General features: G+C 67.7%; 76 protein-coding genes, 1 tRNA gene, 2 pseudogenes and 1 riboswitch. Of the genes and pseudogenes, 29 read left to right on the plus strand and 50 right to left on the minus strand.

All coding sequences use genetic code 11. The features are described 5' to 3' along the window. Positions 1 to 24: 24 nt before the first annotated feature. Positions 25 to 720 carry an SIMPL domain-containing protein gene (locus tag NV1_RS00065; protein WP_307627655.1) on the plus strand — a complete coding sequence of 232 codons (696 nt, stop codon included), beginning with the start codon at positions 25 to 27 and terminating at the stop codon, positions 718 to 720. 104 nt (positions 721 to 824) lie between these two features. Here NV1_RS00065 and NV1_RS00070 read toward each other — a convergent pair whose 3' ends face one another. Continuing rightward, on the minus strand, positions 825 to 1,853 hold the full coding sequence (locus NV1_RS00070; RefSeq protein ID WP_067884051.1) for a beta-ketoacyl-ACP synthase III: 1,029 nt from the start codon (positions 1,851 to 1,853) through the stop codon (positions 825 to 827). 269 nt (positions 1,854 to 2,122) lie between these two features. Here NV1_RS00070 and NV1_RS00075 point away from each other — a divergent pair, with 269 nt between their 5' ends. Both NV1_RS00075 and NV1_RS00080 read left to right on the plus strand, forming a co-directional pair. After that, positions 2,123 to 2,839 (plus strand): phosphatidylserine decarboxylase, encoded by a 717-nt coding sequence (locus NV1_RS00075; protein ID WP_067884053.1) that lies wholly within the window; start codon positions 2,123 to 2,125, stop codon positions 2,837 to 2,839. Beyond that, the gene (locus NV1_RS00080) at positions 2,836 to 3,735 is read left to right on the plus strand and encodes a CDP-alcohol phosphatidyltransferase family protein (protein ID WP_067884056.1); all 900 of its coding nucleotides are present in this window, start codon (positions 2,836 to 2,838) and stop codon (positions 3,733 to 3,735) included. The genes NV1_RS00075 and NV1_RS00080 overlap by 4 nt, the downstream gene beginning before the upstream one ends. A gap of 259 nt (positions 3,736 to 3,994) precedes the next feature. Here NV1_RS00080 and mnhG read toward each other — a convergent pair whose 3' ends face one another. From mnhG to napA, 13 genes are all read right to left on the minus strand, one after another. Then, a complete protein-coding gene (gene mnhG, locus NV1_RS00085; protein WP_067884064.1) occupies positions 3,995 to 4,342 on the minus strand; it encodes a monovalent cation/H(+) antiporter subunit G in 348 nt (115 codons plus the stop codon). Continuing rightward, a complete protein-coding gene (locus NV1_RS00090; protein WP_067884073.1) occupies positions 4,339 to 4,599 on the minus strand; it encodes a monovalent cation/H+ antiporter complex subunit F in 261 nt (86 codons plus the stop codon). The genes mnhG and NV1_RS00090 overlap by 4 nt, the downstream gene beginning before the upstream one ends. A gap of 59 nt (positions 4,600 to 4,658) precedes the next feature. Then, complete coding sequence (locus tag NV1_RS00095) at positions 4,659 to 5,210, minus strand: Na+/H+ antiporter subunit E (RefSeq protein ID WP_067884236.1); 552 nt, start codon at positions 5,208 to 5,210, stop codon at positions 4,659 to 4,661. 14 nt (positions 5,211 to 5,224) lie between these two features. Continuing rightward, on the minus strand, positions 5,225 to 6,841 hold the full coding sequence (locus NV1_RS00100) for a Na+/H+ antiporter subunit D (protein WP_067884074.1): 1,617 nt from the start codon (positions 6,839 to 6,841) through the stop codon (positions 5,225 to 5,227). Next, positions 6,838 to 7,221, minus strand: a complete 384-nt coding sequence (locus tag NV1_RS00105; RefSeq protein ID WP_067884075.1) for a Na(+)/H(+) antiporter subunit C — start codon at positions 7,219 to 7,221, stop codon at positions 6,838 to 6,840. The genes NV1_RS00100 and NV1_RS00105 overlap by 4 nt, the downstream gene beginning before the upstream one ends. After that, on the minus strand, positions 7,218 to 10,109 hold the full coding sequence (locus NV1_RS00110; RefSeq protein WP_067884076.1) for a Na+/H+ antiporter subunit A: 2,892 nt from the start codon (positions 10,107 to 10,109) through the stop codon (positions 7,218 to 7,220). The genes NV1_RS00105 and NV1_RS00110 overlap by 4 nt, the downstream gene beginning before the upstream one ends. A gap of 104 nt (positions 10,110 to 10,213) precedes the next feature. Beyond that, positions 10,214 to 11,539 (minus strand): hypothetical protein, encoded by a 1,326-nt coding sequence (locus NV1_RS00115; protein ID WP_067884077.1) that lies wholly within the window; start codon positions 11,537 to 11,539, stop codon positions 10,214 to 10,216. 755 nt (positions 11,540 to 12,294) lie between these two features. Continuing rightward, positions 12,295 to 14,508 (minus strand): AAA family ATPase, encoded by a 2,214-nt coding sequence (locus NV1_RS00125; protein ID WP_067884238.1) that lies wholly within the window; start codon positions 14,506 to 14,508, stop codon positions 12,295 to 12,297. Between the two features lie 154 nt (positions 14,509 to 14,662). Further along, positions 14,663 to 16,033 carry a phosphatase PAP2 family protein gene (locus tag NV1_RS00130; RefSeq protein ID WP_307627628.1) on the minus strand — a complete coding sequence of 457 codons (1,371 nt, stop codon included), beginning with the start codon at positions 16,031 to 16,033 and terminating at the stop codon, positions 14,663 to 14,665. An 84-nt stretch (positions 16,034 to 16,117) separates the two neighbouring features. Then, positions 16,118 to 17,263 (minus strand): glutamate--cysteine ligase, encoded by a 1,146-nt coding sequence (locus tag NV1_RS00135; protein ID WP_067884087.1) that lies wholly within the window; start codon positions 17,261 to 17,263, stop codon positions 16,118 to 16,120. A gap of 11 nt (positions 17,264 to 17,274) precedes the next feature. Further along, complete coding sequence (gene sodC / locus NV1_RS00140; RefSeq protein WP_067884089.1) at positions 17,275 to 17,958, minus strand: superoxide dismutase[Cu-Zn]; 684 nt, start codon at positions 17,956 to 17,958, stop codon at positions 17,275 to 17,277. A 144-nt stretch (positions 17,959 to 18,102) separates the two neighbouring features. Then, complete coding sequence (locus NV1_RS00145) at positions 18,103 to 18,660, minus strand: LytR C-terminal domain-containing protein (protein WP_245713481.1); 558 nt, start codon at positions 18,658 to 18,660, stop codon at positions 18,103 to 18,105. Between the two features lie 39 nt (positions 18,661 to 18,699). After that, positions 18,700 to 19,044, minus strand: a complete 345-nt coding sequence (napA, locus tag NV1_RS00150; protein WP_067884091.1) for a nucleoid-associated protein NapA — start codon at positions 19,042 to 19,044, stop codon at positions 18,700 to 18,702. Positions 19,045 to 19,170: 126 nt separating this feature from the next. On the opposite strand from napA, the gene NV1_RS00155 reads away from it, so the two are divergent. Genes NV1_RS00155 through NV1_RS00165 form a run of 3 tightly spaced genes read left to right on the plus strand, consistent with a single transcriptional unit; the run spans position 19,171 to position 21,578 of the window. After that, positions 19,171 to 19,761 (plus strand): peptide deformylase, encoded by a 591-nt coding sequence (locus NV1_RS00155; protein ID WP_067884093.1) that lies wholly within the window; start codon positions 19,171 to 19,173, stop codon positions 19,759 to 19,761. After that, the gene (locus NV1_RS00160; RefSeq protein WP_067884095.1) at positions 19,751 to 20,713 is read left to right on the plus strand and encodes an N-acetylglutamate synthase, CG3035 family; all 963 of its coding nucleotides are present in this window, start codon (positions 19,751 to 19,753) and stop codon (positions 20,711 to 20,713) included. Before NV1_RS00155 ends, NV1_RS00160 begins: the two co-directional genes overlap by 11 nt. A gap of 49 nt (positions 20,714 to 20,762) precedes the next feature. Next, a complete protein-coding gene (locus NV1_RS00165) occupies positions 20,763 to 21,578 on the plus strand; it encodes an exodeoxyribonuclease III (protein ID WP_067884097.1) in 816 nt (271 codons plus the stop codon). Positions 21,579 to 21,588: 10 nt separating this feature from the next. Here the strand turns inward: NV1_RS00165 and NV1_RS00170 are convergent, their stop codons facing one another. From NV1_RS00170 to NV1_RS00180, 3 genes are all read right to left on the minus strand, one after another. Next, positions 21,589 to 22,227: a hypothetical protein gene (locus NV1_RS00170; RefSeq protein ID WP_067884098.1), complete on the minus strand. Its 639-nt coding sequence runs from the start codon at positions 22,225 to 22,227 to the stop codon at positions 21,589 to 21,591. A 224-nt stretch (positions 22,228 to 22,451) separates the two neighbouring features. Continuing rightward, the gene (locus tag NV1_RS00175) at positions 22,452 to 24,278 is read right to left on the minus strand and encodes an acyl-CoA dehydrogenase (RefSeq protein WP_067884100.1); all 1,827 of its coding nucleotides are present in this window, start codon (positions 24,276 to 24,278) and stop codon (positions 22,452 to 22,454) included. A gap of 249 nt (positions 24,279 to 24,527) precedes the next feature. Continuing rightward, on the minus strand, positions 24,528 to 25,136 hold the full coding sequence (locus tag NV1_RS00180) for a TetR/AcrR family transcriptional regulator (protein WP_245713482.1): 609 nt from the start codon (positions 25,134 to 25,136) through the stop codon (positions 24,528 to 24,530). Positions 25,137 to 25,501: 365 nt separating this feature from the next. On the opposite strand from NV1_RS00180, the gene thiC reads away from it, so the two are divergent. Further along, positions 25,502 to 27,142, plus strand: coding sequence for a phosphomethylpyrimidine synthase ThiC (gene thiC / locus NV1_RS00185; RefSeq protein ID WP_067884105.1), 1,641 nt, complete (start codon positions 25,502 to 25,504; stop codon positions 27,140 to 27,142). A gap of 184 nt (positions 27,143 to 27,326) precedes the next feature. Here thiC and NV1_RS00190 read toward each other — a convergent pair whose 3' ends face one another. Continuing rightward, positions 27,327 to 27,782, minus strand: coding sequence for a cytotoxic translational repressor of toxin-antitoxin stability system (locus NV1_RS00190; protein ID WP_245713483.1), 456 nt, complete (start codon positions 27,780 to 27,782; stop codon positions 27,327 to 27,329). Continuing rightward, the gene (locus NV1_RS00195; protein WP_067884241.1) at positions 27,758 to 28,198 is read right to left on the minus strand and encodes a RelB antitoxin-like protein; all 441 of its coding nucleotides are present in this window, start codon (positions 28,196 to 28,198) and stop codon (positions 27,758 to 27,760) included. The genes NV1_RS00190 and NV1_RS00195 overlap by 25 nt, the downstream gene beginning before the upstream one ends. Before the next feature lie 745 nt (positions 28,199 to 28,943). Here NV1_RS00195 and NV1_RS00200 point away from each other — a divergent pair. After that, positions 28,944 to 29,651 (plus strand): DUF5995 family protein, encoded by a 708-nt coding sequence (locus tag NV1_RS00200; protein WP_373864565.1) that lies wholly within the window; start codon positions 28,944 to 28,946, stop codon positions 29,649 to 29,651. 116 nt (positions 29,652 to 29,767) lie between these two features. On the opposite strand, the gene NV1_RS46280 is transcribed toward NV1_RS00200, so the two are convergent. After that, positions 29,768 to 29,902, minus strand: coding sequence for a hypothetical protein (locus tag NV1_RS46280; RefSeq protein ID WP_281181758.1), 135 nt, complete (start codon positions 29,900 to 29,902; stop codon positions 29,768 to 29,770). An 83-nt stretch (positions 29,903 to 29,985) separates the two neighbouring features. Between NV1_RS46280 and NV1_RS46680 the strand changes: the two are divergent. Then, positions 29,986 to 30,108: pseudogene (locus NV1_RS46680) on the plus strand (bifunctional hydroxymethylpyrimidine kinase/phosphomethylpyrimidine kinase); the annotation flags it as partial. A gap of 61 nt (positions 30,109 to 30,169) precedes the next feature. Here the strand turns inward: NV1_RS46680 and NV1_RS00210 are convergent. After that, positions 30,170 to 30,817 carry a TetR/AcrR family transcriptional regulator gene (locus tag NV1_RS00210; RefSeq protein WP_067884115.1) on the minus strand — a complete coding sequence of 216 codons (648 nt, stop codon included), beginning with the start codon at positions 30,815 to 30,817 and terminating at the stop codon, positions 30,170 to 30,172. An 87-nt stretch (positions 30,818 to 30,904) separates the two neighbouring features. Here NV1_RS00210 and NV1_RS00215 point away from each other — a divergent pair, with 87 nt between their 5' ends. From NV1_RS00215 to NV1_RS00225, 3 genes are all read left to right on the plus strand, one after another. Further along, positions 30,905 to 32,041 (plus strand): epoxide hydrolase family protein, encoded by a 1,137-nt coding sequence (locus tag NV1_RS00215; RefSeq protein ID WP_067884118.1) that lies wholly within the window; start codon positions 30,905 to 30,907, stop codon positions 32,039 to 32,041. Positions 32,042 to 32,217: 176 nt separating this feature from the next. Beyond that, positions 32,218 to 33,066: a bifunctional hydroxymethylpyrimidine kinase/phosphomethylpyrimidine kinase gene (thiD, locus tag NV1_RS00220; protein WP_067884121.1), complete on the plus strand. Its 849-nt coding sequence runs from the start codon at positions 32,218 to 32,220 to the stop codon at positions 33,064 to 33,066. 116 nt (positions 33,067 to 33,182) lie between these two features. Next, a complete protein-coding gene (locus tag NV1_RS00225; RefSeq protein WP_067884124.1) occupies positions 33,183 to 34,430 on the plus strand; it encodes a bifunctional glycosyltransferase family 2/GtrA family protein in 1,248 nt (415 codons plus the stop codon). A 101-nt stretch (positions 34,431 to 34,531) separates the two neighbouring features. Here the strand turns inward: NV1_RS00225 and NV1_RS00230 are convergent. The 8 genes from NV1_RS00230 to NV1_RS00265 all read right to left on the minus strand — a co-directional run bounded on the left by NV1_RS00230 (position 34,532) and on the right by NV1_RS00265 (position 43,959). Further along, a tRNA-Glu gene (locus NV1_RS00230) sits at positions 34,532 to 34,604 on the minus strand. A 216-nt stretch (positions 34,605 to 34,820) separates the two neighbouring features. Continuing rightward, complete coding sequence (locus tag NV1_RS00235; RefSeq protein WP_067884127.1) at positions 34,821 to 35,450, minus strand: TetR/AcrR family transcriptional regulator; 630 nt, start codon at positions 35,448 to 35,450, stop codon at positions 34,821 to 34,823. Between the two features lie 6 nt (positions 35,451 to 35,456). Next, the gene (locus NV1_RS00240; protein ID WP_067884130.1) at positions 35,457 to 36,245 is read right to left on the minus strand and encodes an enoyl-CoA hydratase family protein; all 789 of its coding nucleotides are present in this window, start codon (positions 36,243 to 36,245) and stop codon (positions 35,457 to 35,459) included. A 9-nt stretch (positions 36,246 to 36,254) separates the two neighbouring features. Continuing rightward, positions 36,255 to 37,418, minus strand: a complete 1,164-nt coding sequence (locus NV1_RS00245; RefSeq protein WP_067884132.1) for an acyl-CoA dehydrogenase family protein — start codon at positions 37,416 to 37,418, stop codon at positions 36,255 to 36,257. A gap of 3 nt (positions 37,419 to 37,421) precedes the next feature. Next, positions 37,422 to 39,488 (minus strand): acetyl/propionyl/methylcrotonyl-CoA carboxylase subunit alpha, encoded by a 2,067-nt coding sequence (locus tag NV1_RS00250; RefSeq protein WP_067884135.1) that lies wholly within the window; start codon positions 39,486 to 39,488, stop codon positions 37,422 to 37,424. A 6-nt stretch (positions 39,489 to 39,494) separates the two neighbouring features. Continuing rightward, positions 39,495 to 41,093 (minus strand): acyl-CoA carboxylase subunit beta, encoded by a 1,599-nt coding sequence (locus NV1_RS00255; protein ID WP_067884137.1) that lies wholly within the window; start codon positions 41,091 to 41,093, stop codon positions 39,495 to 39,497. Further along, positions 41,090 to 42,238, minus strand: a complete 1,149-nt coding sequence (locus NV1_RS00260) for an acyl-CoA dehydrogenase family protein (protein WP_067884243.1) — start codon at positions 42,236 to 42,238, stop codon at positions 41,090 to 41,092. Before NV1_RS00260 ends, NV1_RS00255 begins: the two co-directional genes overlap by 4 nt. 5 nt (positions 42,239 to 42,243) lie before the next feature. Next, the gene (locus NV1_RS00265) at positions 42,244 to 43,959 is read right to left on the minus strand and encodes an acyclic terpene utilization AtuA family protein (RefSeq protein ID WP_084524935.1); all 1,716 of its coding nucleotides are present in this window, start codon (positions 43,957 to 43,959) and stop codon (positions 42,244 to 42,246) included. Positions 43,960 to 44,352: 393 nt separating this feature from the next. Between NV1_RS00265 and NV1_RS44390 the strand changes: the two genes are divergently transcribed. After that, a complete protein-coding gene (locus NV1_RS44390; protein WP_169813264.1) occupies positions 44,353 to 44,511 on the plus strand; it encodes a CG2302 family histidine operon protein in 159 nt (52 codons plus the stop codon). A gap of 6 nt (positions 44,512 to 44,517) precedes the next feature. Here the strand turns inward: NV1_RS44390 and NV1_RS00275 are convergent, their stop codons facing one another. From NV1_RS00275 to thiO, 6 genes are all read right to left on the minus strand, one after another. Then, positions 44,518 to 45,366, minus strand: coding sequence for an adenylate/guanylate cyclase domain-containing protein (locus NV1_RS00275; protein ID WP_444980804.1), 849 nt, complete (start codon positions 45,364 to 45,366; stop codon positions 44,518 to 44,520). A gap of 509 nt (positions 45,367 to 45,875) precedes the next feature. Continuing rightward, positions 45,876 to 46,694 (minus strand): ABC transporter permease, encoded by an 819-nt coding sequence (locus tag NV1_RS00280; RefSeq protein WP_067884141.1) that lies wholly within the window; start codon positions 46,692 to 46,694, stop codon positions 45,876 to 45,878. Further along, positions 46,694 to 47,665 (minus strand): ABC transporter ATP-binding protein, encoded by a 972-nt coding sequence (locus NV1_RS00285; protein ID WP_067884143.1) that lies wholly within the window; start codon positions 47,663 to 47,665, stop codon positions 46,694 to 46,696. Before NV1_RS00285 ends, NV1_RS00280 begins: the two co-directional genes overlap by 1 nt. A 259-nt stretch (positions 47,666 to 47,924) precedes the next feature. Further along, entirely contained in the window at positions 47,925 to 48,713 is a 789-nt protein-coding gene (locus tag NV1_RS00290; RefSeq protein ID WP_067884145.1) for a thiazole synthase, read from the minus strand. Beyond that, positions 48,706 to 48,918 (minus strand): sulfur carrier protein ThiS, encoded by a 213-nt coding sequence (thiS, locus tag NV1_RS00295; RefSeq protein WP_067884148.1) that lies wholly within the window; start codon positions 48,916 to 48,918, stop codon positions 48,706 to 48,708. The genes NV1_RS00290 and thiS overlap by 8 nt, the downstream gene beginning before the upstream one ends. Before the next feature lie 3 nt (positions 48,919 to 48,921). Continuing rightward, the gene (gene thiO / locus NV1_RS00300; protein WP_067884151.1) at positions 48,922 to 50,034 is read right to left on the minus strand and encodes a glycine oxidase ThiO; all 1,113 of its coding nucleotides are present in this window, start codon (positions 50,032 to 50,034) and stop codon (positions 48,922 to 48,924) included. A 145-nt stretch (positions 50,035 to 50,179) separates the two neighbouring features. On the opposite strand from thiO, the gene thiE reads away from it, so the two are divergent. Continuing rightward, positions 50,180 to 50,884 (plus strand): thiamine phosphate synthase, encoded by a 705-nt coding sequence (thiE, locus tag NV1_RS00305; protein WP_067884153.1) that lies wholly within the window; start codon positions 50,180 to 50,182, stop codon positions 50,882 to 50,884. 319 nt (positions 50,885 to 51,203) lie between these two features. On the opposite strand, the gene NV1_RS00310 is transcribed toward thiE, so the two are convergent. Then, positions 51,204 to 51,869 (minus strand): NUDIX hydrolase, encoded by a 666-nt coding sequence (locus NV1_RS00310; protein WP_067884155.1) that lies wholly within the window; start codon positions 51,867 to 51,869, stop codon positions 51,204 to 51,206. 158 nt (positions 51,870 to 52,027) lie between these two features. On the opposite strand from NV1_RS00310, the gene NV1_RS00315 reads away from it, so the two are divergent. The 3 genes from NV1_RS00315 (at position 52,028) to NV1_RS00325 (ending at position 57,295) form a co-directional block, all read left to right on the plus strand. Further along, positions 52,028 to 53,368: a GlnX family signal transduction membrane protein gene (locus NV1_RS00315; protein WP_157116348.1), complete on the plus strand. Its 1,341-nt coding sequence runs from the start codon at positions 52,028 to 52,030 to the stop codon at positions 53,366 to 53,368. A gap of 248 nt (positions 53,369 to 53,616) precedes the next feature. After that, complete coding sequence (locus NV1_RS00320) at positions 53,617 to 54,624, plus strand: glutamate ABC transporter substrate-binding protein (protein ID WP_067884259.1); 1,008 nt, start codon at positions 53,617 to 53,619, stop codon at positions 54,622 to 54,624. Positions 54,625 to 55,012: 388 nt separating this feature from the next. Beyond that, the gene (locus NV1_RS00325) at positions 55,013 to 57,295 is read left to right on the plus strand and encodes a serine/threonine-protein kinase (RefSeq protein WP_245713488.1); all 2,283 of its coding nucleotides are present in this window, start codon (positions 55,013 to 55,015) and stop codon (positions 57,293 to 57,295) included. Positions 57,296 to 57,310: 15 nt separating this feature from the next. On the opposite strand, the gene NV1_RS00330 is transcribed toward NV1_RS00325, so the two are convergent. After that, positions 57,311 to 58,507, minus strand: coding sequence for an acetate kinase (locus tag NV1_RS00330; RefSeq protein WP_067884262.1), 1,197 nt, complete (start codon positions 58,505 to 58,507; stop codon positions 57,311 to 57,313). A 29-nt stretch (positions 58,508 to 58,536) separates the two neighbouring features. Continuing rightward, a complete protein-coding gene (gene pta / locus NV1_RS00335; RefSeq protein ID WP_067884159.1) occupies positions 58,537 to 60,612 on the minus strand; it encodes a phosphate acetyltransferase in 2,076 nt (691 codons plus the stop codon). Positions 60,613 to 60,778: 166 nt separating this feature from the next. Here pta and NV1_RS00340 point away from each other — a divergent pair, with 166 nt between their 5' ends. Continuing rightward, a complete protein-coding gene (locus tag NV1_RS00340; protein ID WP_067884161.1) occupies positions 60,779 to 61,288 on the plus strand; it encodes a nitroreductase/quinone reductase family protein in 510 nt (169 codons plus the stop codon). Between the two features lie 154 nt (positions 61,289 to 61,442). Here the strand turns inward: NV1_RS00340 and fgd are convergent, their stop codons facing one another. Beyond that, the gene (fgd, locus tag NV1_RS00345; RefSeq protein ID WP_067884163.1) at positions 61,443 to 62,450 is read right to left on the minus strand and encodes a glucose-6-phosphate dehydrogenase (coenzyme-F420); all 1,008 of its coding nucleotides are present in this window, start codon (positions 62,448 to 62,450) and stop codon (positions 61,443 to 61,445) included. A 314-nt stretch (positions 62,451 to 62,764) separates the two neighbouring features. Between fgd and NV1_RS00350 the strand changes: the two genes are divergently transcribed. Beyond that, on the plus strand, positions 62,765 to 63,523 hold the full coding sequence (locus tag NV1_RS00350; RefSeq protein WP_067884264.1) for an HAD-IIA family hydrolase: 759 nt from the start codon (positions 62,765 to 62,767) through the stop codon (positions 63,521 to 63,523). Between the two features lie 84 nt (positions 63,524 to 63,607). Here NV1_RS00350 and NV1_RS00355 read toward each other — a convergent pair whose 3' ends face one another. The 4 genes from NV1_RS00355 to NV1_RS00370 form a co-directional block, all read right to left on the minus strand. After that, complete coding sequence (locus NV1_RS00355) at positions 63,608 to 64,198, minus strand: dihydrofolate reductase family protein (RefSeq protein WP_067884166.1); 591 nt, start codon at positions 64,196 to 64,198, stop codon at positions 63,608 to 63,610. Between the two features lie 104 nt (positions 64,199 to 64,302). After that, a complete protein-coding gene (locus tag NV1_RS00360; protein ID WP_067884170.1) occupies positions 64,303 to 65,517 on the minus strand; it encodes an O-succinylhomoserine sulfhydrylase in 1,215 nt (404 codons plus the stop codon). Continuing rightward, positions 65,514 to 65,936 carry a rhodanese-like domain-containing protein gene (locus tag NV1_RS00365; RefSeq protein WP_067884175.1) on the minus strand — a complete coding sequence of 141 codons (423 nt, stop codon included), beginning with the start codon at positions 65,934 to 65,936 and terminating at the stop codon, positions 65,514 to 65,516. The genes NV1_RS00360 and NV1_RS00365 overlap by 4 nt, the downstream gene beginning before the upstream one ends. Positions 65,937 to 65,955: 19 nt before the next feature. Continuing rightward, a riboswitch (SAM riboswitch) is annotated at positions 65,956 to 66,067 on the minus strand. 111 nt (positions 66,068 to 66,178) lie between these two features. Further along, positions 66,179 to 66,619 (minus strand): Rv0361 family membrane protein, encoded by a 441-nt coding sequence (locus NV1_RS00370; RefSeq protein WP_067884179.1) that lies wholly within the window; start codon positions 66,617 to 66,619, stop codon positions 66,179 to 66,181. 270 nt (positions 66,620 to 66,889) lie between these two features. Between NV1_RS00370 and NV1_RS00375 the strand changes: the two genes are divergently transcribed. Together NV1_RS00375 and NV1_RS00380 are read left to right on the plus strand one after the other, a co-directional pair. Continuing rightward, positions 66,890 to 68,314: an FAD-dependent oxidoreductase gene (locus NV1_RS00375; RefSeq protein ID WP_067884181.1), complete on the plus strand. Its 1,425-nt coding sequence runs from the start codon at positions 66,890 to 66,892 to the stop codon at positions 68,312 to 68,314. Positions 68,315 to 68,331: 17 nt separating this feature from the next. Then, entirely contained in the window at positions 68,332 to 69,153 is an 822-nt protein-coding gene (locus NV1_RS00380; protein WP_067884268.1) for an amidohydrolase family protein, read from the plus strand. 239 nt (positions 69,154 to 69,392) lie between these two features. Here NV1_RS00380 and NV1_RS00385 read toward each other — a convergent pair whose 3' ends face one another. After that, positions 69,393 to 70,349 (minus strand): purine-nucleoside phosphorylase, encoded by a 957-nt coding sequence (locus tag NV1_RS00385; protein WP_067884185.1) that lies wholly within the window; start codon positions 70,347 to 70,349, stop codon positions 69,393 to 69,395. A 206-nt stretch (positions 70,350 to 70,555) separates the two neighbouring features. Between NV1_RS00385 and NV1_RS00390 the strand changes: the two genes are divergently transcribed. From NV1_RS00390 to NV1_RS00405, 4 genes are all read left to right on the plus strand, one after another. Continuing rightward, positions 70,556 to 71,653 carry a CaiB/BaiF CoA transferase family protein gene (locus NV1_RS00390; RefSeq protein ID WP_067884188.1) on the plus strand — a complete coding sequence of 366 codons (1,098 nt, stop codon included), beginning with the start codon at positions 70,556 to 70,558 and terminating at the stop codon, positions 71,651 to 71,653. 160 nt (positions 71,654 to 71,813) lie between these two features. Beyond that, positions 71,814 to 74,429 (plus strand): helix-turn-helix transcriptional regulator, encoded by a 2,616-nt coding sequence (locus NV1_RS00395; RefSeq protein ID WP_067884190.1) that lies wholly within the window; start codon positions 71,814 to 71,816, stop codon positions 74,427 to 74,429. Positions 74,430 to 74,637: 208 nt separating this feature from the next. Further along, the gene (locus NV1_RS00400; RefSeq protein ID WP_245713485.1) at positions 74,638 to 75,612 is read left to right on the plus strand and encodes a hypothetical protein; all 975 of its coding nucleotides are present in this window, start codon (positions 74,638 to 74,640) and stop codon (positions 75,610 to 75,612) included. A 199-nt stretch (positions 75,613 to 75,811) separates the two neighbouring features. Then, complete coding sequence (locus NV1_RS00405) at positions 75,812 to 76,225, plus strand: hypothetical protein (protein ID WP_157116350.1); 414 nt, start codon at positions 75,812 to 75,814, stop codon at positions 76,223 to 76,225. A 31-nt stretch (positions 76,226 to 76,256) separates the two neighbouring features. Here NV1_RS00405 and NV1_RS00410 read toward each other — a convergent pair whose 3' ends face one another. Both NV1_RS00410 and NV1_RS00415 read right to left on the minus strand, forming a co-directional pair. Beyond that, the gene (locus tag NV1_RS00410) at positions 76,257 to 76,802 is read right to left on the minus strand and encodes a methylated-DNA--[protein]-cysteine S-methyltransferase (RefSeq protein ID WP_067884204.1); all 546 of its coding nucleotides are present in this window, start codon (positions 76,800 to 76,802) and stop codon (positions 76,257 to 76,259) included. A gap of 52 nt (positions 76,803 to 76,854) precedes the next feature. Then, positions 76,855 to 77,136: a hypothetical protein gene (locus tag NV1_RS00415; protein ID WP_067884208.1), complete on the minus strand. Its 282-nt coding sequence runs from the start codon at positions 77,134 to 77,136 to the stop codon at positions 76,855 to 76,857. A 62-nt stretch (positions 77,137 to 77,198) separates the two neighbouring features. Between NV1_RS00415 and yczR the strand changes: the two genes are divergently transcribed. Then, positions 77,199 to 78,686, plus strand: coding sequence for a MocR-like transcription factor YczR (gene yczR / locus NV1_RS00420; RefSeq protein WP_067884213.1), 1,488 nt, complete (start codon positions 77,199 to 77,201; stop codon positions 78,684 to 78,686). Between the two features lie 88 nt (positions 78,687 to 78,774). Here the strand turns inward: yczR and NV1_RS44395 are convergent, their stop codons facing one another. Both NV1_RS44395 and NV1_RS00430 read right to left on the minus strand, forming a co-directional pair. Next, positions 78,775 to 78,927, minus strand: coding sequence for a hypothetical protein (locus tag NV1_RS44395; protein WP_169813265.1), 153 nt, complete (start codon positions 78,925 to 78,927; stop codon positions 78,775 to 78,777). 89 nt (positions 78,928 to 79,016) lie between these two features. Further along, the gene (locus NV1_RS00430) at positions 79,017 to 80,306 is read right to left on the minus strand and encodes an adenylosuccinate synthase (RefSeq protein WP_067884219.1); all 1,290 of its coding nucleotides are present in this window, start codon (positions 80,304 to 80,306) and stop codon (positions 79,017 to 79,019) included. 378 nt (positions 80,307 to 80,684) lie between these two features. Here NV1_RS00430 and NV1_RS00435 point away from each other — a divergent pair, with 378 nt between their 5' ends. Both NV1_RS00435 and NV1_RS00440 read left to right on the plus strand, forming a co-directional pair. Continuing rightward, positions 80,685 to 81,281, plus strand: a complete 597-nt coding sequence (locus NV1_RS00435; RefSeq protein WP_169813266.1) for a hypothetical protein — start codon at positions 80,685 to 80,687, stop codon at positions 81,279 to 81,281. Then, complete coding sequence (locus NV1_RS00440; protein ID WP_067884225.1) at positions 81,278 to 82,066, plus strand: site-2 protease family protein; 789 nt, start codon at positions 81,278 to 81,280, stop codon at positions 82,064 to 82,066. Before NV1_RS00435 ends, NV1_RS00440 begins: the two co-directional genes overlap by 4 nt. A gap of 419 nt (positions 82,067 to 82,485) precedes the next feature. Here the strand turns inward: NV1_RS00440 and NV1_RS00445 are convergent, their stop codons facing one another. Both NV1_RS00445 and NV1_RS00450 read right to left on the minus strand, forming a co-directional pair. Further along, positions 82,486 to 83,637, minus strand: coding sequence for an FUSC family protein (locus tag NV1_RS00445; RefSeq protein WP_373864566.1), 1,152 nt, complete (start codon positions 83,635 to 83,637; stop codon positions 82,486 to 82,488). A gap of 183 nt (positions 83,638 to 83,820) precedes the next feature. Continuing rightward, positions 83,821 to 84,264 (minus strand): DUF3151 domain-containing protein, encoded by a 444-nt coding sequence (locus NV1_RS00450; protein WP_067884230.1) that lies wholly within the window; start codon positions 84,262 to 84,264, stop codon positions 83,821 to 83,823. Positions 84,265 to 84,362: 98 nt separating this feature from the next. On the opposite strand from NV1_RS00450, the pseudogene NV1_RS45010 reads away from it, so the two are divergent. Continuing rightward, positions 84,363 to 84,818, plus strand: a pseudogene (locus NV1_RS45010) (hypothetical protein); the annotation flags it as partial.

Consider the following 84,818-nt stretch of genomic DNA (forward strand, 5'->3'; position numbering starts at 1 on the left):
AGCGAAGCGGAGGCCAAAATTACAGTGCGAATCATCGGGTCAGTTGCCGTGCTGGCCGGGGTCGTTGCCCTGGTATCGGGGTGCGGGAGTTCGGATTCCACGCCCGCACCCGGCCGGGACGTCACCGTGATCGGCTCGGGGGAGGTGCAGGGAACGCCGGACACGCTGAACTCCGATCTCGGGGTCGAGGTGACCGCGCCGGATGTGTCCACGGCGATCTCGACGGCGAGCGCCAAGGCCGGCGCGGTCGCCGACGCCATGGTCGCCGCGGGAGCCAAGCGGGAAGATATCCGCACCACCGACGTCTCGGTGCAGCCGCAGTACGGCACCGACCAGACGATCACCGGTTACCGATCCAGCAATACCGTGCACGTCGCGGTCCGCGATCTGACCAAAGCCTCGGCCATCCTCGGCGCGGCGACGCAGGCCGGCGGCAACGACACCCGCGTCGACTCGGTCTCCTTCGCCCTGGACGACAATTCCAAACTGCTCGCCGACGCCCGCGCCCGCGCCTTCGCCGATGCGAAATCGCGGGCCGAGCAGTACGCGGTGCTGTCCGGGCTGAAGCTGGGGACGGTGCGGACCATCCACGAAACCAGCAGCGGCGACACCGGTCCCACACCCTCACTGCACAAACAGGCCGCGGCGCCGAACATTCCGCTGGAACCAGGGACACAGACGGTGACGTTCACTGTCACCGTCACCTGGAACCTGAACTGATGGCCACCGAGCTCCGCCCACCTGGATAACGCCGACTCCAAGGCCGCGGCCCCGGGGTCGATTCTGGACCGACCGGAGCGCCAGGAGCGAAGCGGTGGCCGAAATTACTGCCAGTTGGGCAGTTTCACGACCTGCGCGGCATAGGACAATCCGGCGCCGAAGGCGACCAGCAGCGCATCGGCGCCGGGTTTGGTCTCCGCCGACCGCAGCAGGGCCTCCATCGCCAGCGGAATCGAGGCGGCCGAGGTGTTCCCGGTGTGCTCGATATCGTTGGCCAGCGCGGTGTCCTGGGGCAGTTTGAGCTCACGGGCCATGATCTCGATGATGCGACCGTTGGCCTGATGCGGAATCATCGCGTCGATATCGGCGGGTGTGAGTCCGGCGCGATCGATGGCGTCCAGGCAGACGGTCTTCAAAGAGTGCGCGGCCCAACGGAATACCGCGGTCCCCTCCATCGCCAGATAGGGCCGCACCGCATCGGGGCCCTTCTCGCCGATCTCGTGGAAGTACTCCATCCAGTCCTTGTCCTGCCGGATCGCGTGGTGCTGGGTGCCGTCCGAGCCCCAGACCGTCGGCCCGATACCGGGCTCGTCGGACGGGCCGATCACCACAGCGCCCGCACCGTCGGCGAACAGGAAGGCGGTGCCGCGGTCGGCCGGGTTGATCGCATCTGTCAGCCGCTCCACGCCGACCACCAGCGCGTACCGGGCGGTACCCCCCTTGACCAGGTCCGAGGCTACCGCGACGGCATGACAGAACCCGGCGCATCCGGCGGAGATGTCGAAGGCGGCGGGATGGTTCATCCCCAGTTCGGTGGCGATCTGCGGGGCCGCGGCGGGGGTGAGCAGCAACCATGTGGACGTCGCCACGATGACGCAGTCGACCTGTTCCGGCGAGACCCCGGCGGCGGCCAGCGCATCGCGGCCGGCCGCGGCGCTCATACCGATGATGGTCTCCGCGTCCGAGGCGAATCGCCTGGTCCGGATGCCGGAACGACTGTGGATCCATTCGTCGCTGGAGTCGATCGGACCGGCGACCTCGTCATTGGTGACGACGCGGGCTGGGCGGTACACGCCGAGCCCGAGCATCGCGGTGTGCTCAGCCCCTTCGACCTGGGCGAGTCGAGCAGCCATCGTGCTTCTCCTCCGTGTACCTGCGTGGCTTCCTTCATCGAGCCTCGAACAACCGGTCGCAAGGCGGTAGACATGAGGCCCCCTCATATTATCCCGAACTGTAGCGGTCAGGCTGAGAAAAGTCACAATCAATTCCGGTAAGTCCCGTTCGCTGCCGATTTGCGGCCTGCCACGGGGCGGACCTGTTCCCGTAAGGTGTGAGCGCGGTCCGAGACCGAATGCGTCCCGGATACCCGCGATACCCCTGTCCATGCACGAAAGAGGAGCCCGTGGCCCGCCGCCCCACCCCGCCCGGCACGCCCGAACAATCCGGACTCGGCCATATCGCCGACCTGGTTCGCGCTGCGATTCCGCCGCTGCACCCCGCCGGTCTGCCGTTCGTGGCGACGCCGCTCGCGGTGGCGCTGGTGGCGCGGCGGCGCAAGTGGGTACGTCGCGCGGGGATCACCGTCGCCGCCGCTTCGGCCGCGTTCTTCCGGCATCCGCACCGGGTCCCGCCGAACCGGCCCGGCGTCGTGGTCGCACCGGCCGACGGTGAAGTCGCCCTGGTCGATACGGCCGTCCCCCCCGCCGAACTGCATCTGGGCGAGGGTGAGGTGCCGCGCGTCAGCATCTTCCTGTCCGTGCTGGACGTGCACGTGCAGCGCATGCCGGTTTCCGGAATCGTGCGCGAGATCGCTTATCGGCGTGGGCGATTCCGCTCCGCGGATCTGCCCGAGGCGAGTTCGGAGAACGAGCGCAACACGATGGTCGTCGAGACCGCGACCGGGCAGCTGATCACGGTCGTGCAGATCGCCGGACTGCTGGCTCGGCGGATCGTGTGCGACGCCCAGGCCGGTGACAAGCTCACCATCGGCGAGACCTACGGGCTGATCCGCTTCGGCTCCCGCGTCGACACCTATTTCCCGGCCGGAACGCGGCTGCTCGTCGAACCCGGGCAGCGCACGATCGGCGGGGAGACGGTGCTGGCAGAACTGCTGTCATGATCGAGAAGGACGTGATCGTCCAGGGACGGCGCAGAACGGTCCGGCTGCTGCCGAGCATCGTCACGATCCTGGCGCTGTGCGCGGGACTGTCCGCGATGAAATTCGCCCTGGAGGGCTCCCGCGAGGTCGCGCTGGCGATGATCGGCGCCGCCGCGGTACTGGACACGCTCGACGGGCGGCTCGCACGCCTGCTCGATGCCACCACGAAGATTGGTGCGGAACTCGATTCCCTGGCCGATGCGATCTCCTTCGGCGTCGCGCCCGCGTTGGTGCTCTACGTGTCGTTCCTGCAGAAGAACAGCGTCGGGTGGATCATCGCGTTGATCTACACCGTCAGCCTCGTGTTGCGGCTGGCCCGGTTCAACACACTGCTGGACGACGACACCCGCCCGGATTGGCAGCGCGAATACTTCACCGGCGTCCCCGCGCCCGCTGCCGCGCTGATCGCGCTGCTTCCCGTGGCGGTGCACGAGCAGTTCGGCAACGGCTGGTGGAATACGCTGCCGGCGGTCGCGGTCTGGATGGTCTTCACCGCGCTGCTGGCCGTGAGCACCATCCCCACGCTGGCGATGAAGTCGGTCTCGGTCGCGCCCCAGGCCGCGGCCATGCTGCTGGTCCTGGTCGCGCTGATCGCCGCCGCGCTGGTCACCTATCCACTCATCCTGCTGATGGTGCTGGTCGCGGTCTATCTGGTGCACATCCCGTTCGCCTGGCGTTCGGCTCGCTGGGTCGCCGCCCGTCCGGAAACTTGGCACCACAAACCGGCCGAACGCCGCGCCCAGCGTCGCGCCACCCGCCGCCGCCCGGCCCTGCCACCGCTGCGTGGCTCCAACGCCCGCCTCCGTCTGCGCCGCCCCGGCGGTCGCGACTTTCCGGAGGACGTCCCGCCCCGCTGAGTGATCGTTCGCCATGCCCATCCGGTCGATGCCGTCCAGCACGCGCCAGAACCCTCTCGGAGACAGCGTGATCACGGGTGGGACCTCTCGGGCGCGCCGGGCCCGCCCTGGCACGCTTCACCAGGCGTGCGGAAGCGCTCGCTCGGCATGGCCACGGCCCGGCACAGTCCTGCGGCTCATCCGCGTCGAGCGGATCACCGCGGCGCGTGATTGCGGCGGCATCACCGGGCGGCATCGAGGTGGCGGTCGGGCCGCGCGATCAGTCCGTGTCGTCGTCGCCGAGTTCGTTGATCAGCAGCAGTCCGTCGCGCCCGCGTTGTTCGCGGTAGGCGGTGCGGCCGATCAGGTGGGCCACGGCGGGGGCGGTGAGCAGAGTGAACAGGCCGACCAAGACGAGCATCCAGACGTTGCCGTTGCCGCGCAGCTGGATGGATGCGCCGATCAGGATCAGGATCAGGCCAACGACCTGCGGTTTCGTCGCGGCGTGCATGCGGGACAGGGTGTCGGGGAAGCGTACGATCGCGATCGCCGCGGTCAGGGCGAGGGCCGAACCCAGCAGGATCAGCACGCAGGAGCACCAGCGCAGGACGGTGTCGAACCAGATCATCGGTCGTCCCGGACGCGGAAGCGGGAGACGGCGGCGGAGCCGAGGAAGCCGACCAGGGCCAGCGCCACGATGCCCGGCAGCACGGTCGCGTCGTTGCTGTAGGCCGCCCAGACCGCCAGGCCCGAGGCGGTGATGGCGACGAGGGAGTCGACCCCGACCACGCGGTCCAGCGTGCTGGGTCCTGCCACGACCCGATATCCGGTGAGCACGGCCGCACCCGCCAGCAATATCCCCGCCACGATCGCGACGATCGTCATGATTCCTCCTGTGTCGTGCGTGTCCCCGAATCGTGCGCCGCGGCGTTTCGCGCGGCCATTCAGTGCTCCTCGGGAGGCAGAGGTTCGGGACGCATGGTCTCGTGCCATTCCCCGGGACGTTCGAAGGAACGGATCAGCAACCGCTCCAGCCGCCGGGTGGTGAAGTAGAACCGTTCCACGGCCTCGTCGCTGCCCACGTCGAGGACATGTACCCAGATGGCGTGCGTGCCCCGGTCGATCTCCAGGACCATGGTGCCGGGAATCAGATTCAGCACGTCGGCGCACAACACCATCACCAGCGGTGATCGGATCGTCATCCGCACCCGCAGCACACCCGAGACCGGCGCGCCGGACGGCCGCACCGCGAACCAGGCGATCTGCAGACTGGATTCGAGCGCGTAGTACACGCCCACGATCACCAATTCGAGCAGTGAGAGCGGATGCAGGCGTCCCGAAACCGGCACCCGCGGCAACGGCAGCAACAGCATGATCAACGTGCCGATCACCAGCCCGGCCACGATATTGCCGATGTTGAAATCACCCCACAACGCGGTGTAGACGATCGCCAGCCAGACCAATCCGCCCAAGCGGACCAGCCGCTCGCGGCTCAGCAGCGTCGACAGGCTCATCGCGCACCAGCCGCCCGCGCCGGTTCGGGCGAATGCAGAACCGTTGTGAGATAAGTGTTTCGATCCAACAGGTCACCGGCGGTACGGGTAGCGATGTTCAGGATCGGCCCGGCGAATACGGTCAGGGCGAGACCGACGGCGATCAGTGCGATCGTGGGCATCAGCATCAGCCGCGGCATACGTCCCGGATCGGGACGTTCGTCGAACGGCATGTCGACCGATTCGTCGATCAGGGCGGAGGGCGCGGCATCGGCGAGTTCCCCCTGGGGCGCCTGGGCGCGCGGCCGCCAGAACGCCTTGCTCCACACCCGCGCCATCGCGTACAACGTCAACAGGCTGGTCAGCACCGATCCGGCGACCAGAATCCAGGACAGCGCACTACCGTCGGCGGCACCGGCCTCGAGTAGCGTCATCTTGCCCAGGAAACCCGAAAGCGGTGGAATACCACCGAGATTCAACGCCGGAATGCCGAACAGCACCGCCAGCGCGGGACTCGCCGCGAGCAGCCCGCCCAGGCGCTCCAGCGACGCGGACCCGGCCTGCCGCTCGATCAAGCCGACCACCAGGAACAAGGTGGTCTGCACCAGAATGTGGTGCGCCACATAGTAAACCGTCCCACCCAGACTCAGCGCGGTGTTGAGACCGATGCCGAACATCAGATAGCCGATATGGCTGACCAGCGTGAACGACAACAATCGTTTGATATCGCTCTGCGCGATCGCGCCCAGGATGCCCAGCACCATGGTCAGCAGACCGCAGATCAGCAGAATCCGGTCGAAATGCGCGGCCGGGAACAACAGCGTGTGCAGCCGGATGATCGCGTACACACCGACTTTCGTCAGCAAACCGGCGAAGACCGCGGTCACCGGCGCGGGCGCGGTCGGATAGGAATCGGGCAGCCAGTTCGACAGCGGGAACACCGCGGCCTTGATCCCGAACGCCACCAGCAGCACCGCGTAGATCGCACCGCGTGTTCCGGCGGGCACCGAACCCATCCGCTCGGCCATCTGCGCCAGATTCAACGTTCCGGTCGCGGCGTAGGCCAGGGCGATACCGGTCAGGAAGATCAGCGAGGAGACCATCGAGACCATCACGTAGGACACCCCGGCGCGCACGCGTTCCACACTCGCGCCGAGGGTCAGCAGGACGAACGAGGCCGCCAGCAGCACCTCGAATCCGACGAACAGATTGAACAGGTCCCCCGCCAGGAAGGCGATCGAAACCCCCGCGCTCAGAATGAGATACGTCGGCTGGAAGATCGAGGTCGGCTGGCGTTCGGTGCCGTCGCTGATACCCTGGCCGACCGCGAAGACGAGCACCGCGAGCAGCACGATCGAGGACACCAGCAGCATCGTCGCGGACAATCGGTCCACCACCAGGGTGATCCCGACCGGAGTGTGCCAGTTGCCGACCTGCAACGCGGCCATCCCGTTCCGATCGGCCAGGTACAGCAACATCCCGGCGACACCCACCACCGCGCTCAGGCCGATCACCGAGATGATCTGCTGCACCCGGGGGCGTCGTCCGGCGATCAGCGTGACGGCCGCGGTGAGCAGCGGAATCAGCACGGGAAGCGGAGCCAGGCGCAGGATCAGGTCGTGGGGCAGCGTCACTGTTCGGGATCCTCCCCTTCGCGACGCTTGGCGACCTTCACGTCCTCCGGATCGTCCTCGACCTGTTCGGTGGTGGTCAGGGCGTAGGAGCGGTAGGCCAGCGCGAGCACGAAGGCGGCCAAACCCATGGTGATCACGATCGAGGTCAGCACCATGGCCTGCGCCAGCGGATCGGAAGTGCCGCGATGCACCCGCTCGGTTTCACCGAGGATCGGCGGCCGCCCGTCCGGGCCGCCGGCGGTCAGGATCAGCAGATTCACCGCGTTGCCGAACAGGATCATCCCCAGCAGCATCTTCGACACGGCCCGCTCGAGCAGCATGTAGACCGCGCAGGCGACGGTGACGCCGATCAGGACGAGCAGGGTGATGTTCGCGGTCATCGGGCCTCCGGCGCCGAGTCGGAAGAGAGCACCGCGGCGCTGTCGTCCACATGCGAGGACGCGGACGCGATGGCGGGTTCCTCGGTGTCCAGTCGCGCGCCGAGACTGCGCAGCACGTCCAGCACCAGCCCGACGAGGATCAGGTAGACGCCCAGGTCGAACAGCATCGCGGTGACCAATTTGACGTGCCCGAACAATGGCACGGTCACCTGGATGATCGCCGAGGACAGCGGCGGCGCGCCCAGCAGCAGCGATCCGGTCGCGGTACCGGCGGCCAGGGCCAGGCCCGCGCCCAGCAGATGTCCGGCGTCCGCCGGCAGCGCCTCGGCCAATTCGTACCGCCCGCCCGCGAGATAACGCAGTACCAGGGCCAACCCGGCGGTGAGCCCGCCGGCGAATCCGCCGCCGGGCGCGTTGTGGCCGGAGAAGAAGAAGTACGCGGACAGGACCATGATCGTCGGGAACAGCAGGCGGGTGGTCATCGCCAGCACCATCGAGCGATGCCGCCGCGCGACCAGCGGTGAGGCGGTGAGCCAGTAACTGCGGTTGGGGTCGGGGGTGTAGCCGGGGGCGTCGGCCACCCGGGGCAGCGTGCCGAATCGGCGGCTGCGGAACATCAGCGAGGCGACGCCCGTCGCGGCGACCAGAAGTACCGATATCTCGCCGAGGGTGTCCCAGGCGCGAGTGTCCACCAGCAGGACGTTGACCGCGTTCTTTCCACCACCGAATTCGTATGCGTACGAAGGGATCAGGTGCCAGATCGGGTCGGTGTCGCGGGCGGCGACCGCGAAGGCGGCCAGGACCGAGACCGTCGCGCCGACCAGCGCCGCCAGAATCGCGCGCCGCACCTTGAACTTCGCGGTGCCGGCCGGCGCGACCTCCGCGGGGAATTTGCGCAGCACCAGCACGAAGATCACCAATGTCAGTGTCTCCACCAGGAATTGGGTCAACGCGAGGTCGGGCGCGCCGTGCAGGGCGAAGATGCAGCCACAGCCGTAACCGGTCACCCCGACCAGCAGCACCGCCGCCAGACGGTTGCGCATCACCGTCGCACCGAGCGCCATCATCATGATGATCACGGCGATCACCAGTTGCCACGGCGAATCCCACAGGCGCAGTGAAACTTTCGATCGCGCACTGGCGAACAGCATCGCGACGGGCAGGATGATCAGGGTGATCAGGATCAGCGCCTGGTTCAGCGGGAGCGAACCGCGTTGGGTCGCACCGGTCATGCGCAGGGAGAGCTGATCCATCGCACGCAGCGTCGCGTCGTAGACGCGATCGGCGTTACCCAGACGTGGCGTGGCGGATTCACCGATATAGTCGCGGATCTCGAACAGCAGCAGACCGCAGGCGATGGCGATCATGGACAGTGTGAGCGGTTCCCCCCAGCCGTGCCAGAGCGCCAGATGGACGGGCTCGGGCCCCGGCAGCGTCCGCGCGTAGGGCCGCAGCAGCCGATCCAGCCAGGGTGCGCCGAGCGCGGCGGCCAGACTGCCCGCCGCCAGGATGCTCGCGGGCGTGACGAACGCGAAACTCGGTCGACGCCAGGTGTTTTCTGGTTCGGGAACGTCCTCGGCATCGCCCGATCCGGACTTGGTGCCGAACGCGCCCCACAGGAATCGGATGCTGTAGCCGACGGTGAACATCGACCCGACGACCACGCCGAGGGTTTCCGCGACCTTCACCGGTCCGGACAGATCACCGGCCCCCATGATCGCGGCGAGCGCGCTCTCCTTACCGACGAATCCGAACAGCGGCGGAATGCCCGCCATACTCAGCGCGGCCAGGATCGCCGTCCCGCACAGCACCGGGGCGCGCCGCCCGAGCCCGGACAGTCTGCGCATATCGCGGGTTCCGGCGCTGTGATCGATGACACCGACGACCATGAACAGGCATGCCTTGAACATCGCGTGCGCCACGATCATCGTCACGCCGGCCAGGGCGGCGTCCGGCGTGCCGATGCCGACCAGCACCATCATGAAACCCAACTGGCTGACCGTGCCGAAGGCCAGCACCAGTTTCAGGTCGTACACCTGTAGTGATCGCAGACCCGCCAGGATCATCGACAGCAGGCCCAGAGTGAGCAGGATCGGATGCCAGGGCGCGGCGACCGCGAATACCGGTGCCAGCCGCGCGACCAGATACACACCGGCCTTCACCATGGCCGCGGCGTGCAGATAGGCGCTGACCGGCGTCGGCGCGGCCATCGCGCCGGGCAGCCAGAAGTGCAGCGGCACGATCGCCGATTTGCTCAACGCTCCGATCAGGATGAGCACCACCGCGACGCCGGTCGACCAGGAGTGCGGATCGGCCAGGTGCACCACCTCCGACAGGCGGTAGCTGCCACAACTCTCGCCGATCATGATCAGGCCGACCAGCATCGTCAGCCCGCCCGCGGCGGTCACCAGGAGCGCCTGCAGGGCCGCCCGACGACCCGCGGTCTGTTCGGCGTGATGGCCGACCAGCAGGAAGGACAGGACCGTCGTCAGCTCCCAGAAGGTGAACATCAGAATCATGTTGTCGCTGGTGACCAGGCCGAACATCGCTCCGGAGAAGCCGACCATATACCCGGCGAAGATGCCGAGGCGCTGCCGGTCGTCATCGTCGAAATAGCTTGCGCAATAAGCCAGGATCAACGTCCCGATGCCGAGTACCAGCACCGAGAGAATGCAGGCCAGCGAGTCGAGGCGCAGGTCCAGGTCCAGGTGGATGCTCGGGGCCCACTCGATGCGCACGACCCGTCCGTCGTTCCAGTGCGCGAGCACCCAGACCAGGCTGCCCAGCGGCGCCAGGGCCAGTGCGTAGAAGCCGCGTCTGCCGAGAATCCGGACACACGGCGGCGCGACGAGAGCGGCGGCGGCGTGCGCGAGCAGAACGGCGAGCAAACATCACTCCGTCGGTCGGGGGCGGGGTGGAGTGCGGTCGAGTTTACTTGGCGTCACAGGCACCCCCATGCCACGACCGGCGATAATCCGGTCTGATATGCGTTTTAGCTATCCTCAGGCAATTCTTCGGAGCCGGCCGACTGGTGCGATGGTCTCGTCTGTTCGCGCCAATGCCGCAGGGCCAGCAACGCCGCCGCGCAGCAGGCCGTGATAGCCAGTGCCATCCAGTACGCGACGGCCGACTGCGCCATCGGCGCGGGAGCCGAACGCCAGTGGGTTCCGCCGATGATCGCGGTGCCGAATTCCCCGCGCCCGCGCAGCGCCAGCACCAACGAGGACCCCAGGATGATCGCGACGCCCAGAACCCGGGTCGGGTTGTACCTCGGCGCCGCGCAACCGAAGCTGAATCCGGCGATGAGCGCCAGGGCCGCGCCGATCGCCGCGACGTGCAGGCGGCCGTGATCACTGGAGCTCAACGCACCCACCAGCGCGAGCGCCGCCAGCGCGGCCATCGCCAGCATCGGCGCGGGACGCCGGAAACCCAGCAGGATCCCCACCGCGAGCAGAGCCACCAGAATCCACGCCGACCAGCCCGGGATCTGCGTCGGGACGATCGCGCTGCCGACCGAGGAGAGGGCGACCGCGAGCAGAACCAGGGTGCCGTCTCGACGTGGCAGCAACATGGCCGCGATCATCGCGGTGGCGGCCGTTATCGCGACGGCCAGCACGATATCGACCCCGGTCGCGTTGCGACCGGCCAGCCACTGCGCACCGAACAGGGCCACGCCGATATAGAGCATGCCCGCCACGATCGGCGCCATCGGCAACTCGACCGCGCGTCGCTCGATACCGGTGCGCCGCCGGTTGACCAGGGTGCCGATGGCGACCAGCACGAGCGTCACCTCGATCAGCCACAGCGGCGGGTAATCCACCGACGACCAGTGCGCGGGAACGGGTTCGAACGGATTCGCGGCATGCGCCACGGGCAGTGCCGCGGAGACCACCATGCTGCTCAACGCGCCCAGCGTCCAGCCGAACACCTGCATTCGCCCGCGCAGCACCGCGGCCGCGATCCCGCCCAGCAGCAAGCCGCCCGCGATCGAATCCACGAAGTTCAAGGTGGACAGCGGCGCGACCGGACTGGCGGCATGGCCCGCGAGATGGTTGATCAGCATGATCACCACACCGGCCAGGGCCGACCCCCAGGCCGCGAGCGCATGGTTGATCGTCGTCGCGAACACCGCGACCACCACCGCGATGATGGCCCCGACCGCGATCGCCCGCGGCACGCTGAACGCGAGCATATCCAGTTGCAGCGGCGTCGATTCCGATGACCACGCGAAGTCGATCGGCAGCAACAGCGACATCCCGGCAACCAGCGTGGACACGAAGGCCGTGACCATCTCCACCGCGGCATGAGGAGTGCGCACCAGGCAAAACTACCTGTGATACGAATCATGTCCGCGAGTGGTGTGCCGGTTACGCGCGGTTCGTGCCGTCCGGGCGGGATGTCGGCCGCGTCCGCACTCGGGCCTCTGGCCGGTGGTGGAGCGTGCGCCACCGGGACACCTCTCGTGCACGTTCGATCGAACGCCGAATGCCGCCTCGGGTGTGGCGCGCATCGATCCGGTGAGTTCTCGGACGGAGACCGGCGCGGCGGCGGCGCACTCGAATACCGACGCGGAGGTGATGCACGCCGATTCCGATTCTCGCGCCAACCCGGACCTCGGCCCGAGCACCGCACCACAACTCGGTGGACCCTCGCGTCGACGTCTCACACCAGCACGACCAGCACGTATGGCAGTCGCAGAGCACCGACACCGAATTCCAAGCGTCGGCCCGAAACCTCGGCATGAGCACCGCACGGCGACCCGACGGACCTCGAATCGACGTCTCACACCAGCGCGACCAGCACGTATGGCAGACGCAGAGCACCGACACCGAATTCCAAGCGTCGGCCCGAAACCTCGGCATGAGCACCGCACGGCGACCCGACGGACCTCGATTCGTCGTCTCACACCAGCACGAACAGCACGTATGGCAGACGGAGGGCACCGACACCGAATTCCAGGCGTCGGCCCGAAACCTCGGCATGAGCACCGCACGGCGACCCGACGGCCGCTGCGAGTTGCCGACTCACACCAGCGTGAACAGTATGTATGGCAGGTAGGCGGCGGCGCGGTAGTCAGATGTCGGTTGCGCGGCGTTCGGCGTAGGCGCGCAGGGAAACGACCTGGGCCGCGTCGAGGGAGGGGCGGACCGCCGCACGGGCCGTGGCTACGTCGGCGGCGGTGACGTCGGCGGCGTCGACGTCACGGCGCATGGCCGCCAGGGCCGCTTCGCGCAGGAGGGCGGAGCAGTCCGCGGCGGAGTAGCCGTCCAGGGTTGCGGCCAGGTCGGCGAGGTTCACGTCGGCGGCGAGCGGTACCGAGCGGGCGGCGGTGCGCAGGATGTCGGCGCGGCCGCCGGCGTCCGGGGGCGGGACGAAGACCAGGCGTTCGAGGCGGCCGGGGCGCATGAGGGCGGGATCGATCAGTTCGGGGCGGTTTGTCGCGCCGACCACGACGACCTCCCGCAGCGGTTCCACGCCGTCCAGTTCGGTGAGCAGTGCCGCGACGACCCGGTCACCGACGCCGGAATCGCCACTCTGCCCGCGGCGCGGCGCGAGGGCGTCCACCTCGTCCAGGAAGATCAGCGAGGGCGCGGAATCGCTTGCGCGCTGGAACAATTCGCGGACCGCGCGTTCGGACGAGCCGACCCACTTGTCCATCAGCTCGGCGCCCTTGACCGCGTGCACGCTGAGCTGCCCGCTCCCGGCCAGGGCGCGCACCAGGAAGGTCTTACCGCAGCCGGGGGGACCGTAGAGCAGCACACCGCGCGGCGGGTCGATGCCGAGGCGGGCGAAGGAGTCCGGGTGCCGCAGTGGCCACAGCACGGATTCGGTCAGCGCCTGTTTGGTCTCGGTCATATCGCCGACGTCGTCCAGGCTGAGGCTGCCGATCGCCAATTCCTCGGCGCCCGAGCGGGACAGCGGACGAATCACCTCCAGCGCGCCGACCAGATCCGGCTGGGTCAGCATCGGATCGGACTTCTCCCGGCTGGCCCGCGAGGCCGCCCGCAGCGCCGCCTCCCGACACAGCGCCGCCAGATCGGATGCCACGAAACCCGGCGTGCGCGAAGCGATCTCGTCCAAAGCCAGACCGTCGGTCGGCACCTTGCGCAGTAATTGCGCCAGCAGATCCTTGCGCACGACCGCGGTCGGCAGGGTGAGCGCCACCTCGCGATCGCACAATTCCGGTGCGCGCAAACGGGAGTCGATACCCGCAGGATGAGCGGTGGTGGCCAGGAAGGCGACTCCGGGCGTGGCGACCGCGGCGCGCAACTGATCCAGGATCAACGTCGCCACCGGTTCGCGATCGGCCGGAAGCAGCGCATCGATATCGGTGATCAACAGCACACCGCCGGCGCCGGAACCGATCTCGGATGCCGCGAGGGCGACCTCGCGCAGCCGGGTGCCGCTCTCGGTCGCGCCCACCGCGGGACCGTCGAGTTCCACGATGCGACGCGGCGTGGACACCGCGCGGGCCAGTGTCGCCTTCCCGGCTCCGGCCGGTCCCGTGACCAGGACACCGAGATGTGGTGGCGCGCCGAGGGTTTTCAGCAGTTCGGGTTCGTCCAGGGCGAGGCTGAGCCATTCGGTCAGCTTCGCGGCCTGCGTCCGCACGCCCGCGAGTTCGGCCACCGGAACCGCGGAAGGCCGCTCCCGCACCGTGATTCGCGTCCCCGGCTCGGCGGACGGTGCGCGCGAAGCACCCGGATCGTGCGACGCCTCCACCGCCGGAACGCCGGCGCCCCAGACGACGGCGCTGTTGGGCTGCACACTCACCGGCCGCTCGCCCGGATCGGTCGCGGTGACCGTGAGCAACTCCGAGGTCCACGCGATGCCGAACGTTCGGGACAGCGCCTGTGAGGCCGCCGCGGTGCTGGTGCCCGGCCCGAGATCGCGCGGCAGCAGCGACACCGTATCCCCCACGGTGACCACCTTGCCCAGCAGCGCCTGCCGTAACGTCGCCTCGGCAACCGAGCGCATCGCCTGCGCCGATCCGGTCACCGAGATCCGGCGCGCACCGAAAACCGTTGCGGGAGAAACCACCACGGTCGCATCCTCGCGCACTCCCGCATTGGACAACGTCACGTCGTCCAGCAGCAGCACCCCCGCCGGAGTTCCCGCCGGAGCGACCCCCGCCACCGCCGCGGTCCGCCGCGACCCGATCACCGTGATCCCGTCCCACTCGCGCAACCCCAGCGCCGCCAACGCCTCCGGATGCACCCGAACCACCCCCCGCCGCGCATCCGCGGCCGAATGGTTGAGTCGGGCGGCCAGCGCGAGCTCCGGGATATCGGACACTGTGCCATTTTGCCTCCGCTTCGCCTCGGCGGGGCTGCGGCCCCCCAAGGGCTGCTCCTTCCCCGCTTCGCTCCTGAGCTCCGGTCGGTCCACAATCGACCCGGGCCGCACCCTTGGAGTTGGCGTTGTCCGAGGTGGGCGGAACCTAGCGTGCGAGGACGTTCTCCGTGTCGCTGGAGCTGCCGGTCGCGGTGCGGGCGAACCAGGCGTTGTAGAAGGCGCCGGAATAGGCGGCTACGAGCAGCAGCAGGATCAGGCCCGCGGGGACGGGATGTTGCGCCATCCACAGGGCCAGGTAGCGGAAACTCGACAGCAGGGCGGCGAACAAGGCCGCGCCCGCGGCGACGAGTCGGATGCGGGTACGGTCCCAGCCCCGTTCGGGGGCGCGCAGGGCCGATTCGACGGTCAGGCACAGGACCGCGCCGGCGATCAGGTCCGAGCCGTAGTGGTAGCCGAATCCCAGGGTGGCCGTCAGCGTCGCCAGCACCCAGAACGCGCCTCCCCAACGCAGCCAGCGCGGTGCGGGCGAACCGTCGGCATCGCGGCGCGAGTGCAGGAAAATGGATGTCGACCAGGCCGCGTGCATGGAGGGCATGCAGTTGCGCGGGGTGAACGCGTCGAACCGCAGCGCGGCGGGCGCGTGATCGAACGGCGGCACATGATGCGGCCAGAAATCGCCGATCTGCAGCCCGTGCCCGTCGGGGGCGAAGGCGAACATCGGCCCCACGACCGGGAACAGCAGGTAGCCGATCGGCCCGACCAGACCGAGCACCAGGAAGGTCCGCACCAGGTAGTGACTCGGCCACACCCCCGCGCGATTGGACGCCGCGGCCACGTGCCGCAGTTGCCACACCGCGATCACCATCGCCGCGACGGGCAGTTCGATGTAGACCCAGTGCAGCACGGCGGGCGGCACCGGACCGAACGACCCGAGCGCCCGCGCCACCGTCCACGCCGGCTCACCCAGCGCGCGATCGGCCAGCCCCACATAGCGATCCAGCACATTCGGCCCGGCCATCACCGTGATGTGCAGCCAGACGTCACCGACCTTCGTGGCCAGGATCAACAGCGCCCCCAGGGCGGCCGCGTGCAGTGCGTTGCGCTTGTCACGCCCCTCCCAGCCCAACCAGGCCACCAGGGCGACCCCGGTCAGCGCGATCACCGCGCCATTACCGAAGGTGAACGGCCCGCCGAGGGCCACGCGTGCTCCGGCGATCACCGCGTCCAGCACGAACGCGGCCGCGAGCGTCACGAACCGCCGCCGCCAGGACAATCCGACCAGCGCCAGCCCGAGCCCGGCCCACGGCATCGACATCGACTTGGGCGTTCCGAAGTAGTCGTGCCACACACTCTGCAGCGGACCCTCGAACCCATTGCGCGAGGCCACGATCTGCAAGGCGAGCAGCAGCAGCGGTACCGCCGCCACCGCGACGACCATCCGGGTACGCCTCGACGGCCATCGCGGCCTGCTGCGGCGCGAATCGCCGTAGCCGGCGCGATGATCATCGAGAAGCACGGACCTATAGTAAACACGCGATGAACGCCACCCCCCTGGCCAGCTGAATCACCGGCGTCTGGTAGGCGATAGCCGCAGCGGGCCTCAGGTGTCGAGTTCGCGAACCAACGCATCCACCACGGCCACCAGGTCACCCTGCGCGGCGGCCGCCACCCGCCGTTGACGCTGATAGGACGCGCCGCGCTCGGGAATATCGGCGACGGTTGCGAGTTCGCGTTCGCAGCCGAGCTGTTCAGCCGTCGGCTCGAGCCGTTCGAGCATGTCGGACAGGTCGTCGGTCACCAGGCGTTCATTGCTGTCGGCATCGGTGATGACGATCGCGTCGAGCCCGTAACGTGCTGCGCGCCACTTGTTCTCCTGCACATGCCAGGGCGGCAGCACGGGCAGCGTTTCACCTGCCTCGACCCGGCGATCGATATCCACGATCAGGCAGTGGATGAGCGCCACGATCGCGGAAAGCTCCGCGCGATTGGTGATTCCGTCACATACCCGGACCTCGATCGTGCCCCACTTCGGGGCGGGCCGGATATCCCAGTGCATCCCGCCGAGCTGTTCGAAGACTCCGGTCTTGGTCTCGTCGCGCACGAAAGCCTCGAACTGCGACCAGTTCTCGAACTGGAACGGCAGTCCCGCGGTGGGCAGCTGCTGGAACATCATCGCCCGATTGCTGGCATAGCCGGTGTCCACGCCCGTCCACATCGGCGAGGAGGCCGACAGCGCCAGCAGATGCGGATAGGACAGCAGCAGCGTGTTCAGGATCGGAAAGACCTTCTCCGGGTGCGAAACTCCCACGTGCACATGTACGCCCCAGATCAGCATCTGCCGCCCCCACCACTGGGTGCGATCGATCAGCTCGTCGTAATGTTCTGTGCGAGTGAGCAATTGGGCCGACCACTGGGCGAACGGATGGGTTCCGGCGCAGAACAGGTCCACACCCAGCCGGGCCGCGGCACGGCGCACCGTGTCCATGGTGCCGTGCAGATCGTCGACGACCTCACCGACGGTGTCGTGCACCCCGCTGATGATCTCGACGGTGTTGCGCAGGAGTTCCTTGGTGACCTGCGGCCTGCCGTCGTGCGCACGCAGATCACCGACCTCGTCGAAGACGGCCGCGGCGGTATTGGACAGATTACGGGTCTGCTTGTCGACGAGTGCGATCTCCCACTCGACGCCGAGCGTCGGGCGAGGCGAGCCGTTCCACGGAACCCTACTGATGCCGGCCCCGCCCATGGCGTACCTGCCTACCCGATGACACCGCAGGCGACACGCCCGCCCGCGTCGCCGGTCGCCTGCGTCTCGGCGTCCGGGCCGGGAGTGCCGTTGGCCTGGGTGTATCGAGTCGGGATGTTGCCGAAGTTGTCCTCACCAGCGTGGATGATCAGGGCCTTGCCCTTGATCTGGTCCAGCGTGACCGCGTCGGTGGTGGTGACCAGGTGGGCCGTGCCGTCACGGCGCGCCTGCAGCGAGGTCAGGTCACCGCTGGCCGGCATCGCGTGCGCGTCGCCGACCTGCAGATGCCCGCCCGCGGACAGGAAGTTACCGGGAGCGCCGCCCGCGGGAGCGACCGAGTTCGCCTCACACTTGCCGACCTGGTGGATGTGCAGGCCGTGGAATCCGGGCTGCAGACCGTGCGCGTCGACGGTCAGCTCCAGGTGATCACCGGCTTTGACGAATTTGGCCGACCCGACGCTCGCACGGAAGGGATCCCGGAGTTCCACCGTCACCGAATCGCCCGGGGAAGCGGGATTCTCGCTGGCGTTCGCGGCGCCGGTCGGGCCTGCCGTACCCGTCCACACCGGCGGCGTCGTCCCCTTCACGTCGCTCGACTCCTGACTGTTGGTGCAGGCTGCCAGGCCCAAGGCCGCGACCGCCAGCACCGGGATCGCGATCCGCCGGGACGGGCGACGTGTCGTGAACGGGGCCATCGGGGAACTCCTTTACGAGTACCGAGTTTACGAGTAAAGCTGGGTGGACAAATTCGTTACCGCTCAAGATGATGCCAGAGCCGTTCCGCGGTGCAGGCGCGGGGCTACTACACAACGTAGGCGCGGGACATCGTGCCACCGGAGTCAGCCGCCGGTGACGATGACGATGATGCCCGGAGCCGATCCGGCGAGCGCGGCGGTTCGAGGCTCCGCGATCCCGCCGAGCTGACTGGCGATCGCTTCGGCGGTCGCCTGCTGGTGTGGCGAATTCTCGTAGAAGACAGTGGTTTTCGACAATACGCTGGTCGCGTAGTTACCCGTCGAGGCGACTTTCCAGCCGCCGGCGGTGAGCTTGGCCCCGGTCTTGGCGGCCAGGCCCGCGACGGTGCTGTTGTTGAGCACCCGCACCGGAATCGATTTGTCGACCCCCGCGGCTGTGGTCGTGGTCGGCGCGGTCGTGGTGGTCGTCGTCTCGGCCGCCGCGGACGAGGTGCCGTGCGCGGTCGAGGCGGCGGGCTGCGCCGAGGTGGCCGCGGCCTGCGCGGTCGTCGAGGTGGCCGAATCCGAGGACGCCGAACTGTCGGCCTGCGACTCCGACATGGACATCGCGCCCAGGCCCGCGAAGACGATGGCCACCGCGATCAACACCATGGCGAGCGCACGCAGCGGCAGTCCACCCGGGGCCGGATTCTGGTTGCTCACAGGTGCAACCCTAACCGTCCGTGCATCCGAACGCGCGGATCACACCTGAAAGCCCAGTCGTCGTGCCGCCCTGGCCTTCTGACGGCTCGCCCGCAACCGGCGCAGGCGTTTGACCAGCATCGGGTCGGCGACCAGGGCTTCGGGCTTGTCGACGACGGCGTTGAGCACCTGGTAGTAGCGGGTGGCGGACATGCCGAACAGTTCACGGATGGCCTCTTCCTTGGCTCCCGCGTACTTCCACCATTTACGTTCGAAATCGAGGATCTCGAGCTCGCGACGGTCGAGTCCGTCGACGAACTGCTCCGCACCCGGCGTGCCGAGGACCTCGCTCGCGGAAGAGCTGTCCTCGCTTGCGGAAAGATTCCGGGCCGCTGCGCTGTCCATAATGCTCCCTCGCCGAGTAACCACCAGACGATACGTCGTCGCTCATTGAACCACGGATGCCGGAGATACAAGATGCGTCACACGGCGTGTCGGGACCCGCCACGGCGCCGCGTAAAGTATGCGACCATGGCGATTCTCCCCATTCGCATCGTCGGCGATCCGGTGCTGCACAACCCGACCGAACCGGTCACCCAGTCACCGGACGAACTCGCCGAGCTGATCGCGGACATGTACGAGACGCTCGACGCGGCCAACGGTGTTGGCCTGGCGGCGAATCAGGTCGGCGTGGCACTGCGCCTGTTCGTCTACGACTGCCCCGACGTCGACGCGGACGGCACGGTGAATCGTCGTCGCGGCGCGGTGATCAATCCGGTGCTGGAGACCTCCGAGATCCCCGAGACCATGCCCGATCCCGATGACGACGAGGAGGGCTGCCTGTCGGTTCCCGGTGAGCAGTTCCCCACCGGCCGCGCCGAGTGGGCGCGGGTGACCGGCACCGACGAGAAGGGCGATCCGGTCGCCATCGAGGGCAAGGGCTTCTTCGCCCGCATGCTGCAACACGAGGTGGGCCACCTGGACGGCTTCCTCTACGTCGACGTGCTGATTGGGCGCAACGCCCGCGCGGCGAAGAAGGCGATCAAGCGAAACGGTTGGGGCACACCGGGTTCGAGCTGGCTGCCCGGATCGGTTGCGGACCCGTTCGGACATGACGACTGAGCCCGACGAGCTGGTTCCGGGGCGGCGGGTCGTGGTCCGCTACCGCCTGCCCGCCGACGATTCACACCAGTTCACCGATATCATCGGCGAACTCGTGACGCTCGACCCGCTGGCCGTGCGGATCCCGGACGGGAGCACCATCACCATTCCGGCCGAACGCGTCGTCGCGGCGAGAACGTTGTCGCCCAGGCCGATTCGCACTCGCGAGATCCGGGCGCTGGAGTCCGCGGCGGCCGATGGCTGGCCGGGCGTGGAGCGCGCCTGGATCGACGGGTGGCTGGTGCGCGCGGGGAACGGCTATACCCGGCGCGCGAATTCGGCTCTGCCGCTGGGGACCGTGGACGGTCCGGTGCAGCTGACCCCGGGCGCGCTGACCCGGATCGCCGAGTGGTACGCCGAGCGTGATCTGCCGGTGCAGCTGGCGCTGCCGGACCGGCTGGTTCCGGAACTGCCCGGCTACCGCACCTGGTGCGAGGTGGCGGTTCTCGGCATCGATATCGGCAATATCGTTCTGCCACAGGGTCCCTCGATGGTGCGCATCGACACCGAACCGAATGCGGCATGGCTGGAGCTGCATAGATTCAAGGGCGAGGACACCACGCCGGTCGCGCCGGTGGAACCGGATCGCGACGTGCTGGCCGCAGTCCACCAGGGCGAAGTGGGTTTCGCCGCGCTGGGTATGCCCAGCGTCCTGGCGATCGGGCGCGGCGCGGTCACCGTGGCGCCGGACGGGCGGCGCTGGGTCGGATTGAGCAGTATCGCCGTCGCCGCGCCGCACCGCCGCCACGGACTCGGCACGCTGCTCTGCGCGGAGCTGATCCGCTGGGGCCAGCGGCGCGGCGCCACCCACGCCTACCTCCAAGTGGAGGTGGAGAATGCGGCGGCGTTGGCGCTGTATCGGGAGATGGGTTTCATCGAACACCACCGGTACCGGTACGCCGTGCCCGACTGAACATCCGCGCGGCCGCGCCGGGCCGGAGAGCGAAAGAGGTGAGCCGGCAGTGCGTCTGGCGACATGGAACGTGAATTCGATTCGGTCCCGGGTGGACCGGGTGGTCGGCTGGCTCGACCGCGCCGACATCGACGTGCTGGCGATCCAGGAGACCAAGTGCCGGGACGACCAATTCCCTTCCGAGCGTTTCGAAGACGCTGGTTACGAGGTCGCGCACGTCGGGTTCAACCAGTGGAACGGGGTGGCGATCGCCTCGCGCATCGGCCTGGACGAGGTGGAGATCGGCTTCCCCGGGCAACCGGGTTTCGACAAGGACGCCGAGGCTTCCCTGCTGGCCGCGCCGGTTGTCGAGGCCCGCGCGCTCGGCGCGACCTGTGGCGGGGTTCGGGTGTGGAGCCTGTACGTGCCCAACGGCCGCGCCCTGAACGATCCGCACTACACCTACAAACTGCAATGGCTTGCCGCTCTGCGTGATTCGGGCGCACGCTGGTTGGCCGAACACCCCGAGGCGCAGATCGCCCTGGTCGGCGATTGGAATATCGCCCCCACCGACGACGACGTCTGGTCGATGGACTTCTTCGACGGCAAAACCCACGTCTCCCAACCGGAACGCGCGGCCTTCACGGCCATCGCCGAAGCCGGTTTCACCGACGTCATGCGCCCCTTCGCCCCGGGTCCCGGCGTCTACACCTACTGGGACTACACCCAACTGCGCTTCCCCCGCAAGGAGGGCATGCGCATCGACTTCATCCTCGCCTCCCCCGCGCTGGCCGCCCGCGTCACCGACGCGGGCGTCGACCGCGAGGAACGCAAGGGCAAGGGCGCCTCCGACCACGCCCCGGTGGTGGCCGAAATCGCCGAGTGACACCGCTCGGCTAGGCGGGGCGGGTCTTGATGGCGTCCTGGGAGATGAAGACGTCGTAGGCGCCGGGGGTGGCGATCACGGCGTTACCGTAGGCGGAGCGGACGAAGGGGTGGGTGTACCAGGTGTGGTTCTGCATGTCCGCGAAGAAGTCTCGGTCGCTGCCGTTGAGGAAGATCTGGTTCTGTTTCACCGCGGTGCCGTCCTGGCGTTCGCCGAACAGGCGGGTGAGTTTGTAGCCGGAGTGGAACCCCAGGGCGTTGACCCACGGCTCGAGTTCGACGATATCGGCCTGCAGGGCCCACATATCGCCCTCGACCAGATAGGTGGCGTGGGTGTCGGCGTGGTCGCGATCGCCGTAGACGGTCACCTCGACATCGAGGGTATGCGGACTGTTGGCAACGGATTTCGCGACGACGTGCGCCGCCTTCACCTCACCGGTCAGCCCGAGGTAGGCACGCAGCAACGTGGTCACCCACAGGACCAGCACCGCGATCAGGACCAGAACCAGTGCGCTGCTACCCCTTCGGGCCAGCACGTGCCAGCCGACCCGGCGCGCTTTGAACAGCGCGGTGACGAGCAGTACGAGCGCGACCGCGAACAGCAGCCCCAGCAGCACTTGAATCCAGCCGAACTCCACGGGGAAGACCATGTGGCTAGTTGTACTGGTTCCGCCGCCGAACCGATACCGGAACAAGACAACTGCCACGAGACCGGAACTCCGCCGCCTCTGCGCGCCTTCAGCGTGCGGTCAGGTGCGAGGGGTCCCCGAGTCGGGGAGGAGGTGAGGTGACGGCCACCTCCTGGGCGTTCCCCGGGAGTCACCCATGTGCGCACCAAATCGGTCGTCTCGTTTCCGGACAGTTGTCGGCGAGCTCAGAAAGCGGCTTCCTCCAGCCGCATGATGTCGTTGTCCAGGTTTTCGATCACCGTGCGCACGCTGCTGAGCAGCGGCAATTGATTCTTCGCGAACCACGAAGCGACAACGGCCTTTCCGGTGTAGAACAGCCGATCCTTCTCGCTCGGGCCGCCGTCGAGCGCGATCTGCGCGATCTTCGCGCCCCCCAGTAGCCGCCATCCGATGACCAGGTCGCCGACCGCGTGCAGGAAACGCACCGAACCCAGGCCGACCTTGTAGATCTCCTCCGGATTCTGCTGGGAGGCCATCAGATAGCCGGTCAGCGCGGCGGCCATGGCCTGCACGTCGGCCAGCGCCGCGCCGAGCAGTTCGCGCTCGGCCTTCAACACCGAGCCCTCGGCTTCGACGAACTTCCCGATCAGCCCGGCCACATGTCCCAGCGCGACGCCCTTGTCCCGAATGATCTTGCGGAAGAAGAAGTCCTGCGCCTGGATCGCGGTGGTGCCCTCGTACAGCGAGTCGATCTTCACATCACGGATGTACTGCTCGACCGGATAGTCCTGCAGATACCCCGAACCGCCGAAGGTCTGCAGTGACTCGGTCAACGTCTCGTACGCGCGCTCGGAACCGACGCCCTTGACGATCGGCAGCAGCAGATCGTTCACCCGCGCGGCCACATCGGCGTCCGCGCCGAAATTGGCCTGCGCCACATCGGCATCCTGATACGCCGAGCAGTACAGGTACAGCGCGCGCAACCCCTCCGAATACGCCTTCTGCAAGGCCAGACTGCGGCGCACGTCCGGGTGGTGGGTGATGGTGACGCGCGGCGCGGCCTTGTTGCTGTTCTGCGTCAGGTCCGCGCCCTGGACGCGAGTCTTGGCGTACTCCAGCGCATTCAGGTATCCGGTCGAGAGCGTGCCCGCCGACAGCACGCCCACCATCATCCGGGCGTGCTCGATCACCTTGAACATCTGCGCGATGCCGTTGTGCACGTCGCCGACCAGATAGCCGATCGCGGGATGATCTGCGCCGAAGGTCAATTCGCAGGTGGGCGAGGATTTGATCCCCATCTTGTGCTCGAGGTTGGTGACGTACACCCCGTTGCGCTCGCCCAATGCCAGTGTCTGCGAATCGAACAGGAATTTCGGGACGACGAACAGCGACAGTCCCTTGGTCCCCGGGCCCGCGCCCTCGGGGCGGGCCAGGGTGAGGTGGAAGATGTTGTCCGCGGTATCGCCGACGTCACCGCCGGAGATGAATCGCTTGACCCCCTCGATATGCCAGGTGCCGTCGGGCTGCTGGATCGCCTTGGTGCGGCCCACGCCCACATCCGAACCGGCGTCGGGCTCGGTGAGCACCATTGTTCCGCCCCAACGGTTCTCCCACGCATGGGTCGCCCAGCGCTGCTGCTCCTGGGTGCCCTCGCGGAACAGCACCTCGTGCATGAGCGGGCCCATATTGAAGAAACTCGCCGAATTATGCGCTGCCACAAGCATTTCCTGCGTCGCCCAGATCAGCGGAGAGGGCGCGGGGACACCGCCCATCGCCTCGGGCATACCCAGGCCGGACCAGCCCGCCTCGTTCACCGCGGCCACGGTCTTGCGCATCGAATCCGGGACGACGGCGGAGTGGGTGGCGGGGTCGAAGGTGACGGGGTTGCGGTCGGCGTCGACGAACGATTCGGCGACCGGCCCCTCCGCCAGGCGCAGCACCTCGCCCAGCATGCCCCGCGCGGTGTCGGCGTCCAGATCGCCGTAGGCGCCGCCGTCCAGCAGCGCCCCGATTCCCAGCACCTCGAACAAGTTGAACTCGATATCACGAACGTTCGCCTTGTAGTGCGACACGGACCGGCCTCCTCGGCGGAATTGCAGCGTACGAGGGCGAAACATTGATCCGCGAATCCGGCCGCGCACGCTGGTCGACAGTTACATCTGGAGGTTGCCGTACAACTGTCAGGCTACGCAACCGTAGGCTCACGGCCGCCTGGATCGTTAACTCGCCCACCTACCGAACAGGCTGTTACTTCCCGGACATGGGTGTATCGGACTTCACATTCGGTAATTGCCAGAAGTTATCCACAAGCGGCAGAAGATTCATTTCCCGGATGCCGCGCATATCTCACGGCACTGCGGCTCGCACAGCGCTCCGGCGCGACCGGCGCCGACCGCGGTGATGTAGCGGTTGAGATTCTCGACCAGCGATTCCATCGTGTCCGGGCACCCGCCGTCGTCGTGATGAAACAACCAGTCGATGACGAGCTCGAACAATCCGCCGATCGCGCCGAGGGCCAGCGCCAGCCTGCGGCGCTGCCGCTCCTGGTCCGGATCCGGATCGCCGGACCACTGGGCATCCAGGAAGGCCGCGGCCGAGCGGCGATACCGACGACGCTGCCGCTCCACGACCGGTGAGATGCCCCCGGCCTGGCCGAAGGCGACCGCCGCGACCCGCGGATCGTCCGCGATGGCGTGCACGAATGCGGCGATCACCACCGGCGAGCGCTGTGACCAGGGCAGTTCGGCGACCGCGGCGGCTTGTTCGGCAACTTGTTGCTGAGTATGTGCCGTTACCTGATCGAGCAGTGCGCTGTAGCAAGCCTCCTTACTCTCGAAATGTTCGTAGAAGGCTTTTGTGCCGACATAGGCGGATTGGCAGATCTGTTCGATCGATGTTCCCCAAAATCCCTGAACAGCAAATAAATCCATTGAAGCTTCCAAAACCTTGCGGCGACGCCGAACACTGCGCTGCTCCGCGTCCAGACCACGGGTCCGGTGATTGACCGCCACGGATTCTGTCCGTGCGGAGGATTTGCTGCGGGTCATCGACCGACAATAATCGGTGCCGCGCCGACCGGGGTATCGATTGTCCTCGCGGCCCGCCGGGCGCCGCGAAATTTCCGCCGGGTCCGCTGACGGACCCCGCTTCGGGCATGTACTCTCGGCCGGGTACCACAACCGAACATGCGGGGGCTCGCACCAGCGGGCTGAGAGGACGGCTAGCCCATTCGGGCGGACCAGGGCCGTCGACCGTTCGAACCTGACCGGGTAATGCCGGCGTAGGGAGGCTTCACATGTCATCGAATCACGTCCGGGGCACGGTCGAGTCCGTGACCACAGGTCCCGTTCAGGGCAGTGTCAAGCACTATCAGCAGGTCGATGACCTGCGAATTCCGGTGCGCCGGATCAATCTGAGCAATGGTGAGCACTTCGACGTGTACGACACCTCGGGCCCGTACACCGACGATGCCGCGGTGATCGATCTCGAGGGCGGCCTGCCCAAGCTGCGCGACGGCTGGGCCAAACCCGACCTGGCCGGCCCGCCCACCCAGCTGGCCTGGGCCCGGCAGGGGATCGTCACCAGCGAGATGCGGTATATCGCTGCGCGCGAAGGGGTTTCACCCGAGCTGGTGCGCGAGGAGGTCGCCGCGGGCCGCGCGGTGATTCCGGCCAACCACAACCATCCCGAATCCGAGCCGATGATCATCGGCAAGCGGTTCGCGGTGAAAATCAATGCGAATATCGGCAATTCGGCCGTGAGCTCCTCGATCGCCGAGGAGGTCGAGAAGATGGTGTGGGCCACCCGCTGGGGTGCGGACACCATCATGGATCTGTCCACCGGCAAGAACATTCACGAGACCCGCGAGTGGATTCTGCGCAATTCGCCCGTACCGGTCGGCACGGTGCCGATCTATCAGGCGCTGGAGAAGGTGAACGGCGATCCGACGCAGTTGACCTGGGAACTCTACCGCGACACCGTGATCGAGCAGGCCGAGCAGGGCGTGGACTACATGACCGTGCACGCCGGGGTGCTGCTGCGTTACGTGCCACTGACCGCCAAGCGGGTGACCGGAATCGTCTCGCGCGGCGGTTCGATCATGGCCGCGTGGTGCCTGGCGCATCATCAGGAATCGTTCCTGTACACGCATTTCGCCGAGCTGTGCGAGATCCTGGCGAAGTACGACATCACCTTCTCCCTCGGCGACGGCCTGCGCCCCGGTTCGATCGCGGACGCCAACGACGAGGCCCAGTTCGCCGAGTTGCGCACCCTGGGCGAGCTGACGAAGATCGCGAAATCCCATGGCGTGCAGGTGATGATCGAAGGCCCCGGGCACGTGCCGATGCACAAGATCGTGGAGAACGTGCGGCTCGAGGAGGAGCTGTGCGAGGAGGCGCCGTTCTACACGCTCGGCCCGCTGGCCACCGATATCGCGCCCGCGTACGACCACATCACCTCCGGAATCGGTGCGGCGATCATCGCCCAGGCCGGTACCGCGATGCTGTGCTACGTCACGCCCAAGGAACATCTGGGCCTGCCCAACCGCGACGATGTGAAGACCGGCGTGATCACCTACAAGATCGCCGCGCATGCGGCGGATCTGGCCAAGGGCCTGCCGCACGCTCAGGACCGTGACGACGCATTGTCCAAGGCGCGCTTCGAATTCCGCTGGCACGACCAGTTCGCCCTGTCCCTCGATCCGGACACCGCCCGCGAATTCCACGACGAAACCCTCCCCGCCGAGCCCGCCAAAACCGCGCACTTCTGCTCCATGTGCGGCCCGAAGTTCTGCTCCATGCGGATCTCCGCCGATGTCCGGGAATACGCCGAGAGCCATGGCCTCACCGACGTCGACGCGATCGAGGCGGGCATGGCGGAGAAGTCGGCAGAATTCACCGAATCCGGCAACCGGGTGTACCTCCCGGTCGTCTCGTAACCGATTCCCCCACAACCGATCCCGGTTCCGGCCTCCCCGCGGAGGCCGGGGTCCCGCCTGACCCCGGCCTCCGCCGGGACGACGGGATCGGGCTCCATCATGTCCGGTGCTACGTCGCTGGACCGAGCCGACCGGGAGGTCGCACGCGGTGGCACTGTCGATCGATGGCGAGTGCGGGACTTCGTTACTGCTCGGCCCAGAACTGATTCAACCGAGCAACAGCCTGAGCCTTGGTCATGCTCTCGACTTCCTGCGGAGTTAGGTGCGCAAGCCGCATCAGTTTCTCGACAACTCCCAATGGGATAGGTTCCTTGTCCGGGACCGCGACGGTCTCCGCTATCCGCACAGGTCGCATTCGATCGTTGACGCATGCCCAAAACCGGGCCTCGTCGACTTCGAGTTGCCCCCTGAGAATCTCGCACCACATCTTGGCCCCGTAGTCAGTGTTGTCCACAGGGCGGGAGATTCGGGTACGGAGAATACGACCGTCCGACAACGGCAGTTCCCACGTCTGATGGTGGCCGACGACGCCGCCCGTAGCGTTGCGAACGAGCTGCCACTCATCATTGCGGCAGAACGCCTCATGGGCCTTCTTGTTGCCAGGAGGGTGCTGAGTCACTGTTCGGCCGCCGTCAACCACTCTCGTAATTGTTCGTCGGTGGATAGCTCCACGAACTGCACAAAATCGGTGTTGCCACGATGGTTGAGCGCCGAATGCAGGTGGTCCTGCCAGTCGGCCGCGTATTCGCGCATTGCCTCGATCAGTGCCGTGATCGCGGTATCGAGGTCGGGTTCTTCCACTGCCAGCGGCAGACCCGGCAGATATGCGACCCAGTTCCCGTTCTCTCGGACTACCTGCGGGTCGTGTGGACGGATGATGTGAGCCAGCAGCAACCGCAGGCGTCCGATCTCCACCAGGGCGGAAACCTTCCCTTGGCGCGAGACGACTGCCACGTTGCCTTCCTCGGCAGTTGTCAGCATCTGGCTGAAGTGGTCACGGGCATTCTTCATCGAGTCGTAACGGGTGACCGAAGTGATTCGCTCTTTGGTGGTCATCGGCCTCTCCATCCTCCGGGCCATGTACATGCTGTACATCATGTACATGACTTAACCGGCACGCCAAGTGTGCCACGCCGCAGTCGGTTCGGTCTCACCAGTGCCGGGCAGGTGCCAGGAGCTCGTCGGCGATCTGGTTGGACCGACGCCGATCGTCTCTGTCGATACGAAGATGTTCGGCTCGCCTGCTGATTCCACGACGAGGGCTCCGGCTCACGCAGATCCACAACGGAGATGCTTTCAGCGTGAGTGATTGCGGACTCAGTCGTTTCGCGGCCGGTTCGACAGCATCTGTCTCAAAGCCGCCACTTCCTCGTCGCTCTTGCTCACAGCCATCTTGCGAAAAAGTGCGGCATTCTGCTGCTGTCGCAGCGCCGCTTGATCATGTATGTCCCCTGCGGCGAACCGTGAGCCCCGCTGCTCCGGATTCCAGCGCGCGGTGCGGTAGCACGGCCAGTTCGCGCGCTGTGTCGCTCGGGTGCGTGAGGCACCTCACGATGATCTAATTGCCGCAGTTGCGATGGGGCCTGTGACCGTACATCAGCGCACGGAGAGGACCGGGATGGTTCGGGTTGCATGGTGGGTTCTGGTTGGAATTGCTTGTGCCGCTTTGGCTTTCAGTGTCGCTCCGGCGGCTGCCGAGGCACCTTCGGCCGGAGCCGCGGGGTGTGGGAGTTCGTTGTCCGGTCGTGAGGTCGGTGCGATTGCCGCGCTATCGGATACAAGCAGCTTGTCGGGGACGCCGATGCGGCGGTTGAGCGATGCTATCGAGCGGCATCACCGGATTGCCGACATTCTGGTGCGGCATCGGGATCGGCGGGGACTGTTTCTGGTCGGGCTCGACCTGGCGGAGCAGCGGGCCGTGATGCCGTTGCAGCGCGATCCGGCGGCGTTCGCGCACCCCGATTACGCGCATGCGGTCAGCTTGGAGCTCGCGCGACGGCTGCTGGTCGGCTTTCACCGCGAATTCACGGGTGAGGCCGTGGAATCGCACTGGGCACAGTATTTTTCGCTGGCGGCCGACTGCGGCATCTCCGGCGCGCGGATGGCGATGGCGGGATACAACGCCCATCTCACAGTCGATCTGGCGTATTCGGTTGCGGCGGTGGGCGCACGGCCGGAGGATGCGGGCGACCACTTCCGTATTGTCGACGCGATCGCCCAGCAGGGGCTTCCGATCATCGATCGCACCAAGGCGGCCTACGGCGTCGACATCGGGCCGCTGTGGCGCTTCTACTTTCTCGGCGAAGGGCTGGATCGGCTCGTCGGGCAAGGCGTTGCGACCGGTCCCATGCTCCGGGCCTCGGACGACGGCTACAACGTGATCGTATTCGGCAACGGTCTGGCACTACAGAACCCGACCACCCACGACGCGACCGTGGCAGAGATTCGGACGTTGCACCAGTCCACCGAAACCGCGTTCGACGTCCTCACGCGGCTCGGCGGACTTTGAGCGCCAGCGGTACGGGTGCGCCGATTCGGCTCCCCCACCCGGCCGGCACGACCGCGCCGGCGCTCGACCACTGACCAGGACTTACCGACCCACTGCGAGCTGCACGAACGCGCCCCTCATGCGTGTTCGTGCAGCTCGCCCCAGGCGGGAAGGGTTCGAATACTGTCGCCAGGCAACGGCTCCGGCGGGCCCATGCCGAGGAATCCGGACAGGACGATCACGGGCAGCGGGACGTTCGGCGACGCGATCACAGATATAATGATAACCGTTTTCATTAATTCGCACACCGCGGGTCCCGGATGGCTGGGTCGTGGTGCCATATCCCGCGAGACCCCTGCCGCTGACACCCGACGGCCGCACGCCGATCCGGGTGCTGACCATTGCCGGAACCGATTCCGGCGGCGGCGCGGGCGTTCAGGCCGATTCGCGAACGACGGCAATGCTCGGCGTGCGCGCGTCCAGCCGGATCCGAATCGGCCGGGCAGCGGATGGCGAACGGTGGTGCCGGGCGGCGTGACTCACCCGCGCGGCGCCCAGCGATAGGCGAATTCACCCGGTTCCGGGGGCGGCCCCGGGAGATCGGAGTCGACGGTCAGACCGTCGATGATCACCCGCAGAACGCGGTGTCGCAGCTGGGTGGCGCGGCGCGGGTCGGGGTGGGTGATGGCGGCACAGGATTCCAGAATGAGGCCCAGGTCGGTAGTGCCGATCTGGCGACGCAGGCGGCCGGAGCGGCGGGCGCGGTCGATGATCTGCTCGCTCAGCTCGCCCGAGCGGTTGACCTCGGGCAGGATCTCGTCGCCGGGGGTGAAGGTACCCGCGAGGCGGACGGTCAGGGAATGGACGTCGGCGTCGACCACGCGGTGCAGGAAGTCGACCAGGACCTCCCAGTCATCCGAATTCTCCAGTGCCGCTTCGGCTTCGGCATTGAAACGGCACAGTCCGTTATAGCAGAGAGTGTGCAGTAGCGCCGCTTTGGATGGATAACGGCGATACAGGGCGCTGATCCCGACCCCTGCACGCTCGGCGACGGCGGCGATGGGAGCGCTCGCATCATCCAGGAACACCTCGCGGGCGGCTTCCAGGATGATTCCGTCATTGCGGGCAGCCTGCGCCTTGCGACCCGGCAGACCCGTGGAAGCCGGACTTCCGGCGGTCTTCGACATGAACTCAGGCTAGCACTTGAAACGGAATAATCCGTTCTGATAGCCTCAAACAGAACGAATCATTCTGTTCCGAATCTAGGAGATCCGATGAGCGCGATCCGCCCCTTCCGCATCGACATCCCGCAGGCCCGTCTCGACGATCTGGCCGATCGTCTGCACCGAGCCCTGTGGCCGAACGAGCTGCCGGGCACCGGCGACGCCTACGGCGTTCCGGGCGATCGGGTGCGTACGCTCGCGCACTACTGGGTCAACGAATTCGACTGGCGTGCGCTTGAATCCGCACTGAACGCCTACCCGCAGTTCACCACCGAGATCGATGGCGAAGACATCCATTTCCTGCACGTGCGCTCCACCCGCGAGGATGCGACGCCCGTGATCCTCACCCACGGCTGGCCGGGCTCGGTCCTGGAATATCTCGATGTCATCGGGCCACTGACCGAGCCCGAATCAGCCGAGGAACCCGCCTTTCACGTTGTCATCCCGTCCCTGCCGGGCTTCGGCTTCTCCGGGCCGACCCGCAGCACCGGATGGGGTACCCACCGCACCGCTCAGGCCTGGCTGGAGCTGATGGATCGGCTCGGTTATCACCGTTTCGCCGCAATCGGCAACGACGGAGGTTCGATGGTCTCGCCCGAGATGGGCAGGCTTGCACCCGACCGTCTGATCGGAGTCCATGTGACACAGCTGTTTTCGTTCCCCTCCGGCGACCCGGCCGAGATGGACGGGCTGTCGGCCGAGGATGGTGCCGCACTGGCGCACCTGCAGTGGTTCCATCAGAACAAGATGGCGTTCAACATTCTGCACAGTCAGCAGCCGCAGACCCTGGCCTACGCACTGACCGATTCACCGCTCGGCCTGCTCGGCTGGAATGCCCAACTGTTCGGTGAGTCGCTGGATGCGGAATTCGTCATCGGCAACGTGGCGATCTATTGGCTGACTGGCACTGCGGCGTCCTCGACCCGCTTCTACTACGAGGATGCGCACGCCTCGCGCACCGCCACCGAACCCACCACCGTGCCGATCGCGCTGGCAATGTTCAAGGGTGATTTCCAGTCGATCCGCCGGTTCGCCGAGCGCGATCACAAGAACATCGTCAGCTGGCACAGCTACGACGTCGGCTCCGCGACCGGGAGCGCCAACGACGCTGCCGGGCATTATGCCGCGCACGAGGCACCGGATGAACTGATCGGCGACATCCGGCAGTTCTTCGCCGGGCTGAACTGAGCCGGACACCCCGCGCGGCAGGCCGGCCCGGCAGATCTGGGCGGGCGGAAAAGCGGGGCCGTGTTCCTCGATGGTGCGCTCGCCGAAGTGAGCGACTCGAAGCACCCGACGGGTCCGGAGCCGGTGAACGATCCCGCACTGCGCGTCCTGCCTCGGCGGGTCGTAATGTCGGATCTGTGAAACTCCTGCCGCTGACATCCGATGGCCGGACCCCCGTTCGCGCGCTCACCATCGCCGGAACCGATTCCGGTGGAGGCGCGGGGATCCAAGCCGACTCGCGCACGATGGCCATGCTGGGCGTGCACGCCTGCGTGGCGGTGGCGGCGGTGACAGTGCAGAACTCGGTGGGAGTCAGCGGATTTCACGAGATACCGCCGGAAGTGGTCGCGGACCAGGTGCGGGTCGTTGTCGGCGATATCGGCATCGGCGCGGCCAAGACCGGCATGCTCGCCTCCACTGCCATCATCGAGGCGGTGGCGGAGGTGTGCCGGGAACTCGGCATCGGGCGTGACGGAACGATCCCGCTGGTGGTCGATCCGGTGGCCGCGTCCATGCACGGCGATCCGCTGCTGCACGCCGAGGCGCTGGATGCGGTGCGGCACAGGCTGATCCCGTGCGCCACCCTGGTCACGCCGAATCTGGACGAGGTGCGGTTGCTGGCCGGAATCGACGTCGTCGACGAGCGCACGGCATACAAGGCGGCCGAGGCGCTGCACGCGCTGGGACCGCGCTGGGTGATCGTCAAGGGCGGACATCTGCGTTCGTCGGCGTCCAGCACCGATCTGCTCTACGACGGTGACACGTTCGTCGAGCTGTCCGCCCCGCGCATAGCCACCGGTAACGACCACGGCGGCGGCGACACCCTGGCCGCGGCCACCGCGTGTGCGCTCGCGCACGGTTACACCGTTCCCGAGGCGGTGGAATTCGGCAAGGAGTGGACCACCCGCTGCCTGGCCGCGTCGTACGATCTGGGCGCCGGGCACGGGCCGGTCTCACCGCTGTGGCGGCTGCGTTCCCATGATTGAGGGGGCAAATATTCTTTGTTCGAAACCTCGATCGCGCAACCCCTGCGGCCACTCTCCCAGGAATCTCCCAGCTCTGCCGCAGCCAGAACCAAGGCTGGTCCTCAACGGTGGAGCCCATGACCGACACCGCAACGGCGGCTCACGAGTGCGATCCGGACGATGCCGTACTGACGCCCGTGCTGGATGTGGTGATCCCGGTCTACAACGAGGAGCGCGACCTGGGTGTTTGCGTCCGTCGCCTGCACGAATTCCTCGGTGAGGGCTTCCCGTTCAGCGCGCGGATCACGATAGCGGACAACGCGTCCACCGATACCACTCTGGCCGTGGCACAGAGGCTGGCCGACGAGTTGGACGACGTGCGCGTGGTGCACCTGGATCGCAAGGGGCGCGGCTGGGCGCTGCGGGCGGCCTGGGAGGCTTCCGACGCGCAGGTCGTCGCGTACATGGACGTCGATCTGTCCACCGACCTCAACGCGTTGTTGCCGCTGGTCGCGCCGCTGGTGTCCGGACATTCGGATCTGGCGATCGGGACCAGGCTGGCCAAATCATCGCGCGTGGTGCGCGGACCCAAACGGGAATTCATCTCCCGGTCCTACAACCTGATTCTGAAGGCATCGCTGCGGGCGCGGTTCTCCGATGCGCAATGCGGGTTCAAGGCCATCCGCACCGATGTCGCCCAGCTGGTATTGCCGCTGGTACAGGACGGTGAGTGGTTCTTCGACACCGAACTTCTGGTGATCGCCGAACGCGCCGGGTTGCGGATTCACGAGGTGCCGGTGGACTGGATCGATGATCCGGATTCGCGGGTGGAGATCATCGATACCGCCCGCAAGGATCTGCGGGGGATCCGGCGGCTGGGCCGGGCCCTGGCCACCGGGCAGTTGCCCATCAACGAGTTGCGCGCCGCGATCGGGCGGGAGCCGCTGGTGGAGGGCGTACCGCTGGGCATGGTCGGGCAGGCGGTGCGATTCGGCATCGTCGGGGTGATCTCGACGCTCGCCTTCATGGTCCTGTACCTGGTGTTGCAGCCGCTCACGGGTGCGCAGGCGGCGAATTTCCTGGCGCTGCTGATCACGGCCATCGGTAATACGACGGCGAACCGGGCGTTCACCTTCGGTGTGCGCGGTTCGAGCCAGGCCGTCTCGCATCAGGTGCAGGGCCTGTTGATCTTCGTCTTCACCTGGTGCCTGACCAGTGGTTCGCTGTTCGCCCTGCATCACTGGGCTCCCGGAGCGGCCGTGCATCTGCAACTGCTGGTGCTGGTGGTCGCGAACCTGGTTGCCACGCTGATCCGGTTCATCGGGTTGCGCTGGGTGTTCCGCAATGCGGTCGGCGGTTCCCGGGTCGCCGAGAACCTCGCGTGATCCAACGGGCCACGGGCTCATGCGCCAGCGAATCCGGCTGCGCTACAGCCGCTTTCATACAGACAGCGAAAAAGCCGCATGATCCATGCGGCTTTTCGACGTAGCCCCGACGGGATTTGAACCCGCGCTACCGCCTTGAGAGGGCGGCGTCCTAGGCCGCTAGACGACGGGGCCAGAACAACCCGTTCAGCGTAACCGCCGCGCGGCCATCGGCCAAATCAAGTCGGCTGGATCACAGCCGCCCGAACCCACGGCCCCGTGCGTCGAATCGAGCGGATCGGAATATCCCTGGTCATTCGAGTTTCGTCGGGTCCGGGACGACTCGGCTCCCGATCGAGATCCACGCCCGCGCCGGACGGAGGCCAGCGGGGGGCCACTGCCCGGTCGGGTTCACGCGGTCCGGGTACCGGGGCGGGCATCCAGGACTGTGTGCAGGGTGCTTGCCCACTGGGCAACGATTTCCTTCCGGCGGGCGGAGTCGTCGGTGAGGACGTCGGCCAGGCCGAGACCGCGGGCCAGGTCCATGGTGGCCTGGACGAGGTGGTGAGCGACGGGATCGGAGTCGTCGACGCCCAGCGCGGCCACGGCCATGCGATGCGAGACCCGCCCGAACCGGGCCTCCAGCGGGACGATGCGCTCGCGCAGGGCGGGATCGGCGGCGGCGTGCGTCCACACCTGCAGGGCCGCTTTGAACAGCGGGCTCGTATAGGACTCGACCAGCGAACCCACCACCGCCTCGGTGCGGCCGACGCCCTCGGCGATCCGGTGCAGGCTCAGCGCCTCCCCCTCGGCTTGGGCGATGCGGATGTCGAACATGTACTCGAGTGCGGCGGTGATCAGATCCTCTCGGGTGGGGAAATGATGTTGTGCCGCACCGCGTGACACCCCCGCCCGTTCGGCCACCACGGCCACGGTGGCCGCCGCCCAACCGGTTTCGGCCAGCGTGTCGATGGTCGATTCGAGCAGCCGCTGCCGGGTGGCCCGGCTGCGGTCCTGCTTGGGTTCGTGCGGGGTAGCCATGATGGGCTATTCTGCCCAGCTCGGCGGCCGCCGCTGAAAGAAGGCCGTCATACCCTCGACGACCTCGGGCGTTCCGAAATACGAGGCGGACCGCTTCGCCAACTCCTCGGCCGAGCGGTCGAACTCGGCGAGCAGGGACGCGTTCACCAGTCGCTTGCTCTCGGCCAGCCCCTGAGGCGAGCCCTTGCGCAATTCACCGCGCAACCGGTTCACCTCCGCCACCGCATCCTGCGCCGCTATGGTGATCAGGCCGACGCGTTCGGCCTCGGCGGCATCGAAGGTCTCGCCGGTCTGGTAGTAGCGGGCGGCCGCGCGTGCGGTCAGGCGCGGCAGCAGTGTCAGCGAGATCATGAAGGGGGCCAGGCCGATTCGCGCCTCGGTGAGCGCGAAGGTGCTCGACTGGCCCGCGACGGCGATATCGCAGGCGGCGAGGATTCCCATGCCACCGGCTCGGACATTGCCATTCACCTGTGCCACAACGGGTTTGGGAAGTCCCAGGATGTCGCGCAGCACCCGGATCATCCATCGGGTCCGGATATCCGCGGCGGCGGCCGGGTCGGCGTCCAGAGCTTCCTTCAGATCCGCACCGGCACAGAAGGTGTTGCCGGTGTGGGCCAGGACGACACCGCGCGCGGATTCGTCGGCGGCGGCGCGTTCGAGCCCGGCCAGCAGTTCCCGCACCAGCCGCGAGGACAGCGCGTTGCGGTTGTGCGGGGAGTCCAGGGTGAGCACGGCGAAGCCGTCACTCACCTCGTACCGCACGAAAGGCGCTTGGGCACCGGGAGTTTCGCTCATATCAGCCCCTCAGTAGGACCGCGGCAGGCCCAGCGAATGCTGGGAGACGAAGTTCAGGATCATCTCGCGACTGACCGGCGCGACCCGCGCGATCCGGGCGGCGGCGAGCATCCCGGCCAGGCCCACATCGGCGGTCAGGCCCGAGCCGCCGTGCGTCTGGATGGCCTGGTCCAGCGCCTTGATACTCGCCTCGGCCGCAGCGTATTTAGCCATATTCGCCGCCTCGGCCGCACCGAAGTCGTCGCCCGCGTCGTAGAGCACCGCGGCCTTCTGCATCATCAACTTGGCCAGCTCCAGCTCGATCTTCACCTGGGCGAGCGGATGCGAAAGACCCTGGTGCGCACCGATCGGCACGCCCTTCCAGACCGCGCGTTCCTTGGCGTACTCGACCGCGCGATCGATGGCGTAGCGACCCATGCCGACCGCCATCGCCGCACCCATGATGCGCTCCGGATTCAGCCCCGCGAACAGCTGCGCGATGGCCGCGTCCTCCTGGCCGACCAGAGCGGTGGCGGGCAGGCGCACATCGTCGAGGAACAGGGTGAACTGATTGTCCGGCTCGATGATGTCCATCTTCTGGGCCGTCTTGACCAGGCCGGGGGCATCGGTCGGCACGATGAACAGCGCGGGCTGGAGGTTACCGGTCTTGGCGTTCTCGGTGCGGGCCACGATGAGCACCGCTTCGGCCTGGTCCACGCCGGAGATGAAGATCTTGCGGCCGTTGAGAATCCAGTCCCCGCCGTCGCGGCGGGCGGTGGTGGTGATCTTGTGCGAATTGGATCCGGCGTCGGGTTCGGTGATGCCGAAGACCATCTTCGACGAACCGTCGGCCAGGCGGGTGAGCCAGTACTTCTTCTGGTCCGCGGTGCCGTATTTGGTGATGATCGTGCCGCAGATGGCCGGGGACACCACCATCAGCAGCAGGCCGCAGCCGCGTGCGGAGAGTTCCTCCTGCACCAGGGCGAGTTCGTAGATGCCCGCGCCGCCACCGCCGTACTCCTCGGGCAGATTCACGCCCAGGAAGCCGAGTTTGCCTGCCTCTGCCCACAATTCGTCGTACGGTTCGTTGCGACGCGCCTTGGGTCCGGCGTAGTCCCGGAAGTTGTACTTCTCGGCCAGTGCGGCCACCGCGGCCCGCAGCGCCTTCTGCTCGTCGGATTCGATGAAACTCATTGATTACTCCTGCTCTTCGCTGTGTACCACGGCGAGCACGGTGCCGACCTCGACCTGCTGACCGGCGGTGACATTCAATTCGGCGAGTACGCCCGCGGCCGGGGCGGCGATGGTGTGCTCCATTTTCATCGCCTCCAGCCACAGGATCGGCTGTCCCTTCTCGACCCGGTCGCCCGTCTGTGCGCCGAGGCGGATGACCGCCCCCGGCATGGGTGCGAGCAGTGAGCCCTCGGCCACATGGTCGGCGGGATCCTCGAAGCGCGGCAGGCGTTTCACCGCGACCGAGCCCAGCGGGGAGTCGACCGCAACCAGATCGCCGTACCGCGCGATCTCGAAGCGACGGCGGACCCCGCCCCGTTCTCCGGGCACCGTCAGGATCACCGAATCCGGTGTGGCCTCGATTAATTCGAGTCCGTCGAACTCGTCCGCCACGAAGCCCGCGCGGGTGTGGCGGTACCGGACATCGTGCCGGCCGCTGACGCGGGATTCATAGGATTTGGACTGCGGCTGCGAGGGCAGGTTCCGCCACCCGCTGGGCAGACCGGCGCCGGTGCGGGCAGCGGCGCGGTTGGCCGCGGCGTCGGACAGCGCGGCGGCCACCATGGACAGCTTCTCGTCTTCCTCGGAAACCAGCGGGGTTGCGAGTTCTCCGAGTCCGTGCGTGGCGAAGAACGCGGTGTCGGTATCACCCGCGAGGAAGGCCGGATGCCGCAGCACCCGCACCAGCAGATCGCGATTGGTCACCAGACCGTGGATCTTCGCCCGCTGTAGCGCCGAGGCCAGCAGATGCGCTGCCTCGTCGCGGGTTTCGGCATAGGAGATCACCTTGGCGAGCATCGGGTCGTAGTGCACCCCGACCACCGAGCCGTCCACCACACCGCTGTCCAGGCGAACGCCCGGTTCGGTCAATACGGTGAATTCCCCTGTGGTACCGGGAATGTCGAGCCGGAACACCGGACCGCTCTGCGGCTGCCAATCCTGTGCCGGATCCTCCGCGTACAGGCGCACCTCGATGGAATGTCCCCGCAGATCCGGCTGCCGTGCGGGCAACGGCCGGCCGGCGGCCACCTGCAACTGCAACCGGACCAGATCCAGGCCGGTGACCTGCTCGGTGACCGGATGTTCCACCTGCAGACGGGTATTCATCTCCAGGAAGTAGAAATCACCCTTCTCGTCGGCCAGGAATTCGACGGTGCCCGCGCCCTCGTAACCGATGGCCTCCGCGGCCAGCCTGGCCGCGGTGAACAATCGCTCACGCATGCTCTGCCCACCGGCCCCGCGAGCGGCGGGCTCTCCATGGTTACACTCCGCTGCCTCCTGCGAGCCCGACGCTCGCAGGGCGTCGATTTTTTCCACGAGCGGCGAGGGGGCTTCCTCGACGACCTTCTGATGCCGTCGCTGAATGGAGCACTCACGCTCGCCCACTGGCCACACCGTGCCGTGGTTATCGGCCATGACCTGCACTTCGATATGCCGACCGGTCTCGAGATACCGCTCGCAGAACACGGTCGGATCGCCGAAGGCCGATTCGGCCTCGCGCTGCGCGGCCTCGAGTTGCGCGGCCAGCTCGGCGACCTCGCGCACCACCCGCATACCGCGACCGCCACCACCGGCGGAAGCCTTGATCAGCACCGGCAGGACGTCGGGAGTGACCTCGGCCGGGTCCAGCTGTTTCAGGACCGGAACGCCGGCCGCATCCATCATCTTCTTGGCCTGGACCTTGGAGCCCATCTGCTCGATGGCCGCGACGGGCGGGCCGACCCAGATCAGTCCGGACTCTTGTACGGCCTTCGCGAATCCGGCGTTCTCCGAGAGGAATCCGTATCCGGGATGGATCGCATCGGCGCCCGCGGCCAGTGCTGCCTCGATGATCAGCTCACCACGCAGATAGGTCTCGCCCGGAGTGTTACCGGGCAGCCGGACGGCCGAATCCGCCTCCGCCACATGGGGTGAGTTCGCATCCGCGTCCGAATAGACGGCGGTCGTGGCGATCCCCATGCGGCGGCAGGTCGCGAAGACGCGCCGGGCGATCTCCCCGCGATTGGCGACCAGAACATTCGTGATTTCCATATCGCCTCACATCCGGAAGACGCCGAAGCCCTCGGCGCCCTCGATCGGGGCATTGTGGATGGCGGACAACGCCATTCCCAGTACCGTGCGGGTGTCGCGGGGGTCGATGACGCCGTCGTCGTACAGCCGGCCCGACATGAACATGGGCAGCGATTCCGCCTCGATCTGCGCCTCGATCATCGCGCGCATCCCCTTGTCGGCCTCCTCGTCGAAGGGCATACCCTTGGCCTCGGCGGCCGCGCGGCCCACGATCGAGATGACGCCCGCCAGCTGAGCACCACCCATGACCGCGGATTTCGCACTGGGCCAGGCGAAGACGAAGCGCGGATCGTAGGCCCGCCCGCACATGCCGTAGTGGCCCGCACCGTAGGAAGCGCCCATCAGCACCGAGATGTGCGGCACCTTCGAATTGGAGACCGCGTTGATCATCATCGCGCCGTGCTTGATGATGCCCTTCTGCTCGTATTCCCTGCCGACCATGTACCCGGTCGTGTTGTGCAGGAACAACAGTGGCGTATCGGACTGATTGGCCAGCTGGATGAACTGCGCCGCCTTCTGCGCCTCCTCGGAGAACAGCACGCCGCGGGCGTTGGCGAGAATGCCGACCGGATAGCCGTGCAGCTCCGCCCATCCCGTCACCAGACTCGATCCGTAGAGCGGTTTGAACTCGTCGAAATCCGAACCGTCCACCACGCGGGCGATGACCTCGCGCGGATCGAACGGAATCTTCAGATCCGTCGGCACGATGCCGAGCAGTTCCTCCTGGTCGTACAGCGGTTCGATCACTTCGCCGCGCGGCGCCCGGCCGCGCTTGGTCCAGTTGAGGCGCTTGACGATCGAGCGGCCGAGCCGGATCGCGTCCTGTTCGTCCGCGGCCAGATAATCGGCCAGACCCGAGACCCGCGCGTGCATTTCCGCGCCACCGAGGGATTCGTCGTCGGACTCCTCACCGGTGGCCATCTTCACCAGCGGCGGGCCACCCAGGAACACCTTGGACCGTTCCTTGATCATCACCGTGTAGTCGGACATGCCCGGGATGTACGCGCCACCGGCGGTGGAATTCCCGAAAACCAGTGCGATCGTCGGTATTCCGGCCGCGGACAGTCGGGTCAGATCCCGGAACATCCGGCCGCCGGGGACGAAGACCTCCTTCTGCGTCGGGAGATCCGCGCCGCCGGATTCGACCAGTCCGATGACCGGGAGCCGGTTCTCCAGCGCGATATCGTTCATCCGCAGGTTCTTGCGCAACGTCCACGGATTCGAGGTGCCGCCTCGCACAGTGGGGTCCGGGGCAACGATCATGCATTCGACGCCCTCCACGATTCCGATACCCGCGATCACGCTCGCGCCCACGTGGAATTCACTGCCCCAGGCCGCGAGTGGGGCCAGTTCGAGGAACGGCGAATCCTCGTCGATCAGCAGTTCGATGCGCTCGCGCGCGGTCAGCTTGCCGCGCTTGCGATGTCGCGCCAACTTGTCCGGCCCGCCCCCGGCGATGTTCTTGGCGTATTCGGCCTCCACCTCGGCCAATTTCGTCGTCATGGCCTCGGCGGCTGCCGCGTATTCCGCCGACGCCGCATCCAGGGTGCTACGCAGAATAGTCAAGACTGGAACCCCAATCGCTTGGCCGCGAGGCTGGTCAGGATCTCGTTGGTGCCGCCGCCGATACCGAGGATGCGCACATCCCGATAATGCCGCTCGACCTCGGACTCGCGCATGTAGCCGAGTCCGCCGAACAGCTGAACCGCCTGGTGCGCAACCCATTCCGCGGTTTCGACCGCGGTGTTCTTGGCGAAGCACACCTCGGCGATCAGATCGGTATCACCCGCCGCCGCCCGCTCGACCACGTGCCGGGTGTAGACCCGCGCCACATCGATCCGGCGCGCCATCTCCGACAACGTGTTCTGCACCGCTTGACGACTGATCAGCGGCCGGCCGAACGTCTCCCGATCCCGGCACCACCGGAGAGTCAGGTCCAGACAGCGCTGCGCGTGCCCGTATGCCTGCGCCGCCAGCCCCGCCCGCTCGCTCACGAATGCCTGTGCGATCTGGGCGAATCCGCTGTTCTCGACGCCGACCAGATTCGAAACCGATACGCGCACATCGACATACGACAGCTCAGCGGTATCCGAGGCCAGCCAGCCCATCTTCTCCAGTTTGCGGCTGACGGTGAAGCCAGGTGTTCCCTTCTCCACCACCAGGAGCGACACACCGGACGCGCCGGAACCTCCGGTGCGCACGGCCGTCACCACGTAGTCCGCGCGCACGCCCGAGGTGATGAACGTCTTCGAGCCGTTCACCACGTATTCGTCGCCATCGCGGACCGCGCTGGTGCGCAGATGCCCGACATCCGAGCCGCCGCCGGGTTCGGTGATGGCCAGTGAGCCGATCTTCTCCCCCGCCAGCGTCGGCTTCACCCAGCGCTCGATCTGTTCGCGATTCCCGGACGCGATGATGTGCGGCACGGCGATACCGCAGGTGAACAGCGAGGCGAACAGACCGCCCGAACAACCCGCGTAATGCATCTCCTCGCAGACGATCGCGGCATCGAGGCCGTCGCCACCGGAACCGCCTGCGGATTCCGGGAATTGGATGCCGAGCAGGCCCAGCGCACCCGCCTTCTTGTGCAGCTCGCGCGGGATCTCACCGTCGCGTTCCCACTCGTCCAGGTTGGGCAGCACCTCGCGTTCGGCGAAACCGCGTACGGTGGCGCGCAATTCACGTCGCTCGGGGGTGTCCCAAGGGTTCACATAGCTCATACCAGAAGCTCCACGGGAATATCGATGTGCCGGGCCCGGAGCCATTCCCCGAGACCCTTTGCCTGCGGATCGAATCGGGCCTGATAGGCCACGCCCTCGCCGAGCAGGCCCTCGACGATGAAGTTCACCGCCCGCAGATTCGGCAGGACGTGCCGGACGACGGGCAGTTTCGCCGTCTCCGGCAGCAGGTCGCGCAAGGCGTCGACGGTCAATGTCTGTGCCAGCCAGGCGAACTGCTCATCGGTACGGACCCAGACGCCGATATTGGCATTGCCGCCCTTGTCGCCGGACCGGGCCATGGCGATCGTGCCCAGTGGTCTGCGCTCGGTTTCGCCCGAGGTAACGAACCGCGGCACAGCGGGTTCGGGGACATCGGCGAGTTCCGACGTCTCGGTGGCGGGCGCGATGGCGACCTCGGTACCGTCCGGCAGCACCGCGATGTGTGGCACTTGCGCGGCGTCCACATATCCCGCGGTGAACACCCCGTAGGGGTTGCCGTTTCCCGGCGGGGCGGTCAGCGAGAATCCGGGATAGCTCGCCAGCGCCAATTCCACTGCCACACTGGAGAATGCGCGCCCGACCTTGTTCGGGTCCGGGTCGCGGACCACACAGCGCAGCAGTGCGCTGGCCTGTTCCTCGGTCTCCGCGTCGGGCCGGTCCAGGCGGCTGAGGGTCCAGTCGAGTTCGGCCGGGCGCACGGTCAGCCAGGATTCCAGCTGCCGGCGCGTCAGCGCGGCCTTCTCCTCGATGTCCAGACCCGTCAGGATGAAGGTCATCTCATTGCGGAATCCGCCGATGGTATTGAGCGAGACCTTGGTTCGCGGCGGCGGCGCCTCACCTGTCACGCCGTCGAGCAACACCCGGTCCGGCCCCTGCTGGGTGAGCCGAATGCTGTCCAGCCGGGTGGTCACGTCCGGTCCGGCGTATCGCGCCCCCTGGATCTCGTACATCAGCTGTGCGGCAACGGTATCCACGGTAACCGCGCCGTCGGTCCCGGCATGTTTGGTGATGACGCTGCTGCCGTCCCGCCGCACCTCGGCGATCGGGAAACCCGGACGTCCCAGATCGCCGAGTTCGGTGAAGAACGCGAAATTGCCGCCGGTGGCCTGCGTTCCGCACTCGATCACATGGCCGGCCGCCACCGCACCCGCCAGGGCGTCGTAATCGCTACGCCCCCAACCGAAGTGGGCCGCAGCCGGACCGACGACCAGCGACGCGTCGGTCACCCGCCCGGTCACCACGATATCCGCGCCCGCGTGCAACGCCTCGGCGATACCCCACGCCCCCAGATAGGCATTCGCGGTCAGCGGCGACCCGAGCCCGAGTTCGCCCGCCCGCGGCAGCAGATCATCGCCGGCCACGTAGGCGATTCTCGGTGCGAGCCCGAGCTTTTCGGCCAGCTCACCGACCCGCAGCGCCAATCCGGCCGGATTCAGCCCGCCCGCGTTGGCGACGATCCGCACGCCGCGTTCCAGCGCCGCGCCCAGGCAGTCCTCCAACTGCCGCAGAAAGGTTTTGGCATACCCGAGCGAAGGATCCTTCAGCCGATCCCGCCCCAGGATCAGCATGGTCAATTCGGCGAGATAATCGCCGGTCAGCACGTCGAGCCGACCGCCGTCGAGCATCTCCCGCATCGCGTCGGCCCGATCGCCGTAGAACCCGGAACAGTTCCCGATCCGGATCATCTCCGCATCGCTCGCCACACCGCTCATCCGCGTGCCGCCTCCCAATATGAGCCGCGCCGATACGGCATCCTCGCCGCACCGGTTACAGGGTCACATCAGCACCAGAAAAAATCAAGCCTGCGTGCTTGTTAATGCTGTGTTCAATGGCCTCCGCTTCGATGCGGCGGGGCCGCGGCCCCCCAAGGCTCGATTCTTCCCTCCCTCCGCTCCCCCGCTTCGCTCCTCCGCTCCGGTCAGTCCAGAATCGACCCGGGCCGCGGCCTCGGAGTCGCGTTATCCAGGGTGCCTGGGTGAACGGGCCTGGGTGAACTCAGGGGGTAGCGCCGTCCGGAGCCGTAGCCTTCGTTGTCGGTCGAGCTGGGTGTGTCGGTCTGCGTGGGGCGGCGGCACGCCGGAGCGAAGCGGAGGCAAAATAACACCGTGTCGCACTCCGTGATCGTGGTCGTCCTCTTGGCCCTCGCCGGTTTCCTGATCGGCGGGGCCTTCACCACCTGGAAGAACGGCAGCAGGCTGCTGTCCGGCCTCCTGGCCGTCTGTGCCGTGCTGGCGGTGGTCGGCGCTGTGCTGTGGTGGCGGTAGGCGCGGTCAGCGCCCGTCCAGGCGGTAGATCCGCAAGTCCTCCGGGACGCCGCTGAGCGGTGCGGCGAACAGGCCGCGGCGATAGGGCCTCGCGGTGTAGCCGAGGTCGGCGAGGGTCTCCGGGCGCAGCGCATCCAGGGTGGTCTGCGAGATCATCGTGTTGCCGTTGCCGCCGGCCTCCATCACGCGGGCCGCGATGGTGACGTCGACGCCCAGCCAGTCGCCGCCGAACTCGCGCGGCGAACCGGTGTGCAGGCCGATCCGCATCTGCGGCCGGTAACCCGGCACGTCCAGCGCGGTCAACTGCCGTTTCGCGGCGAGAGCGGCGCGCACGGCGGCATCCGGACTCAGGAAGACCGCCATCACTCCGTCACCCATGCGTTTGATCACCCGGCCGCCGCGGTCCACGATCGGCGGTTCGATCGCCGTCGCGACCCGGCGCAGGAATTCCAGCGTCGCCTCGTCCCCGGCGGTCAGCGACCAGCGGGAGAACGACACCAGATCGGTGAACATCACAGTTACCGGCTCGCTACCTTTTCCGCGGCCGACCCGCTCCAACATCGCCTGCCAGACCTGCAGCGCGCCGAGACCGATCTCCTTGGCCGCACTGGGCGTATCGCCCACCAGTTTGTCCGCCGCACGCGCCACCGCCTGCGGCCCGCCGGGTCCGGAGACCGACAGCGGATCACCGAAAGCCGGGTCACCGGGCAGGTTTTCGCGCGCCTTGCGGATCACGCCGATCAGATCCGTCCGCTGATTCGCCGCGGACATGAGCGCGGACAGCTGTCCGGCTCGTAACCGGGCACTCGACCGGCGACCGTTCGGCTCGGCATCGACCGGCGTGAGCGGAATCACCACCTCCGGACCGGTTTCCGCATGTCCGTCCCGCGACGGCGATTCGCCGTCCACGACTTCGTCACTCTCGCCGCCCCGCTGCGATCGCCCCCGCTCGCGACGGCCGGAGGGATTTCCGGCATCGCCGGCGCGACGCGCGTTTTCGCCGTCGGCGGAGGGGGATTCACTCACGCTCCGAGGGTATCTCAGACGCCCCCCGGCAGGTAGATCGTCGATAATCGCCACCGTTCACCTCCCGATCGGACGGAGCGAACACAGCATTGGGTCCGCCGATGGATAGCGTGTGGTTGCTGAACCGATGCTACGCACCGGTATTTCAGTGTGGAAGAGCTGTCCGCAACAGTTAACCGAGGATTTCCATATGCCATCGACCCGATGCGCCGAAACGCATCGGGCCGATGGTGGTCACGCCGAACGGGCAGTGTCCGACGTGACCGGGTGCGGCGGCCGCCCGACGCGGCCGCTTCCCGTCCCGGGCAGCGAGGGAGCTCCCGGGGAGCCGTGCGGGCTCAGGCGTCGCGTTTGTTCATCACGAACAGAGCCGCGCCGAAGATGATCGCCACGATGGCCGCGAAATACACCAGCCCGCCCCACGGACCCCAGTGCCAGGGCAGATCGCCGCCCCCCGCGGTGCCCAGGAATCGTCCGGCGTTCTGGAACGGCAGGAAGACCTCGATATTCCGCCCGACCTTGCCGAACGCGCCGACGATCGGCTCGATCAGCACCGGCCACACGATCAGCAGCGACAGCGCACCGGCCGACTGCCGGATCAGCGCACCCACGCCGACCGAGAGGAATACCACCAGCGCGACGAAGATCGGCACCGCGTAGAACACGTGCGCGTCACCGTGCGCCAGGCTCATGTTCCGGCCGGCGTCCCGGGAGAGCATCAGTTTGAAGATGAAGAAGCTCAGGAAGGTCAGCGCCACCGAGAGCACCGCGGCCGCCACCGCGATCAGCCCGGCCTTGGCGAGCAGGACGCCGGTGCGGTTCGGCGCGGCCAGGAACGTCGCGCGGATCGTCCCGAAGCGGTACTCACTGGTGATCGCCAGCGCGGCCAAGATCATGATCATGATGTAGCCGAATCCGGGCATGCCCTGCGAGGCTCCGGTGATCCCCAGTCCCGCAATGGAATTCCCCGGCGCGGGATCTTCGGCGATCATCGGATGCCCGCCGGCGAGCTGCCGGTGGTACTCGTTGACGCTGACGTTGACCAGCAGGCTGAACAGCGCCGCCATGCCGAGGGCGAACACGATGGTCAGCGCCGTACACCACATCGGCGACCGGGTCGAGGTGAGTTTGATCCGTTCCGCCGTCAATACGCCCATCAGAGCGCACCTCCCATCACCTGATCGAAGCCTTCGCCGTGGTACTGCACCGCACCTCCGGTCAGCCGCATGAACGCCTCCTCGAGCGAAGCACGTTGCGGCGCGAGCTCGTACAGGATGATGCCGTTCGCACCGGCCAATTCGCCTATGGCATCGCTGGTTTCGCCGATGACCGTGAGCGCCGGAACCGGATCCACGGGCCGGCCGTCGGGACCGACGCGCTCGTTCCCGTCCTCGCGCACCGTCATCCCCTTGGAGGTCAGCAGGCTACGCAGCTGATCCAATTGCGGACTACGCACGCGCACAGTCGATTCCGAGGCGCGCTCGATGAAATCGGCGGTACTGGTGTCGGCGATGAGTTTGCCGCGGCCGATCACGATCAGATGATCGGCGGTCTGCGCCATCTCCGAGAGCAGATGGCTCGACACCAGCACGGTGCGGCCCTCCGCGGCCAGCCGTTGCATGAACCGCCGGATCCACAGGATGCCCTCCGGGTCCAGGCCGTTCACCGGCTCGTCGAACAGCAGGATCTGCGGATCACCCAGCAGTGCGGCGGCCAGCCCGAGCCGCTGGGACATGCCGAGGGAGAACCCGCCGGCCTTCTTGTCCGCCGCCTCGGCGAGGCCGACCAGTCGCAGCACCTCCTCCACCCGGGTGCCGGGCAGATCGTTGGAGGCGGCGAGCCAGCGCAGATGTGCCCGCGCCGACCGGTTCGGATGCACCCATTTGGCGTCCAGCAGCGCGCCCACGATGTGCAGCGGATGATCCAGTTGCTGATACGGCTTCCCGTCGACCAGCGCGACACCGGCCGTCGGCCGGTCCAACCCCAGGATCATCCGCATCGTGGTCGATTTGCCCGCACCGTTCGGACCGAGGAATCCGGTCACCTGGCCGGGCTCGACCTTGAAGGACAGATCGTCGACCGCGACGGTCGCACCGAACCGCTTGGTCAAGCCCTTGACTTCGATCATGCGACCAGTCTGCCGACAATCCCCCGCCCGACCATCGCTCCCAGGTCGCGAGTCGGTCATCCTCGAGGATGAGTCTCCAGTCTTCGGCCTCCGCTCCGCTCCGGCAGGGCCACGGCCCCCAAAGGCTCGATTCTTCCCTCCCCCCACTCCTCCGCTTCGCTCCCCCACTCCGGTCAGTCCAGAATCGACCCGGGCCGCGGCCTCGATATCGACAGCCGCGGCGCGGGAGAGGTGCGTGCCGGAACGGCCGTGTGTCCGGTCAGGGCACCGCCGGAGAGGAGGCCTGGGCCCAGAATCTCTTCGGGATGCGGCCCGCTTCCCTGGCGAGATAGCCCGCTCTGACCGCGTCGGCCATGGCCGCGGCCATGAGGGCGGGGCGGCGGGCTCGGGTGACGGCGGTGGCCAGCAGGACGGCCGAGCAGCCCAGTTCCATGGCCAGGGCCGCGTCGCTGGCGGTGCCGATACCGGCGTCGAGGATCACCGGGACGCCCGCGTCGGCGACGATCATCTCGATATTGTGCGGATTGCTGATCCCCAGCCCGGTGCCGATCGGTGCGCCCAGCGGCATCACCGCCGCGCAACCGGCCTCCTCGAGGCGGCGGGCCAGGATCGGGTCGTCGGTGGTGTAGGGCAGGACGGTGAAACCGTCGTCGACCAATTGCTCTGCGGCACTGACCAATTCGATGGCATCGGGCAGCAGGGTGCGTTCGTCGGCGACGACTTCGAGTTTCACCCAGTCGGTGCCGAGCGCCTCGCGGGCCAGTCGTGCGGTCAGCACCGCCTCGGCGGCGGTGCGGCATCCGGCGGTATTGGGCAGCGGGGCGATGTCGAGGCTGCGCAGCAGGTCCAGGACTCCGGTTCCGCCCGCGGCGTCCACGCGGCGCATCGCCACGGTCGTCAGCTCGGTGCCCGAGGCCACCAGCGCCTCGGACAGCACGGCCAGATTCTCCGCCCCACCGGTGCCCATGATCAGGCGTGAGCCGAATTTCCGATCGGCGATCCGCAGCGGTTCGGTGGCCGGGTGTCCGGCGGGGATCGCCTCAGCCACCCTGCACCGCCGTCAGCACCTCGATGGTCCAGCCTCGGCCGACCGGGGTGTCCCACTCCGATTTCGGGAACACCGCGCCGTCGACCGCGATCGCGACGCCCTGGCAGGGCAGATCCAGCCGGGCCAGCAATTCGCGCACGGTGAGTTCGTCGGCGAATTCGTGATCCTCGCCGTTGACGGTCACGCCGATCGGGATCGTGGTCATCGATTACCTCCTGCCGAGGGCGCCGGTGAGCTCGGCGGCGCCGGGGTGAGTGGGGGATGCCTGTGGTGGAAAGCGTTGCGGATCAGCTACTTTCGCCTCGGGGAGCAGATCGTCGGCGAGCAGAGCCAGCACCGCGTCGACGGTGAGCGGCACTCCCAGGATGCCGTTGCGGCCGTGTCCGGCGGCCACCACGACGCGCTCGCTCAATCGGCCGATCAGCGGCAGGTTGTCCGGGGTCGCGGGCCGCGATCCGGCGCTCGCCTCGGCCAGTTCGTATTCGCCGAGCGCGGGCAGTACGGCCTCGGCGTCGGCGATCAGATCGCGCACGCCGGCGACGGTCACCGCGGTGTCGAAACCGGCCTCGTACTGGGTCGCGCCGACGACGATGCCGTCCGCTCGCGGGACCAGATAGATCGGACGGCCGTGCACGCGGGCGCGGATGACGCGTCGCGGGGGCGGTGGCGCGCCCGGACGATGACGTAGGCGCAGGATTTCGCCCTTCAACGGGCGTACCGGGAGTCCGGGCCACAGCCGGGCGGCAGCCGCACCCGCCGCGAGGACGATTCGGTCGAATTCGAGGTCGGCCAGGTTGTCCACAGTCTCCAGTCTCATGTGGACACCGGACTGTTCACAAGCTTGCCGCAGGGCATCGACAACGATCCGGTTGTCCACAGCCGGTTCGGTGGGTGCGAGCAGTCCCGCGCGGGCGGTGCGCGCCAGACCCGGCTCGGCCGCCCGCACTCCGGCCCGGTCCAACAGCTCGAGCCGATGGCCGTGGCCACCGACGAAATCCGCGATGGTGCGCAGGTCGGCCGCGTCGGCGGCGTCCAACGCGACGGTTACGGTCTCGTCCGCGACGAAGACCGGAACGCCCGTCACCGCCGCGAGTCGCGCACCGAATTCGGGCCAGCGCGCCAGCGAGGCCGCACCGAATTGCAGCGGCGCCTCTTCACCGGGCCAGCCCTCGGACAACGGAGCCAGCATGCCCCCGGCTACCCAGGACGCACCGGATCCGGGCGCCGGATCGAAGATGGTGACCTCCCACCCGGCCTCGGCAGCGCGCCACGCCACTGCCGAACCGATCACACCCCCACCCACGACGGCCAACGTTCGCATACCTTCACCTCGCTCGGTTCCGCCTCGCGGAATCCGTACGCTGCGGGAACACCCGCATCGGATCGGCATCACCGCGCGGCCGCCTTCGCAGCGGAGATGCCGGACGTATTTCGTCTCCCACGGTAGCGCGGCTACGGTCGAGGGCGTGCAACCGTCCCACCAGTTCCGGCCCGTAGCCCCTCGCGAACGTCTCGCCACCGCTCGGCTGTACCTGTGCACAGACGCCCGCCGCGAAAAGGGCGATCTGGCCGCATTCGCCGAAGCCGCGCTGGCAGGCGGGGTGGACATCATCCAGCTACGCGACAAGGGTTCGGCGGGCGAAAAACAGTTCGGCCCACTGGAAGCACGCGCGGAACTCGGCGCGCTGGCCGCGCTCGAGGCCGCCGCCCGCCGCCACGGCGCCCTGGTCGCGGTGAACGATCGCGCCGATGTCGCCTTCGCCGCGGGGGCGGACGTGCTGCACCTGGGCCAGGACGACCTACCGCCCTGGTACGCCCGCCGCATTCTGGGCCCCGACGTCGTGATCGGCCGGTCCACCCACGATCCGTCGCAGGCGAGCAAGGCCACCACCGAAGAACACATCGACTACTTCTGCACCGGCCCGGTCTGGACGACCCCGACCAAACCAGGCCGCAGCGCCGCCGGACTCGACCTGGTTCGCAGCGCCGCCGAGGCCGAGCCGGCCCGCCCATGGTTCGCCATCGGCGGCATCGACGCCGCCCGCCTGCCCGAGGTACTCGACGCGGGCGCCACCCGCATCGTCGTCGTACGCGCCATCACCGAAGCCGAAGACCCCGAAGCTGCCGCCCGAACCCTCAAATCCCGCCTGGAGGAGAACGCCCCGGCCTGATCCGCGTCCCGGTCGCGGCGAGCCGCTACGGCTGCACACGTCCGGTGCGCATCGTGCACCGATTCCACTGCACCGCAAGGGAAATACGACCGTGCGGCGCGGACCCGGCAGGCGTTCCGGACCGGGCATCCCGTGGATCACGCCGGCGTTCGACCGGTCCCCGCGCCGAACACCACGGATCGCCCCGACCGGCATCCGGGTCCGGCGCACACGCCCGGAATTCCGGAACGATTCCGCTCGCACCCGAACTACGTATCCGCACATCGCAGTATCCGCACATCGCACCCCGGGGTACGAGTGCGCGGGCCCGCCCGGCAGGTCAGGCCAGGAGCTGGCTCAGCGTGAGATACAACACATCTGTGGGCGAACCACCGTTCGGCCCCGCGGATTCGGTGACGCAGACCCGGCGACCTTCGCGCTCCTCGGTGTGCAACCACAGGAAGCCATGATCGGCGAGGTCCAGCGTGCGGGGCAGGATGGCGGCGAGTTCGGCGGCTTCGGGCAGGCCGGCCAGGCCGACGCGGGCGGGTTGGGCCCGCAGCAGAGGCCAGGCGGCGGCGAATCCGGGGTGCAGGGGGCGGGCGTCGACCTCGGCCTCGGGGACCCAGGCCAGTTCGGCACTTTCCATATTCGCGATGGTCGCCACCGGCTCGGCGATATCGGCGACGACGGTGGTGTAGATCCAGCCGCTGGGCGCGGTCGCGGTGATGCGGCTACCGCGCACACGCACCGCGTCCGGAACGATTCCGGCCTCCTCGTATGCCTCACGCACCGCGGCGCTCTCGCTGGTCTCGTGTGAATCGCGGGCTCCGCCGGGCAGCGCCCAGGTACCGCCCTGATGGCTCCAGGGCGCGCGATGCTGCATCAACACCACCGCACCGCCGCCGGGCGCGGGCGCGCGGAGCAAAAGTCCGGCGGCCCCGAACAACCCCCACTGCCGCGTCCCGTCGGGGCTGCTCAGAAAGCCGTCTCCGTCACCGCGCATACTCGCCTCGTCCCATCCTCGCCCGCGTCGATCGCGCGTTCCCCGGCCGCTCCGACGAAAAATGTCGGGCCGACTGGGCGATACACCCGCGCGACATCGCCACGACCACAATAAGCTCTACCGGCACGGCCCTCGTCGGCGATGGAACGGAGGTGACCATGACCCGGACCGCGCAACCGCGTTTGGACGAGCTGACGCCGCGCGCCGCGGCGGCCGCCGTACGCCGTCAGATCGACGCCACCGATATGCGCTCCTTCGCCCGGTCCTCACCCGCGAAACTCATTGCCGTCGGCTTGATTCTGCTCGGCCTGTGCCTGATCGCGGGCGTGGTGACCGCCTCGGAGGTGAGCAACCGCCAGCACGCGCTGCAATATCTGCTCGACGATGCCGAGCCGGACGCGAATTCCGCTCAGCGCCTGTACACCTCGCTGTCGGTCGCCGACGCCGAGGCAGGCACCGCGTTCATCTTCGGCGGCCTGGAACCCGCGGACGTCCTGAACGCCTACAACCAGGCGATCGGCGACGCGGCGGCCGAACTGGTCGCGCAGTCCAGTCACGATTCTGCGGGCGCGAACGACCCCGACGCCGCGCTGCGCACCGGAATCGCCACCGAGATGCCGGTCTACACCGAGCTGGTCCAGACTGCCCGGACCAACAATCGCCTCGGACATCCCGTCGGCGCGGCCTATCTGAGTGAAGCGTCGAATCTGATGCAGACCAAGATGCTGCGGATGGCCCAGGAACTGCAGGAGCATCGCTCGACGGCGATCTCGGACACCCAGCGGCGGCATGTGCGTCCGCCGTGGCTGGCCATCATCCTGCCGGTGCTCGCGCTGGCCGCACTGGTGGCGGCGCAGCTGTATCTGGCGCGGCGCTGGCACCGGGTGCTCAATCCGGGTCTGCTGCTGGCCTCGGGCACACTGGTCGTGTTGCTGGCGTGGACGGTGACGGCCGGGTCGATCTCGGCGTTGTCCACCACCGACGGCCGCGACGACGGCGCGGTGCCGACCTCCGAGCTGACCGACAGCCGCATTCTGACCCAGCAGGCACGGGCCGCGGAAACCCTGAAACTGGTGCGTCGCGACGACAGCGGCGACTACGACCGCATCTACGACAACGCCACCAAGAAGCTCACCGACCTGCTGACCCGCTATCCGCACGGCGCGCCCGCCTCGGATGACGTCGCCACCGCCCGCACCGCCCTGGACCGTTGGCGGCAGGCGCATCAGCGGATGACCGACGCCCTCGGTCGCGGCGACTTCCCCGGTGCGGCCACCGTCGCGATCGGGCCAGGCCCCACCGAGGCGACGGCCAGCATGCAGGCCCTCGATCACGCCCTTGCCGATGGAATCGGCAAGGCCCGCAACACTTTACGCACCGACATCTCCGACGCCGCCCGCTCCCTGGACGTCCTGTCCCCGGGGGCGCTGACGCTCGCGGTCCTGTCCGCCCTGTTCGTGGTGGCCGGGTTGTGGCCACGATTGCGGGAGTACCGTTGAGTGACAATCGAATTCGCATCAGCACGTCGATCGGCCGCGAGCCGGACCGGAACGACGACAGCACAACCATCAGGCGGGAAGACCGTTCGGTGTGCCTCGATTCCGGCCACGAAAATAACTGCCGCGCAGGTGGAAACGCCGATTCTCGTGGCGGTCGGCGAATTCCGCACAGATCGCACCGCCGGTTCGTAGCCATCGCAACATCGATGCGCGGAACGCAGCGGCATGGTTCGTGGGCCGACCGAGCGATGACGTGGCGGGCCCGGGACCGGACCGACGGGGTAGCCGGGCGGAGGGCATTGGCGGCGCTGCTGGCGGCGACCGCGCTGGTGATGACCGGGTGCGCGCAGGACACCACCTCGCCCCGCAGCAGTAGCGCGAGTTATACCGAGCCTCCGCTGCCCGCGAATGCCGCTGTCGCGCGGACGAATACGTCGATCCCACCGGCCGCCGGGGAAGGGTGTGGAGATCTCACCGCGAGTCCGAGCCCGAACGGGACGACGCACGGGCCGGACCTGGATGCCATTCGCGCAAGGGGCCGGCTGATCGTCGGGCTCGATCCGGGGAGCAATCTGTTCAGCTTCCGGGATCCGGTCAGCGGCACGCTGGAGGGATTCGACGTCGACATCGCCGGGGAGATCGCGCGGGATCTGTTCGGTGATCCGCAGCGCGTGGAGTATCGGATCCTCGGGTCGGCCGACCGCGAGCGCGCGCTCGAGGACCACACCGTCGACGTGGTGGTCAAGACGATGACGATCACCTGCGCGCGCAAACAGCAGGTGGCCTTCTCCACACCGTATTTCATGGCGCACCAGCGGATTCTGGCGATCAAGAATTCCGGCATCCGCAGTCTGGCCGATCTGGCCGGTAGGCGGGTGTGCATCGTCACCGGCACCACCTCGCTGGACCAGATCCGGCGTGGACAACCCGCGGCCTCGATCCTCACCGTGCCGACCTGGGCCGACTGTCTGGTGGTGCTGCAGCAGCGTCAAGTGGACGCGGTCAGCACCGACAACACGATCCTGGCGGGCCTGTCGGTGCAGGACCCCTACTACGCCGAGATGGTCGGCCCCGATATCAGCGACGAGCCGTACGGCGTCGGAATCCCCAAGGGCCAGGACGATATGGTGCGATTCGTCAACGGCACCCTCGACCGCATCCGCACCGACGGCACCTGGAACCGCCTCTACCAACGCTGGCTGCAAGCCGCTCTGGGCCCGTCCAGCGGCCCACCCCAACCGGACTACCAGGGTTGATCCCATGCATCTGCCCGACGAAACCGATTCCAGCACAGCAGAACCCACAGCCACCCGAGCGATTGCCGCCAACTTCGCCGAGTCCGAAGCCGGGCCCGAACCGGCGCACCCGAGAGCGACCACCCCGCCCGATTCACACGGAGTCACCGGATCGAGCACCGAGCAGCCGACCCGGGCAGTCGACGCTTCGGCCGCCCCGGCCGCTTCCTCGGATGCCGGTGACACCACCGCGCCGGGCACCGGACAACCGGCGACCCATGCAGTAGCCGCCGATCCTCCGACCGAAACTCCGGACACTCCAAGCGCATCCGGCAACCACGACGACGACCGACAACCCCCGGCCACACAGGCCGTCGCCGCTACTGCGGCCGCATCGGCCGACGCGGTCGTGGGTACTTCCGCGGCGGGTGAGGAGGTCACCGGGCCACGGAGTCCGGCTACCCGGGCGGTGGATGCCCAGGGGCGCAGGGGTTCCGCGGGATCTGGTGCGGCGGAAGCGACTTCGGCACAGACGGCGGGGTCGGGGCCGACGGGGCGTAGCAGTGGACGGACTGTTCGTAGTCGGCCCACCGTGCGGCGGTTGGGGGCCGGGCTGGTGGAGATCCCGGTGGTGCCGCCGATCGATCCGCGGTCTGTGGTGCTCGCCGATCCGATGGTGAGCGAAGGGAAGCGGTTCTGCTGGCGGTGCGGTAAGCCGGTCGGGCGGGCCCGGGCGGGGCATCCGGCGCAGACGGCGGGGACGTGCGAAACCTGCGGTGCGCCTTATGATTTCCGTCCATTTCTGCGTTCCGGCGATATGGTCGTCGGGCAGTACGAGATTCAGGGATGTATCGCGCACGGCGGCTTGGGGTGGATCTACCTGGCCATCGATCGCAATGTGAACGATCGTTGGGTCGTGCTCAAGGGCCTGTTGCACGGCGGGGACGCCGAGGCGCAGGCGGTCGCGGTCACCGAACGGCGATACCTGGCCGAACTGGCGCATCCGAGCGTGGTCAAGATCCACAACTTCGTCGAGCATCCGGGACCGGGCGGCACCCCGATCGGGTACATCGTCATGGAGTACGTGGGCGGCCGGTCGCTGCGCGACATGCTGGACACCTATACCCGGCCCGAGCGCATGCCGGTCGCCGAGGCCATCGCCTACCTGCTGGAAATCCTTCCGGCGCTGGAATATCTGCATTCCCAGGAACTGGCCTACAACGATCTCAAACCCGACAACATCATGGTCACCGAGGATCAGGTGAAAATGATCGACCTGGGCGCCGTCGCGGTCTTCGAATCGTACGGAAACCTTTATGGCACCAGGGGGTTTCAGGCTCCCGAGATCGCCCGGACCGGACCCAGCGCGGCCTCGGACATCTATACGGTCGGGCGCACGCTGGCCGTCCTCACCCTGAACATGCCGGCCGACAAAGGCCGCTACCTCGACGGAATCCCCACCCCGGCAGCCGAACCCACGCTGGTTCGGTACGAATTCTTCCATCGGCTGCTGCTGCGGGCCACCGACCCGGACCCGGATCGCCGTTTCGTCTCCGCCCGGATCATGGCCACTCAGCTCGCGGGCGTACTGCGCGAAATACTCTCCGCCGACACCGGAACCGAACATCCACAACTGTCCACACTCTTCAGCGCGCCCCGGACCAGCTTCGGCACCGAGGAACTGCTCGCGCAGACCGATGCCTATACCGACGGCATCGAGCGCAGCAAGAACCTGCTTGCGCGCGATGTGGCCGCGGCACTACCGGTTCCGCTGATCGATCCGGCGGATCCGTCCGCGGCGCTCCTGGCCGGGACGGTGCATCCCGAACCGTTGCACGCCCTCGAGTCGGTCCGCATCGCCCGCGCCCGCGCGGCGGCCGGCTCGGCCGAGATGCCGGAAACCTTCGAGGTCGAATGCACACTCGCCGAGGTCCGCATCCAACTGGTTCTGGGACAGCCCGAATCGGCTCGTGCCCTGCTGAGCCGCCTGGACCGATCCGATTGGCGCGTCGAGTGGTATCGCGGCCTGGCCGGATTGCTCGAGCTCGAATACGAGCGGGCGTTCGACCGGTTCGACGCGGTTCTGCAGGCGCTGCCTGGTGAGATCGCACCCAAACTGGCTCTGGCCGCGACAGCGGAACTCGTTCTGCAACAGTGGGATTCACCCGATCCGGAACAATGGCGCAGCTATGCCGAGAAGTTCTACGCGACCGTCTGGCGGACCGACCGCGGCGTGGTCAGCGCGGCATTCGGCCTGGCCCGCCAGCTCGCCGCCGATGCGCGGGTGCAGGAGGCCGTGGATGCCCTGGACCAGGTTCCGCCGGCCTCACGCCACTACGACGAGGCTCGCCTGACCGCGGTATTGCTGCTGCTCACCGCCGCTCCCGTCGCTGAATTGGACGAGGACGCACTACATGTCGCCGCTTACCGCGTCGATCGCGTCCCGGCGGGCGAGCACCGCGCGAGCCAGATGCGGGTCCTGGTTCTCGGCACCGCACTGGCCTGGCTGCAGGCCGGAAACAAGCCCAGAAATCCGGATGCCACCCTCTTCGGCGCACCGTTCACCGAACGCGCCCTGCGCGACGGAGCCGAGGCCGGCTTGCGCGGCCTGGCCCGGACGGCCCCCGGCCGCACCCATCGCTATGCCCTGGTCGACCTGGCCAACGCCCTCCGCGCCAAAACCTGGTTCTGAGCGGTATCTGCCGCGCTAGATGACCAGTGCGGCAGCGGCGCGGGCGATGGCCAGTTCCTCGTTGGTCGGGACGACGAGTACCGGAATCTCGGCACCGGGGGGTGAGATATACCGGGCCGCACGGTCTTTCGCGGTGTTGCGGGCCGGGTCCACGGCGATGCCGAAGCGGGTCAATCCGGCCAGGGCGTCGGCGCGGACCTGGGGGCTGTTCTCGCCGACTCCGGCGGTGAAGGTGATCGCGTCGACTTCGCCCAACTCCACCAGATACGCGCCGATATAGCGGCGCAGGCGGTGGATGTAGACCTCGTAGGCCAGGCTCGCGGCGCGATCTCCGGTGTCGATCAGGCGTCGCAGCTCGCGGAAGTCGTTCACCCCGGACAGGCCCTTGATGCCCGAATTCCGGTTCAGCATTTCGTCCACGGCGTCGATGTCGAATCCGGCGGTACGCATCAGATGCGCGATGATGCCGGGATCGATATCACCCGAACGGGTACCCATCACCAGGCCCTCGAGCGGGGTCAGTCCCATACTGGTGTCCACCGCGCGACCGCCGCGGATCGCCGAGGCCGACGCGCCGTTACCCAGATGCAGCACGATCTGGTTCACCGCCGACGTATCCCGCCCGAGCAGTTCGGCCACCCGGCCGGAGACGTACTCGTGCGAGGTTCCATGGAATCCGTAACGTCGAATCCCCTGCGCAGCCGCGACTTTCGCATCGATGGCGTAGGTCTTCGCGGCATCGGGCAACTCGTGGAAGAACGCGGTGTCGAACACCGCGACCTGCGGAACGTCGGGCAGCAGCCGGCGCGCGGATTCGATGCCGACGACATTGGCCGGATTGTGCAGCGGCGCAAGGGCGGACAGCTCGTCGATCGAGCGCACCACCGCATCGGTGATGAGCGTCGGCCGGTAGAACACCTCGCCGCCGTGCACCACTCGATGCCCGACCGCGTACAGCCCCTCACCGGTCAGATCGTGCCCATTCTGCGCGAACAGGTCGAACACCACTCGCAGTCCCGCCGCGTGGTCCGCGATCGCCCCGTCGTGCTCGAGGGTGCGCCCGTCGCTGTCGTGCTCGACCGTCGTCGCGCCCGGCTCGACCGGCTCACCGATCCGCGAGACCATGCCCGAGGCCGCGATGTCACCCGAAACCGGATCCAGCAGTTGATATTTGATCGATGACGACCCGGAATTGATCACCAGGACCCGCATCATGCCTCCCTGTCCGTCGCGCACGCCGCTCACTGGAGTCCGGTCTGCGCCTGGATGGCGGTGATCGCCACGGTATTGACGATATCGGCGACCAGCGCACCCCGGGAGAGGTCGTTCACCGGCTTGCGCAGCCCTTGCAGCACCGGGCCGATCGCCACCGCGCCCGCGCTGCGCTGCACCGCCTTGTAGGTGTTGTTGCCGGTGTTGAGGTCAGGGAAGACGAAAACCGTTGCACGCCCGGCTACTTCGGAATGCGGCAGCTTCGCGCTCGCCACCGTGGGCTCGATCGCCGCGTCGTATTGGATCGGGCCCTCGACCAGCAGTTGGGGTGCGCGCTCGTGTACGAGCGCGGTCGCGGTGCGCACCTTGTCCACGTCCACGCCGCTGCCGGACTCCCCTGTCGAATAGGACAGCATCGCCACCCGCGGCGCGATGCCGAACTGCTGGGCGGTGCGTGCCGAGGAGATCGCGATGTCGGCGAGCTGTTCGGCGGTCGGATCGGGCACCACGGCGCAGTCGCCGTAGGCCAGTACCCGATCGGCCAGACACATCAGGAACACACTGGATACCGTCGAGACGCCGGGCTCGGTCTTGATGATCTCGAAGGCGGGCCGGATGGTGTGCGCGGTGGTGTGCGCCGCGCCGGACACCATACCGTCGGCGATACCCCGGTAGACCATCATCGTGCCGAAATACGAGATATCGGTGAGGTATTCGCGGGCGCGGTCCTCGGTCATCCCCCTGTGCGCGCGCAGGGCCGCGTACTCTTTCGCGAATTCGTCACGCAGACTGGATGTTTCGGGATTCAGCACCTCCGCGTCGGCGATGTCGACGCCGAGTTCGGCGGCCCGTCCCCGCACTGCCGCCTCGTCACCGAGGATGGTCAGATCGGCGATCTTGCGCTGCAACACCCGGCCCGCGGCACGCAGAATCCGGTCGTCGCCCCCCTCGGGCAGCACGATCCGCCGCCGATCCGAGCGAGCCCGCTCGATCAGCTGATATTCGAACATCTGCGGCGTCACCACCGACGGAATCTGAACCTCGATGCGCTGCAACAGTTCTTGCGCGTCCACCCGCTGCTCCATGAGCGCCAGCGCGGTGTCGACCTTGCGGATACTCGACAGCGACACCCGGCCGCGGGTGCGCGCGGCGACCGCGGTGTCGAAGGTGCCCAGCTGGGTGGTGAGGATCGGCAGTTTCGGTTTCAGGCCCGCGATCAGCCGCGCGATCGACGGGTGCGGCAGCATACCGCCGTTCATGATGATGCCGGCCAGCGACGGAAAGCCTTCGGCCTCATGGGCGTTCACCAGGCTCAGCAGCGCGTCGGAGCGATCGCCCGGGACGATCACCGCGTCCCCGTCGGACAGTCGCTCGAGGATATGTTCCGCGGTCATCCCGCCGACCATGACGTGCAACGCCTCGCGCTGCATCAATTCCGGGTCGCCAGAATATATTTCGCCGTCGATGGCCTCGCACAGCTCGGCGATTGTCGGCGCGGTCAGCAGCGGAACCTCCGGCAGCGTCCAGGACGGCACGTCCACGACACGCAGCGCCGCGGCGACCTCGTCGAGCGCCTCGGGATCGCAGCGGTTGGCGATGATCGCGACCAGCTGGGCGTGTTCGTGACCGAGTTCGCCCGCACACACCTCGGCCAGCTCGGCGACCTGATCCGGAGTGCGCTCGGACCCGCGCAGCACCAGCACCACGGGTGCGCCGAGATTGGCCGCGATGCGCGCGTTGTAGCGCAGTTCGCTCGGACTGGCCACATCGGTGTAATCGCTGCCGACGATCACCACCGCATCGCACACCTTGGCGATGTCGTGAAAGCGCATCACGATATCGCTGATGGCCGCATCCGGATCGGAGTGCACCTGTTCGTAGCCGACGCCGATCGCCTGCTCGTAGTCGATATCGGCGGTGCTGTGCTCGAGCAGCAGCTCGAGAATGTAGTCGCGCTGTGTGGTCGAGCGGCTGATCGGCCGGAACACCCCGACCCGCGCGGTGGTCGCGCACAGCATCTGCAGCACCCCGAGCGCCACCGTCGACTTCCCGGTATCCCCCTCCGGGGAGGCGATGTACACGGTGGACGGTGCGATGTCGGCCATAATCGCGAGCTTAACGAGCGCGCCTGCCGGATTCGCCCCTCGCACGGCAAACTGCTGGAAAATCACACTCCCGCGCAGTGGAGAACTGCCTGTTCACATAATTTCGGCTGTTTCGAACCTGTGCGGTCCGGCCCGTCGGACGGTTCGGCAGCTCTAGAATCCGTCCATGGCAGCACCGTTTCCGGATCGTCCGTGGGGTTCGCGGACCGGCCTGCTCGGACGCACGGTAAGTATGTTCGCGGCGACCGGCGCCGGATCCGCACTGGTCCGCGCGCTCGGCCCGCTGGACCGCCGAGTCCTCGAACGCACCGCGGGCCGGTACACGGCGCTGGGACCGGTCGGCGCGCCCGCCCTCCTGCTCACCACGACCGGGCGCAGATCCGGGCAGCCGCGCAGCAGTGCGCTGCTCTACGTACACGCCGGCGATGTGCTGTATCTGGTCGGCAGCAATTTCGGCGGCGAACGTCATCCGGCCTGGACCGCGAATCTGCTCGCCCACCCCGAAGCCGTGATAACCATTGCGGGAGAACGCATCCCGGTCCGCGCCGAGATGCTGCGGGACGCCGAGCGCAAAGCCGAGGTCTACGCGCGGTTCGAACAGATCTCCCAGGCGTACACCGCATACCGCAAGCGCACCACACGCGATCTACGCATCTTCGCCCTCCACCGAAGCTGATCGATCCGGCGGATCGCACCACGCAGTCCGCCTGCGGTGCGCCACCGATGCCCGCCGCGGGACACCGTCTTGCCGAGGGAACCGGCACGGGAACCGCACGGCCCGAGGGGACCTGTCGGCCGTCGCCCGGCTGAGGCGACGGCCGAGGAAGGTTCTACAGCGCCCGCAAGCGCGGAGCGAGGTCGCGTTCGAACAAGTCGAGGAATCGGCGCTGGTCGTGGCCGGGGGCATGGAAGACCAGGTGGTTCAGGCCCGCATCGAGGTACGGCTTGATCAGCTCGACCGTCTCGTCGGGATCGCTCGCCACGATCCAGCGCTTGGCGATCTGCTCGATCGGCAGTGCGTCGGCGGCGGCCTCCATCTCGATCGGATCGGTGATGTCGTGCTTCTGTTCCGCGGTCAGCGACAGCGGAGCCCAGAAACGCGTATTCTGCAGCGCCAGTTCGGGATCGGTGTCGTAGGAGATCTTGATCTCGATCATCCGATCGATGTCCTGAGCGGTGCGCCCGGCCTTTTCGGCGCCTTCCCGGACCGCGGGCATCAGCTTCTCGGTGTACAGGTCCATACCCTTGCCCGAGGTGCAGATGAAACCGTCGCCCGCCCGACCGGCGTAGCGGGCCACCAGCGGGCCGCCCGCGGCGATGTACACCGGGATGCCGCCCTTGGGCACGTCGTAGATCGAGGCGCCCACGGTGTGGTAGTACTCGCCCTCGAAGGTGACCCGGTCACCGGTCCACAGCGCGCGCATCAGGTCGACCGACTCGCGCAGCCGCGCGAAACGCTCCTTGAACTCCGGCCATTCGCCCTTGTACCCGGTCGCGATCTCGTTCAGCGCCTCACCAGAACCCACCCCCAGCATGATGCGGTCCGGGTACAGGCAGCCCATCGTCGCGAACGCCTGGGCGACCACCGCGGGGTTGTAGCGGAAGGTCGGGGTGAGCACCGAGGTGCCCAGCTGGATCCGGTTGGTGCGTTCACCCACCGCGGTCATCCACGCCAGCGAGAACGGCGCATGACCCCCCTCGTGCCGCCACGGCTGGAAGTGATCGCTCACCGTCGCGCTGTCGAGCCCGTGCTCCTCGGCCGCGACCGCGAGCTCGACCAGCTCCCGGGGGCCGAACTGTTCCGCCGACGCCTTGTATCCGAGCTTGAGATCACTCACGACTGCACCTCGCCGGCGCTCGGCTCCGTCGTGCGCGATGCACGCTGTGTCATTGGTTCGCTCGCAAGCTCACTCACTGCGTCCACTCCTGTTCACCGTTGCCGACAAATCCCGTCGACCATGTTCAGCGCCGAACGGGTGTGCCACATTCCACAGCACCCCGTCATATGGGGCCTTCTTCGACCATAGCCAGCGCCGAAACGGTCTGTGTGAACGGTCGCACCTTCACACAACGCCCTCCACACGGAAACTCCATAGCCCACAATGTGCTGGTGACTGCCGACGACGAACCGATCCTGTCCTACCTGACCGATATGGACGGGGTCCTGGTGCACGAGGACCACCCGATCCCCGGCGCCGACAAGTTCCTGCAGGAACTGCAGGCCAATGAAGTTCCCTTTCTCGTACTCACCAACAATTCGATCCGAACCCCGCGTGATCTGGCGGCCCGGTTGCGGCACAGCGGCCTGGACATTCCGGAGGAGGCGATCTGGACCTCCGCGCTGGCCACCGCGACATTCCTGAGCGAACAGCGGCCCGGCGGCACCGCATATGTCGTCGGCGAATCCGGCCTGACCACCGCACTGCACGAGATCGGCTACGTGCTGACCGACAGCGATCCGGACTACGTCGTCCTCGGCGAGACCCGCACCTACTCGTTCGAGGCGATCACCACCGCGATCCGGCTGGTCGAGCGCGGTGCGCGATTCATCGCGACCAATCCCGACGCCACCGGCCCCTCGCGCGAGGGCCTGCTGCCCGCGACCGGTTCGGTGGCCGCGCTGATCACCCGCGCCACCGGACGCGATCCCTACTACGTCGGAAAACCGAATCCGCTGATGATGCGTTCGGCGCTGCGCCGGATCGGCGCGCATTCGCAATCCACGGTGATGATCGGCGACCGGATGGACACCGATGTCATCGCCGGACTGGAGGCGGGGATGCGCACGATCCTGGTCACCTCCGGAATCTCCACCCGCCAATCGGTGGAGCAATACCCCTATCGCCCGACCGTCGTATTCGATTCGGTCTCGGATCTGGTCGGCCGAACCGCAAATCCGTTCGACGCCTGAACCCGATCGAGCAGGCCATCGAAACTCGTTCCAGTACAACGGGTTTCGCACCCATTTTCGTACACTACCGCCGGGGCGGACGGGCTACTGCCGAGCGGATCGCTGCGAGGCCGGAACCCAGTCCCGCTGGGCGGCCTCGTCCACACCGCCACCGGACTTCACCCGATAGACGATCTCCACCGCTCCGGCGGCCAGAGTGCGGGAGGTCTTCAGTTCCAGCCCGATCTCGACGCTCAGCGCATCGGTCAGGCGCAGGCCCCCGCCCAGCAGGAAGGGCAGCACGACCAATTGGAGTTCGTCCAGCGCACCGAGTTCGCGGAAGGTCTCGATCGTGCGCGGACCGCCGACCAGATGCACGTCACCGCCGCGATTGGCCGCCCGCATCGCCTCCAGCAGCCGGACCGGATCGCCCTCGACCGTCACGTGATCGGGCGTACCGGCCGGGCGTTCCGACGCCAGCACGAACACCTGCAGATCCGGCCACGGCCAGAAGTCGTTGGTCAGCGCGGGTTCGAATGTGGTGTGGCCCATCAACGCGGCCTCACAGGGCTTCAGGAATTCCGCGATGCCGTGGCTGCCGTGCCCGTGCGCCGGATCCACCACCTGCGGCGGCCAGCCGTTGGACGTGCTGACATAGCCGTCGGCGCTCATGCACAAGCGGGCCTTGATCTGCATCTGACGTACCTTCCCTGCGTTGTCGGTCGCAGATGAGGACGATGCGCAATCGCGAGAATCATCGCCCGGCCGGGAATCCGCGAGAAGTCCCCGGCCCGCGATGCTCAGCCCAGGGCCTGATCCAGATCGCCGAGCAGATCCTCGACATCCTCGAGGCCGATGGAGATACGCAGCACGCCGTCGGTGATCCCCACGGCCGCACGGCCTTCCGGCCCCATCGCGCGGTGCGTGGTGGTCGCCGGATGGGTGATCAGCGTCTTGGCGTCGCCCAGATTGTTGGAGATGTCGACGATGCGCAGCCGGTTCAGCACCTCGAACGCGCGCTTCTTCGCATCGGCCGGGTTGGCGGCGAGTTCGAAGGTGACGACCGTACCGCCGCCGCTCATCTGCTGCCGTGCCAGCTCGTGCTGCGGATGTGATTGCAGGAAGGGGTATTTCACCCATGCCACGGACGGCTGCTGTTCCAGGAATTCGGCGATCTCGAGAGCCGACCGCACCGAATGACGCACCCGCAGCGGCATGGTCTCGAGCCCCTTGAGCAACGTCCACGCGTTGAACGGGCTCAACGCCGGACCGGTGTGCCGCATGAGATTCTTCACCGGGCCGCCGATGTACTCGGCCTCGCCGAGGATCGCGCCGCCCAGCACCCGACCCTGACCGTCGATGTGCTTGGTGCCCGAGTACACGACCACATCCGCGCCCAAGTCCAGACTCCGCTGCAACAGCGGTGTGGCGAAGACGTTGTCCAGCACCACTTTCGCGCCCGCGGCATGGGCGAGCTCGGCGACCCGGCGCACGTCGACCAGGGTCTGCATCGGATTCGAGGGCGTCTCGAAGAAGACCGCCGTGGTCGGCACGGACAGCGCCTGCTCCCACTGGCTCAGATCCTCACCGTCGACGAAGACCGTCTCCACGCCCCAGCGCGGCAGGATCTCGTTGCACACCACGAAGCAGGAGCCGAACAGGCTGCGCGCGGCGACCAGCCGGTCGCCATTGCCCAGCAGCGCGGCCAGCGCGGTGAACACCGCGGACATGCCGCTCGCGGTCGCGAAACAGGCCTCCGCGCCTTCGAGCAGCCGCATCCGCTCCTCGAACATGGCCACGGTCGGATTTCCGTAGCGCGAATACACGAAATGCTCGATGTCGCCGGTGAACGACGCCTCGGCCGCCTCCGCGCTGGCGTAGACGAAACCCGAGGACAGGTACAGCGCCTCGGACGTCTCCTCGAATCCCGAGCGACGCAGGCCGCCTCGCACGCCCAGCGTCGCCGGACCGACTCCCTCGGGCAGTGGTTTGTCGAATGCTCCGCCGGTGATCACGACTGCCTCCAGGGCAGGCCCTCGGCGCGCCAGCCCGCGCCGCCGCGATGTCCGTCGGCGTCCAGCGGGCCCTCGAAACCGGCCAGGACGTTGTAGGAGGGCGCGAATCCGGCCACGGTCGATGCCGTCGCCGCACCGATGGATCGCTGCCCGGACCGGCACAGGAAGATCACCGGCGCCTCGCTGTCGGCCGCGCGACCGGCCAGCGCCTGCTTCAGTTGATCGACGAACCGGCCGTTGCGCTCCCCGGTGCTGTCGACCCACTCGATCAGGGTCGTCGGCCGGTCGATCGCACTGGTATCGGGCACCCCGACGAACCGCCATTCGGCCTCGGTGCGCACATCCACCAGAACCGCATCGGGATTGTCGCGCAACAGATCCCACGCCTGCTGGACAGTGATGTCACCCGCGTAACTCACTTGCTGAACCTCCTCGAAGAATCCGCACTTGCCACGCCTGTTCGGCGCGGCCAGGTCGTCACCCGGAGCACCCCACCGCGGAGGAGGGTTGCCGACCAGCGAGCCGGGGCCCAGCGCTGGTACTCATGACCTGGAAAAGAGATTGCCCGGCAGCACGCCCAGCTGTCAAACCCCATCCGGCAGGACGGCTATTCCAGCACACGGGCTCGTCGGCTGCGCCCGCCGGAGCGAAGCGGAGGCAATCAGACAGAGCAGACGAACCAGTCGTTGCCCGATTGGGTGAGGTTCCAGGTGGCGGTGCTCTGGTGGCCGTTCACCGAGCTGGTCACGGTGACCTTGGCGCGTCTGCCGTTCGCGGTGGGGTCGGTCATGCGGACGATATCGATCTTCTTCCCGGCCGCGTCCGGGCCCAGCGGGGAGTGTGCGGGATCGAATCCGCCGCATTCGGTGGCCGCGCGGCGCGCGGCGTCGGTACCGCTCTGAGCGGCGGCGAAATCTCGGATCGCGGCGGCCAAACGGTCGGAAGTTGTGACATTCTTCTCAGCCGGCCGCAGCATTCCGGCTATCACGACACCGCCGATCACCAGAAGCGCGATCACCGCGGCGGCGATGAACGGGACCGGCGACCGGACCGCGTCGTTCTGGTCGATCCGGTTCGCGGCGGCGGTTTCCGAGTCACTCATATCTCGATCATCCCTGGTAAGGGGCGAAGTTCTCGCGTGGCCCCCGGATCGGCGCCGGACACCGGGAACATCGGCCATAGCAGTCACCGATAGAATCGCCTCCAGCCCCGGCTGCGGTCGGCGCGAAGGATCCCCCGAGCGGCAATGACGCAGCATCGATCGGTATGAAGGATCGGCCGGACAATCCGAACCTACGTCAACTTAGCCTAAGCTAAGAACGACGGCTGCGAATATGACGACACAGATTTCGACCAAAGGGTGCGCAGAAGAATGACCGAAACCAGTGCAGAGTCGAAGGGTGAGGTGAGCCCCGCCGCCGAGTCCGGCGCGCGCCCGCTTCGCATCGCGATCGTCGGCGCCGGACCGGCCGGAATCTATGCCGCCGACGCCCTGATGAAGTCCGACGCCGAGGTGAGCATCGACCTGTACGAGCGCATGCCCGCGCCGTTCGGCCTGATCCGCTACGGTGTCGCGCCGGATCACCCGCGCATCAAAGGCATCATCACCGCACTGCACAAGGTCCTGGACAAACCACAGGTGCGGCTGCTCGGCAATATCGACTACGGCACCGACATCACCCTGGCCGATCTGCGCCGATTCTACGATGCGGTGATCTTCTCCACCGGCGCGAATGCCGACCGCGCCCTGGGCGTACCCGGTATCGAGCTGGACGGCAGCTACGGCGCCGCGGACTTCGTGTCCTGGTACGACGGGCACCCGGACGTGCCGCGCAGCTGGCCGCTGGACGCCGAGAAGGTCGCCGTTCTTGGCGTGGGCAACGTCGCGCTGGACGTCGCGCGGGTGCTCGCCAAGACCGGTGACGAACTGCTGCCGACGGAGATCCCGCCGAACGTCTACAAGGGTCTGAAGGCCAACAAGGCCCTGGAGGTGCACGTCTTCGGCCGCCGCGGACCGGCCCAGGCCAAGTTCACCCCGCTCGAGCTGCGCGAACTGGATCATTCGCCGAATATCGAGGTCATCGTGGATCCCGAGGACATCGACTACGACGAGGGTTCCGAGGCCGCTCGGCGGCACTCCAAGCAGGTCGACATGGTCTGCAACACCATCGAACAGTGGGCGATCCGCGACGTCGGCGAACGCCCGCACAAACTGTTCCTGCACTTCTTCGAATCGCCCGCCGAACTCGTGGGCGAGGACGGCAGGGTCACGGGCCTGCGCACCGAGCGCACCCAGCTCGACGGAACCGGAAACGTCAAGGGCACCGGCGTCTTTCGCGATTGGGATGTACAAGCGGTGTACCGCGCGGTCGGCTACCTGTCACAGAACATCCCGCAGCTGCCGTTCGACGATCAGGCCGGAACCGTGCCGAACGAGGCCGGCCGCGTACTGGCCGACGAAAGCGCCGACGACGGCGCGCGCTACCTGCCCGCCACCTACGTCACCGGCTGGATCAAGCGCGGCCCGGTCGGCCTGATCGGCCACACCAAGGGCGACGCCAACGAAACCATCGCCTGCCTGCTCGACGACGCCGCCGGTTTCACCCCCGCCGCCGAACCCGACTTGAACGCGGTCACCGACTTCCTGGAGAGCAAGGGCATCCCCTTCACCACCTGGGCCGGTTGGTACCGCCTCGACGCCCACGAACGCGCCCTCGGCGAGCCGCAGGGCCGCGAGCGCGTCAAGGTCGTCGAGCGCGAGGACATGCTCCGCGCCAGCGAGCCACACAAGGGTTGATGGGGCATGCTGAATCTGTGTTCGACGCCCACGTCCATCTGATCGATCCGCGGTTTCCGCTGATCGAGAACGAAGGCTATCTCCCGCCGCCCTTCACCGTCGCCGACTATCGAAAGCGTATGTCGCGCTTCGATATCGACGGTGGCGCCGTGGTGAGCGGGTCGTTCCAGGGGACCGATCAGGGGTTCCTGCGCGCGGCGCTGGCCGAGCTCGGGGACAGCTGGGTCGGGGTCACCAATCTGGCCCCGGACGTCTCCGATGCGCAGATCGTGGAGTTGAGCAAGGCCGGGGTGCGGGCGCTGCGGTTCAATCTCAAGCGGGCCGCGGGGGATATCGTCGAGCTGACCATGCTGGCGTTGCGGGTGTACGAAGTCGCGCGCTGGCATGTCGAGCTGTACATCGACGGGTCCATGCTGGGGTCGCTCGAGCCGGTGATCAGCAAGTTGCCCGCGTTGTCGATCGACCACATGGGCATGTCCGACGAATGCCTGCCGTATCTGCTCGATCTCGTCGATCGCGGAGCGAAGGTGAAGGCGTCCGGATTCGGCCGGGTGTCGATGGACGTGCGCACGGCACTGCGCCGCATCCACACCGTCAACCCGACCGCCCTGATGTTCGGCTCGGATCTGCCCGGCACTCGCGCCGGACGCCCGTTCCGCGATACCGATGTCGAGCTGATCGGCGAGGTCATCGGTTCCGATGTGCACCTGGTCCTGGAGGACAACGCGCGCGCGTTCTACGGACTCCCGGTCAAGTCGCGTCCGATGGAGGCCGCCCCGCCGACCAAACCCCTACCGGCGATCCAGTCGCCGACCCTGCGCCTGAATCGCCCGCTGTAATTTCGGCCTCCGCTCCGCTCCGGGGGGCGGCATCTTCGGCCTCCGCTCCGGGGGGCCGGGGCCCGATCAACCCCGGTCCTTCCCTCCTGCGCTCAGTCGCTGTGCTCCTTCGCTCCGTCGGTCCAGGACCGGGGCGGGCCCGGCCTCGGAGTCGGTGTTGCTCGGGGTGGGCGGAACTGGGCGATGCGAGTTTCATCCGGCTGCGAGCGAACGGAATCGCATGCGGCACACCGGGACGCTCAGTTCGGCGGGTGCTGGATGAGGTGGTTCGCGGCGGCGAGGCCGACGCGGTAGGCGTTCTCGACCGAGATCGCGAAACCGGTGTAGGTGGCGTTCAACAGGGCGGTGACCGAACCTCCCGCCGGGGGCTGGTCGAAGTCGCTGGCGGTGCGCAGATCGACGTAGCGGTTCAGTTTCCCGGCTCGGGCGAACGCCGCGGCGGTGGCGTTGTCCTCCATCTGCGTGGTGCAGTACTGGGCCTTACCACCGGTTTGCAGGCCGACGATGTACGCGGTCTGGTTCGAGGACGCCGCACCGGAGAAGAAGTTGTCGCCGGTGGCGCTGTCGCATTCGGCGACGAAGGGTTTGTCGTGTCCGGCCTGCGCCGGATAGGCGGCCCGCACCGAGGCCAGTCCGGGATCGTCGGCCAGCGCGACATCCTTGGTGCTGCGGTACACATCGTCCACGAGTGCGCCGTTCAGCTGATACGCCTGGGTCACCGGCTTATCCGAATCACCCAGCGACAGATAGCCGTTGGGCGTGCTGGGATCGTCCTGCGACAGAATGTGATGACCCAGGTCGACGTCGACGACCCAGTGCGCCCACGCGGCGAATCCGAGCGTCCCGGCCGTGGGCGGCGTCCCGCCGATGCCCGCGGTGATGAAATATGCCTTGTCCAGGTTCAGTTTCGGGCTCGCGAGCATGGCCGACACCGACAGCGCGGCATTGACCTTCCCCTCACCGGTCACCATCATGCAGAGCCCGGAATCGTTGCAGCGCACCGGTGTTCGCACGCCGGGCAGGTTTATCTCGTGGGTCCACCGCTGCCGGTCCACCCACGGTTTGGCCTCCGGGCCGAACATGGTGACGACCATGGCCCGCACCGGAACCGGCTGATCGGCGTGGGATGCGCAGCCCGCGGCGGCGAACGTGAGCGCGAATATCGATATCAGCGTGCCGAACCTTCTGGTGATCACCCGGAGTCCCCTCGTCGAACAGTGCGTCCTGACAAGAGATAGCGCATGCGAGCAGAGTGCGCGCGTTATCGATGCAACACGTGTTGATAATTGCCGGACGGACCGTGTCCGCCACCCCCGTGACGCGCCCCACGGGCAGGTCTTATTGTCGGTATGTCAACATCGGCGGCCGACGCCGGTGCGAGGAACGACGAGTGAGGTAATTCGTGTCCACTTCATCCACCCCCGCACAGGGCCCGCTCGCGGGCATCCGGGTTGTCGAACTGGCCGGCATCGGCCCCGGCCCGCATGCGGCACTGCTCCTGGCCGATCTGGGCGCGGACGTCGTGCGAGTACAGCGCCCCGGCATGCTGCCCGGACTGATGGAGCGCCCGCAGTGGCGCGGCCGAACCATCGTCGAGGCCAACCTCAAGGACCCGGCCGACATCGAGAAGGTGCTCGGCCTCGTCGAGAAGGCCGATGTGCTGCTCGAGGGGTTCCGCCCCGGCGTCACCGAACGGATGGGCCTGGGCCCGGACGTCGCGCTCGAGCGCAACCCGCGCCTGATCTACGGCCGCATGACCGGCTGGGGCCAGTACGGCCCGATGGCCGATCGCGCCGGACACGACATCAACTACATCTCGCTGACCGGCGTCCTGCACGCCATCGGCCACAAGGGTGAGCGGCCGGTGCCGCCGCTGAACATGGTCGGCGATTTCGGCGGCGGTTCGATGTTCCTGGTCTTCGGCGTGCTCGCCGCGCTGGTGGAACGCCAGAACTCCGGCAAGGGCCAGGTCATCGATGCCGCGATGGTCGACGGCGCACTCGCCCTGTCGCACATGATCTGGGGTATGAAGGGCGTGGGCCTGTGGTCCGACGAACGCGGCTCCAACCTGCTCGACACCGGTATGGCGTTCTACGACACCTACGAGACCTCCGACGGCAGGTACATGGCGGTCGGCTGCATCGAGCCGCAGTTCTACGCCGAGTTCCTGAAAGGTCTCGAGATCGACCCCGCGGGCCTGCCCAATCAGCTCGACCCGACCGGACAGGACCAGCTGCGCAAGCTGTTCGCCGAGAAATTCAAGACCCGCACGCGCGATGAGTGGACCGAGGTCTTCACCGGCACCGACGCCTGCTGCACACCGGTGCTGACCATGACCGAGGCCGAGCGGAACGAGCACATCGTCGCGCGCACGGGTCTGGTCGAGATCGACGGCGTCGTCCAGCACGCACCCGCACCCCGTTTCTCCCGCACCCCGGGCGCGGTGCCGACTCCGCCGCCGACCGAGGGCACCCCGATCGAACAGGTGTGGGCGAACTGAGCCACTGCCCGGCGAGGATGTCCGCACCGGACACCCTCGCCGGGAATCCGCCGCGAAATCGCGCTCGAGTTCGTAGTATTCGATCGAGGTATCCGATCCGCTTGCCGCCGTGCGGGGTTCACCCTCCACGCGCGAATCATGAGGCACTAAAGTAAGTTCCATGGCTCGGAACTGGCCGATGATCGAGCGCGGCAGCGAATTGGAGTTGTTACGCGCCGCCCTCACCGGCACCGAATTCGTCGGGGCGGTGCTCACCGGCGACGCGGGAGTCGGCAAGACCACCCTGGCCAGGCAGGCCGCCACCACGATCGGCGGCAATATCCGGTGGGTCGCCGGAACCGAGTCCGCGCGCAGCATTCCACTCGGGGTCTTCGCGCACATGGTCGGCGTGTACACCGCGCACGATCCGGTGACGTTCATGGCCGCGGCGCGCGAGGCGCTGCTGGCCGACGGGCACACCATCATCGGCGTCGACGACGCGCATCTGCTCGATCAGCTTTCCGCGACACTGCTTCTGCAACTTGCCATCGACAAGGCCGCGCACATCGTCTGCACCGTGCGCAGCGGCGTCACCGTGCCCGACGCGGTGACCTCGCTGTGGAAGGACGGGCATCTGCTGCGAATCGACCTGTCCCCCTTCACCGAACGACAGAGCGTCGAACTGGTCGAGTCCATGCTCGGCGGCCAGCTCGAGGGTTTCACCGCGAATCTGATGTGGGAGTCCTCGGGCGGTAACGCGCTGTTCCTGCGACATCTGGTGGAGGGCGCGCTGGAGGCGGGCACGCTGCGTCAGGTCAACGGCGTGTGGCAGTTGCGCGGGCGCGCGGCGGTCACCTCGGAATTGGCCGCGCTGCTGGAGGATCGCGTCGAGCAGCTGCCCGACGAGGTTCTTCGCGTACTGGAACTGCTGACCTTCTGCGAGCCGATCGATCTGGACGTGATGGCCGAACTGACGGGCGAGGAGGCGGTGGAGAACGCCGAATCGCGCGGAGTCATCCGGATCGTCGAGAACGGCCATCAACTGCTGGTGCGGTACAACCACCCGCTGTTCGGCGAGGTCATCCGGCGGCGGCTGGGTATCGCCTCGGCGCGTCGATTACGCGGGCGGCTGTACTCCTCGCTGAAGGAACGTCCGGTCAAATCGGCCTCCGATCGCATCCGTCTCGCCGAATTGGCCTTGGACAGCGACCGTTCCGCGGATCTCGAACTGTTCGAGGCAGCCGCCGAAGACGCCATCGGCCTGGCCAATATCCCGCTCGGCGAGCGATTCGCGCGCGCCGCGGTGGAACGTCGCGGCGGTGTCGAGGCCGCCGATCTGCTGGCCCGCGCACTGCTGTGGCAGGGGCATCGGATCGAGGCCGAGCGCACCCTGGCCAGTTTCGACGCCGATCAGCTCGACGAGGTGCAGCTGGCCCGCTGGGGTAGTACCCGCGTCGCGAATCTGTTGTGGGCCATGGGCGATGCCGATCGCGCCGACGAGGTGCTGGCCCTGGTTCGCGGCAAGGTCCGGCATCCCAAGATCCAATTGACCCTGCAGGGCTTGGCTTCCGCCTGCGCGGTGAACGAAAACCGTTTGCAGGACGCCTTCGTCGATGCCGAGAACGTGATGTCGACGCCGGGCTCGCCGTCGTGGGCGATATGGTGGTCGGCGTTCGGCGGCGGGTTGTCACTGGCGCTGATGGGCCGCGGCGAGGCCGCGCGCGCCTATGCCGCGCGCGGGCACGAGGTGGAGTCGGATATCGACGGGCTGAACCGGTTCATGTCCACCCACGCCGAGGTGCTCGCACTCACGCTGACCGGCGATCTGCCGGGAGCACGGCGTTGCGCCACAGCGTATTTCGGCTATTCCGCGCCCGGTCAGTATCTCGCCTGGGGGTTGTCGAAGATCCTGCAGGGCACCGTGGACGTCGCGCAGGGCCGGTTCCTGGACGGGGTGGAGAATCTCGAACAGGCGCTGGCCGCGTTGACCGCGGAGGGCGCGGCGGCGTGGATGTTTCCGGCGAGAATTCGCCTGGCCGAAGCGTATTCGGCGCTGGGCCGGGCCGCCGAGGCCGCCGACAGCATCGCCGAGGCGATCGCCCGGGGCGGGCGGCACAGCGCGGTGTACGAACCGCAGCTCGAGATCGCGCGGGCCTGGCAGGCCGCCGCCGAGGGCACCGTGACCCCGGCCGTGCGGTTGGCCATCGGTGCGGCGGATTCCGCCGCGCGGTCGAACCAGCATGCGATCGAGGCGATGGCGCTGCATACCGCGGCGCGGTTCGGCGATCACAACGTCGCGGGGCGGCTGGCCGATCTGGCCGCTCGTATCGACGGCCGGCTGGTGCAGGTGCAGGCTCGGCACGCGGTCGCGGTCGCCTCGCACGACGGTCCCGGATTGGACACTGCCGCAGCGGAATTCGAGGAAATCGGCGCATTGCTGTCGGCGGCCGATGCCGCCGCGCAGGCCGCCTCGGCACATGAGCGTTCCGGGGATCGACGGCGGCTGCTGGAATCGGCCGCGGCGGCGAACCGGCTCGCCGCGGCCTGCGGTGGCGCGGGGACACCGGCCCTGCGCCAGTCCGCGCAGCCGCTGCCGCTGACCGCCCGCGAACGTGAGATCGCCAATCTGGTCGCGGCCGGACTCAGCAATCGGCAGATCGCCGATCGGCTGACCGTATCGGTGCGGACCGTCGAAGGTCATCTCTACCGGGCCTGCATCAAGATGGATGTGACCGATCGGGAGGCGCTCGCCGACCTGATGCGCGGCGAGCCACCGAGCGGCAAACAGCGCAATTAGCATCTCGCACCATAAATACCGCCTAATGGGTGAGTTTTCCGCCGAATAGTCACATTTCGTGTGCGTCTGTTCGCATCGATTTGCCATCGATAGTTATTGGGTAGTTATTATCGCCGGGCATGCGGCGCCGCAGGTCGCCGCCCGGATTCACGCCCGATTCCGGGGGATCCGTCACATATCCGAGATATCCGAAGGTGGTGTGTTCGACGTGGCTCGTAGTTTCGCGGTGAATTCCGGTGCTCGGCGGCGCGCGCTCGCGCTGGGAGCGATTCCGCTGGCGCTGGCGGTCGGCTGCTCGTTCGGCGGGCCCGCCCCGAATCCCGCTCCGGCGGCGTCCGGGTCCATCGAGTCGAGCCCCCCGTCCGCCCCGGACCTCCTCGGGACCGCGAACCCGCCGCGGATCGGCACGCCCGACGATCTTCGTGCTCCGGTGGCGAGCGGTTCGCCGCAACCCGGTGTGGTCGGTCTCGGCGCACCGAACGGGCCGTGGGCCGGATCGATGCAGCCGGGCGTCACCGCGGTCCTCGCACCGCTGCCCGCGCTCACCGGGCCGGCGGTCCTGCGCTATGTGGTCCCGCGGAATGTCCGCCCCATCCCCGACACCGAAGCGGCACCGGCGGTCGCACTCGGGAATCTGCACCCGCCGACCCCCGTGGCTCCGGTCGCGCCGATCGCGCCGCCGCCGCGCACCCTGCGCGTGGGCGCGTTCAGCACCCCGGTCCCGGACGATGTTCCCGATGCCGTGCTGGCCACGGCGAATACCGCCGCCGCCGATACCGAGGCGGCCATCGCGACGGGCTTGAACTCGGTCGGCGTCGATGCCGGTCGCTCGGACAAGATCGCCGGTCTGACCATCGCCGGAGCCGCGGGCGGCGCGGCCGTGGGAGCCACTGCCCTGGGTGTGCCCGCCGCCGCCGTCGGCGCGGTTCCGGGCGCGATCATCGGTGCCGGCGTCGACGCGGTCGCGGGCGGACTGATCGGCGGCGCAGCCGGATCCGCCGTACCCGGAGTGGGCAATATCGCCGGAGCGAGCGCGGGTGTGGCGATCGGCGCGGGCGTCGGCGCGGCAGCGGGCGCGGCAGCGGGCGCAGCCGCCGTCGGCATACCGGCCGCCCTCGTCGGTGGTGTCGCGGGGGGAATCGTCGGCGGCGCAGCCGGATCCGCCTTCGGCGCGGCGGTCTGATTCCCTGCGCGAGCGCGGTCCGGCCAGGTCTGCGGACGTGATGCCACAGGCCACCGTGCGCGTCCGGAATCCGCTGTGGCACAGGTTTCGCGAAGGCGGACAACGGGTATGGCCCCGGAGCCGATCCCCGATTACGATGCTGTTCGGGCGACTCGACGACGCGTCACCCATTTCCGAAGATCATCGTAAGGATGGTGTCGTGACTCGTCGTCACAAGCTATCGGCCGGTCTCGCAACCGGATTGGCCGCACTCGCGAGTGCGGCCCTGCTGACGTACGCCGGTATCGCCCTGGCCGAGCCGCTGACGGTGCAACCCGGGGTGACCGCACCCACCCCCGCGACTCCCGCACCCCAGCCACCACCCGCGAACGATCAACCGGCCCGATTACATTCGGCCACACCCCAAACCGAGTCCCCCGCGCCGCGCCGCCGCGCCACCCCCAAACCTTCACAGACCCCCACCCCGCCCGCGCCCCGCGAGGTCCACATCGGCGACCTGGACGCGCCCGTCCCGAACATCGTTCCCGACGCGGTGGTCGACGGCGTCAACCACACCAACCAGGACCTCCAGAACATCATCAAACCCACCCCCACCCCACAGCCCCACCACTAGGCACCACCGAACCACTGTGCGGCACAGGTGATCAGAACAGCGTCGGCTCTCCGAAGCCGGGGGTGCGTTCGATTTCGAGGAGATGAGCCTTGGTGGTGATGCCGCCGGGGGCCGAGAAACCGGTCAGGGCGTGGTCGGCGGCCAGGACACGGTGGCAGGGGATGATCAGGGGGATGTCGTTCTGCCCCAGTGCCTGCCCGACGGCCTGAGCCGCGCCGGGAGCGCCGATGCGCTCGGCGACCTGGCCATAGGTGAGAGTGTGGCCGGGGTCGATGGCTCTGGTCACGCTGTAGACCGCGCGGTGGAAGTCGGGCAGGTCGGTGTGGTCCACCTCGATCCAGCGCAGATCGTCGAGGGCGCCGTCCAGATGGGCGCGAGCGGCGGCGATGACCTCGGCCGCCGTGGCGTCCGGCTCGGCCTCCCGGACGCCGCCACGCAGCATTCGAGTGCGGGTGGCGTCGGGCGTGGCCTCGGGTAGATGGAAGCGCAGGACTCCGACATCGGTCCAGACGAGGGCGCATACACCGATAGCGGTATCGAAGAGCGCTGCCGACGGCGAGCGGTCCGAGGCGGGCATACCGTCAGTCTGCCCGAGGGGACCGACAAAATCCGAAATAGCAGTCCAGTTATCAGAACTGGACTGCCCGGCGAAGCACTCGGCGACGGGCGGCGACGGGCGGTTTCGGCACCGCCCCGGACGTCGTCGCGCACTCGCGACGCGACTCGGCCGCAACCAGATCCGCGTACTGCCGCTGCTCGTCCCGGAACGACAGCGACCAGTCGGCCATCGGCGCATGCGGCCGATAACGCTCGAGCAGTCCGGTGGCACGCCCGCCACCGCGGGGCGAGAACCGATACACGATCACCGCGAATGCCGCGACGACCAGCACTGAGGCGAGAAAGGTGACCATATCGACAATGATCCGATCAGCTGGACTTGAATCAAATATCCAGAAGGCCGATACTGGACTGCATGGCAATTCGGGTGATCAGCGCCGCCACTCTGACCCGCGATCTGGGTCGCTGGCGGCACGACGAGAACGGTGACAAACGCGCGGCCCGCCCGGCGTATCTGGCTCTCGCGGAAAGCATCCGGCTGCTGATCCACGACGGTCGCGCCCCCCTCGGCGTCGCCCTGCCCAGCGAGCGCGATCTGGCCACCACCCTGAGTGTGAGCAGAACCACGGTCACCTCCGCCTACGCCCTGCTGCGCGAACACGGCTACCTGATCAGCCGCCAGGGTTCGCGCAGTACGGTCGCCCTGCCGCCGAGCGTCGCGCACGACGGCGCGAAACCCGCACGCAGCATCCTGGCGCTGATGTCGCCGAATCAGGTGCCCACGATCGATCTGACCTATGCCGCGATGTCCGCTCCGCCGGAGATGAACGAGGCGTATTCGACCGCACTACAAGGTATTCCGATCTATCTCGGCACCCACGGCATGGATCCGGTGGGCGTTCCGCCGCTGCGCGAGGCACTCGCCCGCCGCTACACCGAACGCGGCCTGCCCACCGAGCCGGATCAGATCCTGGTCACCCTCGGCGCCCAGCACGGCCTGCGCCTGCTGCTGAACGTCCTGACCGCACCGGCCGAGCGCGTCCTGATCGATCATCCGACCTACCCCAATGCCATCGAGGCGATCCGCGACGTCGGCGCGCGCCCGGTCCCGGTGCCGCTGCGCCCGGAACATCCCGAGGCCGGTTGGGACCTGGACGGAATCCGCAGTGCCGCAAGGCAAACCGCGGCCAGCGCGGCATATCTGCTGCCCGACTTCAACAATCCGACCGGCCTGCTGATGAGCGCGGGCGACCGCGCCGAACTCGCCGCCATCGCCCGCGACACCCGGATGACGGTGATCGTCGACGAATCCATGGTCGATCTGCAACTCGACGGTGAGAGTCCGCCTCCGGTGGCAGCATTCGCGCGCGGCTCGGAGATCGTGACGATCGGTTCTGCCTCGAAATCCTTCTGGGGTGGTCTGCGCGTCGGCTGGGTCCGCGCAGCGCCGTCGCTGATCACCAAACTGCTCGGCATCCGCTCCACGGTCGATCTGGGCACCCCGGTGATGGATCAGCTGGCCACGGTGCACCTGCTCGACCACGCGGACACCATCCTCGAACACCGTCGCGGCCAACTCCGCGGCCGCCGGACCACCCTGCTCGACGCCATGGCACAGGAGCTGCCGGATTGGCGCGTGGTCCCCGCGACCGGCGGTATGTCGCTGTGGGTCCAGCTGCCCACACCGGTCTCCTCCGCCCTCGCCGCGGTGGCGCCCAATCACGGTGTGCTGCTGGCGGCCGGACCGCGCTTCGGCGTACAGGGCGCGTTCGAGCGTTTCCTGCGAATCCCGTTCACCCGGGACGAATCCGACCTGCGGGTCGCCGTGAAATCCATTGCCGACGCTTACTCCACACTCACCCCACACGCCGCGGAACCGTTGGCGCCCATCACCTATTACTGACCGCGAGGCGCCGAACGCGGGACATCGACGAAAAACCGCACACCGCCCGGCATTTCCGGACGAGGTGCGGCTCAACGTGTGGGGGCGATCAGGATTCGCCGTTCGAGTCCTGCTCCGCGGGCTCGGGCGCGGCATGATCGGGAACGCCGGGATTGGGGTCCCGGGACAGGTCGATCAGGTGGTGGCGCTCAGCGCCCTCGGGGGCCGCGTGGCGCCCTTGGCTCTGCTGCTCCTGGCTCATCGTGTGCTCTCCCTCCAGTTTTCGGACATCAGCACCTTATCCCGGGCGATTTCGGGTAGGCGGAGCGCCCAATCACCCGGGCGGAGTGCCTAACTCAGGATGTCGTGCCGGACGATGGTCTCGTCCCGGCCCGGCCCGACGCCGATGCACGAGATCCGGGCGCCGGACAACTCCTCGAGCCGCTCGACATAGGCGCGGGCGTTGGCGGGCAGATCCTCGAACGTGCGCGCGTGCGAGATGTCCTCCCACCAGCCGGGCATCTGCTCGTAGATCGGCTTGGCGTGGTGGAATTCGGTCTGCGTGGTCGGCATCTGCTCCACACGCTCGCCATCGATCTCGTAGGCGACGCAGATCGGCACCTGATCCAGACTCGACAGCACGTCCAGTTTGGTGAGGAAGTAGTCGGTGATGCCGTTGACCCGGGTCGCGTAACGCCCGATGACCGCGTCGAACCAGCCGGTGCGGCGCGCGCGTCCGGTGGTCACGCCGACCTCGCCACCGGTCTTGGCCAGATATTCGCCGGACTGGTCGAACAGCTCGGTCGGGAACGGACCCGAGCCGACGCGCGTGGTGTACGCCTTGAGGATGCCCAGCACCGTAGTGATCTTGTTCGGCCCGATGCCCGAACCCACCGCCGCACCGCCCGCGGTCGGATTGGAGGAGGTCACGTACGGATACGTGCCGTGGTCGACATCCAGCAGCGTGCCCTGTGAACCTTCCAGCAGGACGGTCTGACCACCCTCCAGCGCCTCGTTCAGCAGTAGCCGGGTATCGCTGATCCGATGCTTGAAACCCTCGGCCTGCCCGAGCACCTCCTCGACCACCTGCTGCGGGTCCAGCGCGCGGCGGTTGTAGATCTTCACCAGCACCTGGTTCTTGAACTCGAGTGCGGCCTCGACCTTCTGGGTGAGGATCTTCTCGTCCAGCACATCGGCCACCCGCACGCCCACGCGCGCGACCTTGTCCTGATAGCACGGGCCGATACCGCGACCGGTGGTGCCGATCTTCTTGTTGCCCAGGAAGCGTTCGGTGACCTTATCGATGGCCACGTGGTACGGCATGATCAGGTGCGCATCGGCCGAAAGCAGCAGGCGTGAGGTGTCCACGCCGCGCTCCTCGATCCCGGCCAGCTCGTCGAGCAGCACGCCCGGATCGACCACGACCCCGTTGCCGATCACATTCATGACGCCCGGAGTCAGAATTCCCGACGGGATCAGGTGCAACGCGAAGTTGTCCCCGTTGGGCAGGACCACGGTGTGCCCGGCGTTGTTGCCGCCCTGGTACCGCACCACCCAATCGACCCGACCGCCGAGCAGATCGGTAGCTTTGCCCTTGCCCTCGTCGCCCCATTGGGCGCCGATCAGGACGATTGCCGGCATGTGGAGTCTCCTACGGTTTCGACGCGCAGCGACAACGCTGCATCCATTGGGCGGTGTGAGCGGGCCCTACGTGGTTACGCAGGCTGCCGCCTCCGGGCCTGACGCACACACCGCCGAGGGCTACCTGCCGTTTGTCGAGGCGGTGGCCGGGACGACAGTCTAATGGATGGCGGTTCCGCGGCCCGATAAGCACGACGCCGACTGGCGCACCACACATGGACCGGGACTATCGTTGCTCGGGAGGCGGGCCGTTGTGGGTCCGCCCGAGCGCAGCGAGGTCGAGATGGTGTCGGTTCCGAGGAGGGTGTTCCGCAGTTGAGTACCCACGTTCTCCGCTGCAACGGCGCCCCGGTTCCGATTGCGCTCGCATCTCTTCCGATGACACAGACTTCGGCCATTCCCGATCCGGCCCGCATCGATGAACTGCTGCCGGTGCTCGCCGCGGACAGTCTGCCCCGGCTGATCGTGCTCGGTGAGGACGCCGGTCTGGCCGCGGTGCTCACCCATCTGCTGCGCACCGAGCGGCTGCACGTGGAGATCGGGTACGTGCCGGTGGATCGCACCTACGGTTCGCGCGCCTATCAGACCGGCACCGGTTCGGCGGCGGCCGAGCGGGCCCTGGAAGGTAAGCCGCAGGAAACTCCGCTGATCCGCGACGACACCGGCAAGGTGCTCGTCGGCCGCGCCACCGTGACCGGACCGGGCGGTTCTCGGCTGGAGGGCGAGGCCTACGCCGACGAGGTGCAGTTGTTCTCGGGAACCGTCGCGGCACTGAATATCTCGCCCACCCTGGAAATGCCGGGCGCACGCGCGACGGTGGTGCGCCGATTCCGCCGGCGGCGCTGGGTCGCTGGGCGCGCGATCCAGTTGGGCACCCCGGGCGCGGTGGTGACCCGCGACGGAATCGCCGACGACCGGACCGTGCCGCGGGCGAGCTTCTACCGGCACAACGAACCCTGGCGGCTGGTCCGATGAACCGCCCGTTCAACCCCCGGCATACGTCCGGGGCGGTTCGCCCGAGCCCGGTTTTCCTGCTGATCGTGCTGCTCACCGCGGTCGGCGGGGTGGTGGCCTGGGAAGCACAGCTGACCTCCTGGCAGGCCAAGCTCGGCGTATTCGTATTCGTGGTGGCGGGCTGGATCGTGAGTATGTGCCTGCACGAGTTCGGCCACGCGTATTCGGCCTGGCGGGCGGGTGATCGCGAGGTGGAGCTGCGCGGCTACCTCACCCTCAACCCGCTGAAGTACGCGCATCCGATGCTGTCGATCGGGCTCCCGATGCTTTTCATCGCGCTGGGCGGGTTCGCGCTGCCGGGCGGCGCGGTCTACGTGCACGCGCACAACTTCTCCCCGCGAGTCCAGCGAACGATCAGCGCGGCCGGTCCCGCGGTGAATCTGGTGTGCGCGGTGGTGCTGCTGGCGATCGTGCGCGTGGCCGGGTCCGAGCGGGACCATCCCGCATTCTGGTTCGGCCTGAGCTTCCTGGCATTCCTGCAGATCACCGCGACGGTGCTGAATCTGCTGCCGATCCCGGGCACCGACGGGTACGGCATTCTGGAGCCCTCGCTGAGTTTTCGGACGCGCCGGTCGATGGATCAGTTCAAGTCGTACGGACTGTTGTTGCTGCTGGCCATCCTGTGGGTGCCCGCGCTGAATCGGGTGTTCTTCACGGCGGTGGATTATCTGTTCGAACTCTCGGGCGTGTCGTCGGACTGGTCCGCGTACGGGAGCTACCTGACCCGCTTCTGGAATTCCTTCTGAGCTCGGGCCCTCGAAAATGGGTTGGGCCGCCCGATCCAGTCCATCGGGCGGCCCGTCTTCGTACGGGCGTGAACGCAGTCCACCCCCCTCGACCGGCGCACCGCCGAACGGGTGCTCCGCGACGTCCTCCCCGGGTCGCACCTACTGACGTGCGGACCCCGTCGCTCCGACCGCGGGACGCGCACCGCCGCGTACGAAGTTTCCGACCGCGCCACCCCTCGTCGACGCGGTTCGACAACGAAGTTATCGGCAGTGCGAAGCCGCTTCACGAGTAGTGCACTACCCGAACCTCGATCATCCTCGCGCGCAATTCGATCGGTGCACCCCGCAGTCGGCCGAGGGATTACGCGCCGGCGGAATTCGTCCGGTCCGGACTGCGCCCGAGTTGCGCTCGGCTCGAATTCCGTTGCGGCGCTGATTCAGTCCTGCGGCTGGACATAGGGGCGTTCGACGGTCGGCGGGAGCAGAGCCATCGCCGAGAGGCGCTTGACACCGCAGACCTGCATGAGATCCACCACGATCGAACGGAGTTGGGCGAACACCACGTGCGCGGACAAACCCGCGCCGTCCACCAGATCCACCGTCGCGCCCTTGGCGACGCGGCGCAGGACGCGGGTGGCCTCCGCGGCGTCGGGCTGCTGCCCGGGATCGGCGAGCATGTACTGCCGCACCACCTCGACGGCCTTGCCGAGTTCCTCGACCTCCTCGATGATTCCGGGGTCGAGGATCTCGTCGTCGCGGACCAGGGTCAGAGCGCGGCGCAGCAGGACGCGAATGTTGCGCACGGCGTTGTCGAGCGGATCCACCGCTGCCCGAATCAGATTCAGCCGGGGGCGGGCGTTCCAGTAGAGCGGGGAGATCCGGCTGACCTCCCGGCCGCCCTCGACCACACTGCGCAGCCCGTCGATCTGCGATTGCGTCCCGCGCGCGGATTGCAGTGCGAGACGGATCTTTTCGGGGTCCTGCTCGTGCAGTCCGTCGGCACAGTCGGTGAGCGCGCGGCCGATCACCGCGAGAATATCCGCGGCCTGCTGGCGGGCGCGGCGCACCGGATGCAGCGGGAAGATCGCCACCACCGCGACCCCGACCAGCCCACCCACCAGCGAATCCACCACGCGCAGTGAGGCTCCCCCGCTGTGCGGCGGATACAGCGTCGCCACCAGCACCGCGGAACTCGCGGCCTGCATCGGGATCACCGCACCGCGATCGAGAAATATCGCCGAGCCCATCGCCACCGCGACGACGAGCGCGATCTGCCACGGCCCGGTGCCCACCCAGGAGATGAACAGGTCACCGATGCCGATGCCGACGCTGACCCCCGCGACCAGCTCCACCGAACGCCGGATCCGCGCGCCGAATGCCACGCCGATGGAGATGACCGCCGCCATCGGCGCGAAATAGGGCGTGGGGTGACCGACGATGCGATGCGCGACGAACCACGCGACCGCGGCGCCCACCGCGCACTGCAGGATCGGCAACGCGGATTTACGCAGACGTTGCCAGCCGCTGCGCAACCGTTCGGCACTGTTCTCGCGAACCGCGCTGACCGTGAAAGAATTCTCCGTGATCAATTGCCTCCGCTTCGCTCCGGCGGGCCGTGGCCCCCCGAAGGGCCGATTCTTCCCTGCTGGCGCTCCACCGCTTCGCTCCCCCGCTCCGTCGGTCCGGAATCGACCCGGGCCACGGCCAGAAGTCGGCGTTGTCCAAGGCTGGGGAGCTCGGTGATGCTGGAGGTCACCCGCGGGCGAGCAAGGTCAGTCGATGCCGAGTTCGGCCGCGGCGCGGGGGTCGCAGTCCTCGAGCAGGTCCAGGCAGCGGGCGTATTCGTCGGTTTCGCCGATGGCACGGGCGGCGCGGGCCAGAGCGCCGACGCTGCGCAAGAATCCGCGGTTGGGCTCGTGGCTCCAGGGCACCGGGCCGAAACCCTTCCAGCCGTTACGGCGCAACAGGTCCAGACCGCGGTGGTAGCCGGTGCGGGCGAAGGCGTAGGCCGCGATGACATCGGCGTCGACCGCGTCGCCGGTGGCCTCGGAGCGGGTGAGCGCGGCCTCGGCCAGGTGAGCCCAGGCGATCGAGGCCGTCGGGTGCGCGGCCGCGACCTGAACCGGATCCTGTTTCTCGAGCAGTGCCGACTCCGCCTCCACATTTTCGGGAAGAAGTACCGGCTGCGGTCCGAGCAGATCACCGAAGGACGTCATGGCACATCATCCTATGGCAGCGGCAATCTGCACCGCTGTCCGAAATGCTCGTTAGGCTTGCTTGGACCGAAACCGATCCCCCGAACGAAGGGTAGCGCGTGTCCGACCCGACAGACGATAAGAAGCCGCAGCCGGACTCACCCGGCGCCGAGCAACGTCCGTCGTCCGGCGCGCCAGGATCCGGACCTGCCGCGCGTAATCAGTTCCTGTCCCGCGACCAACTCCCCGGCCGCGGACCGGGCGAGCCCACCCGAGGTGACCAGGGCGGACCGCGTCCGGCCGCGCCCGGCGGTCCGGCGGATCAGCGCGGGCCCGCGGGCCGGCAGCCCGCCGGCGGACCTTCCGATCGTCTCCCGGGCGCTCTCGGCGGAGCTGAACCCGGTGCAGGACAGCCAAATTCACCATCGACACCACCGCCGCCCCAGCGCTCGGCGAACGCGGGCGCCCGGCCGGGTAACGCCGCCACGCCGGTCGCACAACGTCCGGGCAGCGCACCGAGACCACCTGCCCCCGGCCTGCCGGGCGGCGGCCCCACCCCGCCTCCGGGCGCATCC

The organism is Nocardia vaccinii NBRC 15922, assembly GCF_001613305.1.
GTDB classification, from domain to species: Bacteria; Actinomycetota; Actinomycetes; order Mycobacteriales; family Mycobacteriaceae; genus Nocardia; species Nocardia vaccinii.

Excerpts from the sequence above, each read along its gene's own strand:
- NV1_RS00435 (WP_169813266.1), top strand. The coding sequence starts at position 80,685 with ATGACACAGACTTCGGCCATTCCCGATCCGGCCCGCATCGATGAACTG.
- NV1_RS00320 (WP_067884259.1), top strand. The coding sequence starts at position 53,617 with ATGACGTGGCGGGCCCGGGACCGGACCGACGGGGTAGCCGGGCGGAGG.
- NV1_RS00215 (WP_067884118.1), top strand. The coding sequence starts at position 30,905 with ATGAGCGCGATCCGCCCCTTCCGCATCGACATCCCGCAGGCCCGTCTC.
- NV1_RS00070 (WP_067884051.1), bottom strand. The coding sequence starts at position 1,853 with ATGGCTGCTCGACTCGCCCAGGTCGAAGGGGCTGAGCACACCGCGATG.
- NV1_RS00415 (WP_067884208.1), bottom strand. The coding sequence starts at position 77,136 with ATGGTCACCTTTCTCGCCTCAGTGCTGGTCGTCGCGGCATTCGCGGTG.
- NV1_RS00210 (WP_067884115.1), bottom strand. The coding sequence starts at position 30,817 with ATGTCGAAGACCGCCGGAAGTCCGGCTTCCACGGGTCTGCCGGGTCGC.
- NV1_RS00080 (WP_067884056.1), top strand. The coding sequence starts at position 2,836 with ATGATCGAGAAGGACGTGATCGTCCAGGGACGGCGCAGAACGGTCCGG.
- NV1_RS00195 (WP_067884241.1), bottom strand. The coding sequence starts at position 28,198 with ATGACCACCAAAGAGCGAATCACTTCGGTCACCCGTTACGACTCGATG.
- NV1_RS00450 (WP_067884230.1), bottom strand. The coding sequence starts at position 84,264 with ATGACGTCCTTCGGTGATCTGCTCGGACCGCAGCCGGTACTTCTTCCC.
- NV1_RS44395 (WP_169813265.1), bottom strand. The coding sequence starts at position 78,927 with ATGAGCCAGGAGCAGCAGAGCCAAGGGCGCCACGCGGCCCCCGAGGGC.
- NV1_RS00375 (WP_067884181.1), top strand. The coding sequence starts at position 66,890 with ATGACCGAAACCAGTGCAGAGTCGAAGGGTGAGGTGAGCCCCGCCGCC.
- mnhG (WP_067884064.1), bottom strand. The coding sequence starts at position 4,342 with ATGATCTGGTTCGACACCGTCCTGCGCTGGTGCTCCTGCGTGCTGATC.
- NV1_RS00245 (WP_067884132.1), bottom strand. The coding sequence starts at position 37,418 with ATGAGTTTCATCGAATCCGACGAGCAGAAGGCGCTGCGGGCCGCGGTG.
- NV1_RS00330 (WP_067884262.1), bottom strand. The coding sequence starts at position 58,507 with ATGCGGGTCCTGGTGATCAATTCCGGGTCGTCATCGATCAAATATCAA.
- NV1_RS00170 (WP_067884098.1), bottom strand. The coding sequence starts at position 22,227 with ATGGTCTTCCCCGTGGAGTTCGGCTGGATTCAAGTGCTGCTGGGGCTG.
- NV1_RS00355 (WP_067884166.1), bottom strand. The coding sequence starts at position 64,198 with ATGCAGATCAAGGCCCGCTTGTGCATGAGCGCCGACGGCTATGTCAGC.
- NV1_RS00280 (WP_067884141.1), bottom strand. The coding sequence starts at position 46,694 with ATGGGCGTATTGACGGCGGAACGGATCAAACTCACCTCGACCCGGTCG.
- NV1_RS00105 (WP_067884075.1), bottom strand. The coding sequence starts at position 7,221 with ATGACCGCGAACATCACCCTGCTCGTCCTGATCGGCGTCACCGTCGCC.
- NV1_RS00155 (WP_067884093.1), top strand. The coding sequence starts at position 19,171 with ATGGCGATTCTCCCCATTCGCATCGTCGGCGATCCGGTGCTGCACAAC.
- NV1_RS00310 (WP_067884155.1), bottom strand. The coding sequence starts at position 51,869 with ATGCGCGGTGACGGAGACGGCTTTCTGAGCAGCCCCGACGGGACGCGG.
- NV1_RS00440 (WP_067884225.1), top strand. The coding sequence starts at position 81,278 with ATGAACCGCCCGTTCAACCCCCGGCATACGTCCGGGGCGGTTCGCCCG.
- sodC (WP_067884089.1), bottom strand. The coding sequence starts at position 17,958 with ATGGCCCCGTTCACGACACGTCGCCCGTCCCGGCGGATCGCGATCCCG.
- NV1_RS00350 (WP_067884264.1), top strand. The coding sequence starts at position 62,765 with ATGGACGGGGTCCTGGTGCACGAGGACCACCCGATCCCCGGCGCCGAC.
- NV1_RS00315 (WP_157116348.1), top strand. The coding sequence starts at position 52,028 with ATGACCCGGACCGCGCAACCGCGTTTGGACGAGCTGACGCCGCGCGCC.
- NV1_RS00090 (WP_067884073.1), bottom strand. The coding sequence starts at position 4,599 with ATGACGATCGTCGCGATCGTGGCGGGGATATTGCTGGCGGGTGCGGCC.
- NV1_RS00250 (WP_067884135.1), bottom strand. The coding sequence starts at position 39,488 with ATGGAAATCACGAATGTTCTGGTCGCCAATCGCGGGGAGATCGCCCGG.
- thiC (WP_067884105.1), top strand. The coding sequence starts at position 25,502 with ATGTCATCGAATCACGTCCGGGGCACGGTCGAGTCCGTGACCACAGGT.
- NV1_RS00200 (WP_373864565.1), top strand. The coding sequence starts at position 28,944 with ATGCGGCGGTTGAGCGATGCTATCGAGCGGCATCACCGGATTGCCGAC.
- NV1_RS00410 (WP_067884204.1), bottom strand. The coding sequence starts at position 76,802 with ATGCCCGCCTCGGACCGCTCGCCGTCGGCAGCGCTCTTCGATACCGCT.
- NV1_RS00240 (WP_067884130.1), bottom strand. The coding sequence starts at position 36,245 with ATGAGCGAAACTCCCGGTGCCCAAGCGCCTTTCGTGCGGTACGAGGTG.
- NV1_RS00160 (WP_067884095.1), top strand. The coding sequence starts at position 19,751 with ATGACGACTGAGCCCGACGAGCTGGTTCCGGGGCGGCGGGTCGTGGTC.
- NV1_RS00340 (WP_067884161.1), top strand. The coding sequence starts at position 60,779 with ATGGCAGCACCGTTTCCGGATCGTCCGTGGGGTTCGCGGACCGGCCTG.
- NV1_RS00370 (WP_067884179.1), bottom strand. The coding sequence starts at position 66,619 with ATGAGTGACTCGGAAACCGCCGCCGCGAACCGGATCGACCAGAACGAC.
- NV1_RS00265 (WP_084524935.1), bottom strand. The coding sequence starts at position 43,959 with ATGAGCGGTGTGGCGAGCGATGCGGAGATGATCCGGATCGGGAACTGT.
- NV1_RS00225 (WP_067884124.1), top strand. The coding sequence starts at position 33,183 with ATGACCGACACCGCAACGGCGGCTCACGAGTGCGATCCGGACGATGCC.
- NV1_RS00235 (WP_067884127.1), bottom strand. The coding sequence starts at position 35,450 with ATGGCTACCCCGCACGAACCCAAGCAGGACCGCAGCCGGGCCACCCGG.
- thiS (WP_067884148.1), bottom strand. The coding sequence starts at position 48,918 with ATGACCACGATCCCGATCGGCGTGACCGTCAACGGCGAGGATCACGAA.
- NV1_RS00430 (WP_067884219.1), bottom strand. The coding sequence starts at position 80,306 with ATGCCGGCAATCGTCCTGATCGGCGCCCAATGGGGCGACGAGGGCAAG.
- yczR (WP_067884213.1), top strand. The coding sequence starts at position 77,199 with ATGGCAATTCGGGTGATCAGCGCCGCCACTCTGACCCGCGATCTGGGT.
- pta (WP_067884159.1), bottom strand. The coding sequence starts at position 60,612 with ATGGCCGACATCGCACCGTCCACCGTGTACATCGCCTCCCCGGAGGGG.
- NV1_RS00135 (WP_067884087.1), bottom strand. The coding sequence starts at position 17,263 with ATGGGCGGGGCCGGCATCAGTAGGGTTCCGTGGAACGGCTCGCCTCGC.
- NV1_RS00180 (WP_245713482.1), bottom strand. The coding sequence starts at position 25,136 with ATGGATTTATTTGCTGTTCAGGGATTTTGGGGAACATCGATCGAACAG.
- NV1_RS00285 (WP_067884143.1), bottom strand. The coding sequence starts at position 47,665 with ATGATCGAAGTCAAGGGCTTGACCAAGCGGTTCGGTGCGACCGTCGCG.
- NV1_RS00395 (WP_067884190.1), top strand. The coding sequence starts at position 71,814 with ATGGCTCGGAACTGGCCGATGATCGAGCGCGGCAGCGAATTGGAGTTG.
- napA (WP_067884091.1), bottom strand. The coding sequence starts at position 19,044 with ATGGACAGCGCAGCGGCCCGGAATCTTTCCGCAAGCGAGGACAGCTCT.
- thiO (WP_067884151.1), bottom strand. The coding sequence starts at position 50,034 with ATGCGAACGTTGGCCGTCGTGGGTGGGGGTGTGATCGGTTCGGCAGTG.